Origin of the sequence: Antarcticirhabdus aurantiaca, from assembly GCF_009765365.1 — a bacterium.
Lineage (GTDB): Bacteria > Pseudomonadota > Alphaproteobacteria > Rhizobiales > Rhizobiaceae > Antarcticirhabdus > Antarcticirhabdus aurantiaca.
On record NZ_VTOM01000007.1, the window covers coordinates 1 to 110259 of the forward strand.

Annotated in this window: 106 protein-coding genes and 2 tRNA genes (1 of these 108 only partly in view); 62 read left to right on the forward strand and 46 right to left on the reverse strand. The window is 69.0% G+C overall.

Annotated features, from left to right (window positions below; translation table 11 throughout):
- Window positions 1-385: pilus assembly protein TadG-related protein (locus FZN60_RS09785; protein ID WP_199266534.1), on the reverse strand; the 385-nt coding region annotated here is incomplete at its 3' end.
- 555 nt (window positions 386-940) lie between these two features.
- On the opposite strand from FZN60_RS09785, the gene FZN60_RS09790 reads away from it, so the two are divergent.
- Window positions 941-1252, forward strand: coding sequence for a hypothetical protein (locus FZN60_RS09790; protein WP_158873307.1), 312 nt, complete (start codon window positions 941-943; stop codon window positions 1250-1252).
- Window positions 1253-1463: 211 nt separating this feature from the next.
- On the opposite strand, the gene FZN60_RS09795 is transcribed toward FZN60_RS09790, so the two are convergent.
- Entirely contained in the window at window positions 1464-1865 is a 402-nt protein-coding gene (locus tag FZN60_RS09795) for a hypothetical protein (protein WP_158873308.1), read from the reverse strand.
- Between the two features lie 391 nt (window positions 1866-2256).
- Between FZN60_RS09795 and dusA the strand changes: the two genes are divergently transcribed.
- A complete protein-coding gene (dusA, locus tag FZN60_RS09800; RefSeq protein ID WP_158873309.1) occupies window positions 2257-3270 on the forward strand; it encodes a tRNA dihydrouridine(20/20a) synthase DusA in 1014 nt (337 codons plus the stop codon).
- Here dusA and FZN60_RS09805 read toward each other — a convergent pair whose 3' ends face one another.
- From FZN60_RS09805 to FZN60_RS09815, 3 genes are all read right to left on the reverse strand, one after another.
- Entirely contained in the window at window positions 3271-3963 is a 693-nt protein-coding gene (locus FZN60_RS09805; protein WP_158873310.1) for a retropepsin-like aspartic protease family protein, read from the reverse strand.
- A 6-nt stretch (window positions 3964-3969) separates the two neighbouring features.
- On the reverse strand, window positions 3970-4221 hold the full coding sequence (locus FZN60_RS09810; protein ID WP_158873311.1) for a DUF1289 domain-containing protein: 252 nt from the start codon (window positions 4219-4221) through the stop codon (window positions 3970-3972).
- Between the two features lie 75 nt (window positions 4222-4296).
- Window positions 4297-5805 (reverse strand): sensor histidine kinase, encoded by a 1509-nt coding sequence (locus tag FZN60_RS09815; RefSeq protein WP_158873312.1) that lies wholly within the window; start codon window positions 5803-5805, stop codon window positions 4297-4299.
- Window positions 5806-5944: 139 nt separating this feature from the next.
- Here FZN60_RS09815 and FZN60_RS09820 point away from each other — a divergent pair, with 139 nt between their 5' ends.
- From FZN60_RS09820 to FZN60_RS09830, 3 genes are all read left to right on the forward strand, one after another.
- Window positions 5945-6556, forward strand: a complete 612-nt coding sequence (locus tag FZN60_RS09820; protein ID WP_158873313.1) for a glutathione S-transferase — start codon at window positions 5945-5947, stop codon at window positions 6554-6556.
- Window positions 6553-7176 carry a uracil-DNA glycosylase family protein gene (locus FZN60_RS09825; protein WP_158873314.1) on the forward strand — a complete coding sequence of 208 codons (624 nt, stop codon included), beginning with the start codon at window positions 6553-6555 and terminating at the stop codon, window positions 7174-7176. Before FZN60_RS09820 ends, FZN60_RS09825 begins: the two co-directional genes overlap by 4 nt.
- Before the next feature lie 64 nt (window positions 7177-7240).
- Window positions 7241-7726: an Lrp/AsnC family transcriptional regulator gene (locus FZN60_RS09830; protein WP_158873315.1), complete on the forward strand. Its 486-nt coding sequence runs from the start codon at window positions 7241-7243 to the stop codon at window positions 7724-7726.
- A gap of 194 nt (window positions 7727-7920) precedes the next feature.
- On the opposite strand, the gene FZN60_RS09835 is transcribed toward FZN60_RS09830, so the two are convergent.
- From FZN60_RS09835 to FZN60_RS09845, 3 genes are all read right to left on the reverse strand, one after another.
- Window positions 7921-8124 carry a hypothetical protein gene (locus tag FZN60_RS09835; protein WP_158873316.1) on the reverse strand — a complete coding sequence of 68 codons (204 nt, stop codon included), beginning with the start codon at window positions 8122-8124 and terminating at the stop codon, window positions 7921-7923.
- A 150-nt stretch (window positions 8125-8274) separates the two neighbouring features.
- Entirely contained in the window at window positions 8275-8694 is a 420-nt protein-coding gene (locus tag FZN60_RS09840; RefSeq protein ID WP_158873317.1) for an OsmC family protein, read from the reverse strand.
- Window positions 8695-8859: 165 nt separating this feature from the next.
- Entirely contained in the window at window positions 8860-9003 is a 144-nt protein-coding gene (locus FZN60_RS09845) for a DUF1127 domain-containing protein (protein ID WP_158873318.1), read from the reverse strand.
- A gap of 857 nt (window positions 9004-9860) precedes the next feature.
- Between FZN60_RS09845 and FZN60_RS09850 the strand changes: the two genes are divergently transcribed.
- Window positions 9861-11045 carry a tyrosine-type recombinase/integrase gene (locus FZN60_RS09850; RefSeq protein WP_158873319.1) on the forward strand — a complete coding sequence of 395 codons (1185 nt, stop codon included), beginning with the start codon at window positions 9861-9863 and terminating at the stop codon, window positions 11043-11045.
- On the opposite strand, the gene FZN60_RS09855 is transcribed toward FZN60_RS09850, so the two are convergent.
- Entirely contained in the window at window positions 11014-11478 is a 465-nt protein-coding gene (locus FZN60_RS09855) for a hypothetical protein (RefSeq protein WP_158873320.1), read from the reverse strand. The two genes, FZN60_RS09850 and FZN60_RS09855, sit on opposite strands and share 32 nt — an antisense overlap.
- A gap of 67 nt (window positions 11479-11545) precedes the next feature.
- Here FZN60_RS09855 and FZN60_RS09860 point away from each other — a divergent pair, with 67 nt between their 5' ends.
- The 6 genes from FZN60_RS09860 (at window position 11546) to FZN60_RS09885 (ending at window position 14955) form a co-directional block, all read left to right on the forward strand.
- On the forward strand, window positions 11546-11713 hold the full coding sequence (locus FZN60_RS09860; protein WP_158873321.1) for a hypothetical protein: 168 nt from the start codon (window positions 11546-11548) through the stop codon (window positions 11711-11713).
- The gene (locus FZN60_RS09865; RefSeq protein WP_158873322.1) at window positions 11710-11895 is read left to right on the forward strand and encodes a helix-turn-helix transcriptional regulator; all 186 of its coding nucleotides are present in this window, start codon (window positions 11710-11712) and stop codon (window positions 11893-11895) included. Before FZN60_RS09860 ends, FZN60_RS09865 begins: the two co-directional genes overlap by 4 nt.
- On the forward strand, window positions 11895-12545 hold the full coding sequence (locus FZN60_RS09870; protein ID WP_210253414.1) for a hypothetical protein: 651 nt from the start codon (window positions 11895-11897) through the stop codon (window positions 12543-12545). The genes FZN60_RS09865 and FZN60_RS09870 overlap by 1 nt, the downstream gene beginning before the upstream one ends.
- A 2-nt stretch (window positions 12546-12547) precedes the next feature.
- Entirely contained in the window at window positions 12548-12925 is a 378-nt protein-coding gene (locus tag FZN60_RS09875; protein ID WP_158873324.1) for a hypothetical protein, read from the forward strand.
- Window positions 12926-13161: 236 nt separating this feature from the next.
- Window positions 13162-14376, forward strand: coding sequence for an AAA family ATPase (locus FZN60_RS09880; RefSeq protein ID WP_158873325.1), 1215 nt, complete (start codon window positions 13162-13164; stop codon window positions 14374-14376).
- A 369-nt stretch (window positions 14377-14745) separates the two neighbouring features.
- Entirely contained in the window at window positions 14746-14955 is a 210-nt protein-coding gene (locus tag FZN60_RS09885; protein ID WP_158873326.1) for a hypothetical protein, read from the forward strand.
- Window positions 14956-15080: 125 nt separating this feature from the next.
- Here the strand turns inward: FZN60_RS09885 and FZN60_RS09890 are convergent, their stop codons facing one another.
- A complete protein-coding gene (locus FZN60_RS09890) occupies window positions 15081-15581 on the reverse strand; it encodes a Ros/MucR family transcriptional regulator (protein WP_158873327.1) in 501 nt (166 codons plus the stop codon).
- 128 nt (window positions 15582-15709) lie between these two features.
- On the opposite strand from FZN60_RS09890, the gene FZN60_RS09895 reads away from it, so the two are divergent.
- A complete protein-coding gene (locus tag FZN60_RS09895; RefSeq protein ID WP_158873328.1) occupies window positions 15710-15991 on the forward strand; it encodes a hypothetical protein in 282 nt (93 codons plus the stop codon).
- A 14-nt stretch (window positions 15992-16005) separates the two neighbouring features.
- On the opposite strand, the gene FZN60_RS09900 is transcribed toward FZN60_RS09895, so the two are convergent.
- The gene (locus FZN60_RS09900) at window positions 16006-16695 is read right to left on the reverse strand and encodes a site-2 protease family protein (protein WP_158873329.1); all 690 of its coding nucleotides are present in this window, start codon (window positions 16693-16695) and stop codon (window positions 16006-16008) included.
- 117 nt (window positions 16696-16812) lie between these two features.
- Between FZN60_RS09900 and FZN60_RS09905 the strand changes: the two genes are divergently transcribed.
- The 8 genes from FZN60_RS09905 (at window position 16813) to FZN60_RS09940 (ending at window position 23169) form a co-directional block, all read left to right on the forward strand.
- Window positions 16813-17016: a hypothetical protein gene (locus tag FZN60_RS09905; RefSeq protein ID WP_158873330.1), complete on the forward strand. Its 204-nt coding sequence runs from the start codon at window positions 16813-16815 to the stop codon at window positions 17014-17016.
- Window positions 17016-17486, forward strand: coding sequence for a hypothetical protein (locus FZN60_RS09910; RefSeq protein ID WP_158873331.1), 471 nt, complete (start codon window positions 17016-17018; stop codon window positions 17484-17486). The genes FZN60_RS09905 and FZN60_RS09910 overlap by 1 nt, the downstream gene beginning before the upstream one ends.
- A gap of 244 nt (window positions 17487-17730) precedes the next feature.
- Window positions 17731-18345: a hypothetical protein gene (locus FZN60_RS09915; protein ID WP_158873332.1), complete on the forward strand. Its 615-nt coding sequence runs from the start codon at window positions 17731-17733 to the stop codon at window positions 18343-18345.
- Window positions 18342-18860, forward strand: a complete 519-nt coding sequence (locus FZN60_RS09920) for a hypothetical protein (protein ID WP_158873333.1) — start codon at window positions 18342-18344, stop codon at window positions 18858-18860. Before FZN60_RS09915 ends, FZN60_RS09920 begins: the two co-directional genes overlap by 4 nt.
- A complete protein-coding gene (locus FZN60_RS09925) occupies window positions 18860-20056 on the forward strand; it encodes a hypothetical protein (RefSeq protein WP_158873334.1) in 1197 nt (398 codons plus the stop codon). The genes FZN60_RS09920 and FZN60_RS09925 overlap by 1 nt, the downstream gene beginning before the upstream one ends.
- A complete protein-coding gene (locus tag FZN60_RS09930) occupies window positions 20053-20484 on the forward strand; it encodes a phage tail assembly protein (RefSeq protein ID WP_158873335.1) in 432 nt (143 codons plus the stop codon). Before FZN60_RS09925 ends, FZN60_RS09930 begins: the two co-directional genes overlap by 4 nt.
- A gap of 2 nt (window positions 20485-20486) precedes the next feature.
- Complete coding sequence (locus FZN60_RS09935; protein WP_158873336.1) at window positions 20487-22583, forward strand: phage tail tape measure protein; 2097 nt, start codon at window positions 20487-20489, stop codon at window positions 22581-22583.
- 16 nt (window positions 22584-22599) lie between these two features.
- The gene (locus FZN60_RS09940; protein ID WP_158873337.1) at window positions 22600-23169 is read left to right on the forward strand and encodes a phage tail protein; all 570 of its coding nucleotides are present in this window, start codon (window positions 22600-22602) and stop codon (window positions 23167-23169) included.
- Window positions 23170-23510: 341 nt separating this feature from the next.
- Here FZN60_RS09940 and FZN60_RS09945 read toward each other — a convergent pair whose 3' ends face one another.
- Window positions 23511-23726, reverse strand: a complete 216-nt coding sequence (locus FZN60_RS09945) for a hypothetical protein (protein ID WP_158873338.1) — start codon at window positions 23724-23726, stop codon at window positions 23511-23513.
- A gap of 392 nt (window positions 23727-24118) precedes the next feature.
- Between FZN60_RS09945 and FZN60_RS29280 the strand changes: the two genes are divergently transcribed.
- Both FZN60_RS29280 and FZN60_RS29225 read left to right on the forward strand, forming a co-directional pair.
- Window positions 24119-24313 carry a DUF6719 family protein gene (locus FZN60_RS29280; protein ID WP_500786072.1) on the forward strand — a complete coding sequence of 65 codons (195 nt, stop codon included), beginning with the start codon at window positions 24119-24121 and terminating at the stop codon, window positions 24311-24313.
- Between the two features lie 443 nt (window positions 24314-24756).
- Window positions 24757-26490 carry a choice-of-anchor L domain-containing protein gene (locus FZN60_RS29225; RefSeq protein ID WP_158873339.1) on the forward strand — a complete coding sequence of 578 codons (1734 nt, stop codon included), beginning with the start codon at window positions 24757-24759 and terminating at the stop codon, window positions 26488-26490.
- 329 nt (window positions 26491-26819) lie between these two features.
- On the opposite strand, the gene FZN60_RS09955 is transcribed toward FZN60_RS29225, so the two are convergent.
- From FZN60_RS09955 to FZN60_RS09980, 6 genes are all read right to left on the reverse strand, one after another.
- Window positions 26820-27338 carry a hypothetical protein gene (locus FZN60_RS09955; protein WP_158873340.1) on the reverse strand — a complete coding sequence of 173 codons (519 nt, stop codon included), beginning with the start codon at window positions 27336-27338 and terminating at the stop codon, window positions 26820-26822.
- An 81-nt stretch (window positions 27339-27419) separates the two neighbouring features.
- Complete coding sequence (locus FZN60_RS09960) at window positions 27420-27800, reverse strand: hypothetical protein (RefSeq protein WP_158873341.1); 381 nt, start codon at window positions 27798-27800, stop codon at window positions 27420-27422.
- 74 nt (window positions 27801-27874) lie between these two features.
- On the reverse strand, window positions 27875-28042 hold the full coding sequence (locus FZN60_RS09965) for a hypothetical protein (RefSeq protein WP_158873342.1): 168 nt from the start codon (window positions 28040-28042) through the stop codon (window positions 27875-27877).
- A 108-nt stretch (window positions 28043-28150) separates the two neighbouring features.
- Window positions 28151-28630: a hypothetical protein gene (locus tag FZN60_RS09970; RefSeq protein ID WP_158873343.1), complete on the reverse strand. Its 480-nt coding sequence runs from the start codon at window positions 28628-28630 to the stop codon at window positions 28151-28153.
- Window positions 28631-28763: 133 nt separating this feature from the next.
- Window positions 28764-28839: transfer RNA gene (locus FZN60_RS09975), tRNA-Phe, on the reverse strand.
- Window positions 28840-29170: 331 nt separating this feature from the next.
- The gene (locus FZN60_RS09980) at window positions 29171-30250 is read right to left on the reverse strand and encodes a tartrate dehydrogenase (RefSeq protein WP_158873344.1); all 1080 of its coding nucleotides are present in this window, start codon (window positions 30248-30250) and stop codon (window positions 29171-29173) included.
- A gap of 154 nt (window positions 30251-30404) precedes the next feature.
- Between FZN60_RS09980 and FZN60_RS09985 the strand changes: the two genes are divergently transcribed.
- From FZN60_RS09985 to FZN60_RS10010, 6 genes are all read left to right on the forward strand, one after another.
- Window positions 30405-31322, forward strand: coding sequence for a LysR substrate-binding domain-containing protein (locus FZN60_RS09985; RefSeq protein ID WP_158873345.1), 918 nt, complete (start codon window positions 30405-30407; stop codon window positions 31320-31322).
- A 140-nt stretch (window positions 31323-31462) separates the two neighbouring features.
- Complete coding sequence (locus FZN60_RS09990) at window positions 31463-32461, forward strand: tripartite tricarboxylate transporter substrate binding protein (RefSeq protein ID WP_246726689.1); 999 nt, start codon at window positions 31463-31465, stop codon at window positions 32459-32461.
- 29 nt (window positions 32462-32490) lie between these two features.
- A complete protein-coding gene (locus FZN60_RS09995) occupies window positions 32491-32991 on the forward strand; it encodes a tripartite tricarboxylate transporter TctB family protein (RefSeq protein ID WP_158873346.1) in 501 nt (166 codons plus the stop codon).
- Window positions 32992-33021: 30 nt separating this feature from the next.
- Complete coding sequence (locus tag FZN60_RS10000; protein ID WP_246726690.1) at window positions 33022-34554, forward strand: tripartite tricarboxylate transporter permease; 1533 nt, start codon at window positions 33022-33024, stop codon at window positions 34552-34554.
- Window positions 34551-35951 (forward strand): MmgE/PrpD family protein, encoded by a 1401-nt coding sequence (locus tag FZN60_RS10005; RefSeq protein WP_158873347.1) that lies wholly within the window; start codon window positions 34551-34553, stop codon window positions 35949-35951. Before FZN60_RS10000 ends, FZN60_RS10005 begins: the two co-directional genes overlap by 4 nt.
- A 65-nt stretch (window positions 35952-36016) precedes the next feature.
- Complete coding sequence (locus FZN60_RS10010; RefSeq protein ID WP_158873348.1) at window positions 36017-37003, forward strand: AbrB family transcriptional regulator; 987 nt, start codon at window positions 36017-36019, stop codon at window positions 37001-37003.
- 10 nt (window positions 37004-37013) lie between these two features.
- On the opposite strand, the gene FZN60_RS10015 is transcribed toward FZN60_RS10010, so the two are convergent.
- Both FZN60_RS10015 and FZN60_RS10020 read right to left on the reverse strand, forming a co-directional pair.
- Window positions 37014-38036 carry a PdxA family dehydrogenase gene (locus FZN60_RS10015; RefSeq protein WP_158873349.1) on the reverse strand — a complete coding sequence of 341 codons (1023 nt, stop codon included), beginning with the start codon at window positions 38034-38036 and terminating at the stop codon, window positions 37014-37016.
- A gap of 18 nt (window positions 38037-38054) precedes the next feature.
- Window positions 38055-38819, reverse strand: a complete 765-nt coding sequence (locus FZN60_RS10020; RefSeq protein WP_158873350.1) for an SDR family NAD(P)-dependent oxidoreductase — start codon at window positions 38817-38819, stop codon at window positions 38055-38057.
- A gap of 155 nt (window positions 38820-38974) precedes the next feature.
- Between FZN60_RS10020 and FZN60_RS10025 the strand changes: the two genes are divergently transcribed.
- A complete protein-coding gene (locus FZN60_RS10025) occupies window positions 38975-39166 on the forward strand; it encodes a hypothetical protein (protein WP_158873351.1) in 192 nt (63 codons plus the stop codon).
- Window positions 39167-39261: 95 nt separating this feature from the next.
- On the opposite strand, the gene FZN60_RS10030 is transcribed toward FZN60_RS10025, so the two are convergent.
- The 6 genes from FZN60_RS10030 to FZN60_RS10055 all read right to left on the reverse strand — a co-directional run bounded on the left by FZN60_RS10030 (window position 39262) and on the right by FZN60_RS10055 (window position 45914).
- On the reverse strand, window positions 39262-39924 hold the full coding sequence (locus tag FZN60_RS10030) for an FCD domain-containing protein (protein WP_246726691.1): 663 nt from the start codon (window positions 39922-39924) through the stop codon (window positions 39262-39264).
- Between the two features lie 162 nt (window positions 39925-40086).
- Window positions 40087-41175 carry an isocitrate/isopropylmalate dehydrogenase family protein gene (locus tag FZN60_RS10035; RefSeq protein WP_158873353.1) on the reverse strand — a complete coding sequence of 363 codons (1089 nt, stop codon included), beginning with the start codon at window positions 41173-41175 and terminating at the stop codon, window positions 40087-40089.
- Window positions 41176-41189: 14 nt separating this feature from the next.
- Window positions 41190-42569: an MmgE/PrpD family protein gene (locus FZN60_RS10040; RefSeq protein ID WP_158873354.1), complete on the reverse strand. Its 1380-nt coding sequence runs from the start codon at window positions 42567-42569 to the stop codon at window positions 41190-41192.
- 22 nt (window positions 42570-42591) lie between these two features.
- Window positions 42592-43383 carry an SDR family NAD(P)-dependent oxidoreductase gene (locus tag FZN60_RS10045; RefSeq protein ID WP_158873355.1) on the reverse strand — a complete coding sequence of 264 codons (792 nt, stop codon included), beginning with the start codon at window positions 43381-43383 and terminating at the stop codon, window positions 42592-42594.
- Window positions 43367-44470, reverse strand: a complete 1104-nt coding sequence (locus FZN60_RS10050) for an AbrB family transcriptional regulator (protein WP_246726708.1) — start codon at window positions 44468-44470, stop codon at window positions 43367-43369. Before FZN60_RS10050 ends, FZN60_RS10045 begins: the two co-directional genes overlap by 17 nt.
- A 31-nt stretch (window positions 44471-44501) precedes the next feature.
- On the reverse strand, window positions 44502-45914 hold the full coding sequence (locus FZN60_RS10055) for an MmgE/PrpD family protein (RefSeq protein WP_246726693.1): 1413 nt from the start codon (window positions 45912-45914) through the stop codon (window positions 44502-44504).
- Window positions 45915-46305: 391 nt separating this feature from the next.
- Here FZN60_RS10055 and FZN60_RS10060 point away from each other — a divergent pair, with 391 nt between their 5' ends.
- The 3 genes from FZN60_RS10060 to FZN60_RS10070 all read left to right on the forward strand — a co-directional run bounded on the left by FZN60_RS10060 (window position 46306) and on the right by FZN60_RS10070 (window position 49533).
- Window positions 46306-47313, forward strand: a complete 1008-nt coding sequence (locus FZN60_RS10060) for a Bug family tripartite tricarboxylate transporter substrate binding protein (protein ID WP_158873357.1) — start codon at window positions 46306-46308, stop codon at window positions 47311-47313.
- A gap of 104 nt (window positions 47314-47417) precedes the next feature.
- The gene (locus tag FZN60_RS10065) at window positions 47418-47915 is read left to right on the forward strand and encodes a tripartite tricarboxylate transporter TctB family protein (protein WP_158873358.1); all 498 of its coding nucleotides are present in this window, start codon (window positions 47418-47420) and stop codon (window positions 47913-47915) included.
- Window positions 47916-47943: 28 nt separating this feature from the next.
- A complete protein-coding gene (locus FZN60_RS10070) occupies window positions 47944-49533 on the forward strand; it encodes a tripartite tricarboxylate transporter permease (protein WP_158873359.1) in 1590 nt (529 codons plus the stop codon).
- Window positions 49534-49638: 105 nt separating this feature from the next.
- Here the strand turns inward: FZN60_RS10070 and FZN60_RS10075 are convergent, their stop codons facing one another.
- The 3 genes from FZN60_RS10075 to FZN60_RS10085 all read right to left on the reverse strand — a co-directional run bounded on the left by FZN60_RS10075 (window position 49639) and on the right by FZN60_RS10085 (window position 53236).
- Window positions 49639-51219 carry a rhodanese-like domain-containing protein gene (locus FZN60_RS10075; protein ID WP_199266541.1) on the reverse strand — a complete coding sequence of 527 codons (1581 nt, stop codon included), beginning with the start codon at window positions 51217-51219 and terminating at the stop codon, window positions 49639-49641.
- Window positions 51216-52178 carry an alpha/beta fold hydrolase gene (locus FZN60_RS10080; RefSeq protein ID WP_158873361.1) on the reverse strand — a complete coding sequence of 321 codons (963 nt, stop codon included), beginning with the start codon at window positions 52176-52178 and terminating at the stop codon, window positions 51216-51218. The genes FZN60_RS10075 and FZN60_RS10080 overlap by 4 nt, the downstream gene beginning before the upstream one ends.
- Window positions 52179-52321: 143 nt before the next feature.
- On the reverse strand, window positions 52322-53236 hold the full coding sequence (locus FZN60_RS10085; protein WP_158873362.1) for a LysR family transcriptional regulator: 915 nt from the start codon (window positions 53234-53236) through the stop codon (window positions 52322-52324).
- 157 nt (window positions 53237-53393) lie between these two features.
- Here FZN60_RS10085 and FZN60_RS10090 point away from each other — a divergent pair, with 157 nt between their 5' ends.
- Together FZN60_RS10090 and FZN60_RS10095 are read left to right on the forward strand one after the other, a co-directional pair.
- A complete protein-coding gene (locus FZN60_RS10090; RefSeq protein WP_158873363.1) occupies window positions 53394-54365 on the forward strand; it encodes a tripartite tricarboxylate transporter substrate-binding protein in 972 nt (323 codons plus the stop codon).
- 69 nt (window positions 54366-54434) lie between these two features.
- Window positions 54435-55514 carry a tartrate dehydrogenase gene (locus FZN60_RS10095; protein WP_158873364.1) on the forward strand — a complete coding sequence of 360 codons (1080 nt, stop codon included), beginning with the start codon at window positions 54435-54437 and terminating at the stop codon, window positions 55512-55514.
- A gap of 337 nt (window positions 55515-55851) precedes the next feature.
- On the opposite strand, the gene FZN60_RS10100 is transcribed toward FZN60_RS10095, so the two are convergent.
- Together FZN60_RS10100 and FZN60_RS10105 are read right to left on the reverse strand one after the other, a co-directional pair.
- Window positions 55852-55926, reverse strand: a tRNA-Val gene (locus tag FZN60_RS10100).
- 105 nt (window positions 55927-56031) lie between these two features.
- Complete coding sequence (locus tag FZN60_RS10105; protein WP_158873365.1) at window positions 56032-56766, reverse strand: HAD-IA family hydrolase; 735 nt, start codon at window positions 56764-56766, stop codon at window positions 56032-56034.
- A gap of 273 nt (window positions 56767-57039) precedes the next feature.
- On the opposite strand from FZN60_RS10105, the gene rpiA reads away from it, so the two are divergent.
- The 7 genes from rpiA to FZN60_RS10140 all read left to right on the forward strand — a co-directional run bounded on the left by rpiA (window position 57040) and on the right by FZN60_RS10140 (window position 63528).
- Window positions 57040-57735: a ribose-5-phosphate isomerase RpiA gene (rpiA, locus tag FZN60_RS10110; RefSeq protein WP_158873366.1), complete on the forward strand. Its 696-nt coding sequence runs from the start codon at window positions 57040-57042 to the stop codon at window positions 57733-57735.
- A 108-nt stretch (window positions 57736-57843) separates the two neighbouring features.
- Window positions 57844-58410 (forward strand): DUF2059 domain-containing protein, encoded by a 567-nt coding sequence (locus tag FZN60_RS10115; protein WP_158873367.1) that lies wholly within the window; start codon window positions 57844-57846, stop codon window positions 58408-58410.
- Between the two features lie 106 nt (window positions 58411-58516).
- Window positions 58517-59917, forward strand: a complete 1401-nt coding sequence (gene gor / locus FZN60_RS10120; protein ID WP_158873368.1) for a glutathione-disulfide reductase — start codon at window positions 58517-58519, stop codon at window positions 59915-59917.
- 21 nt (window positions 59918-59938) lie between these two features.
- Window positions 59939-60574: a gamma-glutamylcyclotransferase gene (locus FZN60_RS10125; protein WP_158873369.1), complete on the forward strand. Its 636-nt coding sequence runs from the start codon at window positions 59939-59941 to the stop codon at window positions 60572-60574.
- Window positions 60575-60741: 167 nt separating this feature from the next.
- Window positions 60742-62130 carry a class II 3-deoxy-7-phosphoheptulonate synthase gene (locus FZN60_RS10130; RefSeq protein WP_158873370.1) on the forward strand — a complete coding sequence of 463 codons (1389 nt, stop codon included), beginning with the start codon at window positions 60742-60744 and terminating at the stop codon, window positions 62128-62130.
- A gap of 12 nt (window positions 62131-62142) precedes the next feature.
- Window positions 62143-62565, forward strand: a complete 423-nt coding sequence (locus FZN60_RS10135; RefSeq protein ID WP_158873371.1) for a GFA family protein — start codon at window positions 62143-62145, stop codon at window positions 62563-62565.
- A gap of 93 nt (window positions 62566-62658) precedes the next feature.
- Complete coding sequence (locus FZN60_RS10140; RefSeq protein ID WP_158873372.1) at window positions 62659-63528, forward strand: dioxygenase family protein; 870 nt, start codon at window positions 62659-62661, stop codon at window positions 63526-63528.
- 7 nt (window positions 63529-63535) lie between these two features.
- On the opposite strand, the gene FZN60_RS10145 is transcribed toward FZN60_RS10140, so the two are convergent.
- Window positions 63536-64132, reverse strand: coding sequence for a DedA family protein (locus tag FZN60_RS10145; RefSeq protein ID WP_158873373.1), 597 nt, complete (start codon window positions 64130-64132; stop codon window positions 63536-63538).
- A 290-nt stretch (window positions 64133-64422) separates the two neighbouring features.
- Between FZN60_RS10145 and FZN60_RS10150 the strand changes: the two genes are divergently transcribed.
- Both FZN60_RS10150 and gltX read left to right on the forward strand, forming a co-directional pair.
- Window positions 64423-65700 (forward strand): MFS transporter, encoded by a 1278-nt coding sequence (locus FZN60_RS10150; RefSeq protein ID WP_158873374.1) that lies wholly within the window; start codon window positions 64423-64425, stop codon window positions 65698-65700.
- Window positions 65701-65735: 35 nt separating this feature from the next.
- Window positions 65736-67109: a glutamate--tRNA ligase gene (gltX, locus tag FZN60_RS10155; RefSeq protein ID WP_158873375.1), complete on the forward strand. Its 1374-nt coding sequence runs from the start codon at window positions 65736-65738 to the stop codon at window positions 67107-67109.
- Here the strand turns inward: gltX and FZN60_RS10160 are convergent.
- Window positions 67072-67833 (reverse strand): DUF2865 domain-containing protein, encoded by a 762-nt coding sequence (locus FZN60_RS10160; protein ID WP_158873376.1) that lies wholly within the window; start codon window positions 67831-67833, stop codon window positions 67072-67074. The two genes, gltX and FZN60_RS10160, sit on opposite strands and share 38 nt — an antisense overlap.
- A gap of 181 nt (window positions 67834-68014) precedes the next feature.
- The gene (locus FZN60_RS10165; protein ID WP_158873377.1) at window positions 68015-70327 is read right to left on the reverse strand and encodes an NADP-dependent malic enzyme; all 2313 of its coding nucleotides are present in this window, start codon (window positions 70325-70327) and stop codon (window positions 68015-68017) included.
- Between the two features lie 165 nt (window positions 70328-70492).
- On the opposite strand from FZN60_RS10165, the gene FZN60_RS10170 reads away from it, so the two are divergent.
- The 3 genes from FZN60_RS10170 to FZN60_RS10180 all read left to right on the forward strand — a co-directional run bounded on the left by FZN60_RS10170 (window position 70493) and on the right by FZN60_RS10180 (window position 73791).
- Window positions 70493-71332 (forward strand): UDP-2,3-diacylglucosamine diphosphatase, encoded by an 840-nt coding sequence (locus FZN60_RS10170; RefSeq protein ID WP_158873378.1) that lies wholly within the window; start codon window positions 70493-70495, stop codon window positions 71330-71332.
- Between the two features lie 23 nt (window positions 71333-71355).
- Window positions 71356-72447, forward strand: coding sequence for a glycosyltransferase family 4 protein (locus tag FZN60_RS10175; RefSeq protein ID WP_158873379.1), 1092 nt, complete (start codon window positions 71356-71358; stop codon window positions 72445-72447).
- 93 nt (window positions 72448-72540) lie between these two features.
- Window positions 72541-73791, forward strand: coding sequence for an MFS transporter (locus FZN60_RS10180; protein ID WP_158873380.1), 1251 nt, complete (start codon window positions 72541-72543; stop codon window positions 73789-73791).
- Here FZN60_RS10180 and dgcA read toward each other — a convergent pair.
- The gene (gene dgcA / locus FZN60_RS10185) at window positions 73743-74726 is read right to left on the reverse strand and encodes an N-acetyl-D-Glu racemase DgcA (RefSeq protein ID WP_158873381.1); all 984 of its coding nucleotides are present in this window, start codon (window positions 74724-74726) and stop codon (window positions 73743-73745) included. The two genes, FZN60_RS10180 and dgcA, sit on opposite strands and share 49 nt — an antisense overlap.
- A gap of 165 nt (window positions 74727-74891) precedes the next feature.
- On the opposite strand from dgcA, the gene FZN60_RS10190 reads away from it, so the two are divergent.
- From FZN60_RS10190 to FZN60_RS10205, 4 genes are all read left to right on the forward strand, one after another.
- Window positions 74892-76073: an ABC transporter permease gene (locus tag FZN60_RS10190; protein WP_158873382.1), complete on the forward strand. Its 1182-nt coding sequence runs from the start codon at window positions 74892-74894 to the stop codon at window positions 76071-76073.
- A 4-nt stretch (window positions 76074-76077) separates the two neighbouring features.
- Entirely contained in the window at window positions 76078-76914 is an 837-nt protein-coding gene (locus tag FZN60_RS10195) for an ABC transporter ATP-binding protein (protein ID WP_158873383.1), read from the forward strand.
- A 5-nt stretch (window positions 76915-76919) separates the two neighbouring features.
- On the forward strand, window positions 76920-78848 hold the full coding sequence (locus FZN60_RS10200) for an MlaD family protein (RefSeq protein ID WP_158873384.1): 1929 nt from the start codon (window positions 76920-76922) through the stop codon (window positions 78846-78848).
- Between the two features lie 94 nt (window positions 78849-78942).
- The gene (locus FZN60_RS10205; RefSeq protein ID WP_246726695.1) at window positions 78943-79506 is read left to right on the forward strand and encodes an ABC-type transport auxiliary lipoprotein family protein; all 564 of its coding nucleotides are present in this window, start codon (window positions 78943-78945) and stop codon (window positions 79504-79506) included.
- A 123-nt stretch (window positions 79507-79629) separates the two neighbouring features.
- On the opposite strand, the gene FZN60_RS10210 is transcribed toward FZN60_RS10205, so the two are convergent.
- The gene (locus tag FZN60_RS10210) at window positions 79630-87678 is read right to left on the reverse strand and encodes an apolipoprotein A-IV repeat region-like domain-containing protein (RefSeq protein WP_158873386.1); all 8049 of its coding nucleotides are present in this window, start codon (window positions 87676-87678) and stop codon (window positions 79630-79632) included.
- Between the two features lie 313 nt (window positions 87679-87991).
- Between FZN60_RS10210 and FZN60_RS10215 the strand changes: the two genes are divergently transcribed.
- The 3 genes from FZN60_RS10215 (at window position 87992) to FZN60_RS10225 (ending at window position 89936) form a co-directional block, all read left to right on the forward strand.
- Window positions 87992-88357 (forward strand): hypothetical protein, encoded by a 366-nt coding sequence (locus FZN60_RS10215; protein ID WP_158873387.1) that lies wholly within the window; start codon window positions 87992-87994, stop codon window positions 88355-88357.
- A gap of 74 nt (window positions 88358-88431) precedes the next feature.
- Window positions 88432-88752, forward strand: coding sequence for a 2Fe-2S iron-sulfur cluster-binding protein (locus FZN60_RS10220; RefSeq protein WP_158873388.1), 321 nt, complete (start codon window positions 88432-88434; stop codon window positions 88750-88752).
- A 161-nt stretch (window positions 88753-88913) separates the two neighbouring features.
- Window positions 88914-89936, forward strand: coding sequence for an NAD(P)/FAD-dependent oxidoreductase (locus FZN60_RS10225; RefSeq protein ID WP_158873389.1), 1023 nt, complete (start codon window positions 88914-88916; stop codon window positions 89934-89936).
- 47 nt (window positions 89937-89983) lie between these two features.
- On the opposite strand, the gene FZN60_RS10230 is transcribed toward FZN60_RS10225, so the two are convergent.
- Window positions 89984-90595, reverse strand: a complete 612-nt coding sequence (locus tag FZN60_RS10230) for a DUF922 domain-containing Zn-dependent protease (RefSeq protein ID WP_158873390.1) — start codon at window positions 90593-90595, stop codon at window positions 89984-89986.
- Window positions 90596-90726: 131 nt separating this feature from the next.
- On the opposite strand from FZN60_RS10230, the gene folP reads away from it, so the two are divergent.
- On the forward strand, window positions 90727-91587 hold the full coding sequence (gene folP, locus FZN60_RS10235) for a dihydropteroate synthase (RefSeq protein ID WP_158873391.1): 861 nt from the start codon (window positions 90727-90729) through the stop codon (window positions 91585-91587).
- The gene (gene folK / locus FZN60_RS10240) at window positions 91584-92099 is read left to right on the forward strand and encodes a 2-amino-4-hydroxy-6-hydroxymethyldihydropteridine diphosphokinase (protein ID WP_255475932.1); all 516 of its coding nucleotides are present in this window, start codon (window positions 91584-91586) and stop codon (window positions 92097-92099) included. Before folP ends, folK begins: the two co-directional genes overlap by 4 nt.
- On the opposite strand, the gene FZN60_RS10245 is transcribed toward folK, so the two are convergent.
- The 4 genes from FZN60_RS10245 to FZN60_RS10260 all read right to left on the reverse strand — a co-directional run bounded on the left by FZN60_RS10245 (window position 92100) and on the right by FZN60_RS10260 (window position 95894).
- A complete protein-coding gene (locus FZN60_RS10245) occupies window positions 92100-92636 on the reverse strand; it encodes a hypothetical protein (RefSeq protein WP_158873392.1) in 537 nt (178 codons plus the stop codon).
- A gap of 104 nt (window positions 92637-92740) precedes the next feature.
- Window positions 92741-93844: a YcjF family protein gene (locus tag FZN60_RS10250; protein WP_158873393.1), complete on the reverse strand. Its 1104-nt coding sequence runs from the start codon at window positions 93842-93844 to the stop codon at window positions 92741-92743.
- Complete coding sequence (locus tag FZN60_RS10255; protein ID WP_158873394.1) at window positions 93841-95286, reverse strand: YcjX family GTP-binding protein; 1446 nt, start codon at window positions 95284-95286, stop codon at window positions 93841-93843. The genes FZN60_RS10250 and FZN60_RS10255 overlap by 4 nt, the downstream gene beginning before the upstream one ends.
- A 77-nt stretch (window positions 95287-95363) precedes the next feature.
- Window positions 95364-95894, reverse strand: coding sequence for a SixA phosphatase family protein (locus tag FZN60_RS10260; protein WP_158873395.1), 531 nt, complete (start codon window positions 95892-95894; stop codon window positions 95364-95366).
- A 286-nt stretch (window positions 95895-96180) separates the two neighbouring features.
- Between FZN60_RS10260 and dksA the strand changes: the two genes are divergently transcribed.
- A complete protein-coding gene (gene dksA, locus FZN60_RS10265) occupies window positions 96181-96597 on the forward strand; it encodes an RNA polymerase-binding protein DksA (RefSeq protein ID WP_158873396.1) in 417 nt (138 codons plus the stop codon).
- Between the two features lie 118 nt (window positions 96598-96715).
- On the opposite strand, the gene FZN60_RS10270 is transcribed toward dksA, so the two are convergent.
- Entirely contained in the window at window positions 96716-98302 is a 1587-nt protein-coding gene (locus tag FZN60_RS10270; protein ID WP_158873397.1) for a flagellar biosynthetic protein FliO, read from the reverse strand.
- A 256-nt stretch (window positions 98303-98558) separates the two neighbouring features.
- On the opposite strand from FZN60_RS10270, the gene cckA reads away from it, so the two are divergent.
- On the forward strand, window positions 98559-101138 hold the full coding sequence (gene cckA / locus FZN60_RS10275; protein ID WP_158873398.1) for a cell cycle histidine kinase CckA: 2580 nt from the start codon (window positions 98559-98561) through the stop codon (window positions 101136-101138).
- A 13-nt stretch (window positions 101139-101151) separates the two neighbouring features.
- Here cckA and FZN60_RS10280 read toward each other — a convergent pair whose 3' ends face one another.
- Window positions 101152-102075 (reverse strand): pseudouridine-5'-phosphate glycosidase, encoded by a 924-nt coding sequence (locus tag FZN60_RS10280; RefSeq protein WP_158873399.1) that lies wholly within the window; start codon window positions 102073-102075, stop codon window positions 101152-101154.
- The gene (locus tag FZN60_RS10285) at window positions 102072-103049 is read right to left on the reverse strand and encodes a PfkB family carbohydrate kinase (protein ID WP_158873400.1); all 978 of its coding nucleotides are present in this window, start codon (window positions 103047-103049) and stop codon (window positions 102072-102074) included. Before FZN60_RS10285 ends, FZN60_RS10280 begins: the two co-directional genes overlap by 4 nt.
- A 158-nt stretch (window positions 103050-103207) precedes the next feature.
- Between FZN60_RS10285 and recA the strand changes: the two genes are divergently transcribed.
- Window positions 103208-104272 (forward strand): recombinase RecA, encoded by a 1065-nt coding sequence (gene recA / locus FZN60_RS10290; protein ID WP_158873401.1) that lies wholly within the window; start codon window positions 103208-103210, stop codon window positions 104270-104272.
- 185 nt (window positions 104273-104457) lie between these two features.
- The gene (alaS, locus tag FZN60_RS10295) at window positions 104458-107139 is read left to right on the forward strand and encodes an alanine--tRNA ligase (protein WP_158873402.1); all 2682 of its coding nucleotides are present in this window, start codon (window positions 104458-104460) and stop codon (window positions 107137-107139) included.
- Between the two features lie 81 nt (window positions 107140-107220).
- Here alaS and FZN60_RS10300 read toward each other — a convergent pair whose 3' ends face one another.
- The gene (locus FZN60_RS10300) at window positions 107221-107604 is read right to left on the reverse strand and encodes a PRC-barrel domain-containing protein (RefSeq protein WP_158873403.1); all 384 of its coding nucleotides are present in this window, start codon (window positions 107602-107604) and stop codon (window positions 107221-107223) included.
- A 170-nt stretch (window positions 107605-107774) separates the two neighbouring features.
- Window positions 107775-108986 carry an NADP-dependent isocitrate dehydrogenase gene (locus FZN60_RS10305; RefSeq protein ID WP_158873404.1) on the reverse strand — a complete coding sequence of 404 codons (1212 nt, stop codon included), beginning with the start codon at window positions 108984-108986 and terminating at the stop codon, window positions 107775-107777.
- A 204-nt stretch (window positions 108987-109190) separates the two neighbouring features.
- Between FZN60_RS10305 and FZN60_RS10310 the strand changes: the two genes are divergently transcribed.
- Together FZN60_RS10310 and murI are read left to right on the forward strand one after the other, a co-directional pair.
- A complete protein-coding gene (locus FZN60_RS10310) occupies window positions 109191-109955 on the forward strand; it encodes an RNA methyltransferase (RefSeq protein ID WP_158873405.1) in 765 nt (254 codons plus the stop codon).
- Window positions 109952-110259, forward strand: partial view of a glutamate racemase gene (gene murI, locus FZN60_RS10315; RefSeq protein ID WP_158873406.1) — the 5' end (the start) only. Its footprint extends 487 nt past the window's final position; only the first 308 of its 795 coding nucleotides appear in the window; it begins with the start codon at window positions 109952-109954; the stop codon falls past the right edge of the window. Before FZN60_RS10310 ends, murI begins: the two co-directional genes overlap by 4 nt.

Genomic DNA, 110259 nt, shown 5'->3' on the forward strand with positions numbered 1-110259 from the left:
TCGGCGGATACTCGGCCGTGCCCGCCACTCCGGCATCGAGACTCTCGAAGCCGAGCACCTTGGCGAGCGTCAGGTCGACCTTCGTCCGGGCGGTGACGGTCGCGCCGAACTCGGAGAAGGTGACGGCGAGGGTCTGGTAGTTGCTGCCGAAGTTCGTCGTCAGCATGCGGGCGGCGAGGCGCTCGGCTTCCGCCTGCTTGAAGGCCGCGTTCTTCATGACGGCGAGCGCGGCGCCGTCCACCGCCGTTTGAAGCTTGCTGCGTTCCGTCCAGACGCGCGAAAGGTCGATGCCCGCACCCATGGCGAAGATCAGCGGCACCGCGAGGAGGGCAGAGGCCGTGGCAATGTTGCCGCGCTTGCTGCGGATGAAGGATGCTGCTGACATCGTGACCTGACGCTTGGTGCCCGTCGCATGATGTCACCGCAGAACCTTACGCAGTTGCTTCGGATGAATGCGCGAATTGGCCCTAATCGACCGAAGCGCGCCCATATGGTGGATGAGTTGTAAGCATCTGGGCCGCCAAATCCCTGCTTTGAGAATCATCTTTATCGACCCCGGCCTGTTTCGATGCGCTTACCGGGCGCCGGATCGTTCCGGCGTGCTGTGCGTGTGAGGCTCGGGTTCATCCAGCGTTCATGTGCGGCAGATTATCAGGCGCACATCGTATTTCGAGAAGCGCCTGGTTGGTTACGTCCCTTCCTGATCAGGTGCCTATGGCTGGGCGTCTCCAGGGACGCCCAGCTATCTTTTCGCGCTTAGGCCTGATCGATCGACCGGCGGCAACCGCCCGACAAGCGAGATGCCGACAGGCGCGTCCTCGCGGGGCCGATCGACGGCTCGACCCCCCACGAACGGCCGGCACGCCCGTTCCCTCGGTGCCGTCGAGCGAGCAGAACCTCGCGGTTCGCGCGAGCGTCTTCATTCTTTGTGCAGCTAAGCATGATCGAAGGATGCGCGGCCGGGCATCTCGGCGTGCGTTGTGGGGCATCGGTGTCGACATCGACCGGAGCGTGGATGATCGCCGGCGCGTCCACGCTCCCCGCGGCTTGGCTCGTGCTTCTCGCCTCGCCAGGTGCCTGGGCCGAGGACACCTTTGGTCCCGACTTCGCCGGCCGGAATGCCGCGGACATCACCACCGCCACGTCGGCCGTCGTCGATCTCTACGAGGAGGCAGACGCCTTCTGCCGGAGCGATCCCACGCGCATCGGACCGAGTTCGGCTCTCGTTGTTAAAAATGCGCGCAGTTTTTGACAAAGTTGCCGGGTGGATTGGGCTTTACAGCCAATCTTCCCTGTGTCCTAAGACGTGCATTCGCAACCTGGGGGATATTCTTGGGGGAATTGATAAATACCTTTCGATTTATAGAGTTGAAGGTCGCTTCCTGTGCTGGAAATGCTCTGGCATGGCTTCTGGATGCCGTTCATCCTGTCAAAAGCCGGAGACGGTAGGGCGACTGTGGCTCTTAGGATAGCGTTTCATCATCAGTAATCGCTATTTTATTGCTTGAAAATCTTTCAAACCCGCTTGGCACCCGCCCGGCGGGTTTTTTCATGCTCTCAGACCCGCGACCAGCTTGCCCATGCCGACCTTCTCGCGCGTCGGCCGCTGATCGCGCTACCGGCTCTTCGAGGTCACGCCGAGACGCTTCGCCACCACGGCTGTATCCTTCATCGCCTTCGTCGAGAGGGTAACCCCATGCTGGGCGCGCGATGGCGAACACGGCGCCGAGGTGAGCCAGGTAGTTCGCGACCGTCTGCGGTGCGCGGCCGCGGGCGAGTTCCTGCGCGAAGCCGACCAGGTCGGGGCTGGTGATGTCGCTGCAGCGCTTCTCGGCGATGCTGTACGTCTGGATCGTCCGGAGCACCTCCGCCTTTGTCCGACCCATCGCCTTGCTCGATTCGTCGATGTAGCGCTGGATGGCGACGGCGAGGGTGGGGTCATCGATCTTCGCCCAATCGACCGCGCCGAGCCGGGCCAGCTCGTGCTCCCGCTTCTTGATCCAGGCCGCGGCCGCCGGACGGCGATCGAACGTCTTCGTCTCGCGATGTGCTATTGTGCCGTCGCGCCGGATGACGATCTGTGCGTGGTAGCCTGTGGTGCCGTCCTTCCGTTTCCGCTCCAGGATGGTGCCCGTTCGATCCGCAGGGGTGCGCTACAGCATGAGCGTCTGGCGTACAGCTTTGCTGTAACAGGCGCGAACGGACGCCCGCAAACTCCTGTAAATGCGACAACGACGCGACGACCTGGAAGCCCGCATGACCGGTAAGATCGAGAAGAACCGCAGCGATTACAAGCGTTTCCGCTTCGCGGTGGCGCCGATGATCGACTGGACGGACCGTCATTGCCGGTTCTTTCATCGGCAGATCTCCCGGCATGCGCTGCTTTATACCGAGATGGTGGTGGCGGACGCGGTGCTGCGCGGCGATCGCGACAGGCTGCTCGGCTTCGACGCGGCCGAGCACCCGGTGGCCCTGCAGCTCGGCGGTTCGGAGCCGGCAAAGCTCGCCGAGGCCGCGCGGATCGGCGCGTCCTACGGCTACGACGAGATCAACCTCAATGTCGGCTGTCCCTCGGACCGGGTGCAGTCCGGCGCCTTCGGGGCGTGCCTGATGCGCGAGCCGGCGCTGGTCGGCGAATGCCTCGCGGCGATGGCGGAGGCCGTCGACGTCCCGGTCACGGTGAAGTGCCGCCTCGGCGTCGACGACCAGGACACGGAAGAAGCGCTCGACGCGCTCGCCGACGCCGCGGTCGCGGCCGGCGTGGCGGGGATCTGGGTGCATGCCCGCAAGGCTTGGCTCCAGGGCCTGTCGCCGCGCGAGAACCGCGAGATTCCGCCGCTCGACTACGAGCGCGTCCACCGGCTGAAGGCGCGGCTGCCGGACGTCTTCGTCGGGCTCAATGGCGGGCTCGGCAGCCTCGACGCGGCGCTGCCGCAGCTCGATCGGCTGGACGGGGTGATGCTCGGGCGTGCCGCCTACAACACGCCGGACGAGCTCTTCGGCGTCGATGCGGCCGTGTTCGGCGAGCCGGCGAGGGCGCCCGACTATCCCGCGCTGATGGCGGTGATGGCAGACTACGCCGAGCGGCACCTGGCGCGCGGCGGGCGCATGGCCGCCGTGGCCAAGCCGATGACCGGCCTGTTCGCCGGCCGGCCCGGCGCGCGGGCCTGGCGGCGCATCCTGACGGAGGAGTCGGTGAAGCCGGCGGCGGGGCCGGAGGTGATCTTCCGCGCCTTCGCAGCGCTCGACCTCGACCGGGCGGCCGCCTGATCAATCGGTGAGGACGAGGGTGTCGCGGCGGAAGTCGAACGAGGTCAGCGTGTTGAGGAAGCTCATCCCGAGAAGCACGGTGCCGCCGAGGAGCCGCCCCTCGGTGATCGCCGCCTGGACGTTGCGCCGTTCGATGCCGCCGATGCGCACCTCGTCCAGCTTGACCATCGCCGCCTTGGCGACGCCGTTGGCGGTCATGATGTCGGCGCGGTAGTTCAGGCCCGCGGTGTCGATGCCGAGCCGCTCGGCGGTGACCGTGTCGAGCGCGATCATCGAGGCGCCGGTATCGACCACGAAGGTGACGGGGCGCCCGTCGATCGAGCCCTCGACGTGGAAGTGGTCGTCGCCCGAGCGCACCACGCGGTACTGCGTGCCGCCGGACCCCGCGACCTCGATCGCGCGGCCCGGCATGAGGACCCCGAGGACGCGGTCGCCGACGCCCTTCAGCTCGTGCGAATAAGCGAAGACGCCGATCAGCGCGACGAAGACGAGCCCCCAGACCATCAGGTCGCGCAGCGCGCCGAAGAGCCGGCCGCGAAACAGGGCGAGGATGCCGCCGGCCATGAGCAGGCCCCAGGCGCCGAAGTAAACGAGATGGGCGAACTGCCCCTCGTCGAGCCCGGCAAAGCCGCCGTCCATCGACAGCAGGAGCAGGGCGGCGCCGCCGACAACGAGAAGAAGAAGCGCGAACATTCCGGCTCAGGCTCCGCCGCCGCCGTCGCCGGCGGCCGCCTCGCGGCGCAGCCGGGTCCGCCGCGTTTCGCGCCGGGGCTTGCGCTCGATCGTGGCGAGGCGCGCGGGGAGGTCCGCCATCACGCCGCGCCGCTCGGCCGGGTTCAGGCCGAGCCACGCGCCGATCTCGGCGCCGGTGCGCCCGCAGCCGAAACAATAGCCCGTCACCGGATCGATGGCGCAGACGAGGATGCAGGGACTTTCGATCGGGGCGGTCATCGGGCTCGGGGCAGGTGGGTTCCACCGGATGTAGAGAGAGGCGCGCGCGCCTACAAGTCGAGCGCCGCGACCCGCTCAGGCACCGGGACCGAGCGCCGGCATCACCTCGAGGACGCGCGCATGCGGCAGGATAGCGATGGCTTCCGTGCCCTGACGCAGCTTCGAATGGAGCTGGAACTCGCCGTCGTGCATCTTCACCAGCGCCTGGACGATGGGGAGGCCGAGGCCCGTTCCCTGCTCGGCGCTCTTGATGGCGTTGGAGCCCTGGCCGAAGGAGGACAGGACCACCGGGATCTCCTCGGGCGGGATGCCGGGCCCGTTGTCGCGGACCGCGATGTACTGCCCGCCGCCCGCCGTCCAACCGACGCGCAGGACGATGCTGCCGCCGGCGGGCGTGAACTTAACGGCGTTGGACAGGAGGTTCAGGACGATCTGCCGGATCGCCCGCTCGTCGGCCCAGACCGCCGGCAGGTCCGGCTCGAACTGGGCGTCGAAGGTGATCGACTTCGCCTTGGCCTTGACGTCGACGTAGCTCAAACAGTCGCGCGCCACGCGCACGAGCTCGATCGAGTCCTCGTTCAGCGTGTAGCGGCCCGCCTCGATGCGCGACAGGTCGAGGATCTCGTTGATCAGGTCGAGGAGGTGGCTACCCGAGGCGTGGATGTCGGACACGTATTCCTTGTAGGTGGCGTTGCCGACGGGGCCGAGGATCTCCTTGGTGATGACCTCGGAAAAGCCGAGAATGGCGTTGAGCGGCGTGCGCAGCTCGTGGCTCATCGTGGCCAGGAAGCGGGACTTGGCGAGGTTGGCTTCCTCGGCGCGGAGGCGCGCTTCCTCGGACGCGCCGTGCGCCATTTCGAGCTCGGCGATGAGCTCGTCCTTTTCGGCCTGATTCCGGTGGCGCTCCAGCGCGTTGCGCCGCAGCCGCTCGGCGACGAGGGCGAAGATCGCCAGCGAGCCGCACAGAACCGCGTCCATCGACAGGAGAACCGGCTCGGGCCGCGTCGCCATCGTCCCGAACAGGACGAGGAGCACCGGCGCGAAGGCGACGAAGACGACGCCCTTCAGCGTGAAGGACACCATCGCCGTCAGCGCGACGGCGAGAAACAGGATGGAGAACTGGAAGAGGTCGAACTGCAGCGCGCCGCAGCTGTCGCAGTCGGCGGCCGCGAGATAGGCCCAGGAGAGCCCGATCGCCGCGTGGCCGGCCAGCAGCCGGCGCGACCAGGCCTGGGGATCGAAGGCCTCCTTCGCGTGGGCGAGGAGACGCCGCGTCACGAGAAGCAGGGCGATGCAGCCGAAGGCGGCGAGGAGGATCCAGGCCAGCGCCGGGCGCATGCCGGTGAAGATCGACAGGCCGAAGGCGGTTCCGAGCAGCGGCACGGGCAGGACGGTCGCCGCCGCGCGCAGGGCGGTCGCGTGCTGGATCAGGAGCTCGCGCTCGAAGCGCGGATTGGCGAAGCCGCTGCGCGACAAGCGCTCGCGCGCCGCACGAATGGCAACGGCGACCTCCCGCTCGCGCGGCTTGCGCGCGCCGCGATCGACGATCGGATGGTCGTATCGGACGTGAGCTGCGACGGTCATGAACTCGATCGATCGCGACGGGACGGGTGGCAACGGACCGCCGCATCATGTTTCGAAGAGCTTAAAAAAGTGCCTTAAGAGCCTGTAACGATCGCGACGCACCGGCGGCCTGCCGGCCAGCGACGAGGGAGGAGACAGCATGAAGCTCTTCGACGGCGGACGGGCGCCCAATCCGCGGCGCGTGCGCATCTTCCTGGCGGAAAAGGGCATCGAGGTGCCCCTCGAGCCCGTCGACATGGCGGCCCTCGGCCACCGCGACGATGCGGTCGCGCGCCTCAATCCGCTGAAGCGCCTGCCCGTGCTCGAACTCGACGACGGCACGGCGATCGCCGAATCGGTGGCGATCTGCCGCTACTTCGAGGAAACCCATCCCGAGCCGCCGCTGTTCGGTCGCGACGCCAGGGAGAAGGCGCTGGTCGAGATGTGGAGCCGGCGCATGGAGCTGAACCTCCTCGGCGCGGTCGGCGCCGTGTTCCGCCACACCCACCCGGCGATGGCGGAGTGGGAGGTGCCGCAGGTGCCCGAATGGGCCGCGGCCAACCGCGACAAGGTGCCCGAGTTCCTGCGCATCCTCGATGCGCACCTCGCCGACAGCCGCTTCGTGGCGGGCGAGACCTACTCGATCGCCGACATCACGGGCCTCGTCGCCATGGACTTCATGAAGCCGGCGCGGCTGCAGGTGCCCGAGGACTGCGCCAACGTCGCGCGCTGGCACCGCGAGGTCGGCGGGCGGCCGAGCGCTTCGGCGTGAACCGGGAGGACCCGGTCGCGCTGCAGGAGACGATCCGTGCCTGCCGCATCTGTCGGGACACTCCGAGCGGGCCGCCGCTGCCGATCGAGCCGAACCCGATCCTCGTCCTGTCCGCGACGGCGCGCCTTCTCGTCGCGGGGCAGGCGCCGGGCAACCTCGCGGACAAGTCGTCGAAGCCCTTCAACGACCCGTCCGGCGTGCGACTGCGCGACTGGATGGGGGTGACGCCGGAGGTGTTCTACGACCCCGCGCGGATCGCCATCGTGCCGATGGGCTTCTGCTTTCCCGGCAACGATGCCCATGGCGGCGACCGGCCGCCGCGCCGGGAATGCAGAGCCGCCTGGCACGAGCGGGTCATGGCGTCCATGCCGCAGGTCGAGCTGATCCTGGCGATCGGCCATCACGCGCAGCGCTTCCACCACGCGCTGGCGCGGCAGCTCTCGCTGACCGACACGGTGGCGGCCTGGCGGACGATCCTCGGCCAGCGACCGGACGGGCGCCCGGCGGTGCTGCCGCTGCCGCACCCGTCCTGGCGCAACAACGGCTGGATCCGTCGCCATCCCTGGTTTTCCGAGGATCTGCTGCCGGAGCTGAAGCAGCGCGTCGCGGACCTCGTTTGAGAAGGCGCTTGCCACGCGGCGCGGCTTTCGTCAGTGCTGTGAGCGGATTGAAGACGAGACGCGCATGGACCGGCTGGACAAGAAGATCCTCAAGCTCCTTCAGGAGGACGCGACGATGGCGGTGGCGGACGTCGCCAAGCGCGTCGGCCTGTCGACGACGCCCTGCTGGCGGCGCATCCAGAAGCTGGAGGAGGAGGGAGTGATCCGGCGCCGGGTCGCGATCCTCGATCCGACCAAGGTCAATGCCAGCGTCACCGTCTTCGTCTCGATCCGCACCAACTCGCATTCCAACGAGTGGCTGCGCCGCTTCGCGGAGGTCGTCGGCGAATTTCCGGAAGTGATCGAGTTCTACCGGATGAGCGGCGAGGTGGACTACCTCCTGCGCGTGGTGGTCCCCGACATCGCCGCCTACGACGCCTTCTACAAGCGCCTGATCGCCCGGATCGAGATCCGCGACGTGTCCTCGTCCTTCGCGATGGAGCAGATCAAGTACACGACCGAAATGCCGCTCGACTACATGCTGCTCGACAAGGAGCCGCGAGACGCCTGACCGGCGGCTCCGCGGCGGGGGCGCTATGCCGCCCAGGCCGGCGAGCTGCGTGCCGTAACAAGAGCATGGCAGGTGAGATCGCGCGGCCGCGCGACGACGGGCGCCGGGTCGGCGATGCTCACCATCACCGCCGATGTATCGTGTCCCTCGCGAAGACCTGACCGGACGTCGCGAAGATCATTGCAGTTGGTGCGTCAGAAGATAATCGTCTGCTGCAGAGCAAGTGAGCGAAGCTCGCCGACTGTGATATCGGCTTCGAGGCCATGATCGTCAACCAGCCGCGAGATCGGCATGAACTCCGCAGCTTCCATGTCATCCAGAGCGCGCGCCAGTTCTTCGGCGATCGCGTTGCCGAACATGCCCGTCAGGCGCTTCGTGATGATGTCTTCTGTGAGCATTCCTGTTTCCTCTGTTCAAGGCAGGCTGGTTAGCCGGAGCATCGCCGATCAGTCAACGCCTTCGTCGCCGGAATGGCGAAACCCGCGCCCTGGAGGCTGCCGAAGCGACCGCAGCACGCAGGCTTCACCGCATGGCCTGAGCCCTCTGCCTCAAGCCGGCTCTGGAGCCCGCGGCAGGATGGATACCGGGATGCCGACTTTCAGCGAGTTGGAGACCATGCAGGTCGCCTTGGCCCGCTCGATGATGGGCGCAGGATCCGATCCATCGAGCGTCTCGCAGAGGACCGTCATCGTCGCCGACGTGGCGAGCAGCGGTTCTCCGTCCAGTTCGACCGTGACGGTAACGGCGATCCGGCCCAGGCGAACGCCGTCCGCATGGGCGGTGTAGCGCAGATCGTTGCAGAAGCAGCCGCCGATGGCGAGGCCGAGAAGCTGGGCGCCGTTGAAGCCGAGCCCTTGCCCGCCGGCGCGTCCCTCCGGTCGGTCCACGACGATCGTGTGGCCGCCTGCCCAACCGAGCGCGGCCTCAGTGCCCTCGACATTGCGAAGCTCCACCGTCATCGCGACCATGGCTCAAGCCTCCTCGATGGCCTCGTCGGGGAGCCTACTTTGCCGCCGGCCCCAGCGCGACACAAACGAAAGCGCCCAACGGACGGACCGGAGGGCGCTCGAAGCTGACACGTCGATGTGTCGGAGGTGCCTCAGCCCGAACGATCGGGCGAAGGCGGGCGCGCGTTAGCGGACCGACCGACGGGCAAGAGCCGGGATGTCGGCGCGGCTGATGCCGATGTCGGCAAGCTCACGCTGCGAGAGGCTCGACAGCTCGTTGAGCGTGGCGCGATAGGAGCGGATGTTGCGAAGAGTGCGGGCGATGTTCATGGGTCTATCCAGTGGTGGCCCCTCGTCGTTGGAGGCCGTTGGTCTTCGTTTCTTTCGACACTCGCTATCTATGACTTCCGATCCTCCGGCAGTAGTTCGGGAAACGCATGGGTGGCCTAGCGTTACGAGCTATGTCGCTTGAGCGCGGCAGACATGCGAGATCGGCTGTGTTCCATGCTCGTCGGCCAGGCTTGCGCCTCCACCCTCCAACAGGAAGCCGGCCTCGAAGCTCAGGTGAGGGGCCTCGGCTCCGCGGGGTGCGACGAGGTGTATGCCGAGCGGCCGCCACCGTTGCCGTCCGCGCCGAGCTGCAACCCGCCATCAAGTTCGGTCGTAAGGGAGATGGGCTGGTTGTCGCGGAAGGTGGATCGGCTCGCTTGCTCAGCGTCAGTCTCTGGTGATGGTCCAGGACCTCGAAGCCAAGGGCGTGAACTCGCGGGTGTTCAGCCTCGGCGGCACCGTGGACAGCCGGCCGTCCGAGCGTCGCCCTCTGCCACGTTCGGCTGAACGACGAGCCTCGGAGACTCACGGGGCGTCACGGACAATCATCCACATCACGCCAAGCCCATCGCCCGATCTCCCAAACAATGGTTGATCAAGGCAGGGCATCAAGATGCGCTCAGAAGCGCTGACTATGTTGTCGAATTATGCGTTTGGGAGTGCTGTGGTGCCCAGGGGCGGCATCACATTGTTATCGCTCCGCTTCTCATCCACAATCATCGTATCTCGAAGCCTCTGAGATAGCTTGATCTTCCTGTTTCGTTCTGTTCCATCTTCTCTCATGAAATCGCACCCGAGCGCAGCGCGAAAGGTGGATTGGGAGGGGGATTGATCCTGCCTCCTGGAGGCGGGCAAAGATGCGAGCGATGAACCGTTTGAGTGCCCGAGCGGTGCTGACCCTTGGCCCCGGCAAGCATGCCGACGGAGCCGGCCTATGGCTCCACAAACGCGAGGACGGCGGTGCCCAGTGGGTCTTGCGCTACACCATCCATGGTCGACGTCGCGAGATGGGATTGGGCGCGACCCCGCCCGTGTCGCTCAAGGAGGCCCGCCAGGCGGCGGAGCAGCACCGCGCCGAAGTCCGAGCGGGCAGGGATCCGATTAAGGAGAGAGACCGCCAGAAGCGGGAGGCGGCCAAGAACATCCATCTGCTGAAGGACATCGCGCTCGACGCCTTTGAGGCGCGCAAGGCCGAGCTCAAGGGTGATGGCGTGGCCGGCCGATGGTTCTCGCCCTTGGAGCACCACGTTCTGCCGAAGCTCGGCAAGGTGCCGGTTGCCGATCTCGACCAGAAGGATGTCCGAGACGCCCTGGCGCCCATCTGGCACACCAAGGCCGAGACGGCGAGGAAGGCGCTCAACCGCCTATCCATCTGCCTGAAGCATGCGGCGGCCCTCGGCCTCAACGTCGATCTTCAGGTGGCGGAGAAGGCTCGTGCGCTTCTCGGCAAATCCCGCCACAAGGCGAAGAACATACCGGCCATGCCCTGGCAGGAGGTGCCCGCCTACTATGCCGCGCTGGACGCCGGATCCGTCACCCACCTCGCTCTTCGCCTCCTGATCCTCACCGGCGTTCGATCGGGCCCGCTTCGCCATATGCATGAGAGCCAGATCAGCGGAAGCGTGTGGACGATCCCAGGCGAGGCGATGAAGGGGTTGCGGGATGCGACTGAGGACTTCCGCGTGCCGCTGTCAGCGGAGGCTCTGGAGGTGATCGAAGCCGCGCGGCGCCATGCTCGCGACGACTACCTCTTTCCGAGCCAAATGCGCGGCGTCATCTCCGATATGACGATGGCCATGCACATGCAGCGCGCTGGGCTGGAATACCGGCCACATGGGTTTCGCTCGTCGCTGCGAGACTGGATGGAGGTGGAGGCGAAGACGCCCTTCGCCGTCGCCGAGACGGTGCTCGGCCATGTGGTCGGCGGTTCGGTAGAGCGAGCCTACCGCAGAACCGACTACCTCGATCAGCGGCGCGAGGTGATGGAAGCCTGGGCGGCTTGGGTCCGGTCTACTTTTTCTGGCCCCAAGGCCGCGGAGTAGCAGCCGCCTTCGGTTTCCGGATGTATTCCTCCACGTATGAGAGGAAGGTCTCTTCCTCCTCGGTCCTCTTGCCGGGCCGAAAGGCGATTTTGTCGGCCATGGCTTCCAGAGTTCCCGCAAGTGTAGGCGGCGGAGGATACGCTTTCTCGATTGCTTCAAGGATCAAGACGTTCGGATCCTCTTCGCGGCGTTCCGCTTGATCCAGAACGCGCGCCAAAACGTCGGACGGTAGCCAGATACTGAAGGATCCGGCTCCTCCTCGGTGAAGACTGTTCTGAAGCCTGTTGATGATCTCAGCATTGATCGACTTTTCTCCAGCAGCTCCCTGTAGGGCCGAATAGAGAGAGGCCGGGACCCGGATCGTATAGCGAACGTAGTCGTCTTGCTTTGCCATATCGGCACATGACACCAAATCCGTGAAAAAATCCACCATCAGTGTTGCGCACTAATTTGGTGCGTGCTACGCCTTTTCACGAATTTGGTGAACAGGAGGTTTTGTCATGGACAATAGCGAGATCCGCATGACCGTCCGATTGCCCGGTGATGCGGCCGAGTTCCTCGAAAAGGAAGCGCGCTGCAACTTCACATCGAAAAATGCGCAGATCGTCAGCGCAATACGTGCGGCGATGAGGGCGAAAACGGCAGAGCCCAATGAGGCCCGCCCATGACCGATCCCCTTCTCACCGCACGCGAAGTCGGCACGATCCTGCGCATTAGCCAGGCGTCCCTGTACCGCAGAATGGCGGACGGCACGTTGCCCAAGCCAGTGAAGCTCGGCGGCCTCTCGCGCTGGCCACAGTCGGAGATCCTCGCTGCCGTTAAAGCGGCGGGCGAGAGGAGGGCGCCTTGATGCGCGCTCGTCCGCAAAGAAAAGGCCCGGCAGAGGCTGCCACCTCGACGCCGAGCCATGACCCCAACCATCCCTACCAGGAGAAAGCTATGGTCAGCCGTAGCGATACCACCGCGCCCGCGGTGCCGGCAAGTCACCCGCTGGCCGCCCAGGTCGAGCAGATGCTCGCCGAGCTCCAGGCCACCCTTGTCGCCTGCGACGTCGGCCCTCTTCGGGCCATGATCGACAGCGACGGGTCCATCACGGTCTTCTCGGTCGCAGGCGAGCCGTTCGTCGCCGGCCATCGCCTAGTCGGCCTGCCCGCCGTGATGGTGCGGGTCGATCGGCACGCAAAGTCGACGGGGCCGGAGATCATCTTCGATACCCGACCACGGCCTCACAAGCCCTCACCCCGCCGGACTGCGATCGGTGCGCTCTACGAGCGGTGGCGAGCCCTGGCGGACAAGTCCGACGAGGAGATGGAGCCTGCCGCTTGGGCGACCTGCTATTCGGAGTATCTCCTCCTACAGGAGACGATCACCGCCCATCAGCCGACCACCGCTCGCGACCTCGCGATGCAGATGGTCGTCGAGACGGAAGATTTCGCGAGCAGCGCTCGAGACGTCTTCAGGGCGAAGATCTCGGCCCTAGCCTCGGGGTTGGAGGCGTGACGATGACGCACGTCAACATCCTGAGCCGCCAGTCCGCGGTCGTTCTGGAGTTCCTCGCCGCCTTTTGTCGCACTGGCACATGCGTGCCGATCGTATCGGATGGACGGATCGTCTGCTTCACATCCCGCTGGAACGCAGCCCGTATTGCTCTGCCGGATCCACTCCCCGTCGCCGACTACATCGGCGGTATGGAGGCGCTCGGCTATCGCTTCGCCGTAGGCAATCATGGCGGACGGGCTCTCTGGTACAGGGGCATGCCGGAGGAGCCGATCTCGGCTTCCTGGAACGCCTATGCCCTTCGGCTCGATGCAGCGATGGACCGGTCGGCCCGACGCGACGAAATCATCGCGTACCTCTCGTCGACGCGCGGGGTGCACTGATGGCGACGCCCAAGCTTCCCGCGCTTTGGCGACGGAATGCCTATTCCCTCGCCCCTCCCGACGACAACAAGGAGATCCTCCAGAACGACCGCGCCCTCGCGCTGCAGATGGCGCCCGGACTACGAGGCGCGATCGAGCGAGGATGGGAGATCGTCCTCCATGTCAATTCTTCGACCAAGAAGAACACGTGGGATCAGTACGCGACCACCTTCGAGATCAACATCTTCGGCAACGGGATGCTGCTGCGGGTCTATCCCTGCAACGACCTGAAGCAGGGCATCGCGATCGCCGAGGAGCTGTCGAGGACCATACCCAACAGCCACGTCCTGGTCGGCACCGAGGGTGAGCAGGCTCCCGAGTTCGACCTCGTCGGGGCGGGCGATCTGCTCGCCACCGAGGCGCCGCCACTCGCCTGGCACGTGCCCGGCATCATCCCCGCGGGCCTGCCGACGCTGCTTTTCGGCGATGGCGGGACGGGCAAGAGTCTAGCGGCCCTGCAGCTCGCCGTCGCCACAGTAACGGCCCGCTCCTGGCTGGATCAGCCGATCGCGCAGTCTGGGCCCGTCATCTTCATGACGGCCGAGGACGACGAGGGCGAGGTGCACCGCCGCCTCGAGGATATCTGCCGCACCGAGGGGATCGCAACGTCGGATCTCGCGAACCTCAAGATCAATGCGAAGGTCGGGGAGGACGCCCTCCTGGGCATCTTCAACCCCGACACCCGCATGATCGAGCCGACCGGCCTCTTCGGCGCTCTGGAGCGAACCATCGAGCGCACCTCGCCGTCACTTGTCGTGCTCGACACCCTGGCCGACCTCTTCGGCGGCGACGAGAACGTGCGCAGCCAGGCCCGCCAGTTCGTTGGCCTTCTGCGCCGCCTTTCTCTCGCCCACGGTTCCACGGTCCTCTGTCTCGCCCATCCCTCAGCCGCCGGCATATCGAGCGGCACGGGCACCTCGGGCTCGACGGCGTGGAGCAACAGCGTTCGGTCGCGCCTCTATCTGGAGCGCGTCTTCGAGTGGCGCGGCAGGGGAGACAATCGGCGCTTCGTCGAGCCCGATCCCGACGCGCGGGTGCTGACCACCAAGAAGATCAACTACGGGCAGACGGGCAACGCCATGCGCTTACGCTGGCGCGACGGCGTCCTGGTGCCCGACGTGATCCTGGCGGACATGGCGCCTGCGTCGTCCAAGGCGGCCGAGACGGCGGCGGAGGCCAACCAGCGCGTCGATGACAAATTCCTGGAGATCCTCGCAGCCTACCAGGCTGAAGGCCGCAACGTGGCCGATGCAGGGCCGACCTACGCACCGACCAAGTTTGCCAAGGACGAAAGAGCCGAGGGGATCACGAATAAATCTTTCGCGAAGGCCATGCAGCGCCTCTTCGCTCAGGAGCGCATCCGCACTGTGGTTTATGGTCGAGGGTACAAGCGCATCGAGGTCGTGTCTTGAGGCCGCTGCGTACCCCCCTGCGTAACCCTGCGTACCCCCCTGCCTATCCGGTGCGTACCCCCCTGCCTAACCCCCTGCTTACCCTGCGTATCCCCCTGCTTAGTACCTGTGTGTTTTATCCCCCATACCCCCATATGCGCTTGCGCGGCCCAAGAGGGGCCGCAGCGCATGGCGCAGGGTGGGGAAGGAAGAAAAAGGCGAGCAGCCGCTGGACGGCTTGCATGCCGCTGCATTGCGACGAGGGCGGCTCTCGGGCTGAGGGCCTCGACGATGCCGGGCCCATCCATGGCAGGTCGGACCGTGCGCCTTCGAAGGCAGAGGCGCTTCAAGCGCCTATATGCCGGCCCTTCATCATCCGAGGAGCGGACCATGAGCCAGACCAGCCACAAGCTCGTAGACCTCACAGAGGCGAGCATCATGCTGCAGCAGCATCTGATCGCGACGCTACTGCGCACCGAGACGCTCAGCCAGATGGAGGTGGAAGGCATCTTCGCCGGCGCGATCGAGTCGGCGAGCACGCGTCCGAACGGTCCGGCGTTAGTCATCATCCTGCGCCAGATCGCCGGCGAGGAAGAGTAGGCGCCTCAGCCGAGCAGCATGCGCGCTGCTCGGTCGATCAGGCTGGAGACGGGAGGCGACGCCGCCTCATGGCCTGCAGCGATCTACGCGCTGCAGTCACCATCGGCGGCATCGATCAGGATGGGTCAGGCAGACGCCTTCTTTGCACGGCCGCGCTTCGCCTTCGGAGCTTCAGCCACGGGCGCGGGCTCGGGCTCAGCCTCGATCGAGGGAGCCTCAGTACGCTTCCGGCCGAGGCCCATGCTCCTGGCAAGCTCCGAGCGGGCAGCGGCGTAGTTCGGCGCCACCATCGGGTAGTCGGACGGGAGGCCCCACTTCTTGCGGTAATCGTCCGGCGTCATGCTGTGGCTCGTTTGCAGATAGCGCTTGAGCGACTTGAACTTCTTTCCGTCCTCGAGGCTGATCAGGTAGTCCGGCGTGATCGACTTCTTGATCGGCACAGCCGGGACCAGAGGCTCAGGCTCAGCTTCGGGAGCCGTCTGAGCAGCGCCAGCAGTGCCCTCCAGCGCCGCGCGGACATTGCTGATCAGGCCCGGCAGCTCGTTGGCAGGCACCTGGTTGTTGCTGACGTAGGCGGCGATGATTTCCGCCACCGCGTCGATGCGGAGGTCGAGAGCGTCACTCACGGATCTAATCCAATCGTTCTAAATGGAGACATTGATCAGGTTGCTCTGAATGCGATCGTCAGCAGCGCTGATACTGATCTCATCGCATCAATCTTCGACGTGCTTCTGTCAAGGGGAGATGCACAGCAATGAAGGGCGGTGCAGCGCTTCCTGTTCTCATGCGCGACGCCGAAGTGATCTCGCTGAAGGAGGCGTGCTTCCGCAGCGGACGCTCCGAGAAGACAATCGCGCGCTGGTGCCGGAGGGATGGCATAGGGCGCCGAGCTGAGCCGTCCGCGCCTTGGGAGATCTCCGCTGTCGCGCTCGAAGCCAAGCGCTACGGCGACACGGAAGCCATCGAGGCGCTTCGGCGCGGCGAGTTCTCGTGCGAACGGGTGCGCCGATATGCAGAGCATCTCGGACTGGGATGATGAGTTTCGGTCACTCAGCGGCTGATGCCGCCGAGCTCCAGGAACAACGGGGTGAGCCAGGCCAGCGCGCCGCCGACCACCCAGCCGAACGGGTTCAGATCCATGCCGAGCTGCCGGCCGAGTGCCGGCAACAACAGCACGACGGCCAGAAGGATCAGGAAGCCGTGGCGCTCGAGCTTGGCATAGGGACGCGCCAGAGGCGCGGGTAGGACGCTCATCAGGATCCGGCTTCCGTCGAGCGGCGGCAACGGGATCATGTTGAACACGGCCAACACGAGGTTCAGCAGGATCGACTGGTAAAGCGTCTGCACGGCCCAGGGCACCCACGCGTCAGGCAAAGCGTCCATGGTGCGCAAGAGCAGGGCCGAGACGATCGCCAGTACGATGTTCGTGACGGGTCCAGCGACTGCCACCAGCGCCATGCCGCTGCGAGGATGGCGTAGGCGGCCAAAGGCGACCGGTACGGGCTTGGCCCAGCCGAACAGGAACGGCGCTCTCGTCACGAGCAGGATGGCGGGTAGGATGATGGTGCCGAGCGGATCGACGTGCTTCAGCGGGTTGAAGGTCACGCGCCCCAACAGAAACGCGGTGTCGTCGCCGAGCTTCCAGGCAGCGTAAGCGTGCGCTGCCTCGTGGAAGGTGATGGCCAGCAGGATGGGGATGATCCACGTCGATGCCGTGTAGGCGATGCTGGCAGCGTCCAAGAGGCTGATCTCCTTCGATAGCAGTCAAGGCTGCCCACATGGCCGAACATGTCCGGACGTGTCCACTGAACGTGCCCTCGCGCGCGTGCTCCACTGCCTCCATCAACGGAGGCATCCATGGCTTCAGCCCAACTCTTCCTGAACGGCGCTCGCGTCACGCGTGAGTTCCGCGACGCGCTCTTCGACCAGGCCAACCGCGCCGGCATCACCCCCAACGAGTTCTGCATCACCGCTGCCGCCGAGAAGCTGAAGCGCTCGGGCGCCGACTTCCCCGGCGTCTTCCGTGCCGGCGATCTGCCTGAGCTCGGGAGGGCTGCCTGATGGCCGGCAGCAACTTCGTCGCCGCCTATCCGGATGGCTCGCGCCGCATCTTCGCCCACGTCGGCAACCCCGCGAGCTTCCGGAAGGCCATGGCCTCAGCCGGGGTCCGGATCGAGGAAGCGGACGATAGCCACTTCCGGCAAGCGGGCTATGAGGATGGCAGCCGCGCCTTCAACGCCATTTCGTCGCTGCAGCTCGTCCCGCTTCCCGACGCGCCTCCCGCCGGTGCTGCCGCCAGACCGACGGCCACGACCAACAGCCTGTACGATGCCGGATGCCCTGGTCCTGCCGCTCCCGAACCCGCCAAGCCGCTGCGCTTCGACCTCGCGGCCAGCATGCGCAAGCAGTTCGGCCTGCAGACGCCCGAGGAGCTCGAAGCCGAGAAGGCGAACCGCGGCACCCTGGCCAGGATGATGGACGACGTCGTTGCCAGGAAGACTGGCCAGACGCAGACGCAGGCGCGCCGCTGATGGGCAGCAACCGGGCCCGCTTCACGCGTCTTGCGAGGATCGACCGTCGGCGTCAGCACGGCCACGTCGGCATCCCCGAGGCCCCGGCCTGCCTGGCGCCTGTGGCCGCTCTGCCACACCCCCCGGTTCAGGGACCGTCCCCGAGGCGCCTACCCCCTGCGGGCGCGCTGCCCCGATCCCTGGCTAGGTCCAGCACTTCCAAAAATGGGCAACACGCAACGGGCAACGCGCAACAGGAGGCCTCATGTCACTCCTGAGCTTCCGCCAGTATGCCGAGCGCGCCGGCATCAACGTCTCGTCAGTCAGCCGAGCGGTCGCCCGCGGATACATCCCGACCGTGAACCGCGACGGACAGCGCCTCATCGATGCCGATGCGGCCGACCGAGCCCGGGAACGGCGCTTCGACCCGCACGGACCGGGCGGAACGCCGGAGCGGCGCGAAGAAGCGAAGGCTCGCTGGCGCGCCCGCACCGGCCAGGGCTTCGACTACGGCCAGCTTCTCCTTCTCGCGGTGCTCTGGGAGCACGGGCCCGCTCTGATGGCCGAGACCATGCGGATGGACGGCGCGGAGAGCGAGATGGACATCGCTCGCGCCGCTGCAGCCTTCCACGAGATCGTCGACGTGGCGGCGATCGTCCTCTTCGACGAGTTCAACAGATCGGGCGTGGGAGACTACCGGCGCTTGCTGCCAAAGGTCGTCCTGCCGGATCTCTCGGCGGAGGGTCTGGATCACTATCAATTCGTCATCGGTGACGACGATAGCGACGAAAGCCCCGTCTGGGCCCAGGACTTCCACGACAGAGCGGCTCCGCTCCTCGAAAGGGCGTCCGTCGTCTCCAAGATCCGGAGGCGCGTATGACCGGCCCCGACGAGAACCCGCAGCCCGTGGCCGACGTCCTGCCGCTCACGCCGCGCCGGACCTACCTCGACGCCGCTCGCGAACAGGGCGTCTACCAGCAGCGCGAGGAGCTTCTCGACGAGACGGCCAAGCTCCGAGCCGGGCTGGCGCGCCGAGAGGCTGCCAAGGCCGACTTCGAGGCTCGGCAGAACGTCGTCTCCTTCGGCGAGGTCCACGAGGGCGCCGCGGTCGTCGAGCGCGCCCTCGCCAAGCAGCGCGGCGAGATCCTCGGCCGCCAGCGGGCGATCATGGAAGCCTTCGCGGCCACCACGCTCTCGATGGAAAGCTTCGCCATGCTGATGATCCTGATGTTCGACACCGAGCTCGAAGCCTTCCAGATGGCCGGCATCTTCGCCGCCACAGAGGCCGGCCTCGGCCGCGGCCGCACTCCATCATCCCACGCCGACGATACTCAGCCCGAGCGCCGCCTGAACGGCGAAGGCCTCGGCCCTTCCTTCACGCGAAAGGCACCCTGATGAAGAACCCCCTGAAGCGCGATCCGATCTCGGCCGCCGAGACCGAGCTGAAGAACCTCGCGCAGCGCCGCGGCGTCCTCGCCGATCGCCAGCGCGACGCCGTCGCCCGGCTGGATGCTGCCCGCTCGGCACGTAAGAACGCCCTGTCCTCCGATCCGACGGCCGACCTGTCCGGCCTCACCCGCGCCGTCCAGGAAGCCGGCGACGAGGTAGACACCATCGCCTCGGTGCTCTCGGACCTCGACGAGCAGGTGGGCGAGGCTGAGGGCCGGCTCGCGGCGGCGAAGGATGCCGAGGTCCGATCCCGCTCGGCCAAGCAGCTCGAGGGCATAGCCAAGAGCTTCGACCAGGCCGCAGCCGACCTCGAGGCGGCGCTCGCCGGCGTCGGGAAGGCCTATGCCGCCATGGTGGCCGCGATCCCCGAGACGCTGCAGGTGGTCGAGATCGACGAGCGGGTGATCCCGCCGGAGATGAGCCGCTCGCAGAACCCCGACAACGTCTTCTCGGTGCAGGACGTCCGGCAGAACGCCCTGCCGAACGACCTCGCCCGCGTGGTGCTCGCGGAAGGCCTCGCCCGCGTCTGCCCGATGGCCTTCGGCATGAAGGGGCACTTCGGCGGGTGGCGCTTCTCGCTCACCCGAGCCGGTCAGCTCGACTCGGCTTGGCCGTCGTTCTCCGTCAGCGACTTCGCGTCCATGTCTGAGGTTCACACCGCCGGCGAGGCCGCGGCCAAGCTGGTGACGGACCGCCTTCGCGATCGTGCCCGGCACATCGTGGCCGGCGACATGTCGCCGAACCTGGACGATGCTCCGATCTTCCGGCCCAAGCCTGAGCCGAAGCCGATCCCGCAGGTGCAGGTCTACGCCCTGGAGGACTTCGCCTTCCGCACCGAGGCGGACAAGCTGCCGACGCTGATCGGCAAGTGGTGGGTGCACCTCGTGCCGGAGAACGCGGCTGACGTTGCCGTCGCCGCTGGCGTGGCTTTGCGCACGGACACGCCTGAGGGCGCTGCGGCCTTTGAGGAGCGGAAGGCGATCCGAGCGCGGTCCAGCGGAGGCGCCTCTGGCGGATACCTGTCTCTTTCGATGTGCCAGGATCTCGGCCTGATCCGGGCGCCGGCGATGGACGGCGACGAGCCCGGCCCCGATGCCGGCGGCGCGACCGTGATCCCGCTCGGCAAGGCGGAAGCCGCATGAGCGATCAGCCCGCGACCACTTCGACCGAGGGTCTGCCACCCACCGTGGCCGAGGTCATCGCGCGCATCGTCGCCGCGACGACCGAGCGGGAGGCGGAGGACATCATCTATTCGACCATGCTGCGCGGGCACGAGCGGCCCCGCACTGTCGAGCCTCCGCGGCCAGCCTTCGCTGAGCGGACACCCACGAAGACCGTTGCCCTGACCTTCCCGTTCACCCTGGCCGGCCAGACGATCGAGACGGTGGCGCTTTTCCCGCCGCAGTTCGCCGACGTGAAGGCCGTCTCCGACAACGAGATCACCGAGCTCGACATGTACGCCCGCATGGCCGGCCTGCCCGTCGCCGCGCTCGAGGCGATGCGCTGGCCGGATATCGACGCCGTCACCAAGGCCGCCCGGCGCATCGCGCCGACGATCGAAAGGCGCTAACGATGGCCGACCGTTCCGCCAACCTCATCCTCGGCTTCACCAACCGCTTCTCCGGGCCGGCCCGGCACGCCGCGCGGGACATGGACCGCTTCGGCGAGACCGTCCGGCGCAACAGCCGCCTGTCCGCCGCGGCAACCGTCGGCATGGGCCGTGCCGGCAACGCCATGGTGGCCGGCGCCTCGGCCGCTGCCGGGCTTCTCGCTCCCGCGGCGGCTGCGGCGGGCGCCGTCGCATCCGTCCGCCGCTTCGCCGAGGCCGAGCTGGCGATCGAGCGCATCGGCATCACCGCCGGCGCCTCGGCCGACCAAACCCGGGCGGCCTTTGCCGTCATCCAGAAGGCGGCGCAGGACTTCGCCCTCAGCCAGGACGAGATCACGGCCGGCCTCGACACCCTCGTCGCCTCCGGGCGCGACCTGGACGACGCTCTCGCCTTCCTGCCGTCCGTGGCCGCCACGGCGCAGGCGTCGGGCTCAGCGATCACCGACATTGCCTCGACGGCCGATGCGGTTGGGACAAACTTCAAGATCTCCGGGCAGGACATGCAGCGCGCCTTCGACATCCTTGTCGAGGGCGGCAAGGCCGGCAAGTTCGAGCTGAAGGACATGGCCACCTACCTGCCCAGCCTCGCGCCCGCCTTCGCGGCCATCGGCTACGAGGGCGAAGAGGGCTTGAAGCGCATGGTGTCCATGCTCCAGGTACTGAGGACCGGCACAGGCTCGGCCGAGGAAGCCGCATCGGCTGCGGCGAACATCTTCGCCAAGATCGAGAGCGAGGAAACCGCCAACAAGTTCAAGAAGTTCGGCGTCGACCTGCGCGGCGAGATGAAGCGGGCCCGCGCCGAGGGCAAGGACCTCCTCCAGTTCTTCATCGAGCTGACGCGGAAGACCGTCAACGGCGACCTGTCCAAGCTGCCGCAGATCTTCGGCGACATGCAGATGGCGACCGGCATGCGGGCGCTGCTGACGAACGGCCAGACCTTCGTGGAGGTGATGGAGCAACTCGGCCAGGCCACGGGAGCGACGGGCAAGGATCTCGCCCGCGTTCTCGGCACGACGCAGGCGCAGATCAACAAGATGTCGTCCTCGTGGGACGCCTTCGTCCAGAGCCTCGGCGCCGGCATCGCGCCGATCGCCGTCCCGGTGATGGACGAGGTGTCGGAGGAGATCAACGAGCACCTCGACTATCAGCGCGGCGTCGCGCGCGAGAACGCGGCCGGCGGCAGCGAGCGCGAGGCGTTCGCCGAATATGCCCGCCTCTATGATGAGGCGTATGGGAAGGGCTACTTCAACGGCATCGCCAAACAGGGCGAGTTCCTGAAGGACATGGGCGCGTTCGGGCGCGGGGATCTCCGCAGCCCGTTCGAGCGCATCCAGCAGCTCATCCAGTCGCAGAAGCGCGGCAACAAGGAGCCTTTCGGCCCAGTCCTGCCGGACCTCGGCGTCACGCGCCGCGGCGGAGCGCTGCCGGTGCCTGACCGGGCGCCGACGATGCTTCCGGCCACGACGCCGAACGCCAACATGGACTATGCCGCGCAGCGCGAGAGCTACAACGAGGGGCGCCGGCAGCGGGAGCGCGCCGCACCCCGAGGGCCGGCGCCAGACTTCACCAGCGGCGGCCGCGGCCAGGGCGCTGCGCTGGGCAACCCCGACGGCTTCATGTCGCCCGAACAGCGCGCCTACATCGAGCAGCGCAACCGCATGGCCGGCATTGCGCTGCCGCCGGTGCCAGGGCCGAGCCCCGCCTTACAGAGTGCCCTTGATCAGGCGTCGGCTCGCACCCACAACTTCTGGGGCGGCGCTGGCAAGCCCGAGATCGCCGCGCCGCTCGCCGAGGAGGGCACCAAGGCGCAGGCCATGGCTGAGTCGATCGGAGCCGCCATCCTTCAGGCGCTCAGCATCACGGCCTCGCCGACAGTGCAGCTCGGGGGCATGCAGCCGGCACTCGCCATGGCGCAGCAGATTGCTGCTGTTCTCGACGGCATCCCTGGCAAGGCAGCGGCAGCTGCGCAGGCGGCATCAGCGGCGGCTCGGGACGCTGAGGCCCGCTGGAGTGCGCGTTATCGCGAGGAAGTCGATGGCTTGCACGCCGACTTTAGCTGAGGGGTAGGGCACGGCCATGCTGACGATCAAGATCAAGGGCGATGGCCTGAAGCAGATCGAGCAGGCGCTCGAGGCGCTCTCCGACGAGCAGGGCAAGCGCGCCATCGCCCGCGCCATGAACGAGGTCGGCAAGACGATGCGGGGCAAGGTGATCCGCGCCACCGCCAAGCAGGTGGGCGCCTCGCAGGCCATCGTGAAGAAGCGCGGCCGCATCACCTCCAAGCCGGCCACCGCCGGAAGCCTGTCCTACGTCATCAGCTCGCAGGGCGGGCACATGCTGCTGAAGGACTTTGGCGCCAAGCAGAACCGGAAGGGCGTGCGCGCCAAGCCGTGGGGGCAGGGGCGCACCTTCGGCGGCGCCTTCATGGGCGCCCGGCCCGGTTTGTCGACAAGGAAGCTCGGCGGCAACGTCTTCCACCGCACCGGCAAAGAGCGGCTGCCGATCCAGAACATGTACGGGCCCGCCGTGCCGGTGGAGATGGTGAAGGGTGAGGCCGAGGCGACGTTTCGCGACTACGGCGAGCAGCGGCTGCCCAAGCGCATCCTCCACCACATCACGCAGACGACGAAGGGGACGTTCAGTTGAGGCAGTCGGCAGCTACGCCTTGGCTGGACGTCCTGCTGACTGTTGCGGCGGTGCTGTTCATGGTAGGGATGATGTTGGCTGCTTGGACGGCGACCGCTAGCTCTCCGTGAAACGCTCCGCCACACCGCCTAAGCTGCCGCTGCGTAGCATGTCCTTGGCGCTCACCGATCTCCATGTCCCGCCGCGAAACCTGCCTTGATCGTCCCTGATCAGCAAGCTTCCTCGTTTCAGCCTCGGGTCGAAACTTCTACGTAGAAGCGTTCAGCGAACCAAGGTCGGCAACCGACAGTTCGCGCATGTACAGCCCCGCCCGGCGCCCCCGCTGCGGCGGGGTTATTCGTTCAAGCGACCGGCTCCAGGTCGCTGGATCGCTCCAGTGCCTCGCGCCCAGCGGCGGTCAGCCGTGACCAAAAGGCATCTTCCCAGCCGATGGTGATGACGCAGAGGCGTATGTCGACGAGGTCAGCTATCGTAACCAACTCGGCAGCGCTCAAGCCTGTGAGCGGCAAACCTACGCTGTCCTCGTCAGGATAGCCGTCGCTCAGTCGCGACAGCATGGCGAGTCGTTCAGATATCGTCATGAAACTACGAGCAGTCCCGTCAGTACGTGCTTGGCAGCACGAAGCCAGCCGGAATGTAGCGCTGCTTGTTGACGCTGCGTCCCCCATTTGGGGGATGTCCAAATGAAGTTGGAGCCTGATGATGCCTTTGCGTCACAGCGCTCCGAACGCCGAGTCGCCGAAGGCCCCGCACGGTGCATCCATAGGAGGTGGGACCCTTCGCGGTCTGATCTTACAGTCGCGCAAGATGGCCGACTCTCTCACCCAAATGGGGGATGCGTGCTATCCGGTGCTTTATCAATCTCACCTAGCGTCAGGAACCAAACGTTTTGAGCAACTTGGAGGGTATTTTGCGCAGACTGGTGCATGTAGGCTTGCTAACCGGCTGTATGGGGATGGTCCTGGCGAGTTGCCAGTCGACGCCTCGTATCGTTTCATCCGAGCCGCCGGCGGGGACGCTAGCGACCGGCACGAAAGTGCTGGTGGATGATGGATCGTGCGAAGCGGGGCAGATCCTTCAGGTGACAGGCAGCACCAAGGGCGTGCCGCGCAAAAAGGAATGTGTGCCGCGGCCGGCAAACTGATCCAATCATTCGTGCGATGTGCATATGCGAGCGAGAGCCCAATCGCTTGGATCGCCTATACTGTGACTTGGTAGTGCTCTGCTGCCACGAAGAGTCGGATGGTGACGTTAAAGCCCTGATATAATCATCAGAACCAACTGTACTACATTCGTGGTAGTATCATATCAGGGGGGCGGGCCAAGCGCTCGACTGTCATTCAGGTTGTGTGGAGTACGCCGAGAGCCATGTCGCTCTAGATAGATGACTCGACCACTGTAACGTCTATGCCTTGGACCGGCTTGGATCGCCGCTCCGAGGTGTGGATAATATACAGTTGTTATGTATATTACACCGTTCCTATATCAATCAAGGATAATAAATTCTCAAGAAGGTGTTGATCTTTCGCCGCCTCATGTTCTAGGCATGTGAACGCAGGGTAAACTGCTTTTACACGGGGACTCGTTATGGCATCGCCGTTCACAGGCACTTCATTCAGCGACCTTGCTGTTGGAGGCAAGTCGATATCGGATGTTGCTCAAAGCTTGATCATCGATCTGTTCAAGAGCTATCAAGGCGTATCAGTATCGAATATTACCTACACAGGTGCTGGTACAGCTGGTTACGGTATTGACGCATTCGCCCTTACAAGCACATCTGGAGGGGCCCCAACTATAGCGAAGAGTGGCGGTTTGTTTCTTACATCAGGCGGCCTGCCGGACGACGAGAACAACGAGTCATCCTATACTGTACAAAACGGTACTGGTGGCGATGCAGATCTTGATGCCATAGCGAAGTCAGCTTTCCCAGGCGCAGGATCGACACAAGACGCCGCATCGATCTCGTTTACGATCGATAATCAGAACCCCAATCTGGATACGTTGACATTCTCACTGGTGTTCGGGTCAGACGAGTACCCTGAATTTAGTAACAGTAACTTCATCGACATCGCCGCGGTATTGGTCAACGGGCAGAACCAAGCTCTTTTCAACAACAACCCAAATCAACCTCTCGGTGTTATCAACGAGAACCTTGAGTCTGGCAATTTTATCGATAACACTGCTGGAGCTTACAACATTGAGTACGATGGTGTCAGCTCGGTTTTGAGTATCCGCGCGAAGCTGAACCCGGGTACGAATACCATTAAGATAGCCATCGCCGACACAGGCGATCAGTCTTATGACTCGGGCCTGTACGTGACAGATTTTGCGCTTAGCTCAGATGGCGGAGCTGGCGGCGGTGTTCTCCTCGTGCTTGAGAGCGACGATCCTGTTGTTCTCCCGACTGAAGCGAATGAGTTAATCTCACTCAAGGGCGAGGGTTCTCAAACGATCACGGGGAACCTCGCCTCGCTCAATGGGGACGTCATTGAAGGGTTCAGTGAGGACGATGCTATCAAGATCAAAGACAAGGACATCGATCAGAACGATATCAAGACTGAAACCGGCTCTCTGATCATCAACATCGACTCCAACGGCGATGGCGTCTTCGATCAGAGCGACTCGAAGATTACACTTGCTGGCGACTTCGAAGGCAAAGATATCAAAGTTACTAATGCGCCCGATGGTAGTGGATCGATTTTAACGCTGGTCGACTCCTCCAATGAAGTGGAAGAGGATCTTACAATCCTCGGCACGAATAAGGATGAGACCATCTCTGGTAAGGGTGGCAACGACACGCTCAACGGCAGCGCCGGCAACGACATCCTCAACGGGAACAACGGCAATGATTGGCTGAAGGGCGGGGCAGGGGTCGATACTCTCAACGGTGGTCAAGGTGACGACAAGTTGGAAGGCGGGCAAGGTAACGACACTCTCGACGGCGGTACCGGAAATGACATCCTGTTCGGCGGTGCTGGCAACGACGTCCTGATCCGCGTTACCGGCAATGACATCCTCTATGACGAAAGAGGCTCGGACACGCTCACAGGCGGCTCTGGCGCGGACGAGTTCAAGATCTACGCTGATCAGGTCGAATTCGGCGATATGAACACCTTCACAGATTTTAGTTTTTCGGAAGGTGATACGCTCGTTCTTCGTAAGCTAACGGCCGCGGATGGTACAACTGCTAGCCCAGTGACCATAAATTCGATCGCCCAGCTCACTGCAGCTGATAACGCGTATGATGATTTTTCTGTCGAGATGGGAAACAACGGACATTTCAGACTGATCTTCGCGACTGGTGGAATGTTCGACATCTGACCGACTTCGTTCGTAGGTCGAACTTTAGTGCAAACGATGCTCGCCACATTATCGCCGATGTGGCGAGCATGTCGCTCGTAGGTCGCCTGCGTCGATGAACGGTGCAGTGGGTGTCAGTGTCCGAAGAAGCTCGCCATCCGATGTCCAACTGAGCGTCCGCCTCAGACAGGACTTCGGCGTTGTGCCGGAACCGCTCGTGCGGCAGCAGGACGAGATTGCGTCGATCGCCCCGTCGCCGGTCGGTAAGCTCGGGCCTGGCCTCAGCGAACAACCGCCCGAGGTGAGCGGATAATCGGCTGAGTCGGTGAATTCAGTGTCAGCGTTGGCGCTCAATGCACCACCCCGCGATTTCGCGCCTCGGCCATCTGCGCGACGGCGTCATCGAGCTCGTTGATCACCGACAGCACTTCACGCCCCGCCGGCGTCAGCCGTGCCCGCTGCGGCCATTCCATCTCGCCGTGCCACTCCGCCCAACCTCGCAGCATCATGCGCCGGACGACGTCGATCATCGGGCCGGGTAGCTCGCCGAAAGTGGGGCCGTCGCCGGCCGCCTGGTCCAGGAAGCGCAAGGCGGCGATCTGCGGCACAGTGATGCCCAGAACGATCTGATCGGTGCGGTAGCCGCTGGCGCGCAGCTCGGCGCCCTTGTCCGTCAACACAGCCTCCAGCCTCCGCCGCGGGCCCGCTCGCATGTCGACGAGCTTGAGCCTGCGCAGCTCTTCGAAGGCTGCGAGCTCCGCGACGTCGAGCTTGCCGAAGGGTACTGCGCCGTCAGCCGCGGCGATGCGCTCCATGAACGCGATCTGCGCGGGCGTCAGCTTGCGCCAGGGAAAGGGCTTGCGGGGCATAAGCGGCTGAACGTCCACTCAGAAGCACCCCATCCTGTCGGTCCGTCCGCCGCCTCGGCCGACCGAATGGGGCGCCTATCCTTAGCTCTTCGTCAGGGTCGCCGGATAGCTCTCGCCACCTTCCGTGTACGAGTAGCCCAGCGTGCTGCCGCCCGTGGTGGTGAGGGTGACGGTGCCGAAGCCGCGGCCGACCTTGAATGACATCGTGTTGCCGCTGACCTGCACACCGTTCACCGAGGTCGAACGGCCTTGGTAGTAGTAGCGGGTCGTGCCACTCTCGCTAACCTGGACGCGAACCGACTTGCCGCTGGCAAGGCGACCGGACCAATCGCCAACGAACGGAGCGTAAGCGGTCGGCGCTGCGGCAACGGTCGTCGAGGCGGAGGAGCCGGAACCGTTGGAGGCTGTCGTGCAGCCTGTCGCTAGGAGACCGACGGCGATGATGGCAAGTACGCGGCGCATACGGTGTTGGACCTTCCCTTGAGGATCTGGACGGCAGACAGTCTGCCGCAGGAGTAAGGCAGCACATGCTCAGCTCACGTCGCAATACGCCCGGTGCTATGTGACGTGATATAGTTTTGTGGATTGTAGAAAATTCTGACGATCATATCACCCACATGGGTGATGCCCTCCCCAACCCCGGCGCTGCGCTCGACGTGGATGACGTCGAGACCCTGCGCTTCGCCATCAGCGAGGTCGAGCACAAGGCCGACACCCTGGCGCGTGCTTTTCTAAGCCCGCTTGATTGCCGGATACTCTACCACTGCCACTGCCACGGCGATCGGCTTCGTGCTCGGGGTGGGGTAGGGCGGCTATGTCTCCGGCACGCCTGCGGCGTCCATCTCGGCCACATAGAAATCGATTGTCTGCCTCATCAGCCAACCGACTTGGATCTTCGCTCCGTCGACCATGACGCTCACCTGATCGCCGCCGCCATAGGGGCCGCCGCCATAGACGCCTTCGCCGTACCCGAACCCTCGTGGCTGGACGTCCGCGAAGGTCTTGATGGTGGGCTTTCCGCGTTCGAGCTCGACGTGCTTTGAGGCTTTGGCGAGATCGTGAAGCATCTGGACGTTGGCGCGGTTCTTACCGCACTCGGCGCGAAACCACGTGTCGTCCACTAGTCCGCGCACGCGTTCAGGATCGTGCTTTTTGCACCAATGGAAGACGTGAGCGGCGAGCGCGTCGACTGCCATGACGGCGTTGTAGGTGAGTCGGACATCGGAAACGTCAGCCTCGGCCTCTGCCACGTTCGGCCGAACGACGAGCCTGAGAAACTCGCGAGGTGTCATGTCGCATCCCATGTCGCACGGAGGAGCCGAGGCTACTTGCGGGGAGCGCTTCTGAAAAGGTGGATCCAGACGTGGATAAGCCAACTCGCAGAGCAGCTAAATCGTTGTAAATCCTAGGCTTTCAAAGAAATGATGGTGCCCAGGGGCGGAATCGAACCACCGACACTGCGATTTTCAGTCGCATGCTCTACCAACTGAGCTACCTGGGCCCTCGCTCCGGTCCGCGAACCGCGCCTCGGCGCCGTCCCGTCCGGGGAAGTGGGGCGCTTATAGAAGCGGCTCGCGGGCCTGTCCAGCCTTCCCGGCGCCTTGCGCTGCAAAAAAATGGCGGGCTGCTTCGGCGGAGGAAAGTGGGTGGAAAAAGCCGGGCGCACCACTCCGCGGGGCCGCGGTTTGCATGGCGCAACAGGGTGGGCGCGCGGGCCGTCCGCGAGGTGACATACCGGATCTGGCCTTGGCTGATGTCCGAAATCGGCCGCGCCCCGTCGCGGCCGGTCTGGCGTGGGGATCGGGTCCGGCCGGCTGCCGAGACGGCGTGCTTCAGCTCAGGGCTTCGGCGACGGCGCGGCCGCATTCGCTGGTCGAGGCGCGGCCGCCGAGATCGCGGGTGCGCAGGGACGGCTCGGCGAGAACCGTCTCGATCGCCGCGACGATGCCGGCCGCGGCCTCCGTCTCGCCGAGGTGCTCCAGCATCATCGCGGCGGACCAGATCTGGCCGACGGGATTGGCGAGGGCTTGGCCCGCGATGTCGGGCGCCGAGCCGTGCACCGGCTCGAAGAGCGAGGGAAAGCGGCCTTCCGGATTGATGTTGCCCGACGGCGCGATGCCGATCGTGCCGGTGCAGGCGGGGCCGAGGTCCGACAGGATGTCGCCGAAGAGGTTCGAGCCCACGACGACGTCGAACCGGTCGGGATTGAGGACGAAGTGCGCGACGAGGATGTCGATGTGGTACTTGTCCCAGCGAACGTCCGGATAGTTCGCCGCCATGGCCTCCACGCGCTCGTCCCAATAGGGCATGGTGATCGAGATGCCGTTGGACTTCGTCGCCGAGGTCAGGTGCTTCTTCGGCCGCGAGCGGGCGAGATCGAAGGCATAGGCGAGGATGCGGTCGACGCCGACGCGCGACATCACCGTTTCCTGGATCACCACCTCGCGCTCGGTGCCCGGAAACATCCGCCCGCCGATGGAGGAATATTCGCCCTCCGTGTTCTCGCGCACGACGTAGAAGTCGATGTCGCCCGGCTGGCGGCCGGCGAGCGGCGAGGGCACCCCGGGCATCAGCCGGACCGGCCGAAGATTGACGTACTGGTCGAACTCGCGGCGGAACTGGATCAGCGAGCCCCAGAGCGAGATGTGATCCGGCACCGTGTCGGGCCAACCGACCGCGCCGAAGAAGATCGCGTCGCGCCCGCTCACGCGCTCCTTCCAATCCTCTGGCATCATCGCGCCGTGCTTGAGGTAGTAGTCGCAGGAGGCGAAGGCGTGCTCCTCGGCCTTCAGTTCAAAGCCGTAGCGCTTGGCCGCCGCCTCGAGGACGCGCAGTCCCTCCGGCACCACTTCCTTGCCGATGCCGTCGCCGGGGATCACGGCGATGGAATGGATGCGGTTGGTTCGGCTCATCGCGGTTCTCCAGAGCTGTGAGGGCATGGCAGCCCGGCGCGCCCGCCGCTATCCTCGACGGTGCGGACGGGCACGGCGCGCACCATCGCGGCGCTGGGGCGCCGCGTCCAATGCCGATCCGGCTTCGATCGATGCCGGGAAGGAGACGACATCCTTGGATACGATCTGGCTCGACGATCTCGCCGCACTCGCCGAGACGCTCAACTTCGGCCGCGCCGCGCGGCTGCGCAACGTCACCCAGCCCGCCTTCGGCCGGCGCATCCGCGCGCTGGAGGACTGGACCGGCGTCGTCCTGGTGGACCGCACGACCCACCGGATGCGGCTGACGCCCGCCGGCGAAGCGATGCTCGCCTGCGCCCAGGACGTTTCGCGCCGGCTGGAGCGGGGGCGGCGCGAGGCGAGCGACGCGGCGCGCGAGGTCGCGACGCTGCGCTTCTGCGCGACCCACGCCCTGTCGCTGACCTTCTTTCCCCGCTGGCTGCGCGGCCTGCAGCCGCGCGGATTCGCGATGCCCGTCCAGCTCAGCGTCGACAACATGGCGGGCTGCGAGCGCCTGATGCGGGAAGGGCGGGCCGACTTCCTGATCTGCCACAGCCACCCCGCCGCCGAGCCACGGCTCGATCCCGCCGCCTTTCCGATGCGGCGCCTGGCCGGCGACGTCCTCGTGCCGGTCAGCCGGCGGTTGGCCGACGGCCGGCCGCGATTCGCGCTGCCGGGCGAGGCGGCCGCGCCGGTGCCGCTCCTGTCGTTCGACGAACCCTCGGGCATGGGGCGCATCCTCGGCGCCGCCTTCGCCGCCGGCCTCCTGCCGCCCATCGCCGGGCGTGCCGTCTTCACCTCGCACATGGCGATGATGCTGAAGACCATGGCGGAGGACGGGCAGGGCATCGCCTGGTCGCCCCGATCGCTCCTGGAGGAGGATCTCGGCCCGACCGGCAAGCTGGCGCTGGCCGGTGGAGCGGAATGGGCGGTGCCGGTGGACATCGTCCTCGTGCGAGCGGCGGCCGGGCTCGGAGAAGCCGGAGAGCAGGTGTGGTCCGCCAGCGGCGAGATGGGGAGGCTCTCCGCCTAATTGTCATCTGTTGACAATTTACAAGGTTTGCTTAGCTTGCGTCCCGGGAGAACCGGTGCGGCGCGCCGGGCCGCGGCGCGCGGTCCGCCGCGAACCGCACCGAGGCCGCACGGCGGTCGCGAGCGGGAGGAACAGCGGACATGACCATCGAATTGCGCCGAATGCGCCGAACCGGACGCCTTGCCGGCGCCGTTATGCTGGCAGGCCTGGGCTTCGCGGCTCCGGCGATGGCGCAGGATGCGGGCGGCGCCGAGCGCATCCCCTATCCCGTGGACACGGTGACGCTCGTCACCCATTCGAGCCCCGGCGGCGGCTCCGACGTGTTCCTGCGCGAGATGAGCCGCTTCCTCGGCCAGATCATCGACGCCAACTTCGTGGTGGAGAACGTGTCGGGCGGCAGCGGCGCCAATGCCATGGCGCACATGAAGGCCGCGGCGACGGACGGCAGCGTGCTCTACGCCACGACGCCGACCTACGTCTTCACCTCGCTCCTGTCGAACGTCGAGGCGTCCTATGCCGACCTCGAGCCGGTGGTGAACGTCTTCTACGACCCGCAGGTCATCTACACCCGCGCCGACGCGCCCTTCACCTCCATGGCCGAGGTGCTGGACAAGGCGAAAGCCGGCCGCAGCGCTTGGGGAGCCGCCAATCCGGGGTCGCTGGAACGGCTCACGCTCGAGAACCTGAAGCGCCTGACCGGCGTCGACGCGGCCATCGTCACGAGCGAGGGCGGCGGCGACACGATGATCAACGTCCTCAACGGCACGCTGGACGTGGCGATCGGCGAGATCCAGGAGCTGCGCTCGCAGCTTGACGCCAAGCAGGTGCGCCTCCTCGCGGTCGCCTCCGAGGAGCGCCTGGAGGCCTTTCCGGACCTTCCGACCCTGAAGGAGGGCGGCGTCGACCTCGTGGTGCGCAAGTTCCGCGGCCTCGCCGGGCCGAAGAACATCGCGCCGGAGGCGGTCGCCGCCTGGGAGCAGGCCATCCCCAGGCTTCTCGAAAACCCGGAGTACAAGGCCCTCTACAGCGCCTCCACCCTCGTGCCCGCCTTCGTGCCGCACGCCGAGTACGGCCCGTTCACGGCCGCCTTCGCCGACGAGCAGCGCAAGGTGCTCACCGAAGCCGGCGTGATCCAGTAGCGGATCGGCGTAAGGAGGGGAGATCCTTCGTGAACAGGGACATGGCGCTCGGGCTGATCGTGATGGCGGTCGCCGGCCTCTACATCCGCTCGGCCCTGGCGATCCCCGTCAGCTTCCTGGGCGACGCCATCGGGGCCGGCGGCGTGCCGCTGGTCCTCGGCTGGCTCCTAGCGCTGGCGGGGGCAGGGCTCTTCATCCACGCGCTCGTCGCCCGGCGAGCGCCCGCGACCGTGGCCGTCACGGATCCCGAAGACGAGGTCGGCGGCGCCTTCGCCGACCCGCGGCACGCCGTTCTGAAGGCGGCGGGCGTCATCCTCATCGCCGCCGTCTTCCTGTTCGCGCTGCGGCCGCTCGGCTACGTGCCGGCCGTCGCGCTGCTTCTCGCGGCCCTTCTCGCCTATCAGGGCGTGCGGCTGCGGCCGGTCCAGCTCATCGTCGCGATCGGCGGAGCGCTCTGCCTCTGGGCCCTGTTCGACCTCGGCCTCGGCATCGATCTGCCCGACGGCACGCTCCTGCCCAACCTCTTCTGACGCCTACTCCTTTCGGGACGCGCATCCACCATGACGGACGTCATCCTCCAGAGCGTCGGCATGCTCGGCACCACCATGATCGTGCCGATGGCGATCCTCGGCATGGTGTGGGGCATCTTCGGAGGCGCCCTGCCGGGCATCTCGCCCTCCATCACCATGGCCCTCCTTCTGCCGCTGACCTACACGATGGAGCCGATCTCGGCCCTCGTCCTCCTCGCCTCGACCTATGTCGGCGCCGAATACGGCGGCTCCGTGCCCGCGATCCTCATCCGCACGCCCGGCACCAACGCCGCCGCGGCGACGATCATCGACGGCTACGAGATGAAGCGGAGGGGCCGGGGCAGCGAGGCGCTCGGCATCTCGCTCTGGTCGAGCTCGGTCGGCAACGTCGTCGGCATCCTGTGCCTCATCCTGTTCACGGCGCCGCTCAGCCAGCTCGCCCTGTCGTTCCGGCCGACCACCTATTTCGCCCTCGGCGTCCTCGGCCTCAGCGTCATCGCGACCGTGTCCGAGGGGCTCCTGATCAAGGGCGTGATCTCCGCCTTGATCGGGCTCGCGATCGCGACGATCGGCACCGATCCGGTGTCCGGCGTCGCCCGCTTCACCCTCGGCAATCCCGACCTTCTCTCCGGCGTGCCGATCATCCTCGTCATGGTCGGGCTCTTCGCCGTCTCGGAAGTTCTCGACCAGATCGGCACGAAGGGAGCCTGGGAGCGCGCGCAGCCGTCCGGCTCGCGGCTGCGCCTGCCGGACTGGGCCGGGCAGAAGCGCATCACCAAGGCGAGCCTCATCGGTTCGGCGATCGGCGTCTTCTGCGGCATCATGCCGGGTGCCGGCGGCACCGTCGCCTCCTTCATGGCCTACAACGAGGCGCGCCGCTTCTCGCGCCATCCCGAAACCTTCGGCAAGGGGTCGGAAGAGGGCATCGCCGCGCCGGAGGCGGCCAACAATGCCGATGCGGGGGTCGGGCTGATCCCGCTCCTGTCCTTCGGCATCCCGGCGTCGAACTCCACCGCGATCCTTCTCGGCGGCTTCCTGATCCACGGCCTCATCCCGGGTCCCGTCCTCTTCGACCGCGATCCGACGCTGCTCTACGGCCTGTTCACCGGCCTCATCGTCGCGACGATCGCGCTGATCCCGGCGGCCTTCATGACGCTCTCGGTCTGCATCTGGCTGGTCAACCGCCCGAAGCCCTACCTGATGGCCTTCGTGCTCGCGCTCGTCTTCACCGGCGCCTATTCCGTCAACTTCTCGATCTTCGACCTCGGCCTCGTGCTCGCCGCCGGCGTGCTGGGCTTCGCCATGCGCTATTTCGGCCTGCCGATGCTGCCGACGATCCTCGGCCTCGTGCTCGGCTACATGATCGAGGCCAACTACCGGCGCTCGCTCGTGATCTCCGGCGGCGACCACTGGATCTTCCTCGAGGACCGGATCGCCGCCGTGTTCCTCGCTCTCGCCCTCATCTTCTTCGTCGGCTCGCTCGTCGCCGAGTTCCGCCAGCGCCGGCGGGCTCAGGCCCAGCCGGCCGGCTCCGCCACCGAACCCCGGGAACCCGCCCAATGAACGCCATCGCCTCGCCCTCCGCCTCGACGGGATCGGCATCGCTGACCGAGATCGTGGCGGGCGCGATCGCCCGCCTGTCGCCGGACGCCCTGCCGGAGGCCGTGTGCGACACGCTCGACCGGCTGCTTCTGGACTATGCTGGCCTATGTGCCGCGGCGCGGGGCACCGACTACGTGGCCGCGCTGCTCTCGGCGGCCGGCGAGGGGAACTGCACGCTGATCGGCCACGGCCGCACCGCCGACGCCTATTCCGCGGCGCTCCTCAACGGCACGGCGGCGCATGGCGAGGACTTTGACGACACCTTCGAGGGCGGCCCGATCCATTCGAGCGCGGTGGTCCTGTCGGCCGTGCTCGCGGCCTGCGAGGCGGAAGGGCGGACGGGGGCCGATGCGCGCCTCGGCGCGGCGGTCGGCATCGAGCTGATGTGCCGCCTGTCGCTGGTCGCGCCCAAGGCCATCCACAAGGCCGGCTTCCACCCGACGGCGGTGATCGGCGCGCTGGGCGCGGCCGCCGGCGTTTCCGCGGCGCTCGGACTTCCGGACAGCAAGATCGTCCAGGCGCTCGGGATCGCCGGCTCGATGGCATCGGGCATCATCGAGTACCTGAGCGACGGCTCTTCGACCAAGCGGCTGCACGCGGGCTGGGCGGCGCAGTCGGGCCTGCGCGCGGCCATGCTGGCGCGGGGCGGCTTCACCGGGCCGCGGCTCGTTCTGGAGGGCGAGCACGGCTTCTTCCACGCCTTCGCGCCGAGCGTGACGCCCGGCTTCACGCCGCTGACGGACGCCCTCGGCTCGCGCTGGCTCACGGAAGCCGTCGCGTTCAAGCCCTATGCCTGCGGGACGATGACCCAGCCCTATGTCGACTGCGCGATCGAGCTCGCGAGCCGGGGTATCGCGGCCGAGGACATCGAGTCGATCGAGTGCGAGGTCGGCGAGGGAACGGTGCACCGGCTCTGGGAGCCGCTCGCCCAGAAGCAGGTGCCGCCGACGCCCTATTTCGCCAAGTTCTCCTCGCCCTTCTGCATCGCCGTCGGCTTCGTGGCCGGGGCGGCGGGCCTTTCGCAGTTCACGGATGCTTCCGTGCGCGACCCGGCGGTTCTCGCGCTCGCGCGCAAGGTCCGCTACGTCGTGGATCCGGCCAATCCCTATCCGAAGCGCTTCACCGGCCACGTCCGGGCGCTGCTCCGTTCCGGCGAAACGGTCGAGGTCCGCCGCGCCGACATGCGCGGCGGCGCGCACGATCCGCTGCCCACGGCCGAGATCCGCGACAAGTTCGAGCGCAATCTCGCCTATGGCGGGATCGCGCCGGAGGCTACGAGCCGCTGGGCCGAAGCCTGCGCCCAGCTCTTCGAGGCGACGGCGCCCGTGTCGCTGAAAGCCTTCGCGACCGCGGCCTGATCGGCCGATCCGGTTCCGGGAGGCGGACCTTGCCTGCGCGGAGCGTTGCCTTCTTCTGTGGGGCGATGGCGGCTTCGGTCGCCGGGGCGGAAGCCTTCCGGCTCCTCGACGTGCCGCTCGCCCTGATCCTGGGTTCGCTCGTCGGCGCGGCGCTGTTCGCCAATCTCGTCGGGCCTTTCGCCGGCGCCGCGATCCTGCGGCGCGTCGGACAGCTCGTCGTCGGCACGGCTGTCGGAGCGCTTCTGACTGGCGACGTTCTCGGCATCCTCGGCGCCAACATCCTCCTGATGGTGGCGCTGGCCCTCGCCGCCAACCTCCTCGGGCTGCTGATCGCTTTTCCCATGGGTCGCCTCGCGGGCATCGACCGGCTGACGGCCGTGCTCTCCTGCCTGCCCGCCGGCATGGCGGAGATGTCGTCCCTGGCGCGCGAGGTCGGCGCGGACGAGACGGCCGTCGCGGTGGCGCACTCGCTGCGCGTGATCCTCGTCGTCGTGTCGCTACCGTTGCTTCTCGGCAGCCTCGACGCGCCCGAGGCGCGGGCTCCGGAGCTATGGGAGGCGGACCCCGGCTTTCTCGTGGTGCTCGTCGCGGGCGGGCTTCTCGCCGCGGCGGCGCGCCGGCTCGGCGCCCTGAACCCCTGGGTCATCGCGCCGATGGCGCTCGGCCTCCTTCACGCCGGGCTCAATGGCCCGGTGCCCGCCGTGCCGGGGCCGCTTCTTTGGTTCGCGGAGATCGCGATCGGCGCCTCGCTCGGCGCGCGCTTCCAGGTCGACCGGCTCGCCCGCCTGCCGCGCGTCGCGGCAGCGAGCCTTCTGGCCGCGGTCGTCCTCATCGCCGCCATGGCCGGTGGGGCGGCGAGCCTCGCCGCGGCCGTGTCGGGGCTCGACTGGCGCACGCTCGTGCTCGCCGCCGCGCCCGGCGGGCTCGGGGAGATGATCGCCTCCGCCAAGGCCCTCGGCCTCGGCGCGTCGCTCGTCGCGGGCTTCCAGTTCGTGCGCTCGGCGCTGACGAACCTCGTCGCGCCGGCCCTGATCAAGCGCTGGATGACGTGAAGCGCAGCCGTCAGGCCGCCGCCTTCTCGCGCTGAGCGCGCGACACGAGGCGCGCGGCGAGCCGGATCGCCGCCTCGATCGCGCCGGTCGAGGCGACGCCGCGCCCGACGATGTCGAAGGCCGTGCCGTGGGCCGGCGTCGTGAACACGATCGGCAGGCCCGCGGTGATGGTGATGCCGCGGTTGAAGCCCTTCAGCTTCGTCGCGATCTGGCCTTGGTCGTGATACATCGCGACGACACCGTCGAAGGCGCCGGCAAAGGCCTTGATGTAGATCGTGTCGGAGGGGAACGGCCCTTCCACCGCGTAGCCCTTCGCCCGCATCTCCTCGACGGCGGGGCGGATCACGTCGATCTCCTCGCGGCCGAACAGGCCGTTCTCGCCGCCATGCGGGTTGAGCGCGCAGACGCCGACGCGCGGGCGCTCGATGCCGGCCTTCTCCATCATCGTCGCCGACAGTTCGATCGCCTCGCGGATGGCCGGCCCGGTGACGCCGTCCAGCGCCTCGCGCAGCGACTGGTGGCCGGTGACGCGCGACATCCACTGGTCGTCGAGGACGTTCATCTCGGAGAAGTAGCCCTCGTGCCCGAGGAGGTGGGCGAACATCTTGTGCTCGTCGGGAAAGCGCCAGCCGCCGTCGAACATGGCCCGCTTGTTGAGCGGCGCGAACGACACCGCCTCGACCTCGCCGGCCTTGGCGAAGTCGATCGCCCGCGCCAGCGTGTCTCCGGTCAGCCGTCCGCTTTCCGTCGACGCGATCCCCGGCGGGAAGTCGGCCGGGTCGGTGTTGCGAAGATCGACGATCGGAACCGCGACGTCCGACCAGTCGGCGGCTGCGGGGCTTTCCACCGGCGCCAGCGGAAAGGACACGCCGGCCTGGCGCATGCCGAGCTCGACGACGCGCGCATCGCCGACGAGGACGAGCCGCGCGGCATCGCGCAGCCGCCCGTCGGAGAGGATCCGGGCGGTGATCTCCGGGCCGATGCCGGTGCAGTCGCCGGGCGTCAGCGCGATGACGGGAAGGGATGCGGACATGGCTTCGGCTCCGTGGGTTCAGGGAAGAAAGGCGCCGCCGTTGACGTGGATCGTCTGGCCGGTGACGTAGCGAGCCTGCGGCCCGCACAGGAACAGGACCGCGGCGGCCACCTCCTCGGGCGTGCCGCGCCGGCCGAGCAGCGTCGAATGGGTCGCGTGGTGGCTCGGAGCGGCGGGCGAGGAGGCCGAGCCGCGCTGCGTCTCGATGAGGCCGGGCGAGACGAGGTTCACCGTCACGCCGCTGGTGCCCAGCTCGTGCGCCAGCGCCTTGGTCAGCCCGTCGAGCCCCGCCTTGGCGGCGACGACGTGGGCGCGGTTGCGCGCGCCGGTATAGGCGGTGAGCCCGCCGATGTTGACGATCGCGCCCGCGCCGCCGGCCACGAGATGGGGCACCGCGGCGCGCGCGAGCAGGAAGGGGCCGTCGAGCGCCGTCGCCATCACCGCGCGCCAGTCGTCAAAGGTCGTCTCCAGCAGCGGGGTTTCGCGGCGCACGGCCGCGTTGTTCACGAGGATGTCGAGGCGGCCGAGCCGCTCCGCCGTCTCAGCAACGAGGCGCGCCGCGTCGGCCTCGTTTCCGACGTCGCCGAGGAGCGCGAGGCCGCGCGTCCCCAGCGCCGCGATCTCGCCCGCGACGGCTTCGGCGGCTGTCCGGTCGCTGCGCGCCGCCACCGCGACGTCGGCGCCGGCTTCGGCGAGCGCCAGCGCGATGGCGCGGCCGATGTTGCGCGCGCCGCCGGTCACGAGCGCGACGCGGCCGGCGAGCGGCTTGGCGGCTTCGGTCATGGGGTCGTCCCTTTGTTGGTGATCCGCGCGCGGCCGGCCGGCGAGCCATGCGTCCTCGGCAAGGCTGGGCCGCGCCGCAGCATCTTTGTGGTGCAGTGCAAATTGTCTACAGACGGCGCGACCCGCCCGATCGTTTCACAACCGAGCCTTCGCCCATGTCGTCCATCGCTGCCACCGCCGTTCCGGTTCGCCGGGCCCGCACCCGCCGCTTCCGCCTCCGCACCCTCGTCAGCGCGTTCTGGGCGGCGCAGCGCATGGCGCTCGCGCTCGAGTCGAACCGCCGTCCGAACGACCTGGACCTTCAGGTGCTCGGCATCGCGCCGGGCGCCTTCGACCGGGCGCGCTGAGCCGAGCCGGCCGACGCGCCGGCGCTCGGATCGACGATGTGTTTTCCGAGAAAGCGCCGGCTCATCCCGGCGCTTTTTGCTGACCGCTTCGCCGCTCAGCTCGACAAGCGGCGGGGCGGCGGATCGATCGAGGCGAGCAGGCGCTTCTTGGCCCGGTCGACGTGCCGCCAATGCGTGATGAAGGCCCGCTCGCCGTCGCCCGAGGCGAGCGCGTCCACCATTTCCCGATGCTCCCGGTTCGACACGGCGAGACCGCCGCCCTGAACCAGGCTGCGCGCCCGGAAGAGATGGAGCTTGTCGACGAAGCGCCGGTATTCCGCGGCGAGCGTCTTGTTGCCCGCCGAATCGACGATGAAGCTGTGGAAGGCGAGGTTCACCGGATAATAGGCGTCGAACTCGCCCGATTCCGCCAGCTTGTCCATGTCCGTGATGAAGCCGGTGAGGCGCGCCAGGATCTCGTCGGTCATGTGCTCGGCGAGAAGACGGCCGGCCTGGCCGAACAAGGCCGAGCGCACGTCGTAGATCTCGACGGCTTCTTCCGTCGACAAGCGCCGCACGAAGACGCCGCGGTTGCGCACGACCTCGACGAGGCCCTTGGCCTCCAGGCTCCGCGTCGCTTCGCGAATGGGCCCGCGGCTGGTGCCGAAGCGGTTGGCGAGGTGGATCTCGTTGATCCGCGAGCCCGGTTCGAGCTCGCCCGTGAGGATCAAGCGCTCGATCTCCCGCACCAGCGCGCTGGCGAGGGACACGCTCTTCACGACCGAAAGATCGTCCACATGCCTGGATGTTGTCGAGCTCATCGCCGATACGCCGATTGTTGACAGTATCATGCGTTATGGGCAAGCCGGCGCCCCGGCGCAACGGCTGCCCGTCCGCATCCGCTGCAATTGGAGAGCGAATGGTGCCGGCCTGCCGCATGCTCACGCCGCAGCCCGGCCTTCTGCCGCCATGCCGTCCATGATGCCGCGCTCCATGTCGGCCGTGCCGCCCGTGCCGCGGATGTCGCCGGTGCGCGTGTCCGGCCGCGACACGGCGTGGACGAGGCCCCGCTCCATGCGCGCGGCGGCTTCCACGGCCTGGGGAAGGCCGCGCCGGCGGCCGAGCCAGTCGAGCAGCATCCGGGTCGATTCGATCATGGCGTAGGGGTTGGCGATGCCGCGGCCGGCGATGTCGGGCGCCGAGCCGTGCGTCGCCTGCGCCATGGCGATGTTGCCGCGGCCCACGCAAAGGCCCGGCGCCATGCCGAGGCCGCCGACGAGACCCGCCGCCTCGTCGGTGAGGATGTCGCCGAACATGTTCGTCGTCACCACCACGTCGAAGCGCTGCGGCTCGCGCACCAGCTTCATGGCGAAGGTGTCGACGATCACCTCGTCGACTTCGACGTCCGGGAAGGCTTGTGCCGCCTTGTGGCACTCCTCGACGAACATGCCGCAGCCCAGCTTGAACACGGTGTTCTTGTGGACCACGGTCAGCTTCCGCCGCCGCGACTGCGCCAGCGCCAGCGCGGCTTCCGCCACCTTGCGGCTGCCGGTGCGGGAGATCACGCGCACCGAGATCGTCATCTCGTCGCTCGGGCGGAACTCGCCCGACCCGGCGACGACGTTGCGGTCCGGCTGGAAGCCCTCGTTGTTCTCCCGCACGATCACGAGGTCGACGTCGTCGTAGAGGCAGCCGATGTCCGGAAAGGAGCGGGTCGGCCGGATGTTGGCGAAGAGGTCGAAGTTCTTGCGCAGGATCGGATGCGGGTTCACCGCCTCCGGCACCTTCGGATAGGCCTGGTGGCCGATCGGCCCGAGGATCCAGCCGTCGAGCGTTTCCAGCGTGCCGAGAAGGTCGAAGGGCATGGTGTGGCCGTGCTCGTCGAGAGCGCGCCGGCCGATCGGCAGGAAGCGCCAGTCGATTTCGAGACCGCTCGCCCGCGCCGCGGCCTCGGCTACGCGCTGGGCGGCGGGAACGATCTCGTGGCCGATGTCGTCGCCTTCGAGAACGCCGAGTGTCAGATGTGCCATAGGGTCCGCTTCCCTTACTCGGCCGCCGCGGCGGCGCGTGCGCCGGCCGCGACGGAGGCCCGCGCCACCTCGGCCGCGTCGGACAGGTCGGTCAGGCGCCAGGCAAGATCCATCAGGTCCGCCGTAGGGGCAGCGCCGATCACCGGCTCCGACTGGCGCGCGAACTTCTCGATGAGCTGCTCGTTCGAGAGCGGCCGGTGGATCGAGCCGATGGCATGCTCGACGAAGCGGGTGATCGTGCGCCCGTCGGTGAGGTCGATCTCGATCGCCACCTGATCCTCGTGGATCGCCGCGTCGCTGGTCGCCTTCACCTTGCGGCGCAGGGCCACGAGCTCGGGCGCGTTGGCCGCCTCGTCGGTGAAGGCGGTCGGCGAGCCGTCGCCGCGCAGGAGCGCGCAGGCCGCGGCGTGGAAGACGCTGAACTTCGATTCGAGGCCGGTCTTCGGCTCGGTCTTGCCGGTCAGCTCCAGGACGAGCGGGTGGGTGCGCAGCCGCACGGCCGAAACGCCGGCCATGACGTCAGCCCCGAGCTCGTCGCGCAGCTGCCGGCAGCCGTCGATCGCGGGATGGATGACGATGCCGCAGGCGAAGGGCTTGTAGGAGTTGAGCCCCGCTTCCCAGGTCTCGCCGAGGCCGCCGAGGATCTGCGAATAGTCCTGCTTGGTGGACAGGACGTTGGCGAAGCCGCGGGGCGCCTCGATGGCGCGGGTCGAGGAATCGAAGCCCGCCTCGGCTAGGAAGGCGGCCATGAGGCCGTTCTGCGCGGCGCGCCCGGGATGGAAGCTCTTGCACATCGTGCCGAACATCTCGCGCAGGCCCGAGGACTGCGTCGCCGCGATGCCGAGCGCCCAGGCGGTGCGCTGCGCGTCGAGGCCGAGGAGGCGGGAGACCGCCGCCGCCGCGCCGAAGACGCCTGCCGTGCCGGTGATGTGCCAGCCGCGGTCGTAATGGTCGGGATAGACCGAATTGCCGATCCGGCATTCGACCTCGATGCCGGTGATCAAGGCCTCCAGGAAGCGCTTGCCATCGACCGGCCGGTACTCGGCGACGGCGAGGATCGCCGAGGCGACCGGGCCGGCGGGGTGGATGATGGTCTTGAGGTGGGTGTCGTCGTAGTCGAGAACGTGGCTGGTGATGCCGTTGAGAAGGGCGGCATGCGGCACGTCGAGGCGCTCGGTGCGGCCGACGACGCTCGCCTGGGCCGGGCCGACGAACGGCCGGATCGCCGCGACGGCGCGGTCGGCGGTCTCGTGGGTGGCGCCGCCGACGGCGCAGCCGAGCCAGTTGAAGAAGGTGCGCACGCCCTCCTCGCGGACGGCGGGCGGCAGGTCGGCGAGGTCGCGGGGGGCGGCGATCCACTCGGCGAGGCGCTGGGTGACGTGTGTCTCGGTCAAGGGTTTCGTCCTTTCGTGGGGTTCACAGGAGGCCGCGGGCGATGCCGCCGTCGACGTTGATCGTTTGGCCGGTGACGTAGGAGGCGAGCGGGCTGGAAAGCCACGTGGCCATGACCGCTACCTCTTCCGGCTCGGCGAAGCGCTTGAGCGGGATCTCGGCCGAGAACTCGGCGAAGACGCTCTCGAGGTCGATCCCGCGCTCGGCGGCGATGCCCGTCGCGCGCTTGATCCAGAGCGACGTGCGGGTGCGGCCCGGCGCGACCGCGTTGACGCGGATCCCGGCCTCGCCCAGCTCGAGGCCGAGGGTCTTCACGAGGCCGAGAAGGCCGGCCTTGTGGACGTTGGACATGATCTGGTGCGCGTAGGGCATCTTCGCCGCCGCCGCGCCGAGAACGACGATCGAGGGCGCGCTTCCCACGGCGAGCAGCGGGGCGAGGGCCCGGATGACGCGGACCACCGACAGAACGTTGAACTCGTAGTTGCGCAGCCAATCCGCGTCGTCGAGGCTGGCGAAGTCGGCGCGCACGCTGCCGCCGACCGCCATCACGAGCGCGTCGAGCCCGCCCCAGCGATCGCGCACGAAGGCCGCGGCGGCGTCGCCCGAGGAGGCCTCGGTCGCGTCGAGGACGAGGGTGTCCGGGCGCTTGCCCGTGGCGGACGTCAGCTCGTCGGCCGCGGCGGCGAGGTTCTCCGCCGAGCGCGAGGCGATGGCGACGCGGGCGCCGTCCGACAGGAGCAGTTCGGCCGTCGCCCGGCCGATGCCGTCGCTGCCGCCGACGACGAGGACGCGGCGGTTCTCAAGCCGAAGATCCATCGCGGCCTCCGAAACGGGAATACAGGTTGAAGACGAGAAGGACGGTGGACGAGACGACGGCGATGCGCATGACGTGGAAGGCGGTCACGAGCGCGACGTCGGCGTTCATCGCCTTGGCGGTCAGCACCATCTCGGTGATCGCCGCCGGGGCGAGGGACAGGAAGGACGTCGTCAGCGGCAGGCCCGTGGCGAGGCTGAGGACCTGCGCGCCGACACCCGCTCCGACGATCATGGTCAGCGAGACGACGAGGCCGGACAGGGCGACGCGCGGCAGGCGCGCGAGAAGCTCGCGGCGGAAGCGGCAGGCGAGCCACGTGCCGACGGCGAGCTGGGCCAGGATCGACAGGAAGCCCGGCACCGGCTGAAGAAAGAGGCCGCTCGCGCCGAGCGTCGCACCGACGATCAGGGGCCCGAAGAGCCAAGGGTTGGGGATCGGCGTCGGCTTTAGGAGGCGCGCGGCGAGATAAGCGAGGCCGACCACGACGAGGAGGCCGAGCCCGGCTTCGACGCCGCCTGCGGATGCGGGATCGCCGGAGGGAGGGGCGCCGGGCGTTCCCAGGTGCAGGACCATGAACGGCACGACGCAGACGACGCTCGCGACCCGCAGGGCATGGACGATCGAGACCGCCCCGGCATCGCCGCCGCGCTCGTGCGCCACCACCGCCATGTCGGCCATGCCGCCGGCCGCCGTGGCGAAGAAGGCCGTGGTGCGGTCGATGCCGGCGAGCGGACGCAGGAGAAGCGCGCCGAGGCAGGTGAGGGCGACGATGTAGAGCGAGGACACGAACATGGCCGGGAGGAGCCCGACCGCCGCGGCGAGCACCGGCCCGGTGAAGCGCAGTCCGGCGGCGAGGCCGATCACGACCTGTCCCAACTCGCGCATGTGGGGCGCGACGGTGACCGGCGCGCCGGCGGCGGCGAGCGCGCCGACGACCATGAGCGGACCGAGGACGAAGGGCAGGGGCATGCCGACTGCGTCGGCCGCCACGCCGCTGAAGGCGGCGACCGCATAGGTCGCCGCGATCCGCAGCGCTGTGGCAAGGCGCGTGGGCTCGCGCGCCTTTTCCCCCGTCCGATCCTCCGGCATCGCCGTCACGGCCCGCTCCCGACCCGTGCCGTCAGCGCTTGGAGAGCGCCTGCGCCAGCGGCGCGAGGCCGGGCAGCGCGTCGAGGTCGCGCACCATGGAGACGACGCTCCTGGCCGCATCCATGTCCCAGCGCGCGAACTCGGCGCATTCCAGGAACTTGCCGGCGACCTCGTCGTAGCTCATCGGGAAGGCCGGGCTGCCTTTGCCGAAGTCGGCCATGCCCGAGATGGTCCGCCCGTCCTCGAGCTCGATGTCGATATAGGTCGTCATCAGGTGGTAGCCCGCGGCCTCGGCGCGATCGTCGACGCCGAAGTCGACCTTGGCGATCATCGCCTGAACGTCCGGCCGGTTGACCACCTCGTCGGTGAATTCATTGAGGCCTGCCCGCTTCTCCAGGAGGAGGATGGCCATGCAGAACTCCATGGAGAACTTGGCCTGGAGTTCGTTCGTCGGACGATGGTGGATGAGGGCGTTCGGCATGTTGGAGTTGGTGCCGACGCGCACGCGCCGCACCTGGCCGGCCTTGATGCCGTGCTCGCGGATGAGGCGCAGCATCTCGGTCATGCCGGGATGGGTGAGCGAGCCCGAGGGATGCGGCTTGATGGAAACGCCGGGCTCGGCGAAGGTCCAGGGGTCGCCGAGCCGCCCGACGATCGCCTTCTGGTCGAAGCCGCCGCCGGCGGCCCGGAAGAAGCCGCGCGGCGCTTCGAGGATGTTGTCGCTCGCGGTCCAGCCGTAGGAGGCGAACTGCGCCGCGGTCACGCCCGACTCGGAGGCGCGGCCGGCGTGGAAGGGCTTCGTCATCGTGCCGAAGTTCTCGCGCAGGCCCGCCGACTGCGAGCCGGCGATGGAGAGCGCGCGCAAGGTCGCGTCCTCGTCGAGATTCATCAGGCGCGCGGCGGCGGACGCGGCGGCGAAGGTGCCGCAGGTGGCGGTGGCGTGGAAGCCGGTCTGGTAGTGGCGCGGGTCGATCGCCTCGGCCACCTTGCACTCGACCTCGACACCCAGGTGATAGGCGAGGAGCATGTCGCGCCCGGAGCGGCCGAGCGTTTCGGCCATCGCGAAGGCGGCCGGCAGGGCGGGGGCCGTCGGATGCGTCAGGAGGCCGTAGACGCGATCCTTGGCGACGGCGAGCTGGGTGTCGTCGTAGTCGTCGGCGTGAATGCCGACGCCGTTGGCGAAGGCGGCGAAGCGCGGCGCGACCTTGAGATCGGAGCCGATGACGGTGGCGCCGCCGGTGCCGAGCGACAGGTCGGCGAGGTGGCGCCGCACGTATTCGCCGGAGCGCGCGACCGAGCCCGACAGCGCGAGGCCGAAGCCGTCGAGGATCGACTTCTTGCCGAGCGCGACGACCTCGTCCGGAATGTCGTTCCAGGCGGTGCCGAGAACGAATGCGCCGACTTCGCGCGTGACGGCCGGCACGCCGCCGGGTTGTGTCAACATCATGGCCTCCCGAATGAAGTGGTGCTCGCGTTCGGTCCTACGCGGCTTCGACTTCATGGGACGACGACGGCGTCCATGTCAACTGTCTACAATATGGCGAAGCGCCGGACGGATCTGTCCGGGGCTGCGTGATCGCGGAAGTTCCCGAGCGCGCAGGCTCGTGCATCCTTCTGTGCTGCCTTCTTGATGATCAAGGTCCCTCGCGCGGCTCGCGTATCGGAGCCTGCTTTGGCTCCGAAGCAGTGCCGTCTGCCTGATGAAGGTGTTGACAGTTGACGAAAATGGCAGCAGCTTCGGGACACGCGCCGCGGCAGGGAGGCTTCGAGCGCCTGTCGGCACCCGGCCCGCGTCTCCGCCGGCCCGTGCCTGTCATTCCAACGGGAGGAATTTGATGAACGGATTCACGCGACGCGCTGCGCTTCGGCTCGGCGCCATCGGCGGCGCGATGCTTCTGTCGGCAGCGCTCCTGGCGCCGGCACCGGTTCTGGCGCAGGAGGACTATCCTTCTCGCCCGATCAATGTGGTCGTGCCCTTCGCGACCGGCGGCTACAACGACCGCCTCGCCCGCGCCTTCGCGCCCTACCTCGAAAAGGAGCTCGGCCAGCCGCTGGTGATCATCAACCAGGAAGGCGCCGGCACCCAGCTCGGCCACACCTATGCACTGCAGCAGGATCCGGACGGCTACACCATCCTGTGCACCTCGGTGTCGCCGTACATCCCGCTCTCGATCTTCCTCCAGAACGCGCCCTACAAGCTCGAGGACTTCGCGATCCTGAACCTGCCCTCGCGCGACTACACGCTGGCGGCAACGAGCGCCGACAGTGAGATCGAGAGCTTCGCGGCGGCGATCGAGCAGCTGAAGGCCGATCCGTCGAGCCTGTCGATCGGCGTTCAGCCGGCCTCGGCCGACTACGCCAACATGATGCTGACGATGAAGGCCGCGGGCATCGACCCGAGCGCGCTGCGGATCGTCACCTATGACGGCGGCGGGCCGGCCCGAAACGCCGCGGCCGGCGCGCAGGTCGACATCGCCTTCGTCGGCGGCGAGGGCTTCCTGCCCTTGAAGGACAAGATCAAGCCGCTCGCCATGTACGCCAAGGAGGCGCCGGCCTGGTGGCCCGGCGCGCCGACGATCGGCTCGACGGGCATCGAGCAGGAATTCGTGGACGGCTCGCAGCGCGGCTGGGTCGTGGCCTCGGCGGTCAAGACCGAGAACCCGGAGATCTACGCCAAGATCCTCGCCGCCGTGGAGAAGGCGTCGAAGAACCCCGACGCGATCAAGGCGCTCGAGCTGCAGGAACTGGCGACCACCTGGTACGGCCCGGAAGCCTCTCAGCAGGCCTTCATCGACAACGCCGCCACGATGGAGAAGCACCAGGCTCTCCTGAAGGGCGAGTAAGCCTCTCGCGGTTCATCGCGCTCCGCCCGCCTCGCGGCTCGCGCCGCGGCGGGCGGCTGCGTCCCCGCCCGCCGCGCCCGCCTCGTCAGACCGGGAGACCAACCATGCGCATCATGCGTCACGAATACCGCGTCGACTGGCTGCACCTCGCCTTCGTCTCGATCATGGCCGCCCTCGTTCTGTGGTACCTGATCGACGCGCGCTCGGTGTCGCTCAGCATCAACAACCTCCTGCTGGTCCAGCCGCTCGCGATCGCGGTCTTCGTCCTCTACCTCTTCATCGTGCCGCAATGCTTCCGCCGCGCCGACGCCGCGGCTGAGCGGGAAGCGCCGGCGATCGACGATCCGCTGCAGCCCAAGCTGCCGGAGGGGCGGGCGCTCATCCGCGTCGCCATGCTGGGTGCGGCGCTGGGCGTCTTCGTCTTCACGCTCACCACGCTCGGCTTCGACATCGGCATCCTCCTGTTCGCGCTGGCGACGATGCTGATCTGCGGCGAGCGCCGGCCGCTCCCGCTCGTCCTGTATCCGCTCGCGGTCACGGTCGTCTCCGTCTACGGCTTCCGGGCCCTCATGCCCTACCCGATGGTCACCGCGCTCCTGTGAGCCGGGCCCAGCAGAGGACATCCGCATCATGATCGACATGGACGCTCTCATGGGGGCCTTCGGGATCATGGCCACCTCGGCCGGATCCTGGGGCTGGATCGTCCCCGGCCTCATCGTCGGGCTGGTCTTCAGCGCGATCCCCGGCGTCTCGATCACCATGGCCATGGCGATCGTGCTGCCGATGTCGCTCTACATGGACTTCTTCCCGGCGATCGTCTTCCTGACCTCGGTCTATACGGGGGCGGGGTTCGGCGGATCGGTTCCGGCGATCCTGATGAACATACCCGGCTCGCCCTCGTCCTACGCCACCACCTTCGACGGCTACGCCATGTCGAAGAAGGGCCAGCACAACGAGGCGCTGGGCTACGCGCTCTTCGCCTCGACGATCTGCGGCATCTTCGGCTACCTGCTCCTGCTGGTGGTGGTGGAGCCGCTGGCCGACATCGTCCTGAAGATCGGCCCGCTCGAAATGTTCGCCGTCGCGGTCTGGGGCATGCTGCTCATCGGCTCGCTCGGCTCGAAATACATCAGTCGCGGCCTTTTCGCGGCGGCCTTCGGCCTGCTGCTCGGCGGCATCGGCATGAACACGGCGGGCTTCATCCGCGGCACGATGGGCATGCCGAGCCTTCTCGACGGCATCTCGCCGATCCCCGCGATGATCGGCCTCCTGGCTTCCGGCCAGCTCCTGACGCTCGCGGGCAAGGACTACATCATCGAGGCCGAGGGCTCGCGCACGGTCTCGCTCTCGCGCATCCTGTCGGGCTGCTGGCAGACCTTCCGCCATCCCGGCGTCCTGGTGCGCGGCTCGGTGATCGGCATCGTGATCGGCGCGGTGCCGGGCGTCGGCTCCTCGCTCGGCAACCTCATCGCCTATGCCGAGACCAAGCGCACCTCCAAGGACCCGTCGAGCTTCGGCAAGGGCAATCCGAAGGGCGTCATCGCCGCGGAATCGGCGGTGGCGAGCGCCGAGGGCGGCTCGATGGCGACGATGCTGGCGCTGGGCATCCCTGGCGGCGGCGCGACGGCGATCCTCCTCGCGGCCTTCATGATGCACAACATCGTGCCCGGACCCCAGTTCATCGAAACGCAGAAGGAGATGGTCTACGCGATCATCCTGAACAACATCGTCCAGGCGATCGTCCTCCTCTTCGTCGGCATCGGCTTCATCTACGTCGCCTCCAACATCGTCCGGGTGCGCACGCGCTACATCCTGCCGGCGATCCTCGTGATCGCCACCATGGGCACCTATGCGGTGGAGGGTTCGATCTCCGGTCCGATCACGCTCTTCGTCTTCTCGCTGATCGGCTTCCTGCTCGTGAAGTTCGATTATCCCGTCGCGGCGGTGGTGGTGGGCCTGCTTCTCGGGCGCATGCTGGAAACGGAGTTCCTGCGTTCCTACCAGCTCTCCGGCGGCGACCCGACCTACCTCTTCGAGCGGCCGGGCGCGATGACGATCTTCGGCATCATGCTGTTCTCCATGGCGATGACCGCCTGGGGCAAGCGCAAGCAGGTGCTGGCCGAGGAGGCCGAGAGCGCCGCCATGGAAGCCTTGGCCCGACAGGCGAGCGTGCCGGAGGCCGAGCCCGGCATCAAGGCGGGAGCGAGCGGCCGGCACTGAGCCCGGCCCGGCTTTCCGCCCCGGCCGCCCCAGGAAAAAAGCCCCGGCGCCGATGATCTCGGCGCCGGGGCTTTTTCGGTTTCGTGGCCGCCGTCGGGCGGCTCGTCAGTCCAGCCGGAAGGCTGCGCGCTCGGCCGCGTCGAGCTGGTCGACGAGACCGGTTTCCCAGGCGAGGTAGCGCAGCGACGCTTCGCGGTTGCCGTCGTGGCGGTCGTGAACGAACCAGACCCGGTCTCGCGCCAAGTTCTGCGGCAAAGGCTCGGGCGCGCGGTCCAGCCGCCAGCCGGCGCGCTCCATCGCGGCGGGGTCGACGACGAGGTGGGCCGCTTCGATGCCCGCCTCGGCGAGGTCGAGCGCGGCCCGCGCCGCCATGCCGGCATCCGACACCAGGAGGAGGGCGCGCCGCGTCCCCGCCGGGAGCGCGTCCGGCAGGGCGGCGCGATAGGTCCAGATCGCGCCCTCCACGGCGCAGCGGTCTCGCGCCTCCGAGGAGCGCAGGTCCATGGCGGCCGTGCCGGGCTCGGCCGCCATGGCGAGGCCGGCCTCGGGCGAGAGGCCGGACGGGGGCGCGAGGAGGGGCGGCGCGAAGGCTGGCGCGAGATCGACTGGTGCCTTCGATGCGTCGAGACGCAAAAGAATGGGCTCGAAACCCATCATGGCGAGCCACACGGCGCTCGTCGCGGCGCGAAGGCCGGCATCGTCGACGAGGATCACCCGCGCGCGGCGCACGCCCATGTAAAGGTCGCTCGCCTGGACGAGCTGGCCGGCGAGCACCGGCTCCGCTCCGGATACGGGCGCGGACCGGCGCGCCTCCTCGTCCCGCAGATCGAAGGCAAAGGTGACGCGCGTTCCGTCGCGTCGCAGGCGGACGGCCGCCGCCGCGTCGATCTCGGCGAGGCCGTGGCGGGCGACGATCGCGTCGGCCCGCCGCCGGCTGGTGGCGAAAGCCTCCGGCGGCAGCGATGGGAGAGGCGCGGCCCGGGCACCGCGCTCCAGAGGCAGGCCGGCCAAGGCCCAGCCCTGCGTGCCGTTTTCCAACGCGAAGACCGGGTTCGGAACCCCCGCCAGAGCGAGGCCGAGCGCCCCGACGAGGCCGCGGGTGCGCCCGGCGCAGGTGAGAACGACGGGCGTCGCAGGATCGGGCACGAGCGCGTCGAAGCGGTGAGCGAGTTCGCCGTTGGGTGCGCAGGTCGCGCCCGGCACGCGCATCTTGGCGTATTCGCCGGGCGGGCGCACGTCGAAGACGTGGAACGACTGCCCCTCGGCCTGCCAGGCCGCGAGGGTCTCGGGTGCGAGCGTTCGCGGATGGCGCTCGTGTTCCAGAAGCTCGCCCAGCGTCTTGCTGGGCACGTTGACGCCGGCATAAAGCGCGTGCCCGGCAGCCGCCCAGGCCGGAGCGCCTCCGGCGAGCGGACGAACGTCGACGTAGCCGAGCGCGGTCAGGCGCCGCGCGGCGCGCTGCGCGACGTCGTGCGCGCCGCCGTCGCCGAGAAGGATCACGGGAACGTCGCGCGCGGGAACGAGCCGGGCCGCCTCGGCCTCGAGGCTGTTGTAGGAACAGGGAACGGCGAAGAGCGGGTGCCCTTCGCCGTAGTCCGCCGCTTCGCGCACGTCGAGGAACGCGACCTCGCCGGTGCCGTGCAGGAGCGCGCGCGCCTCGTCGACCCCGATCGGCCTGGGGCTCACGGCGCTCCGGCCCCGGCGAGGAGGCGGGCCGGCGCGTCTGCGGCCGAGGGGCGCGCGAGAAGCGCGCGCAGGGCCGGCTCCACGAGGTCGGGCCGGTGCTCGGCCGGGTAATGGCCGGTCGGGATCGCCTCGCCGGTCACGTCGTCGGCCCATTCGCGCCAGGCCTCGATCGGCCGGAAGTGCCGGCCGCAGTGGCTGTTGGAGCCCCACAGCACAAGCACGGGGCAGGCGATGCGGCGGCCGACATCGGCCGTGTCCATCGCGAGGTCGAGGGTGATCGTCGCCCGGTAGTCCTCGCAGACGCTGTGGATCTGCTCCTGCGTCGCGCAGCGGATGTATTCGGCCATGGCGTCGGCGGTGAAGATCTCCAGGCCGACGCCCTTCTTGTTCAGCTTGTAGCGCATGTAATAGTCGAGGTCGGCGCCGATCAGCTTCTCGGGAAACGGCGCCTTCTGCGCCATGAAGAACCAGTGGTAGCTTTCCTGCGCCCAGCCGAGCGTGATGTTGTTGAGCACGTGGTGGGTGGGCACGATGTCGAGGGCGCAGAGGTGCGTCACGCGCTCCGGGCGGTCGAGTGCCATGCGGAAGCCGACGCGCGCGCCGCGGTCGTGTCCGGCGACCGCGAAGCGGTCGTGGCCGAGCGCGTCCATGACGGCGAAGGCGTCCTCGCCCATGGCGCGGAAGGTGTAGGCCGCATGATCGTCGCCGCCTTCCGGCTTGGAGCTGTCGCCGTAGCCGCGCAGGTCCATGGCGACCACCGTGAAGTCCCGGGCGAGGGCGGGCGCGACCTTGTGCCAGGACACCAGCGTCAGCGGGTTGCCGTGGATCAGGAGCAGCGCCGGCCCGGATCCGGCGGTGACGCAGTTGATCACGGCCCCGCCCGTGTCGATCCGGTGCCGGGTGAAGCCCGGCATCAGGCGCGCGAATTCGGGCGACGGCGCGTCGAGGCGGTCGAGCATCGATTGTCCTCCAGTGAAAACTGTCGACAATTATGCGGATCGGCGCGACAGTAGGCAAGCGATTGTCGACGCATCGGTCGGTCGGGTTCGTCGAACCGGGCTCGGCCGCTCCTCACCATCGAGGGCGCCGCGTGGCGATGGCGTTACGCTCGCGCGGCGTAGCGAGCGAGATGATCCCGCAGAAGGTCGAGGATGCGGTCGCGATTCGCGTCGCGGACCTGGGCCTGCCAGGCGACGGCGAGCGGCAGCCGGTTCGCGCCGGAGGCGGATTGTCCGGCGAGCGGCTTGAAGGCGACGCCCGCGACCGCGATCCGCGACGACCAGGACGGCACGATCGCGGCGCCGAGCCCCGCGGCGACCATGTTGAGGATGGTGTGCTTCTCCTCGGCGATCTGCGCGATCCGCGGCGTCAGACCCTTCTCCTCGAAGAGCTTCATCGTGAGGTCGTGGCTGTGCGGGCGCGAGCGGCGCTCCGGGATGATCATCGCGACCTCCGCGAGTTCGCCGATCGAGACGGCGGCCCGCTCGGCCAGCGCGTGACCGGCGGGCAGCGCCACGACGGCGGTTTCATGGAGTAGGAAGCGCGTATGCAGCCGCGGATCGAGCCGGGCGCCGGGCCGGATCAATGCGAAGTCGAGCCGCCCCGACAGGAGCTTGGGGACCAGCCGGATCGACTTGTCTTCCGTGAGCTGGATCCACAGGGCCGGGTCGATCTCGTGCAGATCCTGGATGAGCGCGGGCACGAGCCCGGCCGCCGCGCTGTCGATGGCGCCGAGCCGGATCACGCGGCTGACCGAGCGGCCGCGGTCGCGCAGGCGCTCGACCATGCCGTCCACCGCCTCGATCAGCGGCCGCGCCTCGCGCACGAAGTCGCGCCCGGCCTCGGTCAGGACGACGCTGCGCGTCGTGCGCTCGAAGAGAACGACGCCGAGCTCCTCCTCCGCCGATCGGATCTGCCGGCCGAGGCCAGCCGGCAGCATGTCGAGCGCGCGGGCCGCGCGGCCGAAATGCATCTCGTCGGCGGCCGCCAGCACGCAGCGCATCTGCTTCAGGTCCATGCCCGATCATATCGGAAGAAAATATAATCGCGAGGTCATGGGGATCGACGGGCTCCCGATCTATGCCTGGGACCGTCAGGCGCCGTGGGAGCGGTGCCGAGGGGATGGGCGCTCGGACATCGATCCGGTCCGGCCCGCCTCGACCAGGGAGGACGATATGAAGACCGTTTTGACCGCGGCCCTCGCGACGGTGGCGATGGCGTTCGCCGCGCCGGCCTTCTCGCAGGACGCCTATCCTTCGAAGCCGGTGACGATCCTCGTTCCCGCGGCGGCCGGCGGCCCGAGCGACACCGTCGCGCGTCTCGTCGCCGAAGCGATGACAAAGGATCTCGGCCAGCAGGTGCTGATCGAGAACGTCGGCGGCGCCGGCGGCTCGCTCGGCGCCGGGCAGGTCGTCAAGGCCGAGCCCGACGGCTACACGCTGCTGCTCTACCACGTCGCGGTCTCGACCTTCGGCGCGCTCTATCCCGACCTCGCCTACGAGCCGGGCACGGACTTCTCCTCCGTCGGCCTCGTCACGGACGTGCCGATGACCCTCGTCGGACGCAAGGATCTCGAGCCCGCGGATGTCGGCGCGCTCCTGACCTGGTTGAAGAGCGAAGGGGCCGGCGCGACCTTCGGCACGGCCGGCGTCGGCGCCGTCTCGGATCTCTGCGGGCGCCTCCTCGCCGACGCCACGGGCGTCGAGCTGACGGTCGTTCCCTATAAGGGTACGGGCCCGGCCATGACCGACCTCGTCGGCGGCCAGATCGACCTCATGTGCGACCAGACCACCAACACCGCGAACCAGATCAAGGCCGGCGAGATCAGTCCCTACGCCGTGACGACGACGAAGCCGATCGCCATTCTTCCCGACGTGCCGACGCTCGCCGAGAGCGGCGTTCCCGGCTTCGAGATCACTGCCTGGCACGCGATCTGGGCGCCCAAGGACACGCCGGAGCCGATCCGCCAGCGCCTGTCCGTATCGCTCCAGAAGGCGCTGACCGACCCGACCGTCATCGAGCGCTTCGCCGGTCTCGGAACGGCGCCCGTGCCGTCCGACCTCGCCACGCCCGCGGCCCTCGACGAGCGGTTCCAGTCCGAGATCGAGCGCTGGAGCAAGCTCCTCGCCGACGCCAAGCAGCCCTGATCCTAACCTCCGCCACTGAGCGGCCGGATCCGCCCGGCGCTCCCCCGTGACCTGACCCGGAAGTCTCCCATGCAGTCCTACAAGATCGCCGCCATTCCCGCCGACGGCATCGGCCCCGAGGTGATCGCCGCCGGCCTTCAGGCCCTCGAAGCGCTCGAACGGCGCGAGGGCACCTTCAAGCTCGACATCACCCATTTCGACTGGGGGTCGGACTATTACAGGCGCAACGGCGCGATGATGCCGGCGGACGGCATCGAGCGGCTGAAGGCCTTCGACGCGATCTTCTTCGGCGCGGTCGGCGCGCCGGACGTTCCGGACCACGTCACGCTCTGGGGCCTGCGCCTGCCGATCTGCCAGGGCTTCGACCAGTACGCCAACGTGCGGCCGACCAAGATCCTGCCGGGCATCGTGTCGCCGCTGGCGGGCGTGAAGCCGGGCGACCTCGACTGGGTGATCGTGCGCGAGAACTCGGAAGGCGAGTATTCCGGCCATGGCGGGCGCGCGCATCGCGGGCTGCCCGAGGAGGTCGGCACCGAGGTCGCGATCTTCACCCGCGTCGGCGTCACCCGCATCATGCGCTACGCCTTCAAGCTCGCGCAGTCGCGGCCCCGCAAATTCCTCACCGTCGTCACCAAGTCCAACGCCCAGCGCCACGGCATGGTGATGTGGGACGAGATCGCCGCCGAGGTGGCGCGCGAGTTCCCGGACGTGACCTGGGACAAGATGCTGGTCGACGCGATGACGGTCCGCATGACGCTCAAGCCCCAAAGCCTCGACACCATCGTCGCGACGAACCTCCACGCCGACATCCTGTCGGATCTCGCCGGCGCGCTCGCCGGTAGCCTCGGCGTCGCGCCGACCGGCAACATCGACCCGGAGCGTCGCTTCCCCTCGATGTTCGAGCCGATCCACGGCTCGGCCTTCGACATCACCGGCAAGGGCATCGCCAACCCCGTCGCGACCTTCTGGACGGCCGCGCAGATGCTGGAGCATCTCGGCCAGCCCAACGCCGCCAAGCGTCTGATGCACGCGGTGGAGACGGTCACCGGCAGCGGCGTGACAACGCCCGACGTTGGCGGCACGGCCACCACGCGCCAGGTCACCGACGCCGTCTGCGAAGCCATCCGCGGCTCGAACATCGTAGTCTGAGGCGCAGCGGCCTTAAGGGGAGCCATCGTCGCGGCGGCGACGGTCAACGATTGGGTTCGGCGTGGCTCGTCGATCCCAGTCGACCGCCTGCCATGGCCCCCGGCCCCTGCCGGACCGGCGCTCACATCCCGATCCGACGTGTCCGAAGCGCCGCGCGCCTCGCTTGACCGTGAACACACCGCTCAACCGGCGGCCTCGGGAGGATGCCTTTGGATGCGGGCAGCTTCGCCGCTCGAATCGATGCAACGCCCGTCCGGCCATCGGACGTCGTCATCCACGATCTCACCGCGCGATCACGGTGGCCCGCTTCGTCAAACTACGATGTCATGTCGAATAATGGTGGGCGCGACAGGGATCGAACCTGTGACCCCCTCGGTGTGAACGAGGTGCTCTCCCGCTGAGCTACGCGCCCTGGCCGTCGGGCGAAGCGCCTCGGCGGTGGTGAGGCGATATACGTCGGGATTGATCGTTTCGTCAACACGGCGTCGGCTTTGGGCCGGCGCTTTGCGTGCCGGCGCTATTCGGCGGCCGCGGCGAGGAGCGGGGGCCGATGATGGGCGTCGATGGGGCGACGTCCCGTGGCGAGGCACAGGAGGCTCGAGGCGTCGAGCGCGTCGAAGCTCGGCAGGATAAGGGCGGCCTTGGCGCGGTCGTCCGCGTCGAGGGCGGCGTCTCCGAAGTCCATCAGGACGGAGGGCATCGCGACCGCGCCCGCCGCGTCGAGGTCGGTGCGCGAATCGCCGATCATCACCGCGCGCGACGCCTCGCCGCCCGCTTGGGCGAGCGTGCCGAGGATGTGGACGGGATCGGGCTTGCGCGCCGGGAAGGTGTCGGCGCCGCAGATGGCCGAAAAGCGCGCGTCGAGGCCGAGGCCGGCCAGGAGGAGGCGTGCGAGGCGCTCCGTCTTGTTGGTGCAGACGGCGAGGCGGAAGCCGGCCGAGGCCAGGCGGTCGAGCGCGTCCGTCGCGCCGGGATAGAGCTTGGAGGACACCGCGATGTTGGCCTCGTAGAAGGCGAGGAAGCGCGCGGTCTGGCCGGCGAGCTCGTCGCCCCACAGCGGCGCGCCGGCCCAGTCGTAGCCGAGGCGCAGCATGGCCTGGGCGCCGTGGCCGGCATGCGGGCGGATGCGGGCGAGGCCGGCGAGGGGAAGGCCTGCCGCGGCCAGGCAGTGGTCGAGGCTCGCGGCGAGGTCCGGCGCGGTATCGACAAGCGTCCCGTCGAGATCGAAGATGGCGGTCGGCGCCACGCTCATGCCCTGTCCCGTTCCTGCGCGATCGCCGATTGCCCCGGCCGCCGCCTCGTCGTGTGACGGTTGAAGCGCGAGAGGGCGCGAGGTCAACCGCCGCACCGGCGAGGCGCCGCCGATCCGACGCACCCTGCGGCAGGATCGACACGCTTTTCGAACGGCGCGGATCGGAACATTCAGCCACGCCGCGCTTAAGGAAGGGCTTACGCGGGCAAAGGCTTGCCTCCGCCCGCGCCGAGCCTCTAGAGGCTTGATGACGCGGACGGGAGGAGCTTGTTCATGGCGGATGCGGCGGAACTGAAGACGGCGGCGGCCCGGGCGGCCGCGGACGAGATCCGCGACGGCATGCGCGTCGGGATCGGCACGGGCTCGACCGCCGAGGCCTTCGTGCGCGTCCTCGCCGAACGGGTGAGCGGCGGCCTGTCGATCGTCGGCGTCGCGACCTCGGAGCGCACGGAAGCGCTCTGCCGGGCCTGCTCGGTGCCCACTGTGCCGCTCGACGAGTGCCCGGAGCTCGACGTCACCGTGGACGGCGCCGACGAGATCGGGCCGGGTCTCGCGCTGATCAAGGGCGGCGGCGGCGCGCTCCTGCGCGAGAAGATCGTCGCGAGCGCTTCGAAGCGCATGATCGTGATCGCCGACGGAACCAAGGTCGTGGAGATGCTTGGCGCCTTCCCGCTGCCCATCGAGGTCAACGGCTTCGGCGTCTTCGCGACCTATCTCCAGATCCGCAAGGTCGCGGCGTCGCTCGGCCTGTCGGGCGACATCACGGTGCGCAAGGCGGGCGAGGGGCCGTTCATCACCGATGGCGGCCACCTGATCCTGGATGCATCTTTCCGCCGCATTCCCGATCCAGAAGCGCTGTCGCGCGCGCTCCTGGACGTTCCCGGCGTCGTTCAGCACGGCCTGTTCATCGGCTTGGCCAGCGAGGCGATCGTCGCGGGTAGCGGCGGCCTGTCTCGCATCAAGCCTTGATCGCCCGGCCGCCCGCGCCGTAAAAGCCACCGTGACGGGTCGCCTCTGCGGCCTGCGGGGCGGACGCAGACGTTGAACGACGTTCAAACCTTCGGAGACGAGATTTCCATGATCTTCAGCGCAAGGACGCTTCGCGGCACCCTTCTGGCGAGCCTGATGCTTGTCTGCTCTGCGTCGGTCCAGGCGCAGGAGATCAGCAGCGGCCATCTCGCCGCCGCGCGCAGCGCGATCGGCGCCATCCAGGCCACCGAGCAGTTCGACAACATTCTCCTCAACGCCGCGACGCAGATCAAGGCGGAGCTGATCGTCAACAATCCGAACCTCCAGGGCGAAATCTCGACCATGGTGGACGACAAGGCGATCGAGCTGGCCGCGCGCCGCGGTGACCTGGAGAACGAGGTGGCCCGCGTCTACGCCAAGCTCTTCACCGAGCAGGAGCTGAACGAGATCGCCGCCTTCTACCAGACCGACGCGGGCAAGAAGCTCCTGTCGCAGGGGCCGGTCGCCACGCGCGAGATGATGTCGGCCGCCGACGTCTGGGCCAACGGCATCATGCGCGACCTGCGCACCAGCGCCGGCGAGGGCATGCGCCAGATCGTCGCCGCCAACGCGCCGGCCGGCGCCGCGGAGGGCGGCGTCGCCGCCCCGACCACGGGCGCGGCCGCCAGCAACTGAGATCGCCGGAGCGCCGCCGCTCGGCTGGCGCGGCGCGGCATCCTGCACTACGTGGAGGCGGTTCGTTCGAGCCGCCTTTTTCGTTTCGTCGAGGAGTGTTCCGCGCGTGGCCGATATCCAGTTCGACTATGACCTCTTCGTGATCGGCGGCGGCTCGGGGGGCGTGCGGGCGGCACGCCGCGCCGCCCTTCTCGGCAAGCGCGTCGCCATCGCCGAGGAGTTCCGCTACGGCGGGACCTGCGTCATCCGCGGCTGCGTTCCCAAGAAGCTCTTCGTCTACGCCTCGCAGTTCCCCGAGGCCTTCGAGGACGCGGCCGGCTTCGGCTGGTCGGTCGGCCCCAGCTCGTTCGACTGGCCGACGCTGATCGCCAACAAGGATCGCGAGATCGACCGGCTGGAGCGGATCTACGCGACCAACCTCGAAAAGGCCGGCGTCGAGATCCTGCGCAGCCGCGCGACGATCGAGGGTCCGAACGAGATCCGCCTCGTCGCGACCGACAAGCGGATCACGGCCGGCACGATCCTGATCGCGACCGGCGGGCGGCCGAACCCGTTTCCGGGACTGCCCGGCGCCGAGCATTGCATCTCCTCCAACGAAGCCTTCCACCTGAAGCGGCTGCCGGGATCGATCGTGATCCTGGGCGGCGGCTACATCGCGGTCGAGTTCGCCAACATCTTCGTGAACCTCGGCGTCCGCACGACGCTGATCTACCGCGGCAAGGAGATCCTCCAGGGCTTCGACGACGATCTGCGCCACGAGCTGCATCAGGCCATGGTGAAGAAGGGCGTGCGCATCGACTGCGAGGACACGCTCGTCGAGGTGCGCCAGAAGGCCGACGGCCGCTTCGAGGCGCACACGCAGAAGGGCCACGTCCACGATGCGGACGAGGTGATGCTGGCGATCGGTCGCAAGCCGAACACCGAGGATCTCGGCTGCGAGAACGCCGGCGTCGAGCTCGACGAGAAGGGGGCCGTCAAGGTCGACCGCTATTCCCGCACGACCGCGCCCAACGTCTATGCGGTCGGCGACGTGACGAACCGCGTGCAGCTGACCCCCGTCGCGATCCACGAGGCCATGTGCTTCATCGAGACGGCCTTCAAGAACAAGCCGACGGTGCCCGACTACGACACGATCCCGACCGCCGTGTTCTCGCAGCCGGAGATCGGCACGGTCGGCCTGACCGAGGCGCAGGCGGCGGCGAGCCTCGATTCGGTGGAGATCTACCGCGCCAAGTTCAAGCCGATGCGCAACACCATGTCGGGCCGCGACGAGACGATGCTGGTGAAGCTCGTGGTGGACGCGGGCACCCGCAAGGTCGTCGGCGCGCATATCCTGGGGCCGGATGCCGGCGAGATGAGCCAGCTCCTCGGCATCGCCGTCAAGGCGGGGCTGACCAAGGACCAGTTCGACGCGACCATGGCGGTCCACCCGACCGCGGCCGAGGAGCTGGTCACGATGTACGAGCCGACCTATCGCCTGGAGAAGGGCGAGCGGGTCGCGGCCTGACACGCGATCCAGCGGGGTTTCATGGAGATCCATCCCGACGATCCGGACCTGCGGCGCCTCGGCGAATCGGGCCGGGTGGTCGCCTATTTCGGCTACGGCTCGCTGGTGAACCGGCTGACGCTGCGCACGAAGTTCCTGGCGATCCGCCGGGCGGAAGTCGTGGGCTGGCGCCGCTTCTGGACGCCGCGCGGCGGCGACTTGGGGCCCGCGCTCCTGTCGGTCGCGCGGGAGGAGGGCGAGGTGGTGCAGGGCGTCGTCGTCTACGATCATGCCGACCACCTGCCCGCGGTGGACGAGCGCGAGGTCGGCTACGACCGGCGCATCGTCGAGCCGGCCCGCGTGACGATCGAGGCGCCGCCGCTGTCGGGCGTTCCGCTGCACATCTACGAGGCGCCGCGTCTGGCGACCGTCGAGGGCGCCGCCGCGCCGCCGATCCTGCAGTCCTACCTCGACGCCGTGCTGCAAGGGTTCCTGGTGCTTTACGGCGAAGCCGGGGTGCGGCGCTTCGTGTCCCGAACCGAAGGCTTCGCCCGCACGATCCTCGCCGACCGCCACGCGCCGCGCTATCCGCGAGCCGTCCGGCTGGCCGACGAGGACGCTGCCTTGTTCGACCGCCTGGTGCGCGAGGCGGGCGCTCGCGTGGAGCAGTGTCCCTGAGCGGCAAGCCCTCGCGTCGCCAAAGATGACATTTCGGCGAAACGATGCTTAAAGGCGCCCGACGCGATGCGGGCGCGGCCGAAATCGGCCGGACCGACCCTCGAACCCCGAAAACCCGGTCGCGAATGGAAAGTCCCGCCCGGACGAGGGCGGCGAAGGAGGCGTGCATGGCTGCTGCGAACTGGACCCCGTCGAGCTGGCGTTCCAAGCCGATCGAGCAGGTGCCGTCCTATCCCGACGCCGCCGCGCTGGCCGATACCGAGAAGCGACTCGCGAGCTTTCCGCCGCTGGTGTTCGCAGGCGAGGCCCGCAAGCTCACCGCCGCGCTCGGTGAGGTGGCCGAGGGACGCGCCTTCCTTCTGCAGGGGGGCGACTGCGCCGAGAGCTTCGCCGAGCACGGCGCGGACAACATCCGCGACTTCTTCCGCGCCTTCCTGCAGATGGCCGTCGTCCTGACCTTCGCCGGCGCCCAGCCTGTGGTGAAGGTCGGACGCATCGCCGGTCAGTTCGCCAAGCCGCGCTCGGCGCCCTTCGAGACGGTCGGCGAGACCTCGCTGCCGTCCTATCGCGGCGACATCATCAACGGCACCGAGTTCGACGAGGCCTCGCGCATCCCGAACCCGGAACGGCAGATCATGGCCTACCGCCAGTCGGCCGCGACGCTGAATCTGCTCCGCGCTTTCGCGCAGGGCGGCTACGCCAATCTCGAGAACGTCCAGCAGTGGATGCTCGGCTTCGTGTCCGGCAGCCCGGAGGCGGAGCGTTACGGCAAGCTCGCCGACCGCATCACCGAGACGATGCAGTTCATGCGGGCGATCGGCATCGACGCCGACAACAATCGTAGCCTACGCGAAACCGACTTCTTCACGAGCCACGAGGCGCTGCTTCTCGGCTACGAGGAGGCGCTGACGCGCGTCGATTCGACCTCGGGCGACTGGTACGGCACCTCGGGCCACATGATCTGGATCGGCGATCGCACGCGCCAGGAGAACAACGCTCACGTCGAGTACTGCCGCGGCATCAAGAACCCGGTCGGCCTGAAGTGCGGCCCCTCGCTGGAGCCGGACGCGCTGCTGCGCCTCGTCGACAAGCTGAACCCGGAGAACCGCGCCGGCCGCCTGACGCTGATAACCCGCTTCGGCCACGAGAAGGTCGAGGCCCACCTGCCCAAGCTCGTCCGCGCGATCCAGCGCGAGGGCCGCAAGGTGGTCTGGTCCTGCGATCCGATGCACGGCAACACGATCACCGCGAACGGCTACAAGACGCGGCCCTTCGACCGCATCCTCAGCGAGATCGAGGGCTTCTTCGCCGTCCACCGGGCGGAAGGGAGCCATGCCGGCGGCATCCACGTCGAGATGACCGGCAAGGACGTGACGGAATGCACGGGCGGCACGCGGCCGGTTCTCGCCGAGAACCTGTCCGACCGCTACCACACGCATTGCGACCCGCGGCTCAACGCCAACCAGGCGCTGGAGCTCGCCTTCCTCGTCGCCGAGCTTCTCAAGAAGGACCGCGAGACCGTGGCCCAGCCCGAGAAGCACGCGGTGAACTTCTGAGGTGATCGGCGGATGAGCGCGCTCGACGCGAACGAAACGGCGGTCCATGGCGGCCGCTGCCTTTGCGGCTCCGTGCGCTTCGAGGCGCGCGGAGAGCTTCGGCCGGTCATCTACTGCCACTGCGAATCCTGCCGGCGCCAGTCGGGCCACTTCTTCGCCTGCACGAGCGTGCCCCACGATCGGCTGACGGTCCACGACGATGCCGGCACGCTGACGTGGTTCTCCGCGACGCCGGCGGCGGAGCGCGGCTTCTGCCGCACCTGCGGCTCCGTCCTGTTCTGGAAGCCGGCGGAGGGCGCGCGCATCTCGATCGAGGCCGGCTGTTTCGACGAGCCGTCGGGCCTCGTCGCCTCGCACCACATCTTCGTGGGCGAGAAGGGCAGCTACTACGAGATCACCGACGGCCTGCCGCAATTCGCCGGCGACGACGAGTGATGCCGGATCGGTGAACGATGCGTCGGATGCGCGGCATCTGACGCTCGCGGGTGCGGGTCGCTACGTTCTCCTCACGATCGAGGAGCCTCTTCCATGCGCCAGCCGAGCCTGTTCATTTCCCACGGTGCGCCCGACATCGCCATCGCCGACATGCCGGCGACGGCCTTCCTGCGCGGCCTCTTCGCCCGGCTTGCCAGGCCGCGGGCCATCCTCGTGGCGAGCGCCCATTTCGAGGCGGAGGGCGAGGTCCTCGTATCCGCCGACGCCGCGCCCGCCACGATCCGCGACTTCGGCGGCTTCGATCGACGCCTCTACGAGATCGAGTATCCCGCGCCCGGCGATCCGGCGCTCGCGGGCGAGATCGTCGCGCGGCTCGGCATGGCCGGCCTGCCGGCGCGCTTGGCGGCCGATCGCGGCTTCGATCACGGGACCTGGGTTCCGCTCCACCTGATGCGGCCGCAAGCGGACGTGCCGGTGGTCCAGGTGTCGGTCGATCCGTCGGCGGGTCCCGAGCATCACCACAGGCTCGGAGCCGCGCTGCGCGCCCTGCGCGACGAGGACGTGCTGGTGATCGGTTCGGGCGCGTTCACGCACGACCTGCGCGCCGCCTTCGTCAACGTGCGGTCCGGCCGGCGCGACGCCGAGGTTCCGGCCTTCGTCGACGCCTTCGCGGACTGGATGTCGGAGCGCATCCTGGCCGGCGATCGCGCGGCGCTGCTCGACTACCGGAGCCTCGCGCCCTTCGCCGTGCAGAACCATCCGAGCGACGAGCACCTGATGCCGCTCTTCGTGGCGCTCGGCGCGGCCGACTCGTCCGAGGCGGTGCAACTCCTGCATTCCAGCCGCGACTACGGGGCGATCGGCATGGAGGCCTTCGCCTTCGGCCTGGACGAAGCGGCGAACGCGCTGGCGACGGAGGTGGAAACGTTGCGGCACCTGCCGCGGGTCGGCTCCTTCGCCTGACTCGGCCTCAGTCGGCCTCGTTGCCGCGCCGGCGCTGCATCAGCGCCGGCCCCCATTGGCGCCAGGCGAACCAGCCGGCGAGGCCAACGGCGATCACCGCGAGCGCGATGCCGACGCCGCGCTCCACCACCTCGAGCCGCGCGAAGACGGCGCCGATCGCGTGGCCGAAGACGAAGCCGATCGTCGTGAAGAGCGTCGCCCAGATCCCGGCGCCGATGAGGTTCAGGATCAGGAAGCGCGTCACCGAGATCCGGCTGAGCCCGAGAGCGATCAGCCCCGGCATCCGAAGCCCGTAGATGTAGCGGTTCACGATCACGAAGAAGGCTTGGTAGCGCTCGACGAGGCGGATGGCCTTGGCGAACTTCTCGCGCCGGCGCCAGCGCGCCACCCACCGGTGATTGCTCCAGAAGCGCGCGAACAGGAACACCGACAGATCGCCCAGGAAGGAGCCGATGAAGGCCAGGGCGATGATGAATTCGAAGGGATAGGAGCCGCGATAGGCGAGAAAGCCGCCGATGATCGCGAACACCTCACCCTCGAAGAAGGTGCCGATGAAGACGATCACGGGGCCGAACTGGCTGATGAGGCTGAGAATCTCGTTCACGCGGTCTCCGAGGCGAGGCGGCGGCCGCTCTGTTGAACGGGACGTGCGGAGCCGGGCGGCGGCACTTCGCGCCCATCGGCCGGGTCTCCGCGGCGAGCGGCGGCCGGCTGCGATTCGATGGCCGGAGCTATTACGACCCGTCGGCGACATCCGTCAAACGCCGCAGAGCCGGCTTCGATCCAGCTTGCCGCCCGTCCTGGCCGCGAATGCCGCGGAATGGTAGTGCCGACGCGTCCGTTTCCCCGGCGGTACCGCTCCGCGCTTCTCAGGCCCGCAGGCTGCCCGAACCCATGTCCTTTCTCGCACGGAACGCCCGCTGGATCGCCGGCGGCTTCCTCCTCTGCTTCTTCTCCTCCTTCGGGCAGACCTTCTTCATCGCCCTGTCCAATGCCGACATCCGGCGCGAGCTCGACCTGACGAACGGCGGCTTCGGCCTCGTCTACATGGCCGCGACCCTCGCCAGCGCCTCGACGCTGCCCTTCTTCGGACGGCTGCTGGATGCCTGGTCGGCGCGGGCCATGGGGAGCGTCGTGATCACGGTGCTTGCCGGCGCCTGCCTCCTGATGGCGGCGGCCGACAACCTCGCCGTCCTGTTTCTCGCGATCTACCTCCTGCGCCTCTTCGGCCAGGGCATGATGTCCCAGACAGCCTACACGGCGACAGGCCGCTGGTTCTCGGCCAATCGCGGGCGCGCGACGTCCCTCGTGACGCTCGGCTTCATGGGCGGGGAGGCGCTGTTCCCGCTCCTGTTCCTCGCCGGCGCCGAGATCGTCGGATGGCGGGGCAACTGGGTCGCGGCCGCCGTGATCCTCGCGGGCCTCGCGCTGCCGCTGATCGCCGCCCTCGCGGCGCGCGAGCGCGATCCCTCAACGGAGCCGGCGGCGGCCGGCGGACGCCCGGCCGCGCCCGATCGCACGCGCGGCGAGGTGCTGCGCGACTGGCGCTTCTACGTCGTCTGTTTCGGGGTTCTCGCGCCGCCCTTCGTCGTCACCACGCTGTTCTTCCACCAGAACTACCTGACCGAGCTGCGCGGCTGGCCGGACGGGCTGATCGCCGCGACCTTCCCGCTGCTTTCGGTGACCTCCGTCGTCTTCGTGCTCGTCTGCGGCTGGCTGATCGACCGCTTCGCGGCGGTGCGGATCCTGCCGTTCCTTCTCGTGCCGCTGATCCTCGCCTGCCTCGTCGCCGCCAACGTCGAGGCGACCTGGGCCGTGCCGGTCTTCATGGTGCTCGTCGGCGCTTCCAACGGGCTCAACGGAACGCTCGTCGGCGCGCTCTGGCCCGAGCTCTACGGTACGCGCCATCTCGGCGCGATCCGCTCCGTGGTCTGGGCGGCGATCGTTCTCGGCAGCGCGATCGGCCCCGGCCTGACCGGCGTCCTCATCGATCGCGGCGTGTCCTATCCGCTGCAGATCAACGCCATGGCGCTCTACGGCCTCGTCTGCCTCACCGCCTTCGCGATCGTCGCACCGCGGATCGCGCCGCGCGCGGTGCCGGAGCCTGTGCCCGCCGAGCCGCCGCTCCTCCAGCCGGGCTCCGGCGAGCCCTTGTCGCCGGGCAAAGGCTGATTGCCAGCCGGCCCGGCTTGGCCTAGGTCGCGGGCATGACGGTCTTCGTTCGCTTCGCGCCCTCGCCGACGGGCTTCATCCACATCGGCAATCTGCGCACCGCGCTGTTCAACTGGCTCTTCGCCGCCCGCGAGGGCGGGCGCTTCCTCCTGCGCTTCGACGACACCGACGCGGAGCGCTCGCGCGCCGAATATGCGGAGGCGATCGTCGAGGACCTCGCCTGGATCGGCATCCGTCCGCACGTGACGCTCCGCCAATCCGACCGCGTCGGGCTCTACGACACGAGCGCCGACCGCCTGCGCGACCGCGGCTTGCTCTATCCGTGCTACGAGACGCCGGACGAGCTGGACCGGCGCCGCAAGCGGCTCATGGGCCGCGGCCTGCCGCCGGTCTACGGCCGCGACGCGCTGAAGCTGAGCGAGGACGATCGCCGACGGCTGGAGGAGGAGGGGCGCCGCCCGCACTGGCGCTTCCTCCTGCCGAACTTCGAGGCTGACCCGCTGCAGCCGCGCCGGACGATCGTGGAGTGGGACGACCTCGTGCGCGGGTCCCAGAGCGTCGACCTCGCCTCGCTCTCCGATCCCGTGCTGGTGCGCGAGGACGGCAGCTACCTCTACACGCTGCCCTCCGTCGTCGACGACGGCGAGCTCGGCATCACCCACGTCATCCGCGGCGACGACCACGTGACGAACACCGGCGTCCAGATCGCGCTGTTCGAAGCGCTCGGCTTCGTGCCGCCGCGATTCGGCCACCACAATCTCCTCACCACCGTCAGCGGCGAGGGCCTGTCGAAGCGCAGCGGCTCGCTCAGCCTCCGGACGCTGCGGGCGGAGGGCTACGAGCCGATGGCCGTCGCCTCGCTCGCCATCGAGGTCGGCATGTCCGGCTCGATCGAAGCGCTGCCGAGCCTCGACGCGCTCGCCGCGCGGCTGGACCTGTCCGCCGTCTCGCAGTCCGCCGCCAAGTTCGATCCGGCCGAACTCGACCGGCTGAGCGCCGAACTGGTCCACGCCAAGCCGCACGGCGAGGTCGCGGCTGCCCTGCGCGGCTTCGGCGTTCCGGAGGCCGAGAGCGAGGCGTTCTGGCGCGCTGTCGCCGGCAACTGCGCGCGCGTGGCCGATGCGGCCGCGTGGGCCGGCATCGTCTACGGAGCGCCGAGCCCGGCCGTCGACCTCGCCGAGGAGGACCGCGCCTTCGTGCGCGACGCGCTCGATCGGCTGCCGGAGGGGCCCTTCGACCGCGACACCTGGAAGACCTGGACGAACCGCCTCAAGGCCGAGACCGGCCGCAAGGGCCGGGCCCTGTTCATGCCGCTGCGCCAGGCGCTGACCGGCCTCGATCACGGCCCGGAGATGTCGGAGCTCCTGCCGCTCATTGGTCGGGAAAGAACGCTGGCCCGACGACCCTGATCGTCTTCTTCGGCGCGTCCTCGAGCGTCGCCGTCTCGATCGCGGCGGGGGCGTTCGGGTCCGGGCGCCAGCGCGGGACCGGGATCGTCCAGAGTTCGGGCGGCCCGGCCTTCGGCTCCTCCTCGAGATAGGCGGGCACCGCCTGGAGCACCGGCGTCGGAATGCGGCAGCCGCAGGTCTCCGGATCCTGCGACGGACCCTTCAGCTTGTACAGGAAGGCGTTGGTGAGGTCGGTATAGGGCGTGCCCGAGATCGAGCGCATCTGATCGCTCGTTTCGCCCATGACCTTGTGGACGTAGAGGCTGACCTCCATGCCGGGGCAGCGCGCCTGGCAGGCCTGCTGGTCGGCGTCGAACCGGTCCTCCGTGGTGGAGAAGCTGATCGGGAAGAAGTAGCCGTCGCAGCTGCGCACGCACATCGTCGTGTAGGTGCCGCCATGCGCGTAGACCGGCCCCTCGGGCGCGCGGGGCCGCCGACGCTCGGCCGCCGGCCGCGAGCGGCGCGCCTGCCGGCGCTCGAACGAGGCGCGCTGACGGATCACCCGCCGCGGCGCGACCCGCTCGGAGCCTCGCCATTCGCGCATGCGCCCGATCAGGCCGCCGTCCTGCACCAGGATCACGGGCGCCGCGCAGGCCGCGCCGACGCACCCCGCAGTCTGCACGGGGGGCATCGCGATGGGACCGGCCTCGGCGGCCGGGATCGACAGGGCACCCAGTCCCACCATGCCGGCGAGGGCGCCTGCGCGACCCCTGCGGCTCAGTCCGTAAAACGATCCCGCGCCGGCGTTCGACATGCCCGCCCCTCTTTCCTCGTACGATGCTTCGAGGGCCGGTATTTAGGATCGCTTAGTATTCTTCCAGGCCGATTTTGGGCTTTCCCCGGCTATCGCCCTTGGCCGCAAATCCTTAGCTGGCGGAGCCGCTCTGCACGGCCGCCGCCACCGCGATCGCCGACATGTTCACGACGCCCCGCGACGTGACCGACGGCGTCAGGATGTGAGCCTGGCTCGCCGCGCCGAGGAGGACGGGGCCGACATGCAGCGCGTCGGTCATCGATTTCACGACGTTGAGCGTGATGTTGGCCGCGTCGAGATTGGGGAAGACGAGGAGGTTGGCTTCGCCCGACAGCGTCGAATCCGGCATCAGCCGGCGGCGGATCGCCTCGTTCAGCGCCGCGTCGCCGTGCATCTCGCCGTCGACCTCGAAATCCGGCACGGCGTCGCGCACGAGCTTCACGGCGTGCCGCAACTTGCGCGTGTCCGGCGTGTCGTCGGTCCCGAAGTTGGAGTGCGACACGAAGGCGGCCTTGGGCGTCAGGCCAAAGCGGCGGATCTCGGCGGCCGCGAGCAGTGTCATCTCCGCCAGCTCCTCGGCCGATGGATTCCGCTGGACATAGGTGTCGAGGAAGAACTTGGCGCTGTTGTTGCCGATGAGGAGGCTCATCGCGGCGAACTTCGCGACGCCCTCGCGCCGGCCGATGACCTGCTGGATGTCGCGCACGTGCGGGGCGTAGCGACCTTCCAGGCCGCAGATCAGCACCTCCGCCTCGCCGCGCGCGACGGCGAGCGCGCCGATCACGGTGGTGTTGGTGCGCACGATGGTGCGCGCCGTGTCCGGGTTCACGCCGCGGCGGCCGACCTTCTTGAAGTAGAGGTCGACGTAGTCGCGGTAGCGCGGATCGTCCTCGGGGTTCACGAAGTCGAAGTCCGGGCCCGGCCGGATGCGCAGGCCGTAGCGCTCGAGGCGCGTGCCGATGACGCTCGGGCGCCCGATCAGGATCGGCTGGCAGATCTCCTCCTCGATCAGCACCTGAGCGGCGCGCAGGACCCGCTCGTCCTCGCCGTCGGAGAAGATCACCCGCTTGCCCGAGCGCCGCGCGATCCCGAAGATCGGCTTCATCAGGAGGCCGGAGCGGAAGACGAAGCGGTTGAGATTGTCGAGATAGGCTTCGAAATCGGCGATCGGCCGCTCGGCGACGCCCTCGTCCATCGCCGCCTTGGCCACGGCCGGCGCGATCTTGAGGATGAGGCGCGGATCGAAGGGCGAGGGGATGAGGTAGGTCGGGCCGAAGACCGGCGTGTCAGAGCCGTAGGCCTTGGCGGCGACTTCCGAAACGTCCTCCCGGGCGAGCGCCGCGATCGCGTCGACGCAAGCCTTCTTCATGCCCTCCGTGATCGCCCGGGCGCCGCAGTCCAGCGCGCCGCGGAAGATGAAGGGGAAGCAGATGACGTTGTTGACCTGATTCGGGAAGTCCGAGCGGCCGGTGCAGATCATCGCGTCCGGCCGCACATCCTTGGCGAGTTGCGGCATGATCTCCGGCGTCGGGTTGGCGAGCGCCAGGATCAGCGGGTTCGGCGCCATCGCCTCCAGGAATTCGGGCTTGAGCACGCCGCCGGCCGAGAGGCCGAGGAAGATGTCGGCGCCCTGGATGGCTTCCTTCAGCGTGCGCTTGTCCGTCTCGACCGCATAGACGCCCTTCCAGCGATCCATGCCCTTCTCGCGGCCCTTGTAGACCACGCCGTCGATGTCGGTGCAGATGATGTTCTCGCGGCGCGCGCCGAGCTCGACCAGGAGGTTGAGGCAGGCGAGGGCCGCCGCGCCGGCGCCGCTCGTCACGATCTTGACCGAGCCGATGTCCTTGCTCGACAGGAGGAGGGCGTTCCTCACCGCCGCCGCGACGATGATCGCCGTGCCGTGCTGGTCGTCGTGGAAGACGGGAATGCGCATCCGCTCGCGCAGGCGCGCCTCGATTTCGAAGCACTCCGGCGCCTTGATGTCCTCGAGGTTGATGCCGCCGAAGGTCGGCTCCAGCGTCTCGACCGTGTTGCAGAAGCGGTCGATCTCCAGCGCGTCGACCTCGATGTCGAAGACGTCGATGTCGGCGAACTTCTTGAACAGGACCGCCTTGCCTTCCATCACCGGCTTGGAGGCCAGCGGCCCGATATTGCCGAGACCGAGCACCGCCGTGCCGTTGGAGATGACCGCGACGAGGTTGGAGCGCGAGGTGAAGTCGGCCGCGAGCCTGGGATCGGCCGCGATCTCCAGGCAGGGCGCGGCCACGCCCGGCGAATAGGCGAGCGCGAGGTCGCGCTGGTTGCCGAGAGGCTTCGTCGCGCGGATCGCGAGCTTACCGGGCTTGGGATGGCGATGGTAGAACAGCGCCTGCTCGTCCAGGTCGCTGCGCGCCGGCCGCTCGTTCTGCCCCTGGTCCTGCTGCATCGCTCGATCCCCGTTTGCGGAATGGCTTCGTCTCTAAGAGGCGGATGGCGAGGGTGCAACAGCCGGCTGTCGACGAGGGGCCACGTCGCGGGGAACGGGCCGACTGTCACATGGCTGATATGGGACTCGGGCAAGCCTGCCTCGTGTGATCGAGGGAGCCCCGGCATGGCGACGATGCACCAGCTCAACACCGTCCGGCACGTCCGCACGCTGTTCATCTCCGACGTCCATCTCGGCTCGAAGGCGGCCAAGGCCGAGCTCCTGGTCGACTTCCTGCGCGTCCACGACGCCGACACGATCTATCTCGTCGGCGACATCGTCGACGGCTGGCGGCTGAAGCGCTCCTGGCACTGGCCGCAGCCGCACAACGACGTGGTGCAGAAGCTCCTGCGCAAGGCCCGCAAGGGCACGCGCATCGTCTACATCCCCGGCAACCACGACGAGTTCGTCCGCGACTTTCCCGGCGAGCATTTCGGCGGGATCGAGGTGAAGCTGAACGACGTCCACGTGACCGCGGACGGTCGGCGCTTCCTTGTCATGCACGGCGACGAGTTCGACGTCGTGGTGAAGAACGCCCGCATCCTCGCCTATCTCGGCGACTGGGCCTACGACGCGGCGCTGGCGGTCAACAGCGTCTTCAACAACGTCCGCCGCCGGCTCGGCTTCCCCTACTGGTCGCTGTCCTCCTGGGCGAAGCTGAAGGTGAAGAACGCCGTCAACTTCATCGGCGAGTTCGAGAAGACCCTCGCCGAGGAAGCGCGGCGACAGGACTGCGTCGGCGTCATCTGCGGCCACATCCACCATGCCCAGCTGGCGGAGCGCGAAGGCATCGAATACGTCAACACCGGCGACTGGGTGGAAAGCTGCACCGCCGTCGCGGAGCGGCCGGACGGGACGCTGGAGCTGATCCGCTGGGCCGAGGAAGCGCGACGCGTTCCCGTGCGCCGCGGCCGCGGCGCCGAGGTCGAGATCGACGACCTGCCCAGCGTCGTCGAGGCGGCCTGAGCGCCGCGCCGGTCTCGCCTGCCATGCGCTTCCTCCTCGCGACGGATGCCTGGCATCCGCAGATCAACGGCGTGGTGCGGACGCTCACCCACCTCGTGGCGGAGCTGCGCCGGGCGGGCCACGAGGTGCTGGTGGTCTCGCCGGCCGATTTCCGGACGCTGCCTTGCCCGACCTATCCCGAGATCCGGCTGTCGCTGACGACGCCCGGACGGCTCGCGCGCCGCATCCGGTCCTTTGCGCCGGACGTCGTCCATGTCGCGACCGAAGGTCCGATCGGCCTCAGCGCGCGGGCCGCGGCGCGTCGCCTCGAGCTGCCGCTGACGACGAGCTTCCACACGCGCTTTCCCGAATATCTGCGACGCCGGGCGCCGGTGCCGGAGCGGCTGACCTACGCGCTTCTGCGGCGCTTCCACGCGCCGGCGGCGGCCTGCCTCGTGCCGACGGCGCAGGTGCGGCGCGAGCTCGCCGCCCGCGGCTTCACGCGGCTCGTGACCTGGACGCGCGGCGTCGACCGCGCGCTGTTCCGCCCGCGCCCCGGCGTCGATCTCGGGCTCAAGGGGCCCGTCTTCCTCTGCGTCGGGCGCGTCGCGCCGGAGAAAGGGCTCGAAGCCTTTCTCGATCTCGACCTGCCGGGCTCCAAGCTCGTGGTCGGCGGCGGCCCGGCTCTGACGTCCCTGAAGGCGCGCTACCCGGACGTGCGCTTCATCGGCTCCAAGGTCGGCGACGAGCTCGTCGACCATTACAACGCGGCCGACGTCTTCGTTTTTCCCTCGCGAACCGACACGTTCGGCATCGTGCTCCTCGAGGCGCTCGCCTGCGGCATTCCCGTCGCAGCCTTTCCCGAGCCGGGGCCGGTCGAGGTCATCGCCGAGACCAGCGCCGGCGTCCTCGACGAGGACCTGCGGGCCGCCTGCCTCAAGGCCCTCACGCTCGATCCGGCCGACGCCTTGGAGCGCTCGGAGGCCTTCACCTGGGCGGCCTGCGCCGAGCGCTTCGTCGAGGTCGCGGCTCTCGCCCTCGCCAACCATCCGGTCGCCGTCGCTCGACCCACCTTCGCGCGGCGGATCTCCGCCCGGCTCTTCACGCGCCCGAAACATCAGCCGCCCGGAATGTGATTCGCAACGGCGTGGCATCCGCTCCGCCTCCGGTCTATGCCTCCCCCGCCGGGCGGAGCGACGCGCGGCGACGGGGCACGATCGAGGACGGACATGGTGGCGCCGACGCATGAGGGGGCGATCGACGTCGCCGACGAGCGGAGCCTGTTCCAGAAGCGCATCGCCTTCGTCTTCGCCGCCGACTTCGTCAGCCTGGGCCTGTTCATGCCCTTTTTTCCGGTCTGGCTCGCGGCCGAAGGGCTGAGCGCCGACGAGGTCGGGATCGTGCTGGCGCTGCAGACGGGCCTGCGCATCCTGACCGTTCCCGCCATCCTGCAGCGGGCCGACCGCGCGGCGGACCGCGCCGACGTGCTCCTCCTGATGGCCTTCGCCTCGGCCGTCCTGGTCAACGTCTTCTTCTTCGTCGGCGGCTTTCCGGCGATCCTCGCCGCGACCGTCCTCGTCTGCCTCGTCTGGGCGCCGCTCGTGCCGCTGACCGACGCCATCGCGCTGTCGGGCGTCCGGCGCCTGTCCATCGACTACGGGCGCGCCCGGCTCTGGGGCTCGCTCGCCTTCGTCGCGGTCAACCTCGTCTCCGGCTTCGCGATCGCGCGATTCGGCATCGACGCCTTCCTGCCGATGATGACGGCGGCCTTTCTCGTCGCGGCGCTGGCCGCGCTCGCCGCGCCGCGCGTCGGGCGCCCGCGCTTCGCCTCGCCGCTGCCGACGGGACCGACGCCGGCGCCCGTCATCGCGCCGCGCGGGCTGCTGCGCCGCTTGAAGCCGGGCGCCGACATCGCGCCGCTGATGACCACCATGCTGGCGCTCGGCCTCGTCCAGTCGAGTCACGCCATGTATAACGGCTTTTCCTCGATCCTCTGGACGGATCTCGGCTATTCCGGCACGGCGATCGGCGTCTTCTGGAGCGTCGGCGTGATCGCGGAGATCCTCGTCTTCCGCTTCTCCAGCGGTGTCGCGCCGCGGCTCGGCGTCCGCACGCTGCTGCTGATCAGCGCCGGGGCGGGCATCGTCCGCTGGCTCGCCATGGGCTTCGACCTCGGCTTTGCCGGCTTCGCCATCCTCGGCGCCTTCCACGGCCTCACCTTCGGCCTGGCCTGGGTGGCGCTCCAGGCGACGATCGCGAGTTCGATCGGCGAAGGCCGCATCGGCTCGGCGCAAGGCGTCGGCTTCGCGCTGCAGACCGGCCTGACGGCCCTGGCCACGCTGGCGTCCGGTCCGCTTTACGCCGCCTTCCACGGCCACGCCTTCGCGGCCATGGCGGTCCTGTCGGCGGCGGCGATCCTGATCGCGCTGCGTTACCCCCAGAGATCCGGGGCGGGCGGCCAGACGTTCGAGCCCTCGTAGACGAGGCCGCCTTCGCGATCGGCCTTCATCAGGAGCGGCCCGTCGAGGTCGACGATCTCGGCGCCCTGAGCGAGCAGAACCGCCGGTGCCATGGCGAGCGAGGAGCCGACCATGCAGCCCACCATCACGCCGAAGCCGAGCCGCCGCGCCTCGGACACCAGCGCGTGCGCTTCCGTGAGGCCGCCGGTCTTGTCGAGCTTGACGTTGACGAAGTCGTAGCGGCCGAGAAGCGAGGCGAGGCCCGCCCGGTCGTGCAGGGACTCGTCGGCGCAGACCGGCACCGGGCGCGGCATATGCGCCAGGATCGCGTCGCGGCCGGCGGGGAGAGGCTGCTCCACCATCGCCGCGCCGACGGACGCCGCGGCCAGCATGTTCTCCCGGATCGTGTCCTCGCTCCAGCCCTCGTTGGCGTCGAGGATGAGGCGCGAGCGCGGCGCGCCGGCCCGGACGGCCCGGATGCGCGCGGCGTCGCCCGGCGCCCCGACCTTGACCTTGAGGAGCGAGCGGTGCGCCGCGGCCTCGGCCGCCCGCCGCATCGCGTCCGGCTCGTCCAGGGACAGGGTGAAGGCGGTCTCGATCGGGCGCGGCGCGTCGATGCCGAGCCGCACCGAGACGCGCGTGCCCGAGCGCTTGGCCTCCAGGTCCCACAGGGCGCAGTCCACCGCGTTGCGCGCAGCCCCGGCGGGCATCGCCTCCTGAAGCGCCTCGCGGTCCAGCCCGTCCGCCAGCACCGGGCGCATCGCCTCGATCGCCGCGACGACGCCCTCGACCGTCTCGCCGTAGCGCGGATAGGGCACGCACTCGCCGTGCCCGAGGGCAGCGCCGTCCGCGATTTCGCAGACCACCACCACGGCCTCCGTCTTCGCGCCGCGCGCGATCCGGAAGGCCGCCGCGAGCGGGAAGTGTTGAACTGTGACCGAAACGACGCGCCGCATCGCAAATCCTTTCCCGACCACTGATGACGGCCTCGTCAGCCCTTACCTAGCTCAGCCAATATCATCAATGAATTGAACGCGGTTCGCCGCATTCCCGACGTATCGGTCCTCCAGCAGCCTGTCGCGCCGCCCGCACGGCCGGATTGGAACTCTCGCAGCCAGCTCATGTCCGAAACCGCCGAAGCCCAGACGACCGCGATCGGCCGCCGCGTGGCCGCGCCCAGCCTCGACGCCGGAAACGCCGGCGACGAGCTGGTGCTGCGCCTGTCCGGCGACTGGCTGGCGCGAACCGTCGGCAGCGTCGAAGCCGCCATCGGATCAGCGGCCAAGGGCGATGCGGGACGCGGCGTCGCGCTCGACCTGTCCGGCATCCACCGCATCGACACGTCCGGCGCGCTGCTCGTCGAGCGTGTGGCCCGCGACCTCAAGGCCGAGGGCCGGGCGGTGCGGATCGACGGCATCGAGCCGCGCGACGAGGCGCTCTTCGCGGCCGTGCGCCGCGCCATGGATCGCGAGCCGGCGCCCGCCAAGCCGGCCCGGGGATCGCCGCTGACGGACATCGTCGCCGACCTCGGCGAGAGCGTCGTCGCCATGGGGCGCGAGCTGGTCGCGGCGGTCGGCATCCTCGGCGGCACGGTGGAGGGCGCGGTTCGCCGCGCGACGGGGCGCACGCGCTTTCGCGGCGCCGCGATCGTCAGCCAGCTCGACCGGATGGGCCTGCGGGCCGTGCCGATCATCGCGATGATGAGCTTCCTCGTCGGCGCCATCCTCGCGCAGCAGGGCGCCTTCCAGCTCCGCCGCTTCGGCGGCGAGCTCTACGCCGTCAACCTCATCGGCATCCTCGTCCTGCGCGAACTGGGCGTGCTCCTCACCGCCATCATGGTGGCCGGCCGCTCCGGCAGCGCGATCACGGCCGAGATCGGCTCGATGAAGATGCGCGAGGAGGTCGACGCCCTGCACGTCATCGGCCTCGATCCGGTCGGCGTCCTCGTGTTCCCGCGCATGGTGGCGCTGCTGATCGCGCTGCCGCTCCTGACCGTGGTGTCGAACCTCGCGGCCATCGCCGGCGGCATGTTCGCGCTGGCGCTCTATTCCGGGATCACGCCGGCCAGCTTCCTGCAGGGGCTCCAGTCGTCGGTCGACCTCTTCACCGTCTTCTCCGGCCTCATCAAGGCGCCGGTGATGGCCGTCGTCATCGCCATCGTCGCCTGCTCGGAAGGCATGAAGGTCGGCGGCAGCGCCGAGAGCCTGGGCGCGCACGTCACCTCCTCGGTGGTGAAGTCGATCTTTCTCGTGATCCTGATGGATGGCTTCTTCGCCATCTTCTACGCCTCGCTCGGACTCTGACCGCATGGCAACGAACGGCCGGGCCGACCACGGCAGCACGCAGTCCGAGGTGATCATCCGGGCGACCGACGTCACGGTTCGCTTCGGCAGCAAGGCGATTCTCGAGAACCTGTCGCTGGACGTGCGACGCGGCGAGATCCTCGGATTCGTCGGTCCGTCTGGCGCCGGCAAGTCGGTGCTGCTCCGCACCATTCTCGGGCTCAACGCCAAGCAGGCGGGAACGATCGAGGTCTTCGGGATCGACTACGAGCGCGCCTCGACCGACGAGCGCCTCGCCGTCGAGCAGCGCTGGGGCGTCCTGTTCCAGCACGGCGCGCTGTTCGGCTCGCTGACCGTCCTGGAGAACGTCCAGGTGCCGATGCGCGAATACCTGACGCTCTCGCCCAAGCTGATGGATGAGCTCGCCCGGCTGAAGCTCGATCTCGTCGGCCTGGCGCCCGACGCCGCCGACAAGTTCCCCTCGGAACTGTCCGGCGGCATGATCAAGCGCGCCGCGCTCGCCCGCGCGCTGGCGCTCGACCCCGACATCGTCTTTCTCGACGAGCCGACCGCCGGCCTCGACCCGATCGGCGCGGCCGACTTCGACCAGCTCATCATGACCCTGCGCGATACGCTCGGCCTCACCGTCTACATGGTGACCCACGACCTCGACAGCCTGTTCACCGCCTGCGACCGCATCGCCGTCCTCGGCGACCGCAAGGTGCTCGTGGAAGGCCCGCTCGACACGATGCTGTCCTTCGATCACCCCTGGGTGAAATCGTACTTCCACGGAAAGCGGGCGCGCACCATCGCGACCGACGACCAGGGCGCTGCCGGCGCCGCAGGGCCCCAAGGAGCCTGAGCGACATGGAAACCAGAGCCAACTACGTCCGCGTCGGCCTCTTCACGATCGTCGTCCTCCTGCTGGCCATCGGCTTCACCTACTGGGCCGTCTTCTCGCAGCGCGGCTCGGAGCGGATCCCGCTGATCGTGCGCATCGAGGGCTCCGTCCAGGGTCTCCAGCAGGGCAGCCAGGTGCTCTTCAACGGCCTGCCGGTCGGCCTCGTCACCTCCCTGCGGATCGATCCGAACAATCCGCGCGTGGTGATCGCCAACACGGAGATCGACCCCGGCGTGCCGATCCGCACCTCGACGGAAGCGAGCCTCGGCATCCAGGGCCTCACCGGCTTCGCCTTCATCGGCCTGCGCGGCGGCCGCACGGATGATCGCGACATCGTCGCCTCGGCGCTCGAGCAGGGCACGGTGCCGGTGATCACCGCGCGGCCCTCCGAGGTCACCGACATCCTGGCGACGGCGCGCGACATCGCCGACCGCACCAACTCCATCCTGGGCGAATTCGAGAACCTCGTTGGCACGCTCAGCCCGTCCGTCCGCACCACGGTCGAGAACGTCGCAGCGACCTCCGAGAACGTGAACCGCTTCACCGCCTCGCTCGCCAACAATTCCGACGACATCGACAACTTCCTCGACAGCCTCGGCCAGCTCGCGAACACGGCGAACACCGTCGCGGAAGGCCTGCCGGAAACCATCGCGGCGGCCCGCGCCGTGATCGAGGCGGTCAATCCGGTGCAGGTCAGCGCCATCGTGTCCAATGCCGAGCGGATCACAGGGAACCTGTCGACCGCGTCCGACGACGTGTCGAACGCCGTGGCGTCCGTGCGCGGCGCGGCGGACAGCTTCCGGGCCGTGGGCGAGGCCATCTCGTCGAACACGGCCGGCATCGACCGCTTCCTCGCCAATCTCGGCCCCTTGTCGGACTCGGCGACCAGCGTTGCCGCGCGCCTCGACACGACGCTCGCCGATGCCGGCCGGATCGTCGCGGCGGTGAACGCCGATCAGGTCTCGGCCGCCGTCGAGAACATCTCGGGCATCGCCCGCACCATCAACGACCAGAGCGGCGCGATCGCCTCGGCCATCGAGAACGTGTCGGGCGCGAGCCAGAGCGTCGCCAACCTCGTCGCGCGGGTCGATGCCAACCGCGACTCGATCGACGAGGCCCTGTCGAACGTCGGTCCGATCAGCCGCGACGTGGCGAGCGCCGCGAGGCGCATCGATTCCGCCGCCGAAGAGGCCAACCGGCTCGTCGCCGCCATCGACGCCGACCGCGTCAACGCCGTCGTCGGCAACGTCGACACGCTGACGGCGGGGATCGCGGCCAAGACGAGCGAGATCCAGTCCGTGATCGACGGCGTCAACCGCACCATCGGCACGGTGGACTCGGTGATCGCCGGCTTCGACGGCACGCGCCAGGCCTTCGACCGCATCCTCGTCGCCTTCGACGCCGAGCGGCTGAACGCGGCCATCGGCAATGTGTCGGCGGCGACCGACAACGTCGCCGTCGCGGCCGACCAGATCGCCTCCGTCGCGCGAGACATCGGCAACCGGCGCGAGGACATCAACTCCGTCATCACAAACGCGCAGCTCACCAGCCAGCGCGTCGCCGCCGCTTCGGCACGCCTCGACGGCGTGGTCAGCTCGCTCGGCCGGGTCTTCGAGGGCGGGCCCGGATCGGGCGGCCTCGGCATCGAGATCTCGCAGACGCTCGCCGCCATCCGCGACACTGCCCGGAACTTCCAGGCCAATCTCGACCCGATCGCCGCGAACATCGAGCGCTTCTCCGGCCAGGGCCTGCGCGAAGTGCAGACGCTGGTTCGCGACGTGACGCAGTCGGTGAACCGCATCGACCGCGCCGTCAGCGACTTCTCGGCCGATCCGAGCCGGCTGATCTACGGCGGCGAGGAGGTGAAGCAGTATGACGGACGCACGCGCCGCTGAGGCCGGTCTGGGACCCGTCGTGAAACATTCGGGCGCAGAGGATGCGCCCGCCAAGGTCGAAGGGACTGTGATGCGCGGATTGGGACGGGTTCTGATGCTGGGGATCGCGGGCTTGAGCCTTTCGGCCTGCCTCAGCGCGGCGCCCCCGGACACCTACGAGATCTCCGCGCCGACGCTCGCCCAGCCCGTGCCCGGGCGCTCGCGCGCGCAGATGCTGATCCCCGAGCCGACGGCCTTGAAGACGCTCGACAGCCAGAACATCGTCGTCAAGCCGTCCGAGCAGAGCGTCGAGTTCCTGGCGGGCAGCCAGTGGAGCGACCGCCTGCCGCGCATGGTGCAGCTGCGGCTGCTGCAGGCCTTCGAGAACACCCAGCGGATCGGCGCCGTCGGCGTGCCGGGGCAGGGCCTCGCGATCGACTTCCAGCTCGTGATGGAGATCCGCAAGTTCGAGATCCAGGTCGCCGGCGCGCCGCGCGCCGTGGTCGAGATCTCGGTGAAGGCGCTGAACGACCGCAACGGCACCGTGGTGCGCACCCGGATCTTCGACGCCACCGTGCCGGCGCGCGGCCGCGCCAATGCCGACTTCGTCGCAGCCCTGGACGCCGCCTTCGAGCGCGTGTCGGCCGACATCGTGACCTGGGCGCTGACCCTGTTCTGACCCTCGCATCGAGGTGGGAATGCAAAAAGGGCGGGACCGCGAGGTCCCGCCCTTTTTCATGTCCGTTCGCTTGTCGCCGCCGTGCGGCGCCCGGCCTGGACCGGGCGCCCGGCGCTCGTCGCCTCAGCCGTCGAAACGGCCGGAGGCGTGGGCGAGCATCGTGTAGACCTTGCCGGTGTCCGACGAGAGGTAGCGGCGCGACAGGGCGCCGTCCGGATCGTTGCGGGCGAGGTCGCCGAGCAGGCGCTCGAAGTCCGCGATGTAGCGGTCGACCGCGTTCCGGAACTCTCCGTCGCGCTGATACTTGCGACGGATCTCGTCGAAGGTCTGCTGGCCCTGCATCGTGTAGAGCCGGCGCGTGAAGACGCTGCGCTCGCCGCGGCGATAGCGGTCCCACAGCTCCATCGACACGTTGTGGTCGATCGCCCGGGCGATGTCGACCGACAGCGAGTTCAGGCTGTCGACCATCTGGTCGGGCGAGCGCTGCGGCGCGGGCGCTTCGGCGCGGGGCGAGGCCGGCGCAGCCGGCTGCACCGGACGCAACGCCTGCTCCTGCTCCTCGCGCGAGGCGCGGCGCAGGAGATCGGAGACCCAGCCGCCGGCACCCGCACGGGCCGCGCCGCGGTTCTCGTCCTCGGCCGGAGCCGCCGGGCGGAGCGGCGCCGCAGGTGCCGCGGGAGCAGGAGCCGCAGCCGGGCGGGCCGCCTCGAAGCTCGACCCGCGCAGGTCGCCCGCGAAGCTCGTCGGTGCCGGCGTCGGAGCCTGAACGCCGCGGATCTCCTCGTCGAGCGCCGAGCCGAGCCCGAGATCGAAGTCGAGATCCTCGACAGCCTGGGCGACCGAGGGAACCTCCTCGGCGCGCGCGACCGGCGCCGGCGCCGGACGGCTCGGGGCGGGACGCGCGGGGGCTGCTGCGACAGCCGCGACCGTCGCCGCCGCTGCGCCGCCGCCGCTGCCGCGCCGCGGCGAGACGTCGAAGGCGCGGCCGGATTGCGAGACGATCTCCGACAGGTCGCGCAGGGCGCGGATCTGGTCGGCGACCGCGCGACGCATGGCCTCCGCGCTCTCGCGGGTCTCCTCGGGCAGCTCCATCACGCCGCGCTTGATCTCGCCGCGCGTGGACTGCAGCTCGCCGCGGATCTCCTCGGCCGTGCGACGCACCTCCGAGGTGGCTTCCGAGAACCGCGCGGTGGCTTCCTGGACGATGCCCTGGATCGTGCCGCGCAGCTCCTCGGCGGCCTGACGCGAACGCTCCTCGACCGTGTCGATCTGGCGGGTGGCTTCGCCGACCGACTGCGTGACCTCGCTGGAGAGGCGCGAGGTGAGAAGGCGCGAGCGCTCGTCGGCGCGCTCGAACAGCCCGTCGACCAGCGTTTCGAAGCCGCGCATCAGCTCGCCGATCTCTTCCGAGCGTCGCACGAGCGCCCCGGAGAGTTCCTCGAGACCGCTCGCGCGGCCTTCGACGGTTGCGGCGAGGCTCGCCTGCGAGCCTTCCAGGAGCTGCGCGATGCCGCCCAGCTGCTCGCCGTGCTCGCGGAAGCTCTCGCCGATCCGCGCGACCTTGCCGAAGGCGGAGGCCGACAGCTCATCGAGCTTCGTCACGTTGCCGTCGAGGAGGCGCGAGGAGAGCGAGATCGAGTTCGCCGCTTCCTGCGCGCCGTCGCGGAAGCGCTCGCTGGTTTCGCGCAGCGCGACGTCGATGGCGCCGAGATTGCCCGCGGCCTCCTCGACGAGGCTGCGCACGGAGCCGTTCGTCTGCGACAAGCGCTCGACGAGGCCGCCGAGGTCGGTCGAGAGCTGCTCGCGCATCTCCGCCACGGCGTTGTGAGCGGCCGCCGACTTCTCGTCCAGCGCGCTGAGGATGGCCGAGGCGGTGGAGCCGAGGCTCGCCACCGTTTCCGCCGTCCGACGCTCCAGCGTCTCGACCGTCAGGTCGGCCTGACGCTCCAGGGTCTCGACGGTCTGGCTCGCCTGACGCTCCAGCGTTTCGACGGTCTGGTTCGACTGGCGTTCCAGGCTCTCGACGGTCTGGATGGTCTGGCGCTCGATGGCCGCGACCGTCTCGCTGGTCTGCCGCTCCAGGGCAGCCGTCGTTTCGGCGACGCGGGCGTCGATCGAGGCGGCGGCGTTGCCGGCCTGCTGGGTCAGGGCCGAGACGAGGACCTGGCTTTCCTGCCGCAGCTGCTCGGCCGCGAAGCGCGAGGCCTCGGTGATCGAGCCGGCCGCGTCGATGCCGCTGCGGCTGAGCCGCTCGACGATCGGGTCCGACTGGCTCTCGATGATGCGGCCGATCTCGGCCGTCCGCTCGGCGAGCGTTTGGACGAGGGCGTCCGTGCGCTCGGCGATCTCGTCGACCACCGTGCGGGCGCGGGAGGCGAGGGAGCGCTCGGTCTGGTCGACGCGGGTGCTCAGCTCCTCGCCGAAGGTTCCGGCGCTCTCGACGATGAGCTGGCGCGCTTCCTCCGTGTGCTGGCGGATCGCTTCCGACATCTCGGCGAGCTGCATGGCGAGGTCGCCGCTCTGGCCGAGGATCGTCTCGCGCGCGGCCTCAGCGTCCTTCAGGAGGTTGCTCGATGCCCCGACGACGTCGCCGCGGATCTGCTCGGCGACGCCGACCAGCTCGCTGCGCATGGACTGCGAGGCCGTGGCGAGCTCCTGGCGGATGAGCTGGGTCGCCGCGTCGAGGTCGCCGCGCATGCCGCCAGCCGAGTCGCCCAGCCGCTCGACGAGCTGCGCCGACAGGACGGCGAGCTCCTCGGAGAAGCGCTGCGCACCGGATTCGAGCGCGCGGGTGGCGCGCTCGGTCTCGCCGCGAATCTGGAAGGAGAGGCCGGCAATGCGCTTGCCGAAGCCGTCGGTGTTGGCTTCCAGGGCGCCGCGGGCTTCCTCCGTGCGGGCGCTGAGCGTCTGTACGGCGCCTTCGAGGCGCTCGATGATGCCGGTCGCGTCGCCGGACATCTGGTCGCGCGCGGCCTCGCTCGCCTGACGCAGGGCCTCGGCGGCCTCCGACAGGTTGACCGCGAAGCTCTCGGTCTGGCCGACGAACTCGTCGCGCATGGCTTCGAGCTCGGTGCGCAGGCGCTCGCCCACCGCGTCGAGCGGCTGGACGAAGCCGGTCGCCATGTCGGCGAGGCGGCCGCGGGCGGCGCCGATCTCGCGGCGCAGGTCCTCGGTCGCCGCGACGATGTCGTCGCGAAGCCCGAGGTTCTCCGCGCCGAGACCCTGGCGGGCCTCGGCGGTCTCAGTGCGCAGACGCTCGACGAGCGCCGTCAGGTCGCCGGTCAGGTTGCCGGCAGCCTGGGTGAGGCCGTCGCGGCCTTCCGCGATCTGCAGGCGCATGAGGTTCGAGGCGTCCGCGACGCGCATCACGAAGGACTCGCCTTCGCCGCTGATCCGTCCGTGCGCCGCCTCGGCTTCCGTCCGCATGCCGGCGATGGCATCGGCGATCGTGGCGGTGAGGGCGCGCGACTCGTCGGCGAGCTTGCCGCGGGTTTCCTGCGACAGTTCGCGGAGCGTGCCGACGGCGGTGGTGACCTCGTCGGCGATCGTCCGCGTCTCCCCCGACAGGTCGGTGCGGATCGTCTCGGCCTTGGCCGAGAAGTCGCTGGCGATGGCCGCCAGGCGATCGGCGAGGCGGTCGGCCTCGGCGGTGATGCGCTCGCGCGCTTCCTCGCTGGAGGCCAGGATGGTGCCGTCGACGCCGCGCAGCGAGGCCGCGATGCGCTCGCCCTCGGACTCGAGCGAGGTGCGGGCACGGTCCGTCTCGGCGGCGAGCGCGGCGCCGGTTTCCGCGATGGTCGCCCGCAGCGTGTCGGCGAGGGCGGCCGCGCGTCCGTTGAGGGTGCGCTCGACGTTGCCGAGGCCGCGCTCCAGCGCGCCGGTCAGCGCTTCGCTGCGCTGATCGAAGGCGCCGGTGATGGCCGAGGCGTTGGTGTCCAGCGCCGCGATGAGGTCGTCCTTGCGGATCTCCAGCGACTGCGTGACGTCGCCGACGCTCTGCTCGATGGCGCGGCGCACGTCGTCGGCGCGGTCGCCGAGGGTCGCCGCGGCGGTGCGCGACGCGTCCTCGATCGTGGCGGCGAGCGTGGCGCGGCGCTCGTCGAACACCGACTGCCAGCGCAGGTCGGCTTCGAGAAGGGCATCCGAGAGGGTCGAGAGACGCTCCTCGACGCCGGACAGGATCGAGGCGCGACCGGCCTCGATCTCGGTCGAGACGCGCGACAGGCGCTCGTCGAGATCGTCGAGGACGGGAGCCTGGACGTTCTCCAGCGTGCCGCGCAGGGCCGTCAGGCGTTCGTCGAGGCCCTCCGTCACCGCCGCGCGAATATCGTCGACGAGGCCGCGCAGGGCCGCCGTGCGGGCGTCGAGCCCTTCGCCGAGGCGCAGGGTGCGCTCAGTGAAGTCCGAGGTGAGCGAGGCCGTGCGCTCGTCGAGGCCGCCGAGGAGATCGACGCGCAGCGCGTCGAGCGCAGCATGGAGATCGCGCGTCCGGTCGGCGAGGCCGCCGTCGAGAAGTCCCTCGAGCCGCTCGCTCGCCGCAACGAGGTTGGCGGCGTGGGTTTCGGTCTGCTTGGTGACGCGTTCGGCTCCGGTCTCCAGCTCGCCGGCCAGACGCCGGGCGCGCTCGTCCAGACCGTCGAAGAGGCCGGCCGCCGCCGAGTCGACGACCTTGCGGATCGCCTCCTCGCGCTCGCCGAGACCGCTCTCCAGAAGATCGCGGACCTGATCGCCGGCCTTGGACAGGGCATCGGCGCGCTCGGACAGAACGCGCTCGGCGCGCTCCACCACGTCGGTGAGGTCGAGCGAGAGCTGGCGCGCCCGCTCGTCGAGACCTTCCAGGACGCCGCCGCGCGCTTCCTCGACCACCGCGCGCAGGCGCGCGGTCCGCTCTTCGAGGCCCGACAGGAGCCCGGTGCGGGTCTGGTCGAGCAGCGTCGACAGGCTCGACACGTTGGTGCCGACGCCTTGGACGAGGAGGCTGCGCGCTTCCTCAGCTGCCGCCAGGATCTGCTGGGCCTGCGTTTCGCCGAGGCCTCGGCTTTCCTCGATGCGCTGCGACAGGTCGCTGCCGAGCTGCGCGACGCGCGTGTCGATGTCGAGAAGAAGGTCGGTGCGGGCGTCGTCGATGGCCGCGCGCATGACGGCGAGCCGCTCGTCGACGCCGGCCGCCAGCGTCGTGCCGATGCTGTCCGCGAGCTGGCGGATCTCCAGGGCGCGCGCCGAAACGGTGCTGTTCAACGCCTCGACGGCGCTGCTCAGGGTCGAGGCGACCTCGTCGGCGTTGGTCGCCAGATCGGCCGAGATCTGCCGGCCGCGCTCGCCCATGTCGGCGACGAGCTTCCCAGCCCGCATCTCGATGTCGGCGTTGATCGTGCCGCGCAGGGTGTCCTGGCGCGCCGCGAGCTCGTCGACGACGCGGCGGGCCTGCTCGTCGAACTCTCCGACGAGGCGGATCGAGCTCTGCTCGATGGCCCGCTGGATGATCGCGCCGCGATCCGAGAGCATGTGCGCGACGACGTCGATGCGCTTGTCGATGCTGTTGGCGAGGTTGTCGTTGCCGGTCTCGACCACGCCTTCGATGGCGGCGCGGCGCTCGTCGAGGAGGGCGGCGAGCGTCTGGGATCCGGCTTCCATGTTGGAGGACAGGCCGGAGCGGGCGCCGTCGAGGAGGTCGCGAACGTCGGACAGCGCCTTTTCCAGCGAGGCGGCGAGGGCGCGCGAGGACTCGTCGAGACCGCCCGACAGGCTGGTGTGGGCGAAGGCGAGGCTCGCCTCCAGCTCTTCGACGCGGTTGCCGATGAGGCTCTCGAAGGCGGCGGCGCGGTTGTCGAGCGCGCCGACGAGGCCGCTCGTGCCGCGCTCGATGGCTGACTCGATCTCGGCCCGGCGGGTCGCCAGCGTCTGGTCGACGGCCGAAGCGACGCCGGCGAGCGCCGCGTCGATGCGCTGGGCGCTCGTCTGGAGCGCGTCGAGGCGCTCGGCGGTCGCCGCGTCGAAGTTGCCGAGGCGGGCGTCGAAGGCGGTGCCGATCTCGGCGGTGCGCGCTTCGGCGAGAACGGCGAGGCGGGCGAGGCGCTCGTCCATGATCTCGCGCAGCGAAGCGGCGCGCTCGTCGAGCGTCGTGCCGGCGCGGGCAACGGCGTCCTGGGAAGCGCTGGTCAGCTCGGCCTCGCCGCGGGCGAAGGCGGCGCTGATCTCGCGGGCGCGCTCGGCCAGCGCATCGGCGAAGGTCGCCGTGCGCTCCTGGAGGGCGGCGTCGATGCGATCGCTGGAGGCCTGGATCGCGGCGGCGCGGGCTTCGATCGTCTCCACGAGCTGCGTGCCGCGGGTGCCGAGGGCGGCGTCGAGGCGGTCGAGGCGCTGGTCGAGATCGCCGAGGGTGCGGCTGTTGGCGTCGGACAGGAGGAGGCTGACGCGGTTCGAGCGCTCGCCGATCGCCTGATCCAGCGTGTCGACGAAGGAACCGGTGCGGGTGTCGATCTCCCCGGCGCGGGCGTCGAGCATCTCGGCGAGGCGCTGGAGGAAGGCGGCGTTGCGCTCCTCGAAGGCGGCGCTGCGGGCCTGGAAGGCGCGGTCGCGCTCGTCGAGAACGTCGACGATGCGCGACAGGAAGGCCTCGCCCTCGCGGGCGACGCTGCCGCCGCGCGATTCGAGAAGACCGACGACGGCGGTGCCGGACGTCTCGATGCGCTGGCCGATCTCGTCGCCGAGGGCCGCGAAGCGGGCGTGGGCGGCGGCGGCACGGTTGTCGAACTCTGTCGAACGCTCCTCGAAGAGACGCGCCAGGTTTTCCGAACGGTCGCGCAGGAGGCTCGTCGCGGTCTCGGCAGTCTGCTCAAGGCGCGACACGAGGCCGTCGCCGTAGCGGGCGAGATCCTCGTCGATCGAGCGGCTGCGCTCGGCGAAGAGGGTGAGAAGCTCGGTCTGGCGGGCCTGGTAGTCCTGGGCGAGGCTGGTGCCGCGCTCGTTCAGGAGATGGGTGAAGCGGTCCGAGGCGCTCTCGATGCGCTGGAGGATCTGCTCGGAGGCGCTGTCGACGTCCTCGGCGAGGCGCTGGTGGGAGCCGGTCACGGAGGAGCGCAGGCGCTCGGCGTGCTGCAGCATCGATTCGCGCTCGGCGCCGAGGTCCTCGACGAGGCGACGGATCTTCACCTCGTTGTCGGCATAGGAGCGCTCGAGCGCCGCCACTTCCGACTGGACGCGACCTTCGAGGTCGGCGGTGCGGCCGAGCGCCTTGTCGACGCCCTCCGACAGGGCCGAGAGCTCGCGGCGGATCGCGTGGCCGACGGCGGCGACGCGCTCGGTGGCGATGGTCTCGGGCTCGACGAGGCGCAGCGCCACCTCCGCCATGGAGCGGCTCATCAGGCGCAGATCGGCCGAGCGGCGAACCATCACGGCGAAGGCGAAGATCAGGAGGACGGGCACGATCGCCGCGGCGAGGAGCCCGAAGAAGGCGGCCTGCTGCGCGCCGGTGCCGGAGGCCGCGGCGACGCCGTCGTCGGCGAGGGACATGCCGACGAAGCCGACGCCGAGAAGCCACAGCGCCGAGGCGCCGGCAGCGATCCAGAGCGGCGTCTTGGACGCGCGGCGGCTCAGAAGGCCCTGCGCCATGACCGAGAAGCGACGCTGCTCGTCGTTGGCGGGCGCCTGCTTGAAGCTCGGCGCCTCCGGTTCGGCCTGAGGCGCGGCGACCGGCTCGGGCGCGGGAGCGGAGAAGCGGGCGTCGTTCTCGATCGCGGCATCGGCGGCGGGCCGCAGGACCGGACGCACGGTCGAGGCGGCGGGTTCAACCGAAGCGGCGGAGTCCGGACCGGAGCGCGCGGCAGCGCCGGCGGCGAGCGCAGCGGCGCCCGCGCCGGTCACGCCGAGGGCGGCCTCGGCGGGCGTGAGCGCGGCGGTGTCGCGCTCGGCGGCGTCGTCGGCGGCCATGAAGGCGCCCGTCGCTTCCTCAAGAGTCCGATCGAAGCGGTCCATGGCGAACTGGATGTCGATCTCGCTGGCATCCAGCGTTTCGATCTCGACCCGGCCCGTGGAGGATCCCTCCAATCCCGGCGCGTCCTCGGCATCGCCCGCCTGCGCCGTTTCCGAACTGTCGAGGTCCAGCCGCAGGGCCTCCTCCAGTTCGTTGATCGCGTCGTCGGATAGGGCGTCCTGGGATTTGATTCTGGACATTTCGCGCGCCTCGATACTCGTTACATGGAGGACGGTCGCATAGACGCCAGGGCAGCCTGCCGGTTCCCCGTCGACCCGGTGCGCCATGGCGACCCACGTCACGCCTCCGAACGAAGGCGCGACGAGACAATCCCCGCGTCAATACCGTAGTTTTGGAAGGCCTCGAAGGAAACCGCTAAAGCCTCGAATCCTTACAAGTTTAAACAGAAGGTTAACGTGCCGGACAAGGAGCCGGCGAAAAAGCTGACAAACGGCGAGCGCCGCGGGTAACCATCCCGAGCGATGAACGCGTATTCCAACGGGTTTGACTACGATGCCGGACCAGACGCGCCATGCCGACCCGCAGCTCGCGCTCCTGATCGACCAAAACCATCTGCGCGCCCAGACGATGGGCAACGAGGCGCTGGCGGCCGAGCTTCTACTCATGCTGCTGGCGCAGGTCGAGGCGCTGCCGGGCGACCTCGATCGGGCCGGCGCGGAGGGACGCGCCGCGCTCGGCCACCGCCTCGCGGGAGCGGCCGCCAATCTCGGCGCCCGGCGACTGGAGGCCGCGGCGCGCGAGGTCGCGGGTGGAGACCCGTCCGCCGACGGTGCGGCGGCAGTGGCCCGGCTCCTCGGCGAGGCGGCGGCGCTGGCGAGCGCTCTGCGCGCGTCCCCGTGCGACGCCGGCCGCGGTTGACGCGGCTGGCGGCGCACCATAACCCATCAGGACTTGGCCGACGTGGGGTCGGCCGACCCCGACAGGCCCGATTCATGACGAAACTGACCTTCATCGCCTTCGACGGGACCCGCTTCGACATCGACGCGCCCAACGGCTCGACCGCGATGGAGAACGCCATCCGCAACGACGTGCCGGGCATCGACGCCGAATGCGGCGGGGCCTGCGCCTGCGCGACCTGCCACGTCTACGTCGACGAGGCGTGGCGCGAGATCGTCGGCGATCCGGAGCCGATGGAGGAGGACATGCTGGACTTCGCCTTCGACGTCCGGCCGAACTCCCGCCTGTCCTGCCAGATCCGCATCTCGGACAAGCTGGACGGCCTCGTCCTCAGCGTTCCCGAGCGGCAGGCCTGAGGCCGCGGCGCGTTCGCGCGCAAAAAACATCCGCGGGCGAGCCGGAGATTGAACGCCGAATCCTGGCATCGGCGCGTGTCTCGGGCCATGCCTGCACGCCAGATCCTTTCGCGCCGGCCGATGTGTCGCCGGCCCGCCTTCTTCTCGGAGCTTGAGAGACGATGGAACGCACCAAGACCGACGTCGTGATCGTCGGCGCCGGGCCGGTCGGCCTGTTCGCCGTATTCGAACTCGGCCTCTACGACCTCAAGTGCCACCTGATCGACATCCTCGACCGGCCGGGCGGCCAGTGCGCGGAGCTCTACCCCGAGAAGCCGATCTACGACATTCCCGCCTGGCCGGTGATCACGGGCCAAGGCCTGACCGACCGGCTGATGGAGCAGATCGAGCCGTTCAGCCCGACCTTCCACTTCAACCGGATGGTCCAGAAGCTCGACCGCCTGCACGAGGGCGGCTTCGTCGTCACGACCGACGAGGGCGAGGAGATCGAGTGCAAGGTCGTCGTGATCGCGGCGGGCGGCGGCTCCTTCCAGCCCAAGCGCCCGCCGGTGCCGGGCATCGAGGCCTTCGAGAACAAGAGCGTCTTCTACTCCGTGCGCCGCATGGACGACTTCCGCGACCGTGACGTCGTGATCGTCGGCGGCGGCGACTCGGCGCTGGACTGGACGCTGAACCTGCAGCCGATCGCCAAGAGCCTGACGCTCGTCCACCGCCGCGACCAGTTCCGCGCCGCGCCCGACAGCGTGTCGAAGATGATGGCGCTGCGCGAGGCCGGCAAGGTCGGCTTCACCATGGGCCAGGTCTCCGGAATCGTCGGCCGCGACGGGCAGATGGAAGGCGTTCTCATCAAGGGCAACGACGGCGACGTCGAGCTGAAGGCCGACCGGCTGCTGCCCTTCTTCGGCCTGACCATGAAGCTCGGGCCGATCGCCGACTGGGGCCTGAACCTCCACGAGAACCTCATTCCCGTGGACACGGCGAAGTTCGAGACCTCCGAGCCCGGCATCTTCGCCATCGGGGACATCAACTGGTATCCGGGCAAGCTGAAGCTGATTCTCTCCGGCTTCCACGAGGCGGCGCTGATGACGCAGGCCGCCAAGAAGATCGTCCACCCCGACGACCGCGTCGTGTTCCAGTACACGACCTCCTCGACCAACCTTCAAAAGAAGCTCGGCGTCGCCTGACGCCGGCTCTCGGGCGGGTCAGGGCCCGCCCGCAGCCGCCTCGCGCTTCAGCGGGCGGCCATGGCTTCCAGGTTGCGCACGAGGGCGCGCTGGAGGCGGCGGTTGACCTCGCGGCCTTCCTTCGCGTCGAACTCCAGCTGCGCCCGCTCGTGGGCGGCGAGATAGCGCTTCGTCACCTGGTTGACCCGGGCTTCCATCGCGGAACAGTCGCGCTCCGGTCGCAGGTTGCGGATCGCGCTCTCCATCTTCTTCAGCCAGGTCTTGGCGATGGCCGAGTGCTGCTTCTCGTGGCGGCGAATGTCGTCCTCGAGCGTCTTCCAGACGAGCCTGGTTTCGGCGTCGACGCGGCGCGGCGCCTTCCAGCGCGGCAGCATCATGTTGAGATCGAGGCGCAGGTCCGTCTTGCCGACGCGGCAGGTCGAGGAGGTCTCGCGATAGCTGACGCTGCCGTCGAAGCGCACCTCCGTCGCGCCGGGATGGCGGGCGCCGGTCGCGGCGACCAGCGGGCCGGCGCGCTGGAGGTCCGCGTCGAGTTCCTCCAGCGTCGAGCCGCGAACCGCGAAGTAGCTGGTGCGCTCCTTGATGGAGGCGGCGTGAGCGACGACGCCCGTGCCGAGGGTCGTCACAAGACCAGCCAAGAGCCATGCCGCCGCGCGCATCGTGTTCCGTCCCCGCAAGCCCTTGATCGGGCCGGGTCGAGGCTATCCTATCGTCGCGCGAAAACAAGAGGTTGCGCGGGAAGCTCACGGCGCCCTAAACGGCATGTGAACAGGGCGAGAGGAGGCGCGCCATGGCGATTCGGGACCCGTCGAACGGTGCCTGGGCGGTCGGCCACGGCGCGAGCGTGCCGCTCGGCGAGACGGCCGCGATCATGGGCATCCTCAACGTCACGCCCGACAGCTTCTCCGACGGCGGGCGCTACGCCGACGTCGACGCCGCGGCGACCGCGGCGCTCGCCATGGCGGCCGCCGGCGCGGCGATCGTCGACATCGGCGGCGAGTCGACCCGGCCCGGCGCGACGCCGGTGGAGCCGATCGAGGAGCAGCGCCGCGTCCTGCCGGTGATCGAGGCGCTGGCCGGGCGGCCGGGGCTCGTCCTGTCGATCGACACCTACCGGGCGGAAACGGCGCGGCTCGCGGTCGCGGCCGGAGCCCACATCGTCAACGATGTCTTCGGGGCGCAGAAGGACCCGGGCATCGCCCGCGTCGCGGCGGAGACCGGCGCCGGAATCTGCCTCATGCATACGGGCCGCGAGCGCGAAGCGCTGCCGGACGTGATCGAGGACCAGTTCCTTTTTCTGCGCGAGTCGCTGCGCATCGCCGAGACGGCCGGCATCCGGCGCGAGGCGATCGTGCTCGATCCGGGCTTCGGCTTCGCCAAGGACGGGCCGCAGAACATGATCCTGATGCACCGCTTCGGCGAGCTGAAGGCGCTGGGCCATCCGCTTCTCGTCGGCACCTCGCGCAAGCGCTTCGTGCGCGGGGCGACCGGCCGGAGCGATCCCGAGCCGGACGTCGCGACGGCGGCGACGAGCGTGCTCCTGCGCGAGCGCGGCGCCGACATCTTCCGCGTCCACAACGTGTCTGCCAACCGCGACGCGCTGGCGATCGCCGACGCGATGCGGGCGGCGGTGAAGGGGCAGGTCTGGTGAGCGATGCGCGGGTGAGGGCCTATCTCGGCCTCGGCGGCAACATCGGCGATCCCGTCGCGAACATGGCGGCGGCCCTTCGCGCGATCGACGCCCGCCCCGATATCGACGTCGCCGCGGTGTCGCGGCTGTTCCGGACGCCGCCCTGGGGGAACACCGATCAGCCCTGGTTCGTGAACGCCTGCGCTGCCGTCGACACCACGCTCTCGGCACGCGCGCTGCTCGATCTCTGCCTCGACACCGAGCGGAGCCTCAAGCGGGAGCGGACGCTGCGCTGGGGACCTCGGACGATCGATCTCGACGTTCTCGACTACGGCAGCCGGACGGTCGCGGAGGAGGGGCTCGACCTGCCGCATCCGCGCATGACGCAGCGCGCCTTCGTGATGGTGCCGCTGGCGGAGATCGCGCCCGATCTCGTCCTCGAAGGACACCGGGCCGCCGAGATCGCCGTCGCGCTCGACGCCGCCGGCATCGAGCCGGCGAGCGCGGACGGCCAATGGTGGCGGGCCGGCTGACTACTGCTCCAGGGCGGTCTGCTTGGTGGAGCCGGCGACGCGGTCGAGGTTCATACCGAGCACCGGCACCAGCTCGCCGGCAACGCGCACGGACACGGTGATCGCCAGCTTGTCGGATTCGGCGAGCCGGGCCACCATCGCGCCCTTGAGCTGCTTGCGGTCGAGGCCGACCACGATCTTGTCGCCCGCCACGTCGCCCGAAACGATATCGAGGCCGTTGCCGGACGCGCCGTCCTGGAAGCGGCCGGTATAGGACTTGCCGCTGCGGGTCAGCTCGGCGCGCATCTTCTGGGCGAAGACGCCGACACGGCACGAACCGTCGAGCGCGACGCCGATCTTGCCGTTGTGTGGCAGGCCGTCGAAGGTGCAGACGAACTTCGTGCCCTTGTACTTGCCGGCGACGATCTCTCCGGGGCCGGACCACTGGCCCGCCACCTGGCGGAAGAAGGCCTCGTCGCCTTCGGCGGCAGCGGGCGCGGCGAGCCCGAGACAGGCGCCGGCGGACAGGAGGACGGCGGCGGCTGCAGCTCGAAGCATGGGCGGAACCTTCCGGTGGGGTGGGCGGCTCCCTTATTGCATCGGTTTGGTTAACGGAGGCTTGCCGGCATCCGTGCCGGTACCCTATCCCCTTGTTCCCGCAATCAGGCAGGCCCTTTGCGCTCGGCCTGCCGCGTCGCCCGCGCGACGTCGTCGAGCCGCGCGAGGTCGCCGGCGAAGTCCCCGATCGAGGGACGCCGGACGCGCATGAAGGGCATCGGGCGGCACAGGTCCATGGCGGCGAGGCCGACGCGGGCCGTCAGAAGGCCGTTGACGACGCCTTCGCCGAGCCGCGCCGACAAGCGCTGCGCGAGGCCGTGGCCGATCACCTGCCCGACGACGCCATCGCCGATGGCGATCGAGCCGGTGACGGCGAGGTGGGCGAACACGTCGCGCGTCAGCCGGACGAGGCCGATCGTGCCCGGCCGAGCGCCGTAGAGCTCCGACATGCGTCGAACGAGCCGCACCGTCTCGAAGAGCACGAAGGACACGTCGACGAGCGCCTTCGGGCTGACGGCGGTCACCACCGAGACGCGCTTGGCGGAGGCGAGAACGAGCGCGCGCGCCTTGATGTCGAGGGGACCGAGGATCTCGCGCTCGGCGAGGGCGATGCGGTCCGCGCCGTCGATCACCTCGTCCTTCAGCTCCGCCATGCGCCGCCGCCCGGCCGCCGTTTCCGGCTTGTTTGCCAGGAGCGAGACGAGGCGCGCGATCGCGGTGTCCGCGCCGTGCGGATCGTTGGCGCTGTAGGCGGCAAGGGTGGCGCGGCGTTCGGCATCGACGGCGGACAGCCGCATCAAGGCCGCGACCTCGCGGCCGGCGAGCCCCAGGGCGCCGACGAGCGCCGCGCCGGCGACGCCGAGAGCGGCCCAGCCGAGCCATTCGTTGCGGGCGAAGAGGTCGCGTACGAGCTGGTCGACCGCGAGCCCGATCGCCAGCGAGACGAGAAGGCCGAAGCCGCCGACGAAGAGCGCGCCGAAGGAGAAGCCGCGGCGCCGGCGGGGGCTTGCGGGCCCGACGTCGAGATCGACCAGCGCCTCCTGCTCGATCGCGTCGTCGGGCTCGATCGTGACGCTCGCGCGGTCGTCGAAGGCGCGGGGCTCACGCGCGACGGGCACAGGGGGCGGCGCGGCTAAGGGCGGCGGCGGTTGCGCGCCGGGAACCGCGAAGGCGCCGGGGGCGCGGCGGGGCGGATCGGCGTCGCTCATGCCAGCCGGTCTCCGACGAGAAATTCCAGGGCGCGATCCAGCCGGATGTGCGGAAGGGAGAGGGTCAGACCTTCGGCGTTGCGCTCCAGCCGGGGCGGACGGAAGCGCACGAAGCGGATCGGCTCGCGCGGGCGCTTGGCATCGAACAGCCGACCGGGATCGGCGGGCAGGTCGCCGGGGAAGACCGCGGTCTCGCGCAAGCCGTCGAAGCGGTCGCGGCCGATCTCCTCGCCCTCCATGGGCGTGCCGATGATCACCGGCAGCGGGCCGGCGGGATCGTTCACGGTGCCCTCGCGCGTCGCGCGGATCGCCGCCATGGCGATGACATCGATGTTCGCGCCCTTGAAGCGGGCGCGGGCCATGGCGTCGTCGACGAGCCGGCGCACGATCGCCTCCAGTCGGCGGTGGCTCTCGCGATGGAGGTGGTCGGCCTTGGTCGCGGCGACGAGGATACGGTCGATGCGGCGGGTGAGCAGGGAGCCCAGCCAGGACGAGGCGCCCGGCCGGAAGCAGGCGAGGATGTCGGTGAGCGCCGTTTCGAGGTCCTTCACCGCCTCCGGCCCCGCATTGATCGCCTGCAGCGCGTCGACGAGGAGGATCTGCCGGTCGAGCCGGGCGAAGTGGTCGCGGAAGAAGGGCTTCACGACGACGTTGCGATAGGCGTCGTAGCGGCGCGCGAAAACGGCGGCGAGCGAGCCGCGCGGATAGGAGCGGCCGGGGTCGACGGGAAGGGGTGCGAAGGTCAGCGCCGGCGAGCCTTCGAGGTCGCCCGGCATCAGCAGGCGCCCCGGCGGTAGGGTCGAGAGCGCCGTGCGGTCGTTGCGGCAGGCGCGCAGATAGGCCGCGAACGACTGCGACAGCTGGACCGCGGTGGTCTCGTCGCTCGGCGCGTCGAGCGTCGCCGCGTCGAGCGCCGCGAGGAAGGGGCCGGCCATCGCCGCGCGCGAGGGCAGCCGGGCGCGCTCGATCGCCTCGGCCGAGAAGGTTGCGTAGTCCTTGTCGAGGAGCGGCAGGTCGAGGAGCCATTCGCCGGGATAGTCGACGATGTCGAGCGAGAGCCGGCCGCGCGACAGCATGCGCGAGAAGAGGCTCGCCGATTCGTATTCGATCGTCAGCCGCAGTTCGGAGATCGCCCGCGTCGACTGCGGCCAGAGCCGCTCGTCGAGCACGGTGCGGATGTGGCTCTCGTAGGCGAAGCGCGGCACGGCGTCGTCCGGCTGCTCCTCTAGATAGGTCCGCGCGATGCGCCCCGAGGCCGCGGCCGAGAAGAGCGGCAAGCGCCCGCCATGCAGGAGGTTGTGGACGAGCGCGGTGATGAACACCGTCTTGCCGGCGCGCGAGAGGCCCGCGACGCCCAGGCGAAGGGTCGGGTGAAGAAGGTTGCCGGCGCGGTCGGCGATGTTGTCGAGCGCGATCCGCGCCTCGTCTGCGATCGATGTCATGGACGCGGCGGCGGCCCCCGGTTGATGCCCGCCCGCCATATAAGGACGGTGCGCCCGCGCGCAACGCGGGAGGTGGGTCAGGCGCCGGCGAGACCCTTCGGATGGATCAGCGCGGCGAGCCGGCCGCGCCCCGGCGCCGCCTCCGACAAGGGGCCGGGAAGCTCGATGACCGCGAGCCCCGCCGTCGGAAAGCCGGACCGCAGAACGGCCAGCGCGGCCGGATCGCCCTCGGCCGCCATGGAGGCCGCGAACTCCTCCACCATCGGGTTGTGGCCGATGAGAAGCAGCGAAGCGGCGCCTTCCTGGCGCCGCGCGGCATCGAGATAGGCGTCGGGGCCGAGGGCGTAGAGGTCGTCCGAGGTTTCCTCGCGCACGTCGGGAGACAGGGCGTGGCGGATGCCGGCAAGGGTCTCCTGCGCGCGAACGGCGCTGGAACAGACGATCCGTTCGATCGAGAAGCCGAGACGCGTCATCTCGTCGCCGATGCGGCGCGCGTCGAGGCGTCCGCGTTCGTCGAGCGGGCGCTGATGATCGCGCTGACCCGGAAGGGCCCAGGACGAATGCGCGTGGCGAAGAATAAACAGGCGGCTGAGCAATGCGCTGGGCATGCATCGTCAGTAGTCCGAAAATCGGCGGGGATGCAATTGCTTGCTCGCGCGCGCCTTCCGTAGCGGTTTCGAGGCTTGCTTCGGGTGCCATAGCGAATCGGCTCAGGAAGCTGCGGCTGGCAGCACCTCCAGCCCCGGGAAGGGTTCGCTTTCCGCCCGGTCACGGAAGATGAACGAAAACATGATCTTATAGGTTTGGTCAGTGTTCCCGGGCGAGACTGCTATGTGCTTGTTCGATAACGAATCGATCGCTATAAGCCGCGCTTGGGGCGAATGGGGATGCGTCATGAGCGAGACACTGAATTCAGGGTCGGTTCTCTCCGAGGACGGACCGTTCATGAACGACCGCCAGAAGGAATACTTCCGGCGCAAGCTGTTGACGTGGAAGGGCGAGATCCTGCGCGAAGCACGGGAAACGCTCGATACGCTGGCCAACGACAACTCGAACCTCGCCGATCTCGCCGATCGGGCTTCCTCGGAAACGGATCGGGCGATCGAGCTTCGCGCTCGCGATCGCCAGCGCAAGCTGATCTCCAAGATCGACGCCGCGCTGGAGCGGATCGAGGACGGCTCCTACGGCTATTGCGAGGAAACCGGCGAGCCGATCAGCCTCAAGCGTCTCGATGCGCGGCCCATCGCGACCTTGTCGCTCGAGGCCCAGGAGCGCCACGAGCGGCGCGAGAAGGTTTATCGCGACGAATAGGGCCGACGGCGGAGCATCCTTCGGATCGCTTCGCGCCTGGTGACCGCTGCTGAACGCATGAGAAAGGGCCGGCACCCGCGAGGGGCCGGCCCTTTCCCGTTTCGGCGACGGTCTTGGATCAGCGCCGCGTCGTGAAGGAGGTCGAGGCGCTGAAGTCGCCGAGAAGGCGCTCCATCTCTTCCTCGAGCGTCAGCTTGCGCGCCGCCGCGGGCGTTTCCTCGGCCGGTTCCGGGCGGGCCTGCCTCGGCTCGGGCACGGAACGCTCCGTCTCCACGGGCGAGCGCACCTCGGGGGCCGCGACCGGCGCCGATCGCGCCGGCTCGCCGGGATCGCGGAAGTCCTGATCGAGCTCCGCGGCCAGGAAGTCCTCGATCGTCGGTTCCTTTCGCTCGGGCCTGGACGCCTCGCCGACCGGCGGCAGGACGACGGCGGCCGGCGCTTGCGGGCGCGGGGCGGACGGTGCCACAGGCGCCGGTTGCGGCGCCGAGAAGGTCGGTACCGTCACCGGCGGGGCAAGCGGAGCCTGGGCCGGGGGAGCCACCGGCTGAGGCTCTGCGCGCTGCGGCGGAACGATCTCCGACAAGGGCTGCATCGGAGCGGCAGGGCTCGGTGCCCGCTGCGGCGGGGCGAAAACGGGCGGGCGGAGCTGCAGGCCGGCCGGCGCCGGCGTGGAGGCCGGCGCCGGTTGAGGCAGGGAGGGCGCGGGCGGAAGCGACGGCGTGGCCGCCGGCTGCGGCGCTGCCGCGGCCGGGCGCGGTGCCGGGATGGTCGGCGCCACGGGCGTTGCCTGCGACGGAGGCGAGCGAAGGCCAGGAGCCTGGCTCGCTGCCGGGGGCGCCATCGGAGCGGCGGGAGCCGGCTCGGGGGCGGACGCTGTCGCAGGGTGCGGAGCGCCCGGCCTGCGGTTCTGGATGGCGGTCGCGAAGCTGCGGACCGAGAGCGGCCGACGGGCGGGCTCGGTCGGCTCGTCCGGCACGGCGCCCCCGTCGTTCTCCGCGAGGCTCCGCTCGGCGGGGGACGGCGCCGGGACGGGGGGAACGTTCGACGGCGCGCGCGAGGGAGCGGACAGGTCCGGCATGGAGGCACGGGCAGCCACCAGGGCCGCCTCCAGCTCGCGCCGGGTCTTGGCGGCATCGTCGTCCTCGTCGGCGACGCGGCGGGCAGGCTGGCGGTCGCTCTCGCCCGCTGCGGCGGCGAGGGCCTCGGCGAGCGAGGCGCTGATCGGCTCGCGCCGGTCGCTTTCCACCCGCACCGGCGGGGGAGGCGGCGGAGGCGGAATGAAGCGCTCGGGTGCGCCGCGCGGCGCCGGCGGCTCGTCCTCTTCCTCGTCGCGGTCCTCGACGTAGTGGTCCGTGGCGAAGGGGCGGGGCGCCAGGCTCGGCTCGCGGCGCGGCGCGAGAACGGCCTCGTTCTGGCGGATGCCGGACTCCAGCAGGAGATCGTTCGCGCCGCCCACGAGCACGAGATGCTCGGTTTCGTCGCGGCGAACGAGGATCAGCCGCCGCTTGTCGTCCACGGCGAGGATGTCGGCGACGGCGAGGCGCGGGGCCTGGCGCCCGCGCGCGCCGAGCGTCATGCCGCCGAAGGCTTTTTTCGCGAGCCAGATCATCAGCATCGCGAGAAGAATGACCACGAGTGCCGCCAGCGCGACGCGTCCGATCGGCGCCAGATCCTCTCCCAGAATGTCGACCAGCCACTGTGGCATGTACGTTGCTCCGAATCGAAGGTCGCGCGACCTCCGTATGTCCCCGTTTTCAAAGCTATCGGTCTGCCGATAGCCACGCGCAAGTCAAGCTGGCATAGGTTCGGCGGTTCCATCGAGCAGACATGGCATGACGCTTCAATTTCGCATCGATGCGCCAGCATCTTCCGCGCCGTCCGGCGCCGCCCCCTCGTCTTGTGTCCCGGCTGATGCAGATTCCAAACGCCGGGCAGCCGGTTCTTCAAGGGACGGTTCCACGATGGCGGTAACGGATCGCGACAAGCCCCTGGTCGATCGAAGCGCTTCCGCCGTGGGCGTGCGGCGCCTTTTGCTCCTGGGCGGCCTCCTGATGGTGCTGGCCGGCAGCGTGTCGGTCTTCGGCCATGCCTTCGGAGCCCTCGCGGTGTTCGCGATCTTCGCGGTGCTGGCCTGCGTCGGCATCGCGGCGATCTTTCTGTGGTCTCTCGGCTTCGTGCAGTTCGCCGAGCGGGCCGCCGACGGCTCCATCGCGCGCGAGTTCCTCGACACCGCCAGCACCGGCCTCATCATCGTCGACCGCAAGGGCCGCGTGATCTACGCCAACCAGGCCTATGGCGATCTGACCGGCTCGGCCTCGCCGGCCGACGTCCGCTCGCTGGAGCGCATCCTGTCTCGCGAGCCGGACGCGAGCGAGCCGATCTACCGTCTCGCCAACCTCGCCCGCGGCAACGGCACGGGGTCCGAGGAATTCCGCCTGTCGCGGGGCCTCGCCGCCAACGACAAGGGTGCGCGCTACTACCGCGTCTGGGTGCGGCCGCTCGGCGCGGCCTCGCAGGGCATGCAGGCCTGGCAGATCGCGGACGTCACCGCCGACCGCGAGCAGCAGGAGCTGTCCTTCCAGGAACTTCAGCACGCCATCGACTATCTCGACCACGCACCGGCCGGCTTCATCGCCACCGACGAGCGGCTGACGCTCGCCTACGTCAACGCGACGCTGGCCGACTGGCTCGGCATCGAGCTCGGCGACTTCCGCGCCGGCAAGCAGTCGATCCTTGATCTCGTGTCGGACGAGTCGCGTCCGCTGCTCGACGCCGGCTTCGATCCCGCGACGCAGCCGCCGGTCGTCGACGTCGACCTTCTGCGCGCCGACGGACAGGTCGTGCCGGTCCGGCTCATCCGCAGCGCCGCGACCGGCCTGTCGGCGGCGCCCGGTGCCTGGCGCGCCATCGTGATCCGCCGCGGCGCCGAGGGGCAGGGCGCCGAATCGGGTGACGCGGCGGAGACCGCGCTCGCGCGCTTTCACCGCTTCTTCAACGCCTCGCCCATGGCCATCGCCGCGCTCGACGCGAACGGCCGCACGCTGCGCTCCAACGCCGCGTTCTCGCGCCTCTTCGGCAAGGACTGCGCCGGCGGGCTCGCGCCGGTCGTGGACAGCGTCTCCTCCGAGATGAAGGAGGCCTTGACCGCAGCGCTGAAGGACGCCGTCCGCGGCAAGGGCGACATTCCCACCATCACCGTCGACATTCCGGGCGAGCCGGCCCGCACGGTGCGCCTCTACCTGTCGAGCCTGCCCGAGCGCAGCGGCGCCGACGCCGAGGCCGCCTATCTCTACGGCATCGACATCACCGAGCAGCGGGCGCTGGAGGAGCAGTTCGCCAAGAGCCAGAAGATGCAGGCGGTCGGCAACCTCGCCGGGGGCATCGCGCACGACTTCAACAACGTGCTGACCATCATCACCGCTTCGGTCGACTTCCTGCTGCTCAACCACCGCCAGGGCGACCCGTCCTACGGCGACCTGATCCTGATCAAGCAGAGTGCCAACCGCGCCGCCTCTCTGGTGCGCCAGCTCCTGGCTTATTCGCGCCGCCAGACCATGCGGCCGAAGATGCTGAACCTCACCGACGTCATCGCCGACATGCATCTTCTCCTGAAGCGCGTCTCGGGCGACTTCGTGAAGCTGGAGCGCCGACACGCCCGCGACCTTTGGCCGGTCATGGCGGACATCGGCCAGTTCGAGCAGGTGGTCACCAACCTCGTCGGCAACGCCCGCGACGCCATGCCCGAGGGCGGCACGATCACCATCTCGACGCGCAACGTCGAGGCGAAGGAGGTCCGCGGCTTCGGCTATCCCGAGCTGTCCGACGACGACTACGTGCTGGTCGAAGTGGCCGACACCGGAACCGGCATGGCGCCGGAGGTGGCCGAGCGGATCTTCGAGCCCTTCTTCACGACGAAGGAGATCGGCAAGGGCACGGGGCTCGGCCTCTCGATGGTGGACGGCATCGTCAAGCAGTCCGGCGGCTTCATCTTCGTCGATTCCAAGCTCGGCGACGGCACGGTGTTCCGCATCTTCCTGCCGCGGCACGTGCCCGCCGCGCTGCCTGCCGCGTCTCAGCAGGCCGGCGGAGGGATCGCGAAGGGCGAGGGGCAGGCCGCGACGACCATGTCCGCTGGCGCTGCGGGCGTCGCGGCGGCCAAGCTCGACCTGTCGGGCACCGAGACGATCCTCCTCGTCGAGGACGAGGATCACGTCCGGGCCGGCAACGTGCGCGCCTTGAAGATGCGCGGCTACGACGTCCACGAGGCGGCTTCGGGCACTGAGGCGCTGGAGATCATGCGCTCGCTCGGCGGCAAGGTCGACCTCGTCGTGTCCGACGTGATGATGCCGGAGATGGACGGGCCGACGCTGCTCAAGGAGATGCGCCGCGAGCATCCGCAGCTGAAGTTCATCTTCGTGTCCGGCTATGCCGAGGACGCCTTCTCCCGAAATCTCGCGGAGGACGAGACCTTCGACTTCCTCGCCAAGCCCTTCACCCTGCGCGAGCTCGCGGTGGCGGTGAAGGGGGCGCTGACGAGCTGAGAGCGGACGCGGCTCAGGCCGCGCCGCGCTCCCTCGCGAGCGCCACGGCGATCTTCGCCGCGAGCTCGGCATTGTTGAGCACGAGGGCGATGTTGGTTTCCAGCGAGCGCCCTTCGCTCAGGTCGAACATCTTGGACAGAAGGAAGGGCGTCACCGCCTTTCCCTTGATGCCGCGCGCCTCAGCTTCGGCGAGTGCAGCGTCGATCCAGGTCTTCACGACGGCCGCGTCGATCGCCGCCGCTTCCGGAACCGGATTGGCGACGAGGACGCCGCCCGCAAGCCCGAGCCGCCGGCGCGTGCCGGCAAAGCCGGCGATCTCCGCCGCGCTGTCGAAGCGGAGCGGCGCCGCGAGCCCAGACGTCCGCGACCAGAAGGCCGGAAGCTCGTCGGTGCCGTAGCCGATCACGGGAACGCCCTTCGTTTCAAGGACTTCCAGCGTTTTCTCAAGATCGAGGATCGCCTTCGCGCCGGCGCAAACGACGATCGTATCGGTCTTCGAGAGCTCTTCGAGGTCGGCCGAGATGTCGAAGCTTTCCGAGGCGCCGCGATGGACGCCGCCGATGCCGCCCGTGGCGAAGACGTCGACGCCGGCGAGGCGCGCGCCGATCATCGTCGCGGCAACGGTGGTCGCGCCCGTGCGGCCGGCATGGACGGCATAGGCGAGGTCGGCTCGGCTGAGCTTCAAGGCGTCGCTCGTCTGCGCCAGCGTCTCGAGCGTCGCGTCGTCGAGGCCGGCATGGATGCGGCCGTCGATGACGGCGATCGTCGCGGGCACGGCGCCGTTGTCGCGGATGACGCCTTCCACCCGGCGGGCCATCTCCAGGTTGCGCGGCCAGGGCATGCCGTGGGTGATGATCGTCGATTCCAGCGCGACAACGGGCCGCTTGGCCGCCAGCGCGTCGGCCACCTCGGCGGAGAGGGTGATCAGGTCGTTCATGGCGTGGTCCTTTCGCCGATGGGCTCCAGCGGCGGCATCTCGGCCGCCAGTGTCTCGATCATGTCCGGGAAGGCGTCCGGCTCGGGCAGGGCGCCGTCGCGGATGCGGATGGTCGCCGCTGCCATGCCGAAGCGCACCGCCTCGGTGAAGTCCAGCCCTGCGGCGAAGAGCCCGAAGGCCGTCGCGGCGAGCGTGTCGCCGGCGCCCGTCACGTCGCGCGGTTGAACGGCGAGCGGCGTCTGGAGGAACAGCCCGTTCGCCGACAGGATCAAGGCGGGCCCGGCGCCGTCCGTGACCACCGCGCGCCGGATCCCGGCCTCGTCGAGGAGCTCGACGAGGAGGTCGAAGCGCGTCGACGGCGTCGCGTGGGCGAGGCTCGCCGCTTCCGCGCGCGACAGGAAGAGCGCGTCGATCCGCGGCAGGACCGGGCGCAGGCGCACCACCTTGGCCGGCGACACCCCGATCGCCCCAACGGGCCGTCCCGGCGCGAACATGTCGGCGAGACGCGCCAGGGTCACCTCCGGCAGGTTGGTGTCGATGAGCGCCGCGTCGCAGTTCCCGATCGCCGGCCGCAGGTGCGAGCGCGACAGGAGGCGAGGCTGCAGCCGATCATAGATCGCCATGTCCGCGACGCCCGCCACGAGGTCGCCGCGGTCGTCGAGGATCGCCGTGTAGCTCGCGGTCGGCCGGTCGAGCCAGGCGACGGACAGATCCTGCACCCCGGCCGACTCGACCGCCGCCTCGACCTGCGCCGCGTCCGCGTCTCCGCCGCGCGCCGACCACAGCGTCGCCGCTCCACTGAGCGCGCGCCACGCGGTCGCGGCGTTCAGCGATGCCCCGCCGGCCGTTTGGAACAGGGAGCCCGGATTCGATGCGCCGGCGCGATAGGGCGCTCCGGCCCGGGCGCGCCGGTCGATATGCGCGCCACCGGCGAACAGGATCCTGCCGCGCCCGGCCTCCGCAATCTTAAGCATGTTTTAACCTTTTGCGGGATCGCGGAGAGCGGCCGAATCGCGCCTGCGAGCGTGAACAAACAGTGGGCGCGGCCTTGCAGAACGGGAACAAAAAGAGTACATCATTTCGCACGGCACAGTTTGCACCTTCCCGCTCCGCATGGAATAAGGCGACGCTCATGGCTTTGGCAGCAGTTCGTCACGTCGAGGAAACGTCAGTGGACAAGAACAAGGCGCTCGACGCGGCGCTTTCGCAGATCGAGCGGGCCTTCGGCAAGGGCTCGATCATGCGCCTGGGTCAGGCGGAGAAGCTCGACATCGAGACGGTGTCGACCGGCTCGCTCGGGCTCGACATCGCTCTCGGCGTCGGCGGCCTGCCCAAGGGCCGCATCGTCGAGATCTACGGCCCGGAAAGCTCGGGCAAGACGACGCTGGCGCTTCACACCGTCGCCGAGGCGCAGAAGTCCGGCGGCGTCTGCGCCTTCGTGGACGCCGAGCACGCGCTCGATCCGGTCTATGCCCGCAAGCTCGGCGTCAATCTCGACGAGCTCCTGATCTCGCAGCCGGACACCGGCGAGCAGGCGCTGGAGATCGTCGACACGCTGGTGCGCTCGGGCGCCATCGACGTTCTCGTGATCGACTCGGTCGCCGCGCTCACGCCGCGTGCCGAAATCGAGGGAGAGATGGGCGAGTCGCTGCCGGGCCTCCAGGCCCGCCTGATGAGCCAGGCTCTGCGCAAGCTCACCGCTTCGATCTCGAAGTCGAAGTGCATGGTGATCTTCATCAACCAGATCCGCATGAAGATCGGCGTCATGTACGGCTCGCCCGAAACGACGACGGGCGGCAACGCGCTGAAGTTCTACGCCTCCGTCCGCCTCGACATCCGCCGGACCGGCGCGATCAAGGATCGCGAGGAGGTCACGGGCAACCAGACGCGCGTGAAGGTGGTGAAGAACAAGCTCGCACCGCCCTTCAAGCAGGTCGAGTTCGACATCATGTACGGCGAGGGCGTGTCCAAGACCGGCGAGCTGATCGACCTTGGCGTCAAGGCCGGCATCGTCGAGAAGTCGGGCGCCTGGTTCTCCTACAACTCGCAGCGCCTCGGGCAGGGCCGCGAGAACGCCAAGCAGTTCATGCGCTCGAACCCGGCCATCGCGCAGGAGATCGAATCGGCGATCCGCGCCAATGCCGGCCTCATCGCCGAGGCGCTTCTCGACGAGGGGCCGTCCGCCGACGACGAGTGAGACCCAGCCGGCCGCCGTTTCGCGGCCGACGATCCGAAGCGAGGGCCGGCGCGGGAAACAAGTCCGCGCCGGCCCTTGCATTTTGCGCCGTGGACAGCCCTGGCGCCCGACGCTAAAACCGCGACGCCCGCGCGGCCTCGGCCGCGGCGCACGGGCGCGTGTTTCGTACGGTTCGAGGTTTTCCCATGAGCGGCGTCAACGACATCCGGTCGACGTTTCTTCGCTTCTTCGAGAAGAACGAGCATCAGGTCGTCGCGTCCTCGCCGCTCGTGCCGCGCAACGACCCGACGCTGATGTTCACGAACGCCGGCATGGTCCAGTTCAAGAACGTCTTCACCGGTCTCGAGTCGCGCCCCTACAGCCGCGCGACCACCGCGCAGAAGGTCGTGCGCGCCGGCGGCAAGCACAACGACCTCGATAATGTCGGCTACACCGCTCGGCACCTCACCTTCTTCGAGATGCTCGGCAACTTCTCCTTCGGCGACTATTTTAAGGAGCGGGCAATCGAGCTCGCCTGGAACCTCGTCACCAAGGACTTCGACCTGCCGAAGGACAAGCTGCTCGTCACCGTTTATTCGGAGGACGAGGAAGCGGCGACGCTGTGGAAGAAGATCGCCGGCTTCCCGGATCACAAGATCATCCGCATCCCGACTTCGGACAACTTCTGGCAGATGGGCGACACCGGCCCCTGCGGCCCGTGCTCGGAGATCTTCATCGACCAGGGCGAGCACGTCTGGGGTGGCCCTCCGGGAAGCCCGGAGGAGGACGGCGACCGGTTCCTCGAATTCTGGAACCTCGTCTTCATGCAGTTCGACCAGACGGCGCCGGGCGAGCGCACGCCGCTGCCGCGCCCCTCGATCGACACGGGCATGGGCCTGGAGCGCATGGCCTGCATCCTGCAAGGGGTGCAGAGCGTCTTCGACACCGACCTCTTCCGCCACCTGATCCAGGCGACGGCCGAAGCGATCGGCCGCGGTCCGGACGGCGAGAACGACGCGTCCTTCCGCGTCATCGCCGATCACCTGCGCTCCACCGCCTTCCTGATCGCCGACGGCGTCCTGCCGTCGAACGAGGGCCGCGGCTACGTGCTTCGCCGCATCATGCGCCGCGCCATGCGCCATGCCCGCCTTCTCGGCGCCAAGGAGCCGGTGCTCTACCGCGTCCTTCCGGCGCTCGTGTCCGAGATGGGGCTGGCCTATCCGGAGCTCGGACGCGCGCAGGCGCTGATCGCCGAAACGCTGAAGCTCGAGGAGAAGCGCTTCCTCGTCACGCTCGACCGCGGCCTGAACCTCCTCAACGAGGCGACCGAAGGCTTCGGCCAGGGCGCGAGCCTGCCGGGCGAGACCGCCTTCAAGCTCTATGACACCTATGGCTTCCCGCTCGATCTGACGCAGGACGCGCTGCGCGCGCGCGGCATCGAGGTGGACCTTCCCGGCTTCAACGCCGCCATGGAGCGGCAGAAGGCCGAGGCGCGCGCGAGCTGGGCGGGCTCCGGCGAGGCGGCGTCCGACGCGATCTGGTTCGGGATCCGCGAGCGCGTCGGCGCGACCGAGTTCCTCGGCTACGATACCGAGCGGGCGGAGGGCGCGGTCGTCGCGCTCGTGCGCGACGGGCAGGAGGTGCAGGACGCCCCGGCCGGCAGCGAGGTCTCGATCGTTCTCAACCAGACGCCGTTCTACGCCGAGTCCGGCGGCCAGGTCGGCGATGCCGGCGTGCTGCGCGGCAACGGCATCCGGGTCGAGGTATCGGACACGCAGAAGTACGCGGACGGCCTCTTCGTCCATCGCGGCCGCGTCGTGGAAGGCACGCTGACCATCGGCGCCGCGCTCGACCTCGAAGTGGACCACGGGCGCCGCGCCAAGATCCGCGCCAACCATTCGGCGACGCACCTCCTTCACGAGGCGCTGCGCGAAACGCTGGGCAGTCACGTCGCGCAGAAGGGCTCGCTCGTCGCGCCCGAGCGCCTGCGCTTCGACATCTCGCATCCCAAGCCCATCGAACCGGCCGAGCTGGCCGAGGTCGAGCGCATCGCCAACGCGATCATCCTCCAGAACGCGCCGGTCTCGACCCGGCTGATGGCGGTGGACGACGCGATCGCGGAAGGCGCCATGGCGCTGTTCGGCGAGAAGTACGGCGACGAGGTGCGCGTCGTCTCGATGGGTGTCGCGACCGACGGCGAGAAGGTCGGCAAGACCTACTCGCTGGAACTCTGCGGCGGCACGCACGTGCGGGCGACGGGCGACATCGGCCTCGTTCACGTCGTGTCGGAAAGCGCGACGGGAGCCGGCGTGCGGCGCATCGAGGCGCTGACCGGGGCGTCCGCGCGCGCCTATCTCCTGGAGCAGGACGCGCGCGTCCGCCGCATGGCGTCGGCGCTGCGCGTCGCGCCCTCGGAAGCCGCCGATCGTCTCGACGCGATCATCGAGGAGCGGCGCCGGCTGGAGCGCGAGCTCGCCGAGGCCAAGAAGCGCCTCGCCATGGCCGGACCGGCGACGGGCTCGGGCGAAGGGGCTGCAAGCCGCGTCGTCGGCGGCGTCGGCTTCGTCGGCCGCGTTCTCGAAGGGGTGCCGGCGCGCGACCTGAAGGGCCTCGTCGACGAAGCCAAGGCGGGCCTCGGCTCCGGCGTCGTCGTCTTCGTCGGCGTGGAGGAGGGCAAGGCGAGCGTCGTGGTCGGCGTCACGCCGGACCTCACGGGGCGCCTCGACGCCGTCGCTCTGGTGCGCGAGGCGAGCGCCGCGATCGGCGGCAAGGGCGGCGGTGGCCGGCCGGACATGGCCCAGGCCGGCGGTCCGGACGCGAGCCGCGCCGGGGCGGCGATCGAAGCGGTCGAGGCCGCTCTCGTCCAGGCGGAGCAGGCCGCGGCCTGATCGGCCGGCAAATCGACGACAAAGGAAAAGCCGGCGGATCGCTCCGCCGGCTTCGTCATGTTCAGGCGTCGCGCGCGTCGGTCAGCGGGTGGGCAGGGCCTGCACCTGCTCCGGCGTCAGGTTGATCACGAGCCGACCGGCAGCGTTCGAGACGTTCTCCACCGGCACGAGCACGTCGTCGCGGTCGGGATAGGTGCTGCCGTTGTCGTCATCGAAGTCGATCTCGATGTGCGTGGCAGCATCCGCGGTCGTGCCGTAGACCTCGCCGACTTCGCCGATCTCCGTTCCGTCAGCCGAGTACACGTTCATGTCGTCGATCTGGTCGACGGTCATGCCGAGCGAGGGCACGGTCACGGTGTCGGCGATCTCGACCAGGGCGGGTGCGGCAGCGGGCGCCTGGGCAAAGGCTGCGCCGGACAGAAGCGTCGCGGAGGCGAAGACCAGGGCGGCGGTGCGATTCAGCATGATCGGAAGATGCTCCGTTGGTTATCGATGCATCCCCAACGCGAGCCCGTCGGGATGGTTCGGAGCCGCGACCAAGATTCCCGGATGAGGCCGATCACGAAAACGAAAGGGGCCGGCGCGTTCCCGCGCCGACCCCTTCCCGATTTCGCGCTGAACCGTCGTTCGCGGCGTCAGCCCATGGCCTTCTGGAGGTTCTCGTCGATCTTGTCGAGGAAGCCGGTGGTGGAGAGCCACGGCTGATCGGGACCGATGAGGAGGGCGAGGTCCTTGGTCATGAAGCCGCTCTCGACCGTCTGGATGCAGACCGTCTCCAGCGTGTCGGCGAAACGCTTCAGCTCCTCGTTGTTGTCGAGCTTGGCGCGGTGCGCGAGGCCGCGCGTCCAGGCGAAGATCGAGGCGATCGAGTTGGTCGAGGTCTCCTCGCCGCGCTGATGCTGGCGATAATGACGCGTCACCGTGCCGTGCGCGGCCTCGGCCTCGACGGTCTTGCCGTCCGGCGTCATCAGGACCGAGGTCATCAGGCCGAGCGAGCCGAAGCCCTGGGCCACGATGTCGGACTGCACGTCGCCGTCGTAGTTCTTGCAGGCCCAGACGTAGCCGCCCGACCACTTCAGCGAGGCCGCGACCATGTCGTCGATCAGGCGGTGCTCGTACCAGAGCTTGCGCTTGTCGAACTCGGCCTTGAACTCGTTGTCGAACACCTCCTGGAAGATGTCCTTGAAGCGCCCGTCATAGGCCTTGAGGATGGTGTTCTTGGTCGACAGATAGACCGGGTAGCTGCGCAAGAGGCCGTAGTTCAGCGAGGCGCGGGCGAACTCGCGGATCGACTCGTCGAGGTTGTACATGGCGAGCGCCACGCCGGCACCGGGCGCCTGGTAGACCTCGTGCTCGATCTGCTGGCCGTCCTCGCCGACGAACTTGATCGACAGCGTGCCCTTGCCGGGGAACTTGAAGTCGGTGGCGCGGTACTGGTCGCCGAAGGCGTGGCGGCCGACGATGATCGGCTTGGTCCAGCCGGGAACGAGGCGCGGCACGTTCTTCATGATGATCGGCTCGCGGAAGATCACGCCGCCGAGGATGTTGCGGATCGTGCCGTTGGGCGACTTCCACATCTTCTTGAGGCCGAATTCCTCGACGCGCGCCTCGTCGGGCGTGATCGTCGCGCACTTCACGCCGACGCCGACGGTCTTGATGGCATTCGCCGCGTCGATCGTCACCTGGTCGTTGGTGGCGTCGCGGTGCTCCATGCCGAGGTCGAAGTACTGGAGGTCGACGTCGAGATAGGGGTGGATCAGCTTGTCCTTGATGAGCTGCCAGATGATCCGGGTCATCTCGTCGCCGTCGAGTTCCACGACGGGGTTCTCGACCTTGATCTTCGTCATCTCGCGCCCTCTTCCAAACAGCGTCTCGTGATCGACCGTCCGGCACGCTTCGCGGCGCCGGGGCCCTGGCGCGGCTATAACACCGGCCTTTCCCGACGCAAAGCGCCGAGCGGGGGCGATGCCGATCGGGACGCGGTGCTTGGCCGGGGCGGGCGGAGCCGCTATGTCCCCGCCCGTGACTCATCCTTCTTCTCCGGTCCTGCCGTGAACCCGATCCCCGACGACGCCGCGCCCGCTCCCGCCATCGTCCTCGTCGAGCCGCAGATGGGCGAGAACATCGGCATGGTGGCGCGCGCCATGGCGAACTTCTCGCTCGCCGACCTGCGCCTTGTCGCTCCCCGCGACGGGTGGCCGAACGAGAAGGCGCGGGCGACGGCCTCGCGCGCCGACCACGTCATCGACGCGGCGCGCGTCTTCGATACGGTGGAGGCGGCGATCGCGGATCTTCGCTTCGTCTACGCGACGACGGCGCGCCCGCGCGAAGGCTACAAGCCGGTGCGCGGGCCGGACGAGGCCTGCGCGACGCTGCGGGCGCGTTCCGCCGCCGGTCAGCCGACGGGCATCCTGTTCGGGCGCGAGCGCTTCGGCCTGTCGAACGAGGAGGTCGGGCTCGCCGACGAGATCGTGACCTTTCCGGTCGATCCGACCTTCGCGTCCCTGAACATCGCCCAGGCCGTCCTCCTGATGAGCTACGAGTGGACGCGGGCCGGGCGGGACGCGGATGCGGGGCCGCGCTTCTCGGCGCCCGAAGCGCCACCGGCTCCCAAGGACGATCTTCACCGCTTCTTCACGCACCTGGAATCCACTCTCGACGAGGCGAGCTACTTCCATCCGCCCGAGAAGCGGGACGTGCTCGTGGCCAACCTCAGGACCATGCTGACCAAGGCCGGCTTCACCGAGCCGGAGGTGCGCACGCTGCGCGGCGTCCTGAAGGCGCTGGATTATCGCATGGCGAAGGAGACGCGATGAGCGAGCGGCCGGTTCTCCTGTTCGACTCCGGGATCGGCGGGCTGACGGTGCTGCGCGAGGCGCGGGTGCTGATGCCCGAGCGCCGCTTCGTCTACGTCGCGGACAATGCCGGCTTTCCCTATGGCGACTGGGAGGAGGCGGCCCTCAGGGTGCGGATCGTCGATCTCTTCGGCACGCTCATCGCGCAGCACGATCCGCTGCTCTGCATGATCCCCTGCAACACCGCCTCGACGCTCGTGCTCGGGGATCTCCGGGCGGCCTTCCCGCAGATGAACTTCGTCGGCACGGTGCCGGCGATCAAGCC

What these genes read in the sequence shown, in the direction of transcription:
- FZN60_RS10050 (WP_246726708.1), bottom strand. Translation starts at nt 44,470, where the DNA reads ATGCCGGAGGATCGGACGGGGGAAAAGGCGCGCGAGCCCACGCGCCTT.
- FZN60_RS09940 (WP_158873337.1), top strand. Translation starts at nt 22,600, where the DNA reads ATGCTGACGATCAAGATCAAGGGCGATGGCCTGAAGCAGATCGAGCAG.
- FZN60_RS10245 (WP_158873392.1), bottom strand. Translation starts at nt 92,636, where the DNA reads ATGCTTCGAGCTGCAGCCGCCGCCGTCCTCCTGTCCGCCGGCGCCTGT.
- FZN60_RS10230 (WP_158873390.1), bottom strand. Translation starts at nt 90,595, where the DNA reads ATGCGCGCGGCGGCATGGCTCTTGGCTGGTCTTGTGACGACCCTCGGC.
- FZN60_RS09815 (WP_158873312.1), bottom strand. Translation starts at nt 5,805, where the DNA reads ATGACCGTCGCAGCTCACGTCCGATACGACCATCCGATCGTCGATCGC.
- FZN60_RS10015 (WP_158873349.1), bottom strand. Translation starts at nt 38,036, where the DNA reads ATGTCCGCATCCCTTCCCGTCATCGCGCTGACGCCCGGCGACTGCACC.
- FZN60_RS10150 (WP_158873374.1), top strand. Translation starts at nt 64,423, where the DNA reads ATGTCCTTTCTCGCACGGAACGCCCGCTGGATCGCCGGCGGCTTCCTC.
- FZN60_RS10060 (WP_158873357.1), top strand. Translation starts at nt 46,306, where the DNA reads ATGAACGGATTCACGCGACGCGCTGCGCTTCGGCTCGGCGCCATCGGC.
- FZN60_RS10065 (WP_158873358.1), top strand. Translation starts at nt 47,418, where the DNA reads ATGCGCATCATGCGTCACGAATACCGCGTCGACTGGCTGCACCTCGCC.
- FZN60_RS10200 (WP_158873384.1), top strand. Translation starts at nt 76,920, where the DNA reads ATGGAAACCAGAGCCAACTACGTCCGCGTCGGCCTCTTCACGATCGTC.
- FZN60_RS09980 (WP_158873344.1), bottom strand. Translation starts at nt 30,250, where the DNA reads ATGAGCCGAACCAACCGCATCCATTCCATCGCCGTGATCCCCGGCGAC.
- FZN60_RS09850 (WP_158873319.1), top strand. Translation starts at nt 9,861, where the DNA reads ATGCGAGCGATGAACCGTTTGAGTGCCCGAGCGGTGCTGACCCTTGGC.
- rpiA (WP_158873366.1), top strand. Translation starts at nt 57,040, where the DNA reads ATGGCGGATGCGGCGGAACTGAAGACGGCGGCGGCCCGGGCGGCCGCG.
- FZN60_RS10055 (WP_246726693.1), bottom strand. Translation starts at nt 45,914, where the DNA reads ATGTTGACACAACCCGGCGGCGTGCCGGCCGTCACGCGCGAAGTCGGC.
- FZN60_RS10025 (WP_158873351.1), top strand. Translation starts at nt 38,975, where the DNA reads ATGTCGTCCATCGCTGCCACCGCCGTTCCGGTTCGCCGGGCCCGCACC.
- FZN60_RS10160 (WP_158873376.1), bottom strand. Translation starts at nt 67,833, where the DNA reads ATGGTGGGACTGGGTGCCCTGTCGATCCCGGCCGCCGAGGCCGGTCCC.
- FZN60_RS10300 (WP_158873403.1), bottom strand. Translation starts at nt 107,604, where the DNA reads ATGCTGAATCGCACCGCCGCCCTGGTCTTCGCCTCCGCGACGCTTCTG.
- FZN60_RS10220 (WP_158873388.1), top strand. Translation starts at nt 88,432, where the DNA reads ATGACGAAACTGACCTTCATCGCCTTCGACGGGACCCGCTTCGACATC.
- FZN60_RS10305 (WP_158873404.1), bottom strand. Translation starts at nt 108,986, where the DNA reads ATGACGAAGATCAAGGTCGAGAACCCCGTCGTGGAACTCGACGGCGAC.
- FZN60_RS09970 (WP_158873343.1), bottom strand. Translation starts at nt 28,630, where the DNA reads ATGACACCTCGCGAGTTTCTCAGGCTCGTCGTTCGGCCGAACGTGGCA.
- FZN60_RS09915 (WP_158873332.1), top strand. Translation starts at nt 17,731, where the DNA reads ATGTCACTCCTGAGCTTCCGCCAGTATGCCGAGCGCGCCGGCATCAAC.
- FZN60_RS10260 (WP_158873395.1), bottom strand. Translation starts at nt 95,894, where the DNA reads ATGCCCAGCGCATTGCTCAGCCGCCTGTTTATTCTTCGCCACGCGCAT.
- FZN60_RS10105 (WP_158873365.1), bottom strand. Translation starts at nt 56,766, where the DNA reads ATGAGCGTGGCGCCGACCGCCATCTTCGATCTCGACGGGACGCTTGTC.
- FZN60_RS29280 (WP_500786072.1), top strand. Translation starts at nt 24,119, where the DNA reads ATGGGGATGGTCCTGGCGAGTTGCCAGTCGACGCCTCGTATCGTTTCA.
- FZN60_RS10080 (WP_158873361.1), bottom strand. Translation starts at nt 52,178, where the DNA reads ATGCTCGACCGCCTCGACGCGCCGTCGCCCGAATTCGCGCGCCTGATG.
- FZN60_RS10135 (WP_158873371.1), top strand. Translation starts at nt 62,143, where the DNA reads ATGAGCGCGCTCGACGCGAACGAAACGGCGGTCCATGGCGGCCGCTGC.
- FZN60_RS09880 (WP_158873325.1), top strand. Translation starts at nt 13,162, where the DNA reads ATGCTGCTGCGGGTCTATCCCTGCAACGACCTGAAGCAGGGCATCGCG.
- FZN60_RS09910 (WP_158873331.1), top strand. Translation starts at nt 17,016, where the DNA reads ATGGCCGGCAGCAACTTCGTCGCCGCCTATCCGGATGGCTCGCGCCGC.
- FZN60_RS09870 (WP_210253414.1), top strand. Translation starts at nt 11,895, where the DNA reads ATGCGCGCTCGTCCGCAAAGAAAAGGCCCGGCAGAGGCTGCCACCTCG.
- recA (WP_158873401.1), top strand. Translation starts at nt 103,208, where the DNA reads ATGGCTTTGGCAGCAGTTCGTCACGTCGAGGAAACGTCAGTGGACAAG.
- FZN60_RS09895 (WP_158873328.1), top strand. Translation starts at nt 15,710, where the DNA reads ATGAAGGGCGGTGCAGCGCTTCCTGTTCTCATGCGCGACGCCGAAGTG.
- FZN60_RS09840 (WP_158873317.1), bottom strand. Translation starts at nt 8,694, where the DNA reads ATGGTCGCGATGACGGTGGAGCTTCGCAATGTCGAGGGCACTGAGGCC.
- FZN60_RS10210 (WP_158873386.1), bottom strand. Translation starts at nt 87,678, where the DNA reads ATGTCCAGAATCAAATCCCAGGACGCCCTATCCGACGACGCGATCAAC.
- FZN60_RS10165 (WP_158873377.1), bottom strand. Translation starts at nt 70,327, where the DNA reads ATGCAGCAGGACCAGGGGCAGAACGAGCGGCCGGCGCGCAGCGACCTG.
- dusA (WP_158873309.1), top strand. Translation starts at nt 2,257, where the DNA reads ATGACCGGTAAGATCGAGAAGAACCGCAGCGATTACAAGCGTTTCCGC.
- FZN60_RS09860 (WP_158873321.1), top strand. Translation starts at nt 11,546, where the DNA reads ATGGACAATAGCGAGATCCGCATGACCGTCCGATTGCCCGGTGATGCG.
- FZN60_RS09885 (WP_158873326.1), top strand. Translation starts at nt 14,746, where the DNA reads ATGAGCCAGACCAGCCACAAGCTCGTAGACCTCACAGAGGCGAGCATC.
- FZN60_RS09855 (WP_158873320.1), bottom strand. Translation starts at nt 11,478, where the DNA reads ATGGTGGATTTTTTCACGGATTTGGTGTCATGTGCCGATATGGCAAAG.
- FZN60_RS09820 (WP_158873313.1), top strand. Translation starts at nt 5,945, where the DNA reads ATGAAGCTCTTCGACGGCGGACGGGCGCCCAATCCGCGGCGCGTGCGC.
- FZN60_RS10175 (WP_158873379.1), top strand. Translation starts at nt 71,356, where the DNA reads ATGCGCTTCCTCCTCGCGACGGATGCCTGGCATCCGCAGATCAACGGC.
- FZN60_RS09805 (WP_158873310.1), bottom strand. Translation starts at nt 3,963, where the DNA reads ATGTTCGCGCTTCTTCTTCTCGTTGTCGGCGGCGCCGCCCTGCTCCTG.
- FZN60_RS09905 (WP_158873330.1), top strand. Translation starts at nt 16,813, where the DNA reads ATGGCTTCAGCCCAACTCTTCCTGAACGGCGCTCGCGTCACGCGTGAG.
- FZN60_RS09875 (WP_158873324.1), top strand. Translation starts at nt 12,548, where the DNA reads ATGACGCACGTCAACATCCTGAGCCGCCAGTCCGCGGTCGTTCTGGAG.
- FZN60_RS10090 (WP_158873363.1), top strand. Translation starts at nt 53,394, where the DNA reads ATGAAGACCGTTTTGACCGCGGCCCTCGCGACGGTGGCGATGGCGTTC.
- FZN60_RS09945 (WP_158873338.1), bottom strand. Translation starts at nt 23,726, where the DNA reads ATGCTGTCGCGACTGAGCGACGGCTATCCTGACGAGGACAGCGTAGGT.
- FZN60_RS10205 (WP_246726695.1), top strand. Translation starts at nt 78,943, where the DNA reads ATGCTGGGGATCGCGGGCTTGAGCCTTTCGGCCTGCCTCAGCGCGGCG.
- FZN60_RS10000 (WP_246726690.1), top strand. Translation starts at nt 33,022, where the DNA reads ATGACGGACGTCATCCTCCAGAGCGTCGGCATGCTCGGCACCACCATG.
- FZN60_RS10070 (WP_158873359.1), top strand. Translation starts at nt 47,944, where the DNA reads ATGATCGACATGGACGCTCTCATGGGGGCCTTCGGGATCATGGCCACC.
- FZN60_RS10180 (WP_158873380.1), top strand. Translation starts at nt 72,541, where the DNA reads ATGGTGGCGCCGACGCATGAGGGGGCGATCGACGTCGCCGACGAGCGG.
- FZN60_RS10225 (WP_158873389.1), top strand. Translation starts at nt 88,914, where the DNA reads ATGGAACGCACCAAGACCGACGTCGTGATCGTCGGCGCCGGGCCGGTC.
- FZN60_RS10020 (WP_158873350.1), bottom strand. Translation starts at nt 38,819, where the DNA reads ATGACCGAAGCCGCCAAGCCGCTCGCCGGCCGCGTCGCGCTCGTGACC.
- FZN60_RS10270 (WP_158873397.1), bottom strand. Translation starts at nt 98,302, where the DNA reads ATGCCACAGTGGCTGGTCGACATTCTGGGAGAGGATCTGGCGCCGATC.
- FZN60_RS10280 (WP_158873399.1), bottom strand. Translation starts at nt 102,075, where the DNA reads ATGAACGACCTGATCACCCTCTCCGCCGAGGTGGCCGACGCGCTGGCG.
- cckA (WP_158873398.1), top strand. Translation starts at nt 98,559, where the DNA reads ATGGCGGTAACGGATCGCGACAAGCCCCTGGTCGATCGAAGCGCTTCC.
- FZN60_RS09920 (WP_158873333.1), top strand. Translation starts at nt 18,342, where the DNA reads ATGACCGGCCCCGACGAGAACCCGCAGCCCGTGGCCGACGTCCTGCCG.
- FZN60_RS10170 (WP_158873378.1), top strand. Translation starts at nt 70,493, where the DNA reads ATGGCGACGATGCACCAGCTCAACACCGTCCGGCACGTCCGCACGCTG.
- FZN60_RS10085 (WP_158873362.1), bottom strand. Translation starts at nt 53,236, where the DNA reads ATGGACCTGAAGCAGATGCGCTGCGTGCTGGCGGCCGCCGACGAGATG.
- FZN60_RS09935 (WP_158873336.1), top strand. Translation starts at nt 20,487, where the DNA reads ATGGCCGACCGTTCCGCCAACCTCATCCTCGGCTTCACCAACCGCTTC.
- FZN60_RS10115 (WP_158873367.1), top strand. Translation starts at nt 57,844, where the DNA reads ATGATCTTCAGCGCAAGGACGCTTCGCGGCACCCTTCTGGCGAGCCTG.
- FZN60_RS09835 (WP_158873316.1), bottom strand. Translation starts at nt 8,124, where the DNA reads ATGCTCACAGAAGACATCATCACGAAGCGCCTGACGGGCATGTTCGGC.
- FZN60_RS10095 (WP_158873364.1), top strand. Translation starts at nt 54,435, where the DNA reads ATGCAGTCCTACAAGATCGCCGCCATTCCCGCCGACGGCATCGGCCCC.
- FZN60_RS10215 (WP_158873387.1), top strand. Translation starts at nt 87,992, where the DNA reads ATGCCGGACCAGACGCGCCATGCCGACCCGCAGCTCGCGCTCCTGATC.
- FZN60_RS10195 (WP_158873383.1), top strand. Translation starts at nt 76,078, where the DNA reads ATGGCAACGAACGGCCGGGCCGACCACGGCAGCACGCAGTCCGAGGTG.
- FZN60_RS10255 (WP_158873394.1), bottom strand. Translation starts at nt 95,286, where the DNA reads ATGACATCGATCGCAGACGAGGCGCGGATCGCGCTCGACAACATCGCC.
- dksA (WP_158873396.1), top strand. Translation starts at nt 96,181, where the DNA reads ATGAGCGAGACACTGAATTCAGGGTCGGTTCTCTCCGAGGACGGACCG.
- FZN60_RS10125 (WP_158873369.1), top strand. Translation starts at nt 59,939, where the DNA reads ATGGAGATCCATCCCGACGATCCGGACCTGCGGCGCCTCGGCGAATCG.
- FZN60_RS09925 (WP_158873334.1), top strand. Translation starts at nt 18,860, where the DNA reads ATGAAGAACCCCCTGAAGCGCGATCCGATCTCGGCCGCCGAGACCGAG.
- FZN60_RS09865 (WP_158873322.1), top strand. Translation starts at nt 11,710, where the DNA reads ATGACCGATCCCCTTCTCACCGCACGCGAAGTCGGCACGATCCTGCGC.
- FZN60_RS10035 (WP_158873353.1), bottom strand. Translation starts at nt 41,175, where the DNA reads ATGGCACATCTGACACTCGGCGTTCTCGAAGGCGACGACATCGGCCAC.
- FZN60_RS10285 (WP_158873400.1), bottom strand. Translation starts at nt 103,049, where the DNA reads ATGCTTAAGATTGCGGAGGCCGGGCGCGGCAGGATCCTGTTCGCCGGT.
- FZN60_RS09845 (WP_158873318.1), bottom strand. Translation starts at nt 9,003, where the DNA reads ATGAACATCGCCCGCACTCTTCGCAACATCCGCTCCTATCGCGCCACG.
- FZN60_RS09790 (WP_158873307.1), top strand. Translation starts at nt 941, where the DNA reads ATGATCGAAGGATGCGCGGCCGGGCATCTCGGCGTGCGTTGTGGGGCA.
- FZN60_RS10045 (WP_158873355.1), bottom strand. Translation starts at nt 43,383, where the DNA reads ATGGATCTTCGGCTTGAGAACCGCCGCGTCCTCGTCGTCGGCGGCAGC.
- FZN60_RS29225 (WP_158873339.1), top strand. Translation starts at nt 24,757, where the DNA reads ATGGCATCGCCGTTCACAGGCACTTCATTCAGCGACCTTGCTGTTGGA.
- gltX (WP_158873375.1), top strand. Translation starts at nt 65,736, where the DNA reads ATGACGGTCTTCGTTCGCTTCGCGCCCTCGCCGACGGGCTTCATCCAC.
- folP (WP_158873391.1), top strand. Translation starts at nt 90,727, where the DNA reads ATGGCGATTCGGGACCCGTCGAACGGTGCCTGGGCGGTCGGCCACGGC.
- FZN60_RS10250 (WP_158873393.1), bottom strand. Translation starts at nt 93,844, where the DNA reads ATGAGCGACGCCGATCCGCCCCGCCGCGCCCCCGGCGCCTTCGCGGTT.
- FZN60_RS10140 (WP_158873372.1), top strand. Translation starts at nt 62,659, where the DNA reads ATGCGCCAGCCGAGCCTGTTCATTTCCCACGGTGCGCCCGACATCGCC.
- alaS (WP_158873402.1), top strand. Translation starts at nt 104,458, where the DNA reads ATGAGCGGCGTCAACGACATCCGGTCGACGTTTCTTCGCTTCTTCGAG.
- FZN60_RS10010 (WP_158873348.1), top strand. Translation starts at nt 36,017, where the DNA reads ATGGCGGCTTCGGTCGCCGGGGCGGAAGCCTTCCGGCTCCTCGACGTG.
- FZN60_RS09810 (WP_158873311.1), bottom strand. Translation starts at nt 4,221, where the DNA reads ATGACCGCCCCGATCGAAAGTCCCTGCATCCTCGTCTGCGCCATCGAT.
- FZN60_RS10130 (WP_158873370.1), top strand. Translation starts at nt 60,742, where the DNA reads ATGGCTGCTGCGAACTGGACCCCGTCGAGCTGGCGTTCCAAGCCGATC.
- FZN60_RS10190 (WP_158873382.1), top strand. Translation starts at nt 74,892, where the DNA reads ATGTCCGAAACCGCCGAAGCCCAGACGACCGCGATCGGCCGCCGCGTG.
- FZN60_RS10005 (WP_158873347.1), top strand. Translation starts at nt 34,551, where the DNA reads ATGAACGCCATCGCCTCGCCCTCCGCCTCGACGGGATCGGCATCGCTG.
- FZN60_RS09960 (WP_158873341.1), bottom strand. Translation starts at nt 27,800, where the DNA reads ATGCGCCGCGTACTTGCCATCATCGCCGTCGGTCTCCTAGCGACAGGC.
- FZN60_RS09930 (WP_158873335.1), top strand. Translation starts at nt 20,053, where the DNA reads ATGAGCGATCAGCCCGCGACCACTTCGACCGAGGGTCTGCCACCCACC.
- dgcA (WP_158873381.1), bottom strand. Translation starts at nt 74,726, where the DNA reads ATGCGGCGCGTCGTTTCGGTCACAGTTCAACACTTCCCGCTCGCGGCG.
- FZN60_RS09830 (WP_158873315.1), top strand. Translation starts at nt 7,241, where the DNA reads ATGGACCGGCTGGACAAGAAGATCCTCAAGCTCCTTCAGGAGGACGCG.
- FZN60_RS09990 (WP_246726689.1), top strand. Translation starts at nt 31,463, where the DNA reads ATGACCATCGAATTGCGCCGAATGCGCCGAACCGGACGCCTTGCCGGC.
- FZN60_RS09955 (WP_158873340.1), bottom strand. Translation starts at nt 27,338, where the DNA reads ATGCCCCGCAAGCCCTTTCCCTGGCGCAAGCTGACGCCCGCGCAGATC.